General features: G+C 57.1%; 94 protein-coding genes and 2 tRNA genes (1 of these 96 running past the window's edge). 48 read left to right on the plus strand and 48 right to left on the minus strand.

The features are described from left to right. The first annotated feature begins 236 nt into the window (after window positions 1–236). Complete coding sequence (locus QEH54_RS06680) at window positions 237–362, plus strand: hypothetical protein (RefSeq protein WP_309017871.1); 126 nt, start codon at window positions 237–239, stop codon at window positions 360–362. A 182-nt stretch (window positions 363–544) separates the two neighbouring features. Here QEH54_RS06680 and QEH54_RS06685 read toward each other — a convergent pair whose 3' ends face one another. The 22 genes from QEH54_RS06685 to mnmA all read right to left on the minus strand — a co-directional run bounded on the left by QEH54_RS06685 (window position 545) and on the right by mnmA (window position 27,703). Beyond that, window positions 545–1,480 carry an NAD-dependent epimerase/dehydratase family protein gene (locus QEH54_RS06685; protein ID WP_309017872.1) on the minus strand — a complete coding sequence of 312 codons (936 nt, stop codon included), beginning with the start codon at window positions 1,478–1,480 and terminating at the stop codon, window positions 545–547. Window positions 1,481–1,540: 60 nt separating this feature from the next. Then, the gene (locus tag QEH54_RS06690; RefSeq protein WP_309017873.1) at window positions 1,541–1,981 is read right to left on the minus strand and encodes a hypothetical protein; all 441 of its coding nucleotides are present in this window, start codon (window positions 1,979–1,981) and stop codon (window positions 1,541–1,543) included. Between the two features lie 32 nt (window positions 1,982–2,013). Further along, on the minus strand, window positions 2,014–2,565 hold the full coding sequence (locus tag QEH54_RS06695) for a GNAT family N-acetyltransferase (RefSeq protein WP_309017874.1): 552 nt from the start codon (window positions 2,563–2,565) through the stop codon (window positions 2,014–2,016). Between the two features lie 35 nt (window positions 2,566–2,600). Beyond that, a complete protein-coding gene (locus QEH54_RS06700) occupies window positions 2,601–3,149 on the minus strand; it encodes a hypothetical protein (protein ID WP_309017875.1) in 549 nt (182 codons plus the stop codon). A 32-nt stretch (window positions 3,150–3,181) separates the two neighbouring features. Then, a complete protein-coding gene (locus tag QEH54_RS06705) occupies window positions 3,182–3,640 on the minus strand; it encodes a hypothetical protein (protein WP_309017876.1) in 459 nt (152 codons plus the stop codon). Between the two features lie 31 nt (window positions 3,641–3,671). Further along, window positions 3,672–4,127 (minus strand): hypothetical protein, encoded by a 456-nt coding sequence (locus tag QEH54_RS06710; RefSeq protein WP_309017877.1) that lies wholly within the window; start codon window positions 4,125–4,127, stop codon window positions 3,672–3,674. A 190-nt stretch (window positions 4,128–4,317) separates the two neighbouring features. After that, window positions 4,318–4,995: a hypothetical protein gene (locus QEH54_RS06715; RefSeq protein WP_309017878.1), complete on the minus strand. Its 678-nt coding sequence runs from the start codon at window positions 4,993–4,995 to the stop codon at window positions 4,318–4,320. A gap of 120 nt (window positions 4,996–5,115) precedes the next feature. Continuing rightward, entirely contained in the window at window positions 5,116–6,006 is an 891-nt protein-coding gene (locus tag QEH54_RS06720) for a serine protease (RefSeq protein ID WP_309017879.1), read from the minus strand. 9 nt (window positions 6,007–6,015) lie between these two features. Continuing rightward, entirely contained in the window at window positions 6,016–6,648 is a 633-nt protein-coding gene (locus tag QEH54_RS06725; RefSeq protein ID WP_309017880.1) for a hypothetical protein, read from the minus strand. Window positions 6,649–7,101: 453 nt separating this feature from the next. Then, window positions 7,102–7,734 (minus strand): redoxin domain-containing protein, encoded by a 633-nt coding sequence (locus QEH54_RS06730; protein WP_309017881.1) that lies wholly within the window; start codon window positions 7,732–7,734, stop codon window positions 7,102–7,104. 77 nt (window positions 7,735–7,811) lie between these two features. Next, window positions 7,812–8,204, minus strand: a complete 393-nt coding sequence (locus QEH54_RS06735) for a hypothetical protein (protein ID WP_309017882.1) — start codon at window positions 8,202–8,204, stop codon at window positions 7,812–7,814. Between the two features lie 1,413 nt (window positions 8,205–9,617). Next, window positions 9,618–12,809, minus strand: a complete 3,192-nt coding sequence (locus tag QEH54_RS06740) for a ribonucleoside-diphosphate reductase subunit alpha (protein WP_309017883.1) — start codon at window positions 12,807–12,809, stop codon at window positions 9,618–9,620. A gap of 366 nt (window positions 12,810–13,175) precedes the next feature. Next, window positions 13,176–14,261 (minus strand): ribonucleotide-diphosphate reductase subunit beta, encoded by a 1,086-nt coding sequence (locus tag QEH54_RS06745; protein WP_309017884.1) that lies wholly within the window; start codon window positions 14,259–14,261, stop codon window positions 13,176–13,178. Between the two features lie 665 nt (window positions 14,262–14,926). Further along, a complete protein-coding gene (locus QEH54_RS06750) occupies window positions 14,927–17,704 on the minus strand; it encodes an AsmA-like C-terminal region-containing protein (RefSeq protein WP_309017885.1) in 2,778 nt (925 codons plus the stop codon). Window positions 17,705–17,722: 18 nt separating this feature from the next. After that, on the minus strand, window positions 17,723–19,747 hold the full coding sequence (locus tag QEH54_RS06755; RefSeq protein WP_309017886.1) for a DUF4340 domain-containing protein: 2,025 nt from the start codon (window positions 19,745–19,747) through the stop codon (window positions 17,723–17,725). Window positions 19,748–19,836: 89 nt separating this feature from the next. Beyond that, a complete protein-coding gene (locus QEH54_RS06760) occupies window positions 19,837–21,294 on the minus strand; it encodes a GldG family protein (RefSeq protein ID WP_309017887.1) in 1,458 nt (485 codons plus the stop codon). 44 nt (window positions 21,295–21,338) lie between these two features. Next, on the minus strand, window positions 21,339–22,100 hold the full coding sequence (locus QEH54_RS06765; protein WP_309017888.1) for an ABC transporter permease: 762 nt from the start codon (window positions 22,098–22,100) through the stop codon (window positions 21,339–21,341). A 79-nt stretch (window positions 22,101–22,179) separates the two neighbouring features. Beyond that, complete coding sequence (locus QEH54_RS06770) at window positions 22,180–23,238, minus strand: ABC transporter ATP-binding protein (protein WP_309017889.1); 1,059 nt, start codon at window positions 23,236–23,238, stop codon at window positions 22,180–22,182. Window positions 23,239–23,360: 122 nt separating this feature from the next. After that, complete coding sequence (locus QEH54_RS06775; protein ID WP_309017890.1) at window positions 23,361–24,131, minus strand: glycerophosphodiester phosphodiesterase; 771 nt, start codon at window positions 24,129–24,131, stop codon at window positions 23,361–23,363. A gap of 14 nt (window positions 24,132–24,145) precedes the next feature. Further along, a complete protein-coding gene (locus QEH54_RS06780) occupies window positions 24,146–24,820 on the minus strand; it encodes a spermine synthase (protein WP_309017891.1) in 675 nt (224 codons plus the stop codon). A gap of 47 nt (window positions 24,821–24,867) precedes the next feature. Then, a complete protein-coding gene (locus QEH54_RS06785; RefSeq protein WP_309017892.1) occupies window positions 24,868–26,577 on the minus strand; it encodes a GAF domain-containing protein in 1,710 nt (569 codons plus the stop codon). A gap of 40 nt (window positions 26,578–26,617) precedes the next feature. Then, window positions 26,618–27,703, minus strand: a complete 1,086-nt coding sequence (gene mnmA, locus QEH54_RS06790) for a tRNA 2-thiouridine(34) synthase MnmA (RefSeq protein ID WP_309017893.1) — start codon at window positions 27,701–27,703, stop codon at window positions 26,618–26,620. Window positions 27,704–27,941: 238 nt separating this feature from the next. Here mnmA and QEH54_RS06795 point away from each other — a divergent pair, with 238 nt between their 5' ends. The 5 genes from QEH54_RS06795 to tpiA all read left to right on the plus strand — a co-directional run bounded on the left by QEH54_RS06795 (window position 27,942) and on the right by tpiA (window position 34,533). Continuing rightward, on the plus strand, window positions 27,942–28,661 hold the full coding sequence (locus QEH54_RS06795; protein ID WP_309017894.1) for a hypothetical protein: 720 nt from the start codon (window positions 27,942–27,944) through the stop codon (window positions 28,659–28,661). 82 nt (window positions 28,662–28,743) lie between these two features. Beyond that, a complete protein-coding gene (locus QEH54_RS06800; RefSeq protein WP_309017895.1) occupies window positions 28,744–31,191 on the plus strand; it encodes an alpha-amylase family glycosyl hydrolase in 2,448 nt (815 codons plus the stop codon). A gap of 129 nt (window positions 31,192–31,320) precedes the next feature. Further along, complete coding sequence (gene gap, locus QEH54_RS06805) at window positions 31,321–32,340, plus strand: type I glyceraldehyde-3-phosphate dehydrogenase (protein ID WP_309017896.1); 1,020 nt, start codon at window positions 31,321–31,323, stop codon at window positions 32,338–32,340. Window positions 32,341–32,511: 171 nt separating this feature from the next. Then, window positions 32,512–33,714: a phosphoglycerate kinase gene (locus QEH54_RS06810; RefSeq protein ID WP_309017897.1), complete on the plus strand. Its 1,203-nt coding sequence runs from the start codon at window positions 32,512–32,514 to the stop codon at window positions 33,712–33,714. A gap of 51 nt (window positions 33,715–33,765) precedes the next feature. After that, window positions 33,766–34,533, plus strand: a complete 768-nt coding sequence (gene tpiA, locus QEH54_RS06815; protein WP_309017898.1) for a triose-phosphate isomerase — start codon at window positions 33,766–33,768, stop codon at window positions 34,531–34,533. Between the two features lie 273 nt (window positions 34,534–34,806). On the opposite strand, the gene QEH54_RS06820 is transcribed toward tpiA, so the two are convergent. Next, window positions 34,807–35,400 (minus strand): response regulator, encoded by a 594-nt coding sequence (locus QEH54_RS06820; protein WP_309017899.1) that lies wholly within the window; start codon window positions 35,398–35,400, stop codon window positions 34,807–34,809. Between the two features lie 214 nt (window positions 35,401–35,614). Between QEH54_RS06820 and QEH54_RS06825 the strand changes: the two genes are divergently transcribed. The 7 genes from QEH54_RS06825 (at window position 35,615) to QEH54_RS06855 (ending at window position 49,292) form a co-directional block, all read left to right on the plus strand. Continuing rightward, window positions 35,615–35,691: transfer RNA gene (locus QEH54_RS06825), tRNA-Asp, on the plus strand. Between the two features lie 800 nt (window positions 35,692–36,491). Beyond that, a complete protein-coding gene (locus tag QEH54_RS06830) occupies window positions 36,492–39,368 on the plus strand; it encodes a TonB-dependent receptor (RefSeq protein WP_309017900.1) in 2,877 nt (958 codons plus the stop codon). 42 nt (window positions 39,369–39,410) lie between these two features. Then, window positions 39,411–41,285, plus strand: coding sequence for a hypothetical protein (locus QEH54_RS06835; protein WP_309017901.1), 1,875 nt, complete (start codon window positions 39,411–39,413; stop codon window positions 41,283–41,285). A gap of 111 nt (window positions 41,286–41,396) precedes the next feature. Then, window positions 41,397–41,888 carry a hypothetical protein gene (locus tag QEH54_RS06840; RefSeq protein ID WP_309017902.1) on the plus strand — a complete coding sequence of 164 codons (492 nt, stop codon included), beginning with the start codon at window positions 41,397–41,399 and terminating at the stop codon, window positions 41,886–41,888. A gap of 203 nt (window positions 41,889–42,091) precedes the next feature. Further along, window positions 42,092–43,270: a methionine adenosyltransferase gene (gene metK, locus QEH54_RS06845; RefSeq protein WP_309017903.1), complete on the plus strand. Its 1,179-nt coding sequence runs from the start codon at window positions 42,092–42,094 to the stop codon at window positions 43,268–43,270. Between the two features lie 34 nt (window positions 43,271–43,304). Beyond that, the gene (gene ahcY, locus QEH54_RS06850; RefSeq protein WP_309017904.1) at window positions 43,305–44,744 is read left to right on the plus strand and encodes an adenosylhomocysteinase; all 1,440 of its coding nucleotides are present in this window, start codon (window positions 43,305–43,307) and stop codon (window positions 44,742–44,744) included. A 207-nt stretch (window positions 44,745–44,951) separates the two neighbouring features. Continuing rightward, complete coding sequence (locus tag QEH54_RS06855) at window positions 44,952–49,292, plus strand: DEAD/DEAH box helicase (protein WP_309017905.1); 4,341 nt, start codon at window positions 44,952–44,954, stop codon at window positions 49,290–49,292. 36 nt (window positions 49,293–49,328) lie between these two features. Here the strand turns inward: QEH54_RS06855 and QEH54_RS06860 are convergent, their stop codons facing one another. The 5 genes from QEH54_RS06860 to pspA all read right to left on the minus strand — a co-directional run bounded on the left by QEH54_RS06860 (window position 49,329) and on the right by pspA (window position 51,517). Continuing rightward, window positions 49,329–49,562, minus strand: coding sequence for a hypothetical protein (locus QEH54_RS06860; protein ID WP_309017906.1), 234 nt, complete (start codon window positions 49,560–49,562; stop codon window positions 49,329–49,331). Then, window positions 49,562–50,014: a hypothetical protein gene (locus QEH54_RS06865; protein ID WP_309017907.1), complete on the minus strand. Its 453-nt coding sequence runs from the start codon at window positions 50,012–50,014 to the stop codon at window positions 49,562–49,564. Before QEH54_RS06865 ends, QEH54_RS06860 begins: the two co-directional genes overlap by 1 nt. A 131-nt stretch (window positions 50,015–50,145) precedes the next feature. Beyond that, window positions 50,146–50,526: a PspC domain-containing protein gene (locus QEH54_RS06870; protein WP_309017908.1), complete on the minus strand. Its 381-nt coding sequence runs from the start codon at window positions 50,524–50,526 to the stop codon at window positions 50,146–50,148. A 30-nt stretch (window positions 50,527–50,556) separates the two neighbouring features. Continuing rightward, on the minus strand, window positions 50,557–50,796 hold the full coding sequence (locus QEH54_RS06875) for an envelope stress response membrane protein PspB (RefSeq protein WP_309017909.1): 240 nt from the start codon (window positions 50,794–50,796) through the stop codon (window positions 50,557–50,559). Window positions 50,797–50,842: 46 nt separating this feature from the next. After that, window positions 50,843–51,517: a phage shock protein PspA gene (gene pspA, locus QEH54_RS06880; protein ID WP_309017910.1), complete on the minus strand. Its 675-nt coding sequence runs from the start codon at window positions 51,515–51,517 to the stop codon at window positions 50,843–50,845. 183 nt (window positions 51,518–51,700) lie between these two features. Between pspA and pspF the strand changes: the two genes are divergently transcribed. Then, on the plus strand, window positions 51,701–52,720 hold the full coding sequence (pspF, locus tag QEH54_RS06885; protein ID WP_309017911.1) for a phage shock protein operon transcriptional activator: 1,020 nt from the start codon (window positions 51,701–51,703) through the stop codon (window positions 52,718–52,720). Window positions 52,721–52,963: 243 nt separating this feature from the next. Continuing rightward, window positions 52,964–53,146, plus strand: a complete 183-nt coding sequence (locus QEH54_RS06890) for a hypothetical protein (RefSeq protein ID WP_309017912.1) — start codon at window positions 52,964–52,966, stop codon at window positions 53,144–53,146. 154 nt (window positions 53,147–53,300) lie between these two features. On the opposite strand, the gene QEH54_RS06895 is transcribed toward QEH54_RS06890, so the two are convergent. Continuing rightward, complete coding sequence (locus tag QEH54_RS06895; protein ID WP_309017913.1) at window positions 53,301–53,828, minus strand: hypothetical protein; 528 nt, start codon at window positions 53,826–53,828, stop codon at window positions 53,301–53,303. A gap of 251 nt (window positions 53,829–54,079) precedes the next feature. Between QEH54_RS06895 and QEH54_RS06900 the strand changes: the two genes are divergently transcribed. The 3 genes from QEH54_RS06900 to QEH54_RS06910 are packed head-to-tail and all read left to right on the plus strand — an operon-like array spanning window position 54,080 to window position 55,514. Then, entirely contained in the window at window positions 54,080–54,736 is a 657-nt protein-coding gene (locus QEH54_RS06900) for a hypothetical protein (protein WP_309017914.1), read from the plus strand. Beyond that, a complete protein-coding gene (locus tag QEH54_RS06905; protein ID WP_309017915.1) occupies window positions 54,733–55,353 on the plus strand; it encodes a hypothetical protein in 621 nt (206 codons plus the stop codon). Before QEH54_RS06900 ends, QEH54_RS06905 begins: the two co-directional genes overlap by 4 nt. A 5-nt stretch (window positions 55,354–55,358) precedes the next feature. After that, window positions 55,359–55,514, plus strand: coding sequence for a hypothetical protein (locus QEH54_RS06910; protein ID WP_309017916.1), 156 nt, complete (start codon window positions 55,359–55,361; stop codon window positions 55,512–55,514). Between the two features lie 16 nt (window positions 55,515–55,530). Here QEH54_RS06910 and QEH54_RS06915 read toward each other — a convergent pair whose 3' ends face one another. The 7 genes from QEH54_RS06915 to QEH54_RS06945 form a co-directional block, all read right to left on the minus strand. After that, a complete protein-coding gene (locus QEH54_RS06915) occupies window positions 55,531–56,976 on the minus strand; it encodes a TolC family protein (protein ID WP_309017917.1) in 1,446 nt (481 codons plus the stop codon). A gap of 40 nt (window positions 56,977–57,016) precedes the next feature. Beyond that, entirely contained in the window at window positions 57,017–59,461 is a 2,445-nt protein-coding gene (locus QEH54_RS06920) for an ABC transporter permease (protein ID WP_309017918.1), read from the minus strand. Between the two features lie 122 nt (window positions 59,462–59,583). After that, window positions 59,584–60,297: an ABC transporter ATP-binding protein gene (locus QEH54_RS06925; protein ID WP_309017919.1), complete on the minus strand. Its 714-nt coding sequence runs from the start codon at window positions 60,295–60,297 to the stop codon at window positions 59,584–59,586. A 51-nt stretch (window positions 60,298–60,348) separates the two neighbouring features. After that, window positions 60,349–61,602, minus strand: coding sequence for an HlyD family efflux transporter periplasmic adaptor subunit (locus tag QEH54_RS06930; RefSeq protein ID WP_309017920.1), 1,254 nt, complete (start codon window positions 61,600–61,602; stop codon window positions 60,349–60,351). Window positions 61,603–61,788: 186 nt separating this feature from the next. Next, on the minus strand, window positions 61,789–62,835 hold the full coding sequence (locus QEH54_RS06935; protein WP_309017921.1) for a beta galactosidase jelly roll domain-containing protein: 1,047 nt from the start codon (window positions 62,833–62,835) through the stop codon (window positions 61,789–61,791). 130 nt (window positions 62,836–62,965) lie between these two features. After that, window positions 62,966–64,321: an ATP-binding protein gene (locus tag QEH54_RS06940; RefSeq protein WP_309017922.1), complete on the minus strand. Its 1,356-nt coding sequence runs from the start codon at window positions 64,319–64,321 to the stop codon at window positions 62,966–62,968. Window positions 64,322–64,350: 29 nt separating this feature from the next. Continuing rightward, the gene (locus tag QEH54_RS06945) at window positions 64,351–65,715 is read right to left on the minus strand and encodes a sigma-54 dependent transcriptional regulator (RefSeq protein WP_309017923.1); all 1,365 of its coding nucleotides are present in this window, start codon (window positions 65,713–65,715) and stop codon (window positions 64,351–64,353) included. A 433-nt stretch (window positions 65,716–66,148) separates the two neighbouring features. On the opposite strand from QEH54_RS06945, the gene QEH54_RS06950 reads away from it, so the two are divergent. Next, window positions 66,149–67,672 (plus strand): glycoside hydrolase family 30 protein, encoded by a 1,524-nt coding sequence (locus QEH54_RS06950; RefSeq protein WP_309017924.1) that lies wholly within the window; start codon window positions 66,149–66,151, stop codon window positions 67,670–67,672. A gap of 171 nt (window positions 67,673–67,843) precedes the next feature. On the opposite strand, the gene QEH54_RS06955 is transcribed toward QEH54_RS06950, so the two are convergent. Beyond that, window positions 67,844–68,998 carry a PatB family C-S lyase gene (locus QEH54_RS06955; protein ID WP_309017925.1) on the minus strand — a complete coding sequence of 385 codons (1,155 nt, stop codon included), beginning with the start codon at window positions 68,996–68,998 and terminating at the stop codon, window positions 67,844–67,846. A 281-nt stretch (window positions 68,999–69,279) separates the two neighbouring features. Between QEH54_RS06955 and QEH54_RS06960 the strand changes: the two genes are divergently transcribed. From QEH54_RS06960 to QEH54_RS06970, 3 genes are all read left to right on the plus strand, one after another. Beyond that, window positions 69,280–69,738, plus strand: coding sequence for an Hsp20/alpha crystallin family protein (locus QEH54_RS06960; RefSeq protein WP_309017926.1), 459 nt, complete (start codon window positions 69,280–69,282; stop codon window positions 69,736–69,738). Window positions 69,739–69,779: 41 nt separating this feature from the next. After that, complete coding sequence (locus QEH54_RS06965) at window positions 69,780–70,178, plus strand: Hsp20/alpha crystallin family protein (protein ID WP_309017927.1); 399 nt, start codon at window positions 69,780–69,782, stop codon at window positions 70,176–70,178. Window positions 70,179–70,394: 216 nt separating this feature from the next. After that, window positions 70,395–71,696 (plus strand): mechanosensitive ion channel family protein, encoded by a 1,302-nt coding sequence (locus tag QEH54_RS06970; protein ID WP_309017928.1) that lies wholly within the window; start codon window positions 70,395–70,397, stop codon window positions 71,694–71,696. Window positions 71,697–72,117: 421 nt separating this feature from the next. On the opposite strand, the gene QEH54_RS06975 is transcribed toward QEH54_RS06970, so the two are convergent. Then, window positions 72,118–72,831 (minus strand): class I SAM-dependent methyltransferase, encoded by a 714-nt coding sequence (locus tag QEH54_RS06975; protein WP_309017929.1) that lies wholly within the window; start codon window positions 72,829–72,831, stop codon window positions 72,118–72,120. A 186-nt stretch (window positions 72,832–73,017) separates the two neighbouring features. Here QEH54_RS06975 and QEH54_RS06980 point away from each other — a divergent pair, with 186 nt between their 5' ends. The 6 genes from QEH54_RS06980 to QEH54_RS07005 all read left to right on the plus strand — a co-directional run bounded on the left by QEH54_RS06980 (window position 73,018) and on the right by QEH54_RS07005 (window position 82,425). Beyond that, on the plus strand, window positions 73,018–74,817 hold the full coding sequence (locus tag QEH54_RS06980) for an extracellular solute-binding protein (RefSeq protein WP_309017930.1): 1,800 nt from the start codon (window positions 73,018–73,020) through the stop codon (window positions 74,815–74,817). Window positions 74,818–74,832: 15 nt separating this feature from the next. Further along, window positions 74,833–75,870: an ABC transporter permease subunit gene (locus tag QEH54_RS06985; RefSeq protein WP_309017931.1), complete on the plus strand. Its 1,038-nt coding sequence runs from the start codon at window positions 74,833–74,835 to the stop codon at window positions 75,868–75,870. 117 nt (window positions 75,871–75,987) lie between these two features. Continuing rightward, complete coding sequence (locus tag QEH54_RS06990; protein ID WP_309017932.1) at window positions 75,988–77,469, plus strand: ABC transporter permease subunit; 1,482 nt, start codon at window positions 75,988–75,990, stop codon at window positions 77,467–77,469. Then, window positions 77,466–79,109, plus strand: coding sequence for an ABC transporter ATP-binding protein (locus tag QEH54_RS06995; protein ID WP_309017933.1), 1,644 nt, complete (start codon window positions 77,466–77,468; stop codon window positions 79,107–79,109). The genes QEH54_RS06990 and QEH54_RS06995 overlap by 4 nt, the downstream gene beginning before the upstream one ends. A 46-nt stretch (window positions 79,110–79,155) precedes the next feature. Next, window positions 79,156–82,050 carry an insulinase family protein gene (locus tag QEH54_RS07000; protein WP_309017934.1) on the plus strand — a complete coding sequence of 965 codons (2,895 nt, stop codon included), beginning with the start codon at window positions 79,156–79,158 and terminating at the stop codon, window positions 82,048–82,050. 3 nt (window positions 82,051–82,053) lie between these two features. After that, window positions 82,054–82,425 carry a metallopeptidase family protein gene (locus QEH54_RS07005; RefSeq protein WP_309017935.1) on the plus strand — a complete coding sequence of 124 codons (372 nt, stop codon included), beginning with the start codon at window positions 82,054–82,056 and terminating at the stop codon, window positions 82,423–82,425. 8 nt (window positions 82,426–82,433) lie between these two features. Here the strand turns inward: QEH54_RS07005 and yaeI are convergent, their stop codons facing one another. After that, a complete protein-coding gene (gene yaeI / locus QEH54_RS07010) occupies window positions 82,434–83,273 on the minus strand; it encodes a phosphodiesterase YaeI (protein WP_309017936.1) in 840 nt (279 codons plus the stop codon). A 3-nt stretch (window positions 83,274–83,276) separates the two neighbouring features. Continuing rightward, window positions 83,277–83,525, minus strand: coding sequence for a hypothetical protein (locus QEH54_RS07015; protein ID WP_309017937.1), 249 nt, complete (start codon window positions 83,523–83,525; stop codon window positions 83,277–83,279). 119 nt (window positions 83,526–83,644) lie between these two features. Between QEH54_RS07015 and QEH54_RS07020 the strand changes: the two genes are divergently transcribed. Then, window positions 83,645–84,385: a DUF1223 domain-containing protein gene (locus QEH54_RS07020; protein WP_309017938.1), complete on the plus strand. Its 741-nt coding sequence runs from the start codon at window positions 83,645–83,647 to the stop codon at window positions 84,383–84,385. 75 nt (window positions 84,386–84,460) lie between these two features. Here QEH54_RS07020 and QEH54_RS07025 read toward each other — a convergent pair whose 3' ends face one another. The 3 genes from QEH54_RS07025 to QEH54_RS07035 all read right to left on the minus strand — a co-directional run bounded on the left by QEH54_RS07025 (window position 84,461) and on the right by QEH54_RS07035 (window position 88,236). Then, window positions 84,461–85,963 (minus strand): pyruvate carboxylase subunit B, encoded by a 1,503-nt coding sequence (locus QEH54_RS07025; protein ID WP_309017939.1) that lies wholly within the window; start codon window positions 85,961–85,963, stop codon window positions 84,461–84,463. Between the two features lie 264 nt (window positions 85,964–86,227). Further along, window positions 86,228–87,424, minus strand: a complete 1,197-nt coding sequence (locus QEH54_RS07030; protein WP_309017940.1) for an ABC transporter permease — start codon at window positions 87,422–87,424, stop codon at window positions 86,228–86,230. 56 nt (window positions 87,425–87,480) lie between these two features. Further along, window positions 87,481–88,236: an ATP-binding cassette domain-containing protein gene (locus QEH54_RS07035; protein WP_309017941.1), complete on the minus strand. Its 756-nt coding sequence runs from the start codon at window positions 88,234–88,236 to the stop codon at window positions 87,481–87,483. 457 nt (window positions 88,237–88,693) lie between these two features. On the opposite strand from QEH54_RS07035, the gene ribB reads away from it, so the two are divergent. From ribB to ftsY, 4 genes are all read left to right on the plus strand, one after another. Then, entirely contained in the window at window positions 88,694–89,791 is a 1,098-nt protein-coding gene (gene ribB / locus QEH54_RS07040; protein WP_309017942.1) for a 3,4-dihydroxy-2-butanone-4-phosphate synthase, read from the plus strand. A 115-nt stretch (window positions 89,792–89,906) separates the two neighbouring features. Next, window positions 89,907–90,377 carry a 6,7-dimethyl-8-ribityllumazine synthase gene (gene ribH, locus QEH54_RS07045; protein ID WP_309017943.1) on the plus strand — a complete coding sequence of 157 codons (471 nt, stop codon included), beginning with the start codon at window positions 89,907–89,909 and terminating at the stop codon, window positions 90,375–90,377. A gap of 2 nt (window positions 90,378–90,379) precedes the next feature. Further along, window positions 90,380–90,829 (plus strand): transcription antitermination factor NusB, encoded by a 450-nt coding sequence (nusB, locus tag QEH54_RS07050; protein WP_309017944.1) that lies wholly within the window; start codon window positions 90,380–90,382, stop codon window positions 90,827–90,829. Window positions 90,830–90,889: 60 nt separating this feature from the next. Then, window positions 90,890–91,822, plus strand: a complete 933-nt coding sequence (gene ftsY / locus QEH54_RS07055) for a signal recognition particle-docking protein FtsY (protein ID WP_309017945.1) — start codon at window positions 90,890–90,892, stop codon at window positions 91,820–91,822. A 147-nt stretch (window positions 91,823–91,969) separates the two neighbouring features. Here ftsY and QEH54_RS07060 read toward each other — a convergent pair whose 3' ends face one another. Further along, window positions 91,970–93,778 carry a SulP family inorganic anion transporter gene (locus QEH54_RS07060; protein WP_309017946.1) on the minus strand — a complete coding sequence of 603 codons (1,809 nt, stop codon included), beginning with the start codon at window positions 93,776–93,778 and terminating at the stop codon, window positions 91,970–91,972. 153 nt (window positions 93,779–93,931) lie between these two features. On the opposite strand from QEH54_RS07060, the gene ispH reads away from it, so the two are divergent. The 3 genes from ispH to QEH54_RS07075 all read left to right on the plus strand — a co-directional run bounded on the left by ispH (window position 93,932) and on the right by QEH54_RS07075 (window position 98,080). After that, window positions 93,932–95,665, plus strand: a complete 1,734-nt coding sequence (gene ispH, locus QEH54_RS07065; protein ID WP_309017947.1) for a 4-hydroxy-3-methylbut-2-enyl diphosphate reductase — start codon at window positions 93,932–93,934, stop codon at window positions 95,663–95,665. Between the two features lie 193 nt (window positions 95,666–95,858). Continuing rightward, a complete protein-coding gene (locus tag QEH54_RS07070; RefSeq protein ID WP_309017948.1) occupies window positions 95,859–97,466 on the plus strand; it encodes a TrkA C-terminal domain-containing protein in 1,608 nt (535 codons plus the stop codon). Between the two features lie 62 nt (window positions 97,467–97,528). Continuing rightward, window positions 97,529–98,080 carry a hypothetical protein gene (locus QEH54_RS07075; protein WP_309017949.1) on the plus strand — a complete coding sequence of 184 codons (552 nt, stop codon included), beginning with the start codon at window positions 97,529–97,531 and terminating at the stop codon, window positions 98,078–98,080. A gap of 69 nt (window positions 98,081–98,149) precedes the next feature. On the opposite strand, the gene QEH54_RS07080 is transcribed toward QEH54_RS07075, so the two are convergent. Further along, complete coding sequence (locus QEH54_RS07080; protein ID WP_309017950.1) at window positions 98,150–99,109, minus strand: putative porin; 960 nt, start codon at window positions 99,107–99,109, stop codon at window positions 98,150–98,152. 316 nt (window positions 99,110–99,425) lie between these two features. On the opposite strand from QEH54_RS07080, the gene QEH54_RS07085 reads away from it, so the two are divergent. Continuing rightward, window positions 99,426–100,127 carry a hypothetical protein gene (locus tag QEH54_RS07085; RefSeq protein WP_309017951.1) on the plus strand — a complete coding sequence of 234 codons (702 nt, stop codon included), beginning with the start codon at window positions 99,426–99,428 and terminating at the stop codon, window positions 100,125–100,127. A gap of 29 nt (window positions 100,128–100,156) precedes the next feature. Here the strand turns inward: QEH54_RS07085 and QEH54_RS07090 are convergent, their stop codons facing one another. Beyond that, entirely contained in the window at window positions 100,157–101,218 is a 1,062-nt protein-coding gene (locus tag QEH54_RS07090; RefSeq protein WP_309017952.1) for an AI-2E family transporter, read from the minus strand. A gap of 430 nt (window positions 101,219–101,648) precedes the next feature. Here QEH54_RS07090 and hisC point away from each other — a divergent pair, with 430 nt between their 5' ends. After that, complete coding sequence (gene hisC / locus QEH54_RS07095; RefSeq protein WP_309017953.1) at window positions 101,649–102,749, plus strand: histidinol-phosphate transaminase; 1,101 nt, start codon at window positions 101,649–101,651, stop codon at window positions 102,747–102,749. A gap of 89 nt (window positions 102,750–102,838) precedes the next feature. Next, the gene (locus QEH54_RS07100; protein WP_309017954.1) at window positions 102,839–104,164 is read left to right on the plus strand and encodes a hemolysin family protein; all 1,326 of its coding nucleotides are present in this window, start codon (window positions 102,839–102,841) and stop codon (window positions 104,162–104,164) included. 12 nt (window positions 104,165–104,176) lie between these two features. Here the strand turns inward: QEH54_RS07100 and QEH54_RS07105 are convergent, their stop codons facing one another. Then, the gene (locus QEH54_RS07105; RefSeq protein WP_309017955.1) at window positions 104,177–105,163 is read right to left on the minus strand and encodes an L-threonylcarbamoyladenylate synthase; all 987 of its coding nucleotides are present in this window, start codon (window positions 105,161–105,163) and stop codon (window positions 104,177–104,179) included. Between the two features lie 58 nt (window positions 105,164–105,221). Next, window positions 105,222–105,413 (minus strand): 30S ribosomal protein S18, encoded by a 192-nt coding sequence (gene rpsR, locus QEH54_RS07110; RefSeq protein ID WP_309017956.1) that lies wholly within the window; start codon window positions 105,411–105,413, stop codon window positions 105,222–105,224. Window positions 105,414–105,572: 159 nt separating this feature from the next. Between rpsR and QEH54_RS07115 the strand changes: the two genes are divergently transcribed. From QEH54_RS07115 to QEH54_RS07155, 9 genes are all read left to right on the plus strand, one after another. Then, window positions 105,573–105,647: transfer RNA gene (locus QEH54_RS07115), tRNA-Arg, on the plus strand. A 95-nt stretch (window positions 105,648–105,742) separates the two neighbouring features. Beyond that, complete coding sequence (locus QEH54_RS07120; RefSeq protein WP_309017957.1) at window positions 105,743–107,047, plus strand: tyrosine-type recombinase/integrase; 1,305 nt, start codon at window positions 105,743–105,745, stop codon at window positions 107,045–107,047. Next, on the plus strand, window positions 107,047–107,607 hold the full coding sequence (locus QEH54_RS07125; RefSeq protein WP_309017958.1) for a hypothetical protein: 561 nt from the start codon (window positions 107,047–107,049) through the stop codon (window positions 107,605–107,607). The genes QEH54_RS07120 and QEH54_RS07125 overlap by 1 nt, the downstream gene beginning before the upstream one ends. After that, window positions 107,604–108,089, plus strand: coding sequence for a helix-turn-helix domain-containing protein (locus QEH54_RS07130; protein ID WP_309017959.1), 486 nt, complete (start codon window positions 107,604–107,606; stop codon window positions 108,087–108,089). Before QEH54_RS07125 ends, QEH54_RS07130 begins: the two co-directional genes overlap by 4 nt. Then, a complete protein-coding gene (locus QEH54_RS07135) occupies window positions 108,064–108,996 on the plus strand; it encodes a hypothetical protein (RefSeq protein ID WP_309017960.1) in 933 nt (310 codons plus the stop codon). The genes QEH54_RS07130 and QEH54_RS07135 overlap by 26 nt, the downstream gene beginning before the upstream one ends. Window positions 108,997–109,955: 959 nt before the next feature. Further along, window positions 109,956–110,741 (plus strand): hypothetical protein, encoded by a 786-nt coding sequence (locus QEH54_RS07140; RefSeq protein WP_309017961.1) that lies wholly within the window; start codon window positions 109,956–109,958, stop codon window positions 110,739–110,741. Further along, a complete protein-coding gene (locus QEH54_RS07145) occupies window positions 110,738–112,129 on the plus strand; it encodes a DnaB-like helicase C-terminal domain-containing protein (RefSeq protein ID WP_309017962.1) in 1,392 nt (463 codons plus the stop codon). Before QEH54_RS07140 ends, QEH54_RS07145 begins: the two co-directional genes overlap by 4 nt. A 59-nt stretch (window positions 112,130–112,188) precedes the next feature. Next, the gene (locus QEH54_RS07150; RefSeq protein ID WP_309017963.1) at window positions 112,189–112,563 is read left to right on the plus strand and encodes a hypothetical protein; all 375 of its coding nucleotides are present in this window, start codon (window positions 112,189–112,191) and stop codon (window positions 112,561–112,563) included. A gap of 19 nt (window positions 112,564–112,582) precedes the next feature. Further along, window positions 112,583–115,343, plus strand: partial view of a hypothetical protein gene (locus QEH54_RS07155; RefSeq protein WP_309017964.1) — the start only. It continues 4,214 nt past the right edge of the window; 2,761 of the gene's 6,975 nt are visible here — the first part of the coding sequence; the start codon lies at window positions 112,583–112,585; the stop codon falls past the right edge of the window.

Raw genomic sequence — 115,343 nt, forward strand, 5'->3', positions numbered from 1 at the left:
AGACATGACTAGAAAAGCTGCCGATGCTCCAAGAGTGAATGATGCGATTGCCAATAGAATTAGGTGTCTTTTCATTTTCTTTTGTCGAACGTGAAGTCCATACGCGTAGGTCAGCGCGGAGCGCTGGCCGAAGTTGTATGGGACGACTGGATGGACCAGTTTTCTCTGGGGTTCATGGTTGGGATTCCTGTGAGCAGGATCTTGTCGATTTTAGCTAGCTCGTCGAGTCTTCGCACATGAGTCTTTCTCTTCAGTTGGCGCAGGGTCGGGCTGGATATTCGAAGCCTCCAGTGCAGGAGTTCTGTCTCTATTCTGATTACTTCGTAGTGGCGTTGGAAGATTTCTGGAAGGATTCCGTGTAAAGGGGCTTTGATGGTCGAACTTAGACCTTTCGTATCAGGATTTTGGGGATTTCTAGATTCGATTCCATTCGTTAGTTCAAACAGTCGATTTTTCAAAATTTTCGACCCCTTCGGGGTGAGGCGTGATTAAGCCATCTCGCCAATTCACTTTGTTTGTCCATCGTGAAAGCCATACGCGTAGGTCAGCGCGGAGCGCTGGCCGGAGTTGTATGGGCTGACTGGTTGAGCTCATCTTTCTTTATGAATTTCTGGAAGTCTTTCAGATAGGAATGCTTGGGAATCCAGTTCGCGTCCTTCACGATCAGACTGCTGTCAACTGGCTGACTGGCGAAGGATACTTCTAGATCTTCTCTTGATTGTATCTTGCTCAGCTCTTCGCGTGACTTTCGAGAAACCGGTCTATTCAGTGCTTGACCAATAGAGTCGAAGAACTCGACCACGGAAACCGCTCTTGGCTCAGCGATGCAGTAGACGGGACCACTCAAGCACCTCTCGATTATCGATAGGTAAGCTGTTGCTAGGTCGCATCTCTCGACCACCGACCAAAGAACTCTTTCGTCATCTATAGACACCAAATCGTTCTGGTACGCACTCCTCAAAATGCCCTGAAAAGGTCCGACTGATCCGTAAACGATACTTGGCAGGCAGAGCTGAACCCAAGGATAGGAACTCTCTCTGAGATACTCCAGAATGGGTATTCTAGGCTTAGCGTAGTCGAGTGGGGCTAAAGGGCTCTCCTCGCTGATAACGCTGGATCCGGACTGACTCCCGTAGACCCAGACTCCGCTCGTGTATATCAAACGCTTCGTGCGAGCCGAATAAACCGCTTCGATATTCTTGATGTGGTCGATCCCGAAATCGTCCATGTCCTCCGCATTGTATCGGGGTTGGGCGCAATCCACGATGTAGTCGAATTCGATTTTAGGAAGATCGTTGACGAGGCTGGAAGCGTGAAGATCAATGCAATGCGAGAAAACACCTTTGATGTCGCTCGTGCTTCGTCTGGATACTGAATGAACTTCGAACTTCCCGCTCTCGGCGAAAACCTCCGCGACAGCGCTTCCAACGGTTCCTGAACCTCCAAGTATTAGGATCCTATGCTTTTCGCGGGTATTCATTCTTTTCTGCTCAACGTGAAAGCCATAGGCGTAGGTCAGCGCGGAGCGCTGGCCGAAGTTCTATGGGCTGACTGGTTGGAGTTGTTTTTTCAATTCGTTGATCCGATCACTAGCTTCATCGTAGTTGAGATCTTCTTCCACGTATGTTCCGTCTTTGAGCTGGAGCACATATCGTACTCTTTTTTCCTCTGAACCAGCACCGTACTTGAAGCTGTGCTGATTTGGGAAACTAATGCTTCCATCTTTTAGCTTTTCAACTTGCTCGGAACTAAAACAGACGTCGCTTTTACTATTTATAACATCAACCGCCCAACCTCGAAGTATGAGTTGGTCCGTTGTGTCCTTGGATGACAAAATTGCTATAGCCTGCTGAACCAACATCGAATCGACATCTTTGCTCTTCAGTGCTGCGTTCACCCACGAAGTCACAACAAGCACTACAACGGGCAGGATTAGAATCTGTAGCCAAGATTGGATTTTTTCTTCTGTTTCCTTCTTCATTATTTCTCCAACGTGAAGGTCATACGCGGAGGTCAGCGCGGAGCGCTGGCCGGAGTTGTATGGACCGACTGGTTCGTCCCGTTTTTTATGGAGTAGACCGTTGTTAAGATGCCGCGATTTCGAGTGTTTCGGTATTCCTTTTTTAGAGTCATCCCTGCTTTTTCTGCGGTTCTTCTAGATTGGTGGTGATCTTTAGCCATGTAGCTGTAGAGCTCCTTCAACCCAAGATTGCCAAACCCGTACCCAACCATAGCTCGTGCTGCTTCTGGAGCCAGGCCCATTCCCCAGAAACTCTTGTGGATTCTGTATCCTACCTCGAATAGTTCTTCGCCGTCTATTTTCTGAATCGTTATCCCGCAATCTCCAACATAGCGACCGGAGCGCTTGTCTATGGCCGCGAAAAGACCGTAACCAGAAGATTCATACGTTTGGATGTTTTGGGCTATGACTCCGGCGACTTCAGCTTTGGTGTATGGTCTTGGGTAGAAGGACATCGTTTCAGGATCTCCTAGAATGCTGAACTCATCGTCCAGATCCTCCTCGCGAAAGGGGCGAAGTATCAGTCTTGCTGTCTCGATCTCCATTATTTACTGACGAACGTGAAAGCCATACGCGGAAGTCAGCGCGGAGCGCTGGCTGGAGTTGTATGGGCTGACTGGTTAGCATTGAGTTTTAGTGAAGCGAGGATCTCTTCCACTATTCGTGTTAACTCTTTTTTTCCTCGAAATCTAATATTCAGATTCTTCGTCCCAGCTAGGACGTAATAGTCGATCGTGAATATCTCTTTTTCGTCAATGTTGGTGAAGTCTTTCACAACCTCAAAACCTTCGAATTCACCACAAGTTGTTTGTTGGGGCTCTGGAATGTCAGCTAAATCCCATCCCGATTGGAGTAAAGTGTGCCTGCTTTTTTCAACCCAGAATCTGTACCAATTCTCGAAAGAGGGGTCATCCCAGCGAGACATATCTGGAACCACTAGGGATAGCTTCGCTTCATCATTCTCACCGCCTATCTGAACGATGTATGCTTCAAGGTTCGTTTCAGGGTATATAAGAACCTTGGCGGTGAACTCATCAGGGATCTCAAATTTGATTGTACTGCCAACTATTTCTTTAGCCTGAGTGTGAGTGGCCAGAATTAGGATGCATGTGGCGAGTATTCGTTTCATATTCTTGCTAACGTGAAAGCCATACGCGGAGGTCATCGCGGAGCGATGGCCGGAGTTGTATGGGCTGACTGGTTCGAATTCTTTTCTTTAAGATAGTTCTCTGCTTTCGCTTCTAACAATTCTCTCATTTCAGTATCCGAGATCGGAAAGTGCGGGCTCATATCCTCAAATAGGATGAATAACTTCTTCACAGCATTAGGATCAATCAGAACTATCGGCTTTCCCGTAAATTCAACTGATTCATCCTCAAATGTTATCTGAATTGGTTCTTCTCTATTTATCCTTACCGATATTTGCTCAAGTAGCTCTGAATTGCCTAAAACCAATATTACATGAGAAAATATTTCATGTTCTTCGGCGAAGTTCGCCTGTGCAGCGAAATGAGTGCCGGAGATTTCAAACTCGTGACTCCACAGGCTCCACATAGAAAGTGTCATGGTGTAGCCCGATTGCAAAAGAAGGAGTAGGGACGTTAGTGTCCAAATTTTCATTTTCTTCGAACGTGAAGTCCATACGCGCAGGTCAGCGCGGAGCGCTGGCCGGAGTTGTATGGGACGACTGGTTCTCCCTTCTTTTGTTTGTGCCCATCATTCGGGAAATAGCTGATCTTTTAGCTGCAAGCACCAAGCCAGCGACCACCATGATCGTGCTGTGCAAAGCGAATGGGCCGTGGACTGAAAACTGGTCGTCGACTGAAGTGCTAGAAGCCGTCGTCTTGACCCAACGAAATCCAGATTCTAAAAATCCAGGTAGGTTGCTTACTAGAATGTAAACGCCGATCAGTCCGATTCCGACAGATAGCAGCGCCTGTGCATCAATCCTTCCTTCGAAAATTATCGTGCTATTCTCCTTGAAAAGCAGATTCGATATCTTGCTGGCTGAAAAACAGAGCAGAAGTCCCAAGAGGGCCTGAGTCACTAGACTGATAGTGATGATTTGCAGGAATGCTGAACCGTTCTCAGAGTCGTAGCTCATCATGGCGAATCCCTGTGACAGTAGGTAGCCCTGTGAAACTTGGAAAATCACCAAGTAGATGAAGAGTATTCCGATGATTCGGAGCAGGACTGTTGAGAGAGCTCTTTGATTCATTGTCTATTTTTTGGAGAACGTGAAAGCCATACGCGGAAGTCAGCGCGGAGCGCTGGCTGGAGTTGTATGGGCTGACTGGTTAGGATTCTTTTTCATTGATGTAGTCTACTGTTTCTTCTCCGACATAGACGAAATGTTCATAATTGTCACTCTTGTGAAGCTGGAAGAATAGGTAAGGTATCGTTATGAGCAATACAACGTATTGGGGGGTGATCCATGTCGTGCTCCACAGCGAGCAAATCGTTGAATGTTCCAAAAAGAGAGTTATGGAGACGAGTGAGGATACCAAAAACTTAAGAACACATACCTGGTATTCTTCTCTTATTTTACGTTCATTCTCAATTAGCTTTTCATGCAGTATCTTGTTATCGTTTTGGGACAGGTAGTGACTCAGTTTGTAGTTTGGAATACTGTGTCTCTTGAGGTCGTCTAGTACTTCCCTTCTGATCTTAGAAAGGCCGGTCTTGTGAAGAATCCATGTAACAGGCCAATTCGTAATGATGAACGCCCAGAAATACAGCTTTCGACAGAAAAGAAGGAGTAAGGCATATAAAAGGACAAATATGATTAATGCTCCCACAGGAACGCTGGAGTCGAGCGTTTCCAGTGTCAGTGATAGTAGGCTAGATTTCGCATATGACGATGCGGCAATGTCGCTGGATACAACAAATGTAGCAAACTGCAAAACATACCTACGGTCAAATATATGATCGACTCTGGGGAGGAGTGAATTGGCCAAATTGGTGGAGTAGCTCATTTTCTATTCTTCCTAACGCTGAGGTGTCACGCGGAGGTAAGCGCGGAGCGCTTACCGGAGTTGTGACGACCGTTTTGTTGGCATATGATGCACTTAATTGCTGTAGGCTTTCTTGTGATTTTAGAGCTTCTTTGATACCTCCCAAATGGATGTGTCATCCTTTATGTCTGCAGACTTATTGTCGATTCTATCTTTCTCGATTATTTTGATCGTCTCCTTTGGGTTCAGCATTACGAAAATCGATCGACGAGCACTGCTTCCAGTATGGATTCCAAATATTCTTCCTTTGTTGTCTATAGCTGCAGATCCACTATCACCTGGTAGAGTGGGGATTGTAGAAGGAGTCTCATGAAATTCGTACCCATCATAGATTTTCTTTCCGTAGATGAAAGAAAGATCGTAATAGCCTGCCCCTGTCTCGTTAAGTCTACCGCCAGAGAATATTGTTTCTCTTTTATTAATCGGTTCTTCTCTTAGATCGAGGCACTCTTTAGGCCCTTTGAAGGGAGCCTTTATTATGGCAAAATCAGCCTTTTTGTTTGAAAACACAGTACGAACGCTCGAAATCGAGAATCTCTCTATAGTCTTTTGATTTGGTATATCGACTATTTCTTCCACGAAAACTATCCATACTTTTTTCTCGTCTACCACATGGTTTGCTGTCAAAAAATACCCATCTTCAGACACCAAAGCGGCCGAGCCCCATTCGAGGGCTGATTCAGTTTCTACGGTTACATGGAATCCACCATTACCATCAGGGGCTATTGTTGGTCTCGGAGGTTTCGTATGGCCTCCTATCGTGATCGCATTGAATTTTCGCAAATAGGCTCTCGGTGAGAGTTGTGTCTTTTCTCCAAGGCGCACACTTTCGAGTTCTCTGTCAATCAGAGTAACATTCGAGGACAGCATCGACATTTTCTGATCGTTGAGGTCGTAAGTCTTGCAGCTTGAAAGCAGCACTAGGGATAGAAGCAATATTGTTCTCATTTTTTCTGCCAACGTGAAAGCCATACGCGGAAGTCAGTCGCGGAGCGACTGGCTGGAGTTGTATGGGACGACTGGTTCTAACTCATTATTTTTATTTTTTACTATTCGAAAGCCTCTTAGAATGACATCTGTACCCGAAATGATCTTAATTGCTTTTGAATTTATCTTTGAGATCTTTGGCGTTTCATAGCCTCCGAATCTATCGTCATTTGTGACTCTGAGGATTTCTCCCTCAATTTCTCCTGATCGAATTGCTTCTTTTATTTTGGTATCTGCATCATCAAGAAGCTCAATGTATTTTGAATTGGATATTCTGATCTTTCCAACAATGTAACCTTGATAGTCGGGTCTTTTGTCTTTGTTCAGTGTGGAGAAGAAAAGCAATCCATCAGGTCCGGTTCGAAGGCGACTAAAATTCCCTTCCGAGTCATCTTCGTAGTATCGACCGTTGTGATTGATGACTAAGAACGCTCCATCCTCTTTGTCTAAAAGGCGGTATTCTAACAAGAGGATTGGAGTCTCGGAATCCATCGTTTGGAACGCCCAAAGTCCGTTGATGAAATCCATCGTGTCAGAACTTGGTATCGCGTCTCCCACTTTCTCTGGGAAGATAGTCCCACCGTACAAGTTGGTGGAGATGAAGAGTAGGAAGATTAGCTTTACCATTATATTTTTAGAACGTCGAGTCCTCACGCGGAGGGGGCGCAGCCCCCGGAGTTGTGAGCGACGACTTGATATGTGCACTTCTTTTTGTTTCAGAGTTTGGCTGAGGTGTCGCATGCGATATAAAGTCGATAATCTTGGTTTTTAGCTCAAGACTCTTTGCTTTCGGTTGATTCTCTTTCGAAATAGTCCTTATATTTTTTGCTGTTCATCTTTTCAGTTAAGAACTCGTGTATTGTTGGTGTAATCCTGAAAGTGACCGATCCTAGTAAAAGGATCGTTCGTAGCTCTAGGCTTACTCGTAGATGTATGCTGAAAATGCTTAGAATGAGTTGTGTGGTGACCAACAATATGAAGGCCACAGCGAGCAACGTACTGATGTATTTTGAGATATTGTATGTCGTTTTCATGTTGGATTCTTTATTTTTCACATATCGTCGAGGTGATACGCGAGGATCAGCGCGGAGCGCTGACCGCAGTTGTATCGACCGCCTGGTTGGGCTCTTTGTTTTCTATTTGTTTATATTCTCGGTTCGCTATCTGTTCTATCGATCCGATCAATTTCTTATCGATATCAAATTTCCCACCTATTGCGGCAATAGCGAGGTTCCAATCTTGGTCGATTATAAAGTGCGTGGGTAATGACGATACGCCATTTGCTGAAATCAAATCTACGACCTCCATCCCCATCTTGCACACAGGCATTCTCATTTCATTGTTTTTTAGATACTGATTTAGCCTGACCTCCGTATCGAAGCAGTTGATGGATAGTATGACGACATCGGGGTCGTCTGAGAAGTAGGTGAATGCCGTGTTTAATTCTGGCATTTCTTTTAGGCAGGGTCCGCAGCCGGTGGACCAGAAATTAAGGTATACAACCTTTCCCGTCAGAGTTTCCGAGTTCCATCGTTTTCCGTTCGTGTCTATCAAATCAATTTCCGGGAATGTTGACCCGATTCTTGGAGCGAATGAATCGTGCGATTCGAGGGAAAACTTCAAAATCGTGGCATCGGTGGTTGTTTGTGCCTGGGTCGCCGTTGCAAACGCGAGGAATGTCAAAAGCAGAGGGATCTGGAGTGTTTTATTCATTAGTTTCTTTGCCCAACGTGAAAGCCATACGCGTAGGTCAGCGCGGAGCGCTGGCCGGAGTTGTATGGGCTGACTGGTTAAGTTTCTATAATTTTCTCAATCTCAGGATCCTTGCAGTGAACTCGTCCTATCCACTCCATCTTTCCAATATTTTCTAGATCCATGATAAAGTCATGTGGAGGTTGTGAAATCAGAGTCCAAATGTGGTAGTAGTCTCCTACTTTTTTGTCACTCGATATTTCTATTCCTTTGTATCGCAGCACTCTTCGAGTGCGGTCAACATATTGAATACGCGTATTCTTCTTTACCAATGCTTTTGCGCGCTGCCCATTCTTAGCGGACTCGATTACATGGTATGAATCTGGTAAGTTACGTTCATGAGGGATGGAGACAATGAAGCTGTCTTCGTCTTCCGACAGAATCTTGCAGTAGATTCCATCTAGCTCAATCTCTGCGTATTTCTGATTCATCTACTTAACAGTATTAATATAGGTAAGTGAAATGGGGTGGGGGTTTGAGGGTGAATTTTGCGTTAGCGTAAATTTTACGTTTACATTTACGTGAGGTGGGTGAAGTCTGCAGATTGCATTAGGTAGTTGCAAGGCTGTAAACGCGCGTAGGCTATGAAGCAGGAACCTCGTTATACGATCGAAGTGACGGATCACCGTTCGAAGGCGGGCTTTAGGGTCGAACTGTATGCGGACTACTATCTGGAGACCGCACGTAATTTTAGGGTGTTCGTTGATGGTAAGCCTGCGAAGAAGACTCCTGTCGCTAGCAAGACCAAAGTCCTCGATCTCATTCGGCGATGGCTGGTTGCTCACTGAAATTCTAGGTCCTCCGCTGCTTCTAGAAGGTGTGGAGATGAGGTCGCTTCGGCGGTAGTTGCTGGTTTTCTTTCCGCTATTGTGTGTCGTTCGAATGGAGTTTCGATTGCTTGCTTCGAATCTCTCACGCAAAGCCTTTGGTTCTTCGTAGGACGCTTTGGGGGTAGCGAGCTTGATGGCTTTCGATTGGATGTGGCTAGGTGTAGGATCTACGCCTGCATTGGAGCGGGATTGTTCGACGTTGGTCAGGTCGAGCTACGGACGGGCTCCTTGCTAGAACTCGGAGCGTGTTCTGTTTAAGAGGCTGTCAACTAAGGTGTGAAACTGACGTCTTATCGCGTATTCATGCACTGTATTGACGCTTTTTCCAGAATGCTCCCCAGTTATAGGGAGTCGATGGACACCGAAGCATTCCAATCGATCTGACAGACGCGGAGTGGAGCGTGATTGAGCATCTGAATCCGGGGGCGTGCAGGTGAGGTCGTTCTCTACTTTAAGATAAGTGACGCGTGCTCGATGCGATTTTCTATCTGGTGCGAAGCAGGCTTTGCATGGAGGATGACGCCCAAGACTTGCCGCCCTGGAGCTTCCGCTTGCCATTGCTTCTCGAAATGGAAGAGCGAAGGGGCTGGCTGAGGCTCGCCCACGAGCTTCGAGGCTATCGGTGGTTTAAATATGCAATAGCTGCAAATGCTGGATACGGATTGGCGGTCATGTTCTATTCAGGTATGCTGAGGGTTCTGTGAGCGATATGGCTGTCTGGAATGAATCAGAAGTTCCCGCTTGCCAGTGGGGAACGGGGCTCCGGCTGAGGATGCTGTACAGGGAGCGGGTATGCCCTTGAACATTGAAAAGCCCCGCTTCGGGGGAAGCGGGGCTTTGATGGTAAAGGTTTTTGGTGGCCGTCGGGATGGCGATCGCTACCACGGCTGAGTTAGGCTCGCCGCGGCGGGCGAGCCCTACCTGTTGGGAACTGTGCTCCTAACACTTTTCACATATTGTCTCGTTTTGCTCGAGAGTCGTCGCTGCGTTCCTCGGTACGCTTCGTGAAAGTTGTTATTGGCAACTTTCACATATCTCGGGTTCAGCCGCCGTGGCTTTGCCGGCGACGATGCCTCGGAGTTCTTTGGCTTTGCTGACGGTTGCCTTTTCGATGTTGGAGGCGCCAAGGGTGCGGAGGTAGTAGGTGGTTTTGAGGCCATGTCTCCAAGCGGCGCGGTACATGTGGGACAGGGTCTTCATGTCCGGGCTGGCGAGGAAGAGGTTCACGCTTTGGCTTTGGTCGATCCACTTCTGGCGGCGGGCTGCGGCGAGCACGAGCCATGAGTGGTCGATGGCGAAGGCGGTCTTGTACTTGGCTTTGAGGTCTTCGGGGATCTCTTCGATCTCGTCGAGCTCGCCGTCGAAGTACTTGAGGTTTTCGAGCATTTCCTTGCCCCAGAGGCCGCGGGACTTGAGGTCGCGAACGAGGTGCTGGTTGAGGATGATGAATTCGCCGGAGAGGTTGCTCTTGACGAAGAGGTTCTTGTAGCCGGGCTCGATGCAGGGGCTGGTGCCGGTGATGTTGGAGATGGTCGCGGTGGGAGCGATGGCCATGACGTTGGAGTTACGCATGCCTTGTTTGGCGATCTTCTCGCGAACGGGGGTCCAGTCCATTTTGCCACCGCGGGGAACTTCCACTTCCTGACCGCGCTCTTCGGCCAGCAGGTCGAGAGTGTCTTGCGGGAGCAGGCCGCGATCCCACTTGGAGCCCTTGAAGGAGCTGTAGGCGCCACGTTCCGCGGCGAGGTCGGAGGAGGCTTCGATGGCGTAGTAGGCCACGGCTTCCATGATTTCGTCGTTGAACTCGACCGCTTCTTGGGAAGCGAAGGCCACGCCGCGCTCGTAGAGGCAGTTTTGCAGTCCCATGATGCCGAGGCCGATGGGGCGGTGGCGGGAGTTGGAGAGGCGAGCGGCTTCGGTCGGGTAGAAGTTGATATCGATGACGTTGTCGAGAGCCCGGATGGCGATGCGAACGGATTCGCGCAGCTTCTCGTGGTCGATGTTTCCGTCCTTATCGAGGTGGTTGTCCAGGATGATGGAGCCGAGGTTGCAGACGGCGGTTTCTTCCTTGGAAGTGTTGAGGGTGATCTCGGTGCAGAGGTTGGAGCTGTGAACGACGCCCACGTGGTCCTGCGGGGAGCGCACGTTGCAGGGGTCCTTGAAGGTGATCCAGGGGTGGCCGGTTTCGAAGATCATGCGCAGCATGCTTTTCCAGACTTCGATGGCGGGGACTTCCTTGGACCAGATCTCGCCCTTGGCGGCCTTGGCCTCGTAGGCGAGGTATTTCTTTTCGAAATCGGAGCCGTAGGAGTCGTGCAGGTCGGGCACTTCGGAGGAGCGGAAGAAGGTCCAGGACTGGCGGGCTTCCATGCGTTTCATGAACAGGTCCGGAATCCAGTTGGCGGTGTTCATGTCGTGGCAGCGACGACGGTCGTCACCGGTGTTCTTGCGCAGTTCGAGGAAGTCGTAGAGGTCGTTGTGCCAGGTTTCGATGTAGGCGCAGCCGGAGCCGCGGCGCTTGCCGCCCTGGTTGACTGCTACGAGCTGGTCGTTGTGCAGCTTGAGGAAGGGAATGATGCCCTGGGATTCGCCGTTGGTGCCGGAGATGTAGGAGCCGGTGCCGCGCACGGCGGTCCATGAGCCGCCCAGGCCGCCCGCCCACTTGGAGAGGTAGGCGTTGTCGGCGATGCCGCGCTGCATGATGCCCTCGATGGAGTCGTCCACGTAGTAGAGGTAGCAGCTGGAGAGCTGGCTGTGGCAGGTGCCGGAGTTGAAGAGAGTCGGCGTGCTGCTGCAGAAGCGGCGGGACTTGTAGAGGCGGTAGAGGGTCTTGGCTTTGGTTTCCCGATCTTCCTCGGCGATGAAGAGGCCCATGGAGACGCGCATCCAGAAGAACTGCGGCACTTCGATGCGACGCTGCTTCTTGGGGTTGGTCTTGTCGACGATGAGGTAGCGATCGTAGAGGGTCTGAATGCCCAGGTAGTCGAAGTCCAGGTCGGCCATCGGGTCGAGGGCCCGGGCCAGTTTGGCGATGTCGTACTCCTTGAGCTTCGGGTTGAGGCGGCCGATCATGATGCCGTGGCGCACGTATTCCTTGAACTTCTTTTGGTGGAAGGTTTTGAGGGCGCCGATGCCGTCGCGAACGATGTCCCAGCCGAGCGTTTCCTGGTACATGTAGGAAAGCTTGATGCGGCCGGCGAACTTGGCGAAGTCGGCGTCGCGCTCGATGAGCGTGCGGGCGTTGAGCGTGATGGTCTTTTCGAGGTCGGCCTCGGAGATGTCGTCGAAGATGGCGCGGCGAAGCTCGGTCTCGATCTCGTCGGGGGTGAGGCAAAGCTCGAGGCCGATGGAGGCGAATTCGATGCGTTTTTTGAGGTCGAGGCCGTCCCAGAAATAGGTTTCGCCGTCCGGCTTTTTGACCACCACCATGGAGTTCTGCTCGGGGGAGTCGATGAGCTGGAGGGCTTCCTGTTCGCGCAGGCGGCGTCGCTCCTCGCGGTAGAGAACGTAGTGGGCGGCGACCTTGAAGTGTCCCTGGCGCATGAGTTCCTCCTGCACGATGTCCTGCACTTCCTCGATTTCCACGAGGGACTGGCCGGTGGTCTGCACGCGCTCGGTGACGGCGGCGGCCACGTCGACGGCGGGATCGGAATTGAGCTCGAGGGAGAGGAAGGCCCGGCGCACGGCGATCTCGATCTTCTCGGCCTTCCACGGCACGACCTGACGGTCGCGGCGGATGAGGCGCACGTTTTTCAGGCCGACGGACTTGTCGGCGACCAGCTTGCGCTGGCGGTTGATGAGCATGGACTTGGCGACGTCGTAGGCGTGGTTGTCCACCAGGGTGTTTTCGATGACGTCGTAGAGTTCGCCTAAGCCGAAGCGGGATTCGCGGGTGGTGATGGAGCGTTCTTCAAGCTTGTCGCAAACCTGGCGGGCCACGTCGCAGACCCAGCTGCGGTTGCTCTCGGTGAAGACGTCCTTCTCGTTTTTGGAGAGCAGGACGTTGGCGAGGGCGTTTCCGATGGTGTCGACGATTTCGGAGAGGTCGAAGGTGGCTTCGCCCTCGTGGGTGACGACGTTGATTTTGGAACGCTGGGTTTCGGTGTCGGCGAGGCCGGCGCGCCAGTCGAAGCTGTGGCGTTTTTCGCGGGAGGCGGCGACGAGGCGTTTGAGGGCGAGGTCTTCTTGGAGATTTGGATTGATCATGGGCGCTGCGCTGAAGTGGTGAAGAGTGAGTGGTGAAGGTGTTGACTGCCCACAGATTGCTCAGATGGGCGCGGATGGATTTTGAAGATGCGAAAAGGTTGGGGAGGTGGGAAAGCGAGGGATGTTCTTTTGGGCCCACGAATCGCGCGAATGCTTGAGTGGCGAGGTGGGGAAAGCGTCCTGATCGGACGCTTGATGGCGTTTGGACTGCCGCGGCCCCGTCGGGGGGCGACGGGGCGTGGCGGTTGGAATCAAGGGTTGGTGGATAGCTGGGAGGCGCGTTCCGCAGGAACGCGGCTACGGGTGAAATGATGAGGGAATTTGAGATTTGGAATTTGAGATCTCAAATGCGCGACGGAAGTCGTGCTACAGGTCGTCGTCGGAATCGATTTCGAGTGAGGACGCCTTCTGGTACTCGGTGACGCGGCCTTCGAAGAAGTTTTGCTCCTTCTTGATGTCCATCATCTCGGCGAGCCACGGTAGGGGGTTGGACGCGCCGGGATTGAGCGGGGCGAGGCCGCAGCCTTCGAGGCGACGGTCGGCGATGTAGTCGATGTACTGAAGAAAGTCTTGTTTGCGCAGGCCGATGGAGTCGACTGGGAGGCAGTCGCTGATGAACTCCTTCTCCAGCTCTATGGCCTCTCTCATGGTGCTGCGTAGGTTTTCCCGAAAATCCTCCGTCCAGACGTCGGGGTTCTCGTCGATGAGGTCCATGAGCACGTTGCGCAGCAGCTCGATGTGGTTGGACTCGTCGCGCAGGGTGTAGCGAAACATCTCTCCGATGCCGCGGAACTTGTTTTGGCGATAGAGGGAGAGGATCATGCCGAACATGCCGTAGAACTGGGTGCCTTCCATGCACTGGCCGAAGAGGAAGATGTTCTTGGCGAACTTCTGCTTGTTTTCGGTGATGGTCAGGTCGATGTCGTTGCGCAGCTCGTGGCTGTGGCGGGTGACGAATTCGTTTTTCTTAACGATGGTTTCGATGTCTTCGAACATGGCCTCGCACTCGTGGGGGTTGATGCCCAGCGAGGAGATCATGTAGAGCAGGGAGTCGGCGTGCACGTTTTCCTCGTGGGCATGGCGGCCGAGCACCAGCTTGAGCTCGGGGGCGGTGACCAGCTCGCGGATGACGTGGATGATGTTGTCGCCCACGATGCCTTCGGCGGCGGAGAAGTAGCCCACGCCCATCATGATGATCCAGCGCTCGATTTCGGAGACCTGGGAGTCGTCCTTCCACTGCTCGATATCCTTGTTCATGATGATGTCTTCCGGCTCCCAGTGGTTCGCCTTCATCGTCTTGTAGATATCGTAGGCCCAATGGTACTTCAGGGGCAGCAGGTTGAAGGTCATGGTTTCGCGCCCATTGATGATGCGCTTTTCCTTGAAGGCCTTTTCCGCTTTTTCCTGGTCGAGTACGAAGGATTTTGAGCCGACAGTGTAGGTCTTGTGCATAGTGTTGTTCGAGGTGTGTGAGACGGTTGAGACTAGATTGGAAAGTGGTCGGTCGCTGGCACGGCGAAATGCGAAGGGTGGAAACAGGAACACGAGCGAAACCCGCTGGCGAGTTCGAGTTGTTCCGAGTTATCCACTTCGTATTAACCACAAGATAGTGTGGTCCTTGGTGTGAAGACCACAAGATATTGGGAGGCTTTTCCTCGGGTCAACGCGGATTTAAATTTTTTTTCGACTTGAAATTTGGCTGAAAACCGTGGGCGTCGGGTCGCGTTTTCGCTAAGGATTTCGGCGAGAGCGACTTAGCGTCGGCGCCGATTTGGCGCGCTGGATTCGCGCGAATTTTACGCGAGAAAATGGGTGGAGGAAGCGTGGCGGAGAGGGGGGATGTGGAAAAAGGGGGGGGCAGGTTTCGCGGATGGTTCGGATGGGTGAGGCCTAGCTCTGATGGCGGAGTTGGGAGGAGTCGTCTGAAGGCGTCTGAGAGGACGATTGGGGTTTTGAGAAAGAGATTTCTACAGCTTTTGGTGACGAGGCATTGTTTATGTGCGAAATGTAGCTCGCGTATCCTTCGTTTGATGGGCGGCTTCCTAGGTTTTCGGGGGCCGATGCGGCGTGCCCGGCGGTCACGCCCTACCTGTGCGACTGACCAGATGAAAAGCGCGTTAGCGGCGGGTGGGGCGGTGTTCGCGCAGGTCGGTGCTGCGGGAGTCGACGCCGATCTCTTCGGAGGTGGACGGATCGAAGAGCCTGAGCGAGGGTTCGCTGAAGGTGCCGCTGATGGTGACTTCGAGGGCGTTGGAGACGATGTTGAGCGGGAGATTGATGATGGGGGTGATGAGGGGCACCTTGCTGTTGCGGAAGGGGAAGAGGCGGGCCTTGAAATCGAGGGCGTCGGTCTCGAGTCCGTAGGTGCCGGAGGCCTGGATGCTGGCGACGGGGCCTTCGATGGAGACGTCGGAGAAGCGAACTTTTGTTTTCTCGACCGAGAACGGGCTGGCGACCTTGTTGAACTTGAGGGTGGTGAAGCCGAACGGGGTGATTTCGAGGGCTCGGGAGAGCAGGCCCAGCAGGCGGAATTTTCCGAAGTCGGCATCATGGATGTCGAGCTGGCCTTGCCCGTTGTAGGAGAGGGCGTCGCCGACCCATCCGAACCCCTGGAAGCTGGCGTTGATGACGCCGCCGTAGTTGAGCAAGCGTTGGGGATCCATGTTTTCGGCGGTTTCGCTGCCGTCTCTCAGGAAGTAGGTGTTGGAGGCGTTGAGCAGCCGGCCGAAGCCTGCGTCTGCGAGCTGCACGTCGAGGTCGATGCGGTCGCCGACGATGAAGGCGGAAGCGTCGAGGGCGCCGCCTCCGAGCGATGCTCTGGCGTTGGGAATGTCGACTCGATCGTTTGCCACATGCACGAAGGTGGAGAGCGAGTCGAAGGGATAGCCGTAGTAGCTAAAGGGGCCGGGGCTATCGATATCGAGGTCGATGTCGTAGATGAATTGGTCCTCGCGCATGAAGGCGGAGGAGCGAGCCACGACCAACGGCGGCAGGTGGTAGCAGTAGGGTGCGAGGATCTTGCGGGTGGAGTCGGCGATTTCCCAGATGACGTCCGGACCGATTTTCAGATCGAGGGTGGAGATGACGTCTATCCAGATCCCGGTGAGCTTGTCTTTTTCATCCCGTCGGTCGCGGTCCATGTGGAACTGGATTTCGCCGAAGGCTTGCTGGTTGTTTTTCGCGTACAGCTCGATGTCGTAGAGGTCGACGTAGTGAAAGAGGGAATACACTTTAAGGCGAAGCTCTTCGGTGTCGATGCCTCGCAGATTGATATCCTTGACAAAGCCGGTGCCGGTGACGCGCACGGTGTCGGGCTGCTTGAAGATGGCTTGGGAGTCGAGCAGGGTGTACATGCCTTCGTCCGGAAAGTTCATGCCCTCCCACATCGCGGCCCACCAGGGCTTGAACCAGTCGTTGATGAGCGTCGGGTCGAAGCTGCCTTCGACCAGGATGCGACGCAAAAGGGTGTCGAGGTTGTATCCAATCGTTATGACGCCTGCCTGCTCGCCCGAGCGGAGGGCGATCTTGGGCAAGTCGATCTGGGGGCCTTCGATGCGTGCCACGGCGGTAGCCCGGTCGATGGGTGCTCCTTGTATTTCGAGGTGTCCAGACTGCACGGTGGCGGTGATCCGCTCCGGCTTGAGCTTGGGGTCGAGGCTGCCTTGGACTCTCAGGTCGATGGGTTGGCCGACTGTTGCTAGGGTGGGGAGGTCCACGCCAGCGAGTCGCTCGGCGATGGGAGCGAGGAATTCCGGCAGTTGGTCCGAAAGCTCGGCTTGCAGGTCGAAGGAGCTTCGTTCGCTGTCCAGTTCGTAGTCCAGTCGCAGTTCGATGGGACTGTTGGCGAGGGACAGTTGAAGGTTTGCCCCCACGCTGTTGTCCTTGGGCTCGATGGAAGCCAGCAAAGAGGGCAGGGCGACGTCCTTGTAGGCGAGCGTTGTCGTTGATGCGAGGATACGGTTCGGAAGCCACTCTTCTTTTGTGGGGATTTCCGGCCAAGAGGTTGCGAGGATGACTTGGCGAGCGACGCTGTCCTGCGGGAGTTTTATTTCTGCGGCTTCCAGGCGCAGCTTCAGCTCCTGAAAGCGTTCGAGATCTGCTTGCAGGTGGATCCCGCTAGCGGATAGCTGAGGGGAAAACGCGAATGCCTCGGCCCCGGCGCGCAGGGAGATGGTCTGTGAGCCTTGATCGTCCAGCGAAAGCGTGAGCAAGGCGAAGGGCTGATCGAAGCGTTTGAGTTGCTCCTGCAGTTTGAGGATTTGCGGGGCGATGGAGATGATGGTTTGAGAGGCGGAGGCCCGTGGCGCCCGATCGGGCTTTGGTTTGGGGCGCAAGTAGGCGGCGTCGATGGTGCCGTAGGCGGATAGGCGCAGCCGATCTATCGCGAGGTGGGCGTATTGGAGTTCCCAATACTCGCCTCTGAGTCGCGCTTCCAGGCTGATCGAGGTGGCGACAGGGGTGGGGGTGCCGGACGGGGCGATCATGGCTGGCAGGATGAAGCGGCCATTGGACAGTTTGACCTGCTCGATCGTGAGTCGCCCCAGCAGCAGGTGGGCGATGTCGAGTTTGGCGACCGCGAGGTCGGCGGTGAGCACGTCGGATCCCAGGTCCTGCGAATGGAACTGGGGTCTTTCGATGGTGATCCGGCCGCTGGGATGGAGACGGATGCCATCCATGCGTATGGCGAGCCCTTGCGTTCGAAGCTCGTCTCGGAGCTCTCGTATCAGAAAGTTCGGTACAGGAATGTCGTCTAGAGTCGCGACATAGGCGGCGAAGGCGGTGAGGCAGAAGAGCAGAATGACGATAGCCGAGTAGAAGCAATGGAAGGTCGCCCGGCAGGTCGTAAAGACGCTACGCCATGCGAGGCGGATCGGGCTCTTGCTCGGCTTCTTCATGCTGCGCGGGCAGCGCCTTTAGTCCGCGGCGGGTTCCGGGGCGGTATCCTCGCTCGTTTCGGCCGCGTTTTCTTCTGGCGTGGGGGACTCGTCGACGGGCAAGCTCTCGGGCTCGGCTTGGGCCTGCGATTGGTCTTGGCTTGCTTGCTCCGGCAGGGGACGGCTGCTGAAAGGCTGTTGTGGGGCGGGTCTGGCGACGCGGTCGAAAACGATCTCCGAGAAGGCGTCGATGAAGTCGATGTCGAAGCGGAAGGACAGGTCGCGGTCGGGAATCGCTCCGTAGAGCAGCGGGCCTCCGGAGGTCTCCGAGACGAGAAGTTCGATCGGCTCGGGAGCGGAGTCGGGATCGTCGTTACCGTTTCTGACGGTAGCGGTCAATTGGTAGACCCATGGCGTTTCCCGACCAGCGATATCCACTGTGGGGGTGTAGCCGCCCGGATTGAAGCTTTCGACGGTCAGGCTGGCGATCTGGGCGGCGAGGCTTCTGGCGCGTTCTGGAGCGGCGCTGTTGGCTTCGAGCGAGAAGCTGGCCAACTGCTCGGAGTTGGCGATCCTGCTGATGGTGAGGCGGCTGATGCGCTGGCCTGCTGGCAGGTCGATGATCTGGCGGTCCTTGTAGCGGTCGGGGTTGTTGTCGATGCGTTCGAAGATGTCGTTGTAGACCGAATACACGAAGTCCTTGCTCTGCCGCTTGACGAAGCTCTCCATGCGATCGTCTGGGGAGCGGTCGCCGATGAGCAGGGTTTCGGTGGCGGGCTGCGACAGCGTTTCCTCCGAGGCGTAGACGCGGTTGGAAGTGATGGTGATGGAGTATTCCGGAACCTCGAGTCCGTAGGATTCGAGGTCGGGCGCGGAGGGCGCGTCGTTGACGAAGCCGGTACCGGGCACCGCTTTCAGCTCGTTGAGCCAGAGCAGGATTTCCTCGATGATTTCGGCGTCTCCCTTTTGGGTTTGTATGCCCTGCTCCTGATGGCGCACCACCAGCTCCCAGCTGCCGTTTTCCAGCTTCTGCAGGGTGAGGGGCTGCTCGTCTCGGCGTTCGATGGTGAGGGTGGAGGCCGCGGTGACGTCCAGCTCGAAGATGCGGCGCTCCCGGAGTTTGGTCTGGGCATTGCCGAGTGTATCCAGAAAGTCGATGCGGAGTTGGAAGACGGTGGGCCGGCTTTCGCGTTTCGCGTAGCGGAAGTCGGATTCGGGCGAGATGCGCTCGCCGATTTCCAGCACTTCGCGGTTCTGGTCGGACTCGATGGCGATACGGTAGAGCGGGCTTTGCAGTCCGTAGGGCGAGAGGTCGGTGGGGTTCGATGCCACGATGGAGTCCGCTTCCAGGTTGAGGCAGCGGTTGAGCAAGGTATTGACCGCGGCGGAATCGGCTCGGGCTCGGATGGGCGTCTGAAAGTTCCAGCGATCGCCCTCCTTGGCGAACCAGGCGCGTACGTTGCGGTTGTTTTCCCTCACTTGGATGTTCCATGAGGTGACTTCGAAGACGGCGGTTTGGAAGAGGCGCGAGGAGCGCAGGCTGTCGAGCGAGACGCTGAGGCTTTCCAGCAGGCTGCGGTTGACCACCAGCACTTGGCTTTGGTCGGTGGAGAGGATGTAGAGGTTGTTGCCGATCTCGGTGGGTTTGCCGATGCCGATGGCGACGCGTTCCTTTCCGCGGCCGAGGAAGAGGGTGCTTTGGGGTGGGCGGAGGCCGTAGTCGGACATGGAGACCCCGGATTGGCTGACGATGTCGGTCTCGAAGCTGGAGATGCGCTCGAGAAAGCGCAGCTCGGTGAGGATGCGCTGCACTGCGAATTCGTTAGCGGGCCATTCGTAGGGCTCGGTGAGGAACCATTTGTTGTTTCTCAGCTGCAGGGTGATGCGCTGGCCGGTGGCGTTGTTGAGGATGCTCAGGTAGTCGAGACCGATCGCGAGGTCGCCCAGAACGTTGCTGCGGGTTTGGTCGTAGTCGTCCTCATCGATCTGATTGTCGATGTAGAAGATGTAGGTGAGCAGTCCTAGCAGTATGGCTAAAAGGGTGAGGGTGATTTTTAGGCGCATCGGCTAAATGAAAGATGAAAGAGTGAGAGCGAGAAACGGAGTTGTCCTGGCGCGTTCGCGGGAGAGTGGTCAGGGGCCTCCGTCTTCTCCTAGTTTCTGCGGGAAAGGTAGACGAGGAGGCCAAGCAGGCCGACGATGGCGGGCGGGCCGAACCAGATGAGATAGCGCACGAGGTGGAGCTGTTCCAAGGAGAGGTCGAGTTTGACCTTTCGGATGGGGCGCGGGGGGATGTTGAGCCGCGTGAAGCGGTCGATGGAGTAGTTGATGGCGTTGAGGATCAGGTAGAGGTTGCCCGATGATTGAATCCGCTGGTTGGATACGAAGTTGGAGGTCCCGATCACGGTGACCTTTCCGCCGGGCAGAGAGATGCCGAGGGAGGAGTCGACCTGCTGCTCGGAAATCGCGGCGATCTTGACCGGCCCCGGGATGTCGATGCTCGGGTCGAAGGTCGCCGGTCCGGGTTTGCGGTATTGTCGATCGGCCCAGCTGTTGTCCGATGTGATCAGCAGTTCGGTGACCGCGAGGGAATCGTCGAGCGGGCGACCTGGATCCTCGCGCACCGAGATGGCGCGATCGGTGATGACGCGAATGTTCAGGTTGTAGAGCGAACTGGTGACCGGGTGGTCCGCGAAGCGTCGGATGATGAGGTCGCCCCCGTTTATGATGTAGGCCGGGTCCCTCTCCACCACTAGGGCGTCCTCCACTAGCAGCCCCCAATTGTAGAGAAGGTCGTCGAGTCCGTGCTCGTGCCCGGGCTCGAGCAGGATCAGCACGCGGCCGGCTCGCTTGTCGAGGTAGTTCTGCAGCAGCAGCTGCTCCTGGGGAAGAAAGCGGGCCTTGGGGGAGGCGATCAGGAGCATGGAAGCGTCCTCCGGGATGCGTTCGGCGGTGCTGAGGTCGATGGGGCGGGTGGCGAAGTTGCGGGATTTGAGCTCGTTGAAGAGGGCGGAGGCGCCGCTTTCCTGTCCGACGTCGTTCGGCGCCAGCTCGCCGTGACCGGTGGTGACGTAGATGACCGGTTCGCTGCTTTCCACGATCTCCAGGATGGAGCGGGTGAAGACGTTTTCGCCTAGGAATTCGCGCAGCTCGGAGTCCTGCAGCTTGTAGAGTTCGTTGATGCGGACCTGTCGCTGCCGATTTCCCGTCTTGAAGACGATGACGTTCGGATCGTCGATGCCTAGGGCTCGAGCTCGGCTGGTCTGGCTGTAGATGTTGAGGTATTCGACGGTGACGCGGTTTTCGCCCTGGTTTCGCGTGGCGTATTCATACTCCCGCAGCAGCAGGCGCACGTCCTTAAGGATATCGGAGAGGCCGGGATCGTCGGAGTTTTCCGGGATGGTGACGATGGCTTGAATGGGCTGGTCGAGCTGCTGGAGGTAGGCTCGCGTTTCCGGGGAGAGGGAGTAGATGTTTCCTTTGGTCAGATCGATGCGCTGGTAGGTGCGCATGCCGATGTAGTTGACGGCGATCAGGATGAGAAAGACGAGGGCAACCTGGACGATCGCTTGGAGGCGGTCTGAAATGCGGTTGTTCTGAAAGGAGTCCATTTAGGAATGGTGAAATCTTAGGCTGCGTGGCGCGTGCGGTCCGCTTAGGACAGACCGTCCTTGTACTCCACCATGAGAATGGCGAGGAAGAGGAACGCTAGGGACGAAGTGATGTAGAGCACTACGGCGCGGGTGTCGATGATGCCGGCGGAGAAGTCGCTCATGTGCTGCAGGGCGTTGGTGTGATCGGCGAGCTGGCGAATCCAAAGGTGCTGTCCGGGAGCGATGGTGGTGAGGTCGGAAATGTTGCTGCCGATGACGATGAAGCCGAACACCAGAGAGAATCCCAGTATGCCTGCCACCAGCTGGCTGCTGGTGAGCGAGCTGGCGAAGATGCCGAGGGCCAGGAAGAGGGCTCCGCTGAGAAAGATGAAACCGTATCCGCCGATCAGCGGATAGGGGTCGATGATGGTGTCCTGTTGAGCGAAGGTGAAGAAGATGATGTGGAAGGTCCCGGTGATCAGCCAAAGCGTGCAGTAGTAGAGGTAGCTGGCGGAAAACTTGGCAAGCACCACCTCGGTGATGGTGACCGGCGTGGTGAGCAGGCTTTCGATGGTGCCGCTGCTGCGCTCGTCCGCCATGCTTCTCATGGTGAGGAGAGGGACCATGAAGAAGACCGGGATGAAAAACATCTGGAAGAAGAGCACGCTAGGCGTCTCGTCCTGCGGGTCGGAGGAGTAGAGGGTGAGCATGTATTGGAACATGAAGCCCATCACCAACAGAAACAGGAAGGCCGCGATGTAGGTGCTGGGGTTGATGAGCAACCGCCAGATCTCGCTGCGTAGAAGTGTGAAATAATGGCGCACGGGAAATTTGTTTAACCACGGAGGGCGCGGAGAAGCTCGGATGCTTCTGGCGATGTGGATAGGGTGAAAGGTTTCATTCTCATCGAGCGTCGCGCGGCTCCTGCGGGCGTATTTCGTCGGTACGGTCTTCCGCGGCTCGAGGCATCGGGTTCGCGATCCCTTCGTCCACTTCCTCCCAGCTGCGGCGGGTGGCGGCCAGGAAGACGTTTTCCAGGGGCGCGGCCCGTTTTCGCAAGGAACGGATGCGTAGGGAGTCGTGGTGGGAGAGGCAGCGGAAAAGCTCCTCTCCGTAGTCGCAGTTGCCTTTGATGCGCAGGTCGATGGTGGCGAAGCCGTTCGCGTCGGCGGCTTTGGTGGTATCGATCGCCAGGTCGGGAGCCTCCAGGTCTTCCAAGGCCTTTTCGAGCTCCGAGAGCTCGCCGTTGAGCTCGATTTCGTAGGAGGTGGAGTCGATGAAGGTGGTCCGCAGCTCCTCGGGCGTGCCTTGACCCACGATCTTGCCGCCGTTGATGATGATGATCTGGTCGCAGGTCATTTCGATCTCAGGCAGAATATGGCTGGAAATGATGACCGTCATGCGTCCGCGAAGCTTGGCGATGAGGTCGCGGATGAGGATGACCTGATGCGGGTCGAGCCCGATGGTCGGCTCGTCCATGATGATGACCTCCGGATCCGCCAGGATGGCGTCCGCGATGCCCACGCGCTGGCGGAAGCCCTTGGAGAGCTTGCCGATGATGCGGTCCTGAGCCCGGGCCAGGTCGCAGCGCTCCAGGGCGGCGTCGACCGCACGGCGGCGCTTGGAGAAGGGGATCTCCTTCATCTTGGCCCGCCATTTCAGGTACTCGCGCACGCGAAGCTCGTGCGGCAGCGGGTTGTTTTCCGGCATGTAGCCGATGCGGCGCTTGATCTCGTGCGGGTGGCTGGCCACGGGAATGCCGCAGATGCGTGCGGAGCCCGAGCTCGCCCGCGTGTAGCCGGTGAGGATGCGCATGGTAGTGCTTTTCCCCGCCCCGTTGGGTCCGAGAAAGCCGACGATCTGGCCTTTGCCGACTTCGAAGCTGATGCCATTCACTGCGTCGACCTTGCCGAATCGCTTGTGGAGTTTCTCGACTTCGATTGTGTTGTTTCGGGAGTCCAATTGATCGCTCGGTTTCGTGATGCTACGAGAGGAGACATTGAAAGACGGGCTTTTATCCCTCCGCAATCTCAATATCGTTGAATGGGATGGATTTGCGTAGGTGATGCGGCTCGGGGCGAAATCTACCGAGACAGCTGCTGACGCAGGCGAGACGGATGATTGGTGGTGAGCGAGGCGGCGCCCAGGGCGATCCACCGCCTGGCGAGATCCGGATCGTCGACGGTCCAGACGTGCAAGTCGATGCCGGCCTTCCGCAGCCCCTGGGCGAAGCTTCGGGAGGGCAAGGGCAGGGCGGACAGGCCTACGCCGCTGGCTCCGCAGCTTCGGACGGTGTCGATCACGAAGGGCAGGGCTTCCCGATCAGGCGGCTGGCAAAACTCGTGCAGCCAGCGGACCTCGATTTGGGGACGCCGTCCTTTGAGCTCCGCCAAGGCGTTGGCTTGGAAGGACATGAAGGTGAGCTGCGATAGATCGACCGGGCGCTGGTCCAGTTCCGCCAGCAGCGGTTCCACGATTTTCGATCCAGTCTTGAGCTCCAGCAAGGCGGATTTGCCCGGCGGTACGAGGTCGAGAAACTCCGTCAGGCTCGGAATGCGGGCTCCGGCGAAGGCCTCCGATTTCCAGCTTCCGCAGTCGAGTCCTCGCAGGGTGGCGAAATCGGTGCGCTCGATGGGAAGGGATTTGTCGGAAACGCGTCCCGTATCCTCGTCGTGAATGCAGACCACCCGCTGGTCGGCGGTCAGATGAAAGTCGCCTTCGATGGCGTCGGCGCCTTCGTCCCATGCCAGCTGAAAAGCGGGCAGGGTGTTTTCCGGCGCTTCGCCGGAGGCGCCTCGATGGGCTACGATCTGGAAGGGTGGGTGGCGAATTGGCGGCAGTGGATTCCCTCGCAACAGCGAAGGGGGGCTCAGGCTTTGCGGGCTTGGTAGAGACGGTAGGCGGCCCGCTTGGCTCCCTCGTAGACCTTGGCTGGGATTTCCTGGGTGACGAAGCCCGCCTTTTTGAGCTTCAGGGCGAATCGCTCGTCGGGACCGGCCGACCAGAAGATGGCTTGTCCGTTCGGCTTGAGGCTCGCCTTGAGCTGCCGTAGGCCGGAGGGGGAGTAGAGGGAGGCGTTTCCGCTGGCGACCATGGGCGCCGGGCCATTGTCGACATCGAGCAGAATGCAATCGTAGGTGGCAGGGGCCGCTTTGCGGATGACCGGGGCCACGTCTCCTGTTTCCACCCGCACCCGCGGGTCGTCCAGGCAGCGCCCGTTGAGGGACTTCAGGTGCTGGCGGTTCCACTCGATGACCTCGGGAGCGAGCTCCCAAACCTCGATCTGGCTTTCGCTCGGGGCGGCCTCCAGCAGCGCTCGCAAGGTGAAGCCCAGACCCAAGCCGCCGACGAGGGTACGACTCGGCTCGGCGGCGGGCAGGCCGGCTGCTCCCAGCTGTCCTAGCAGGACTTCCGAGGCGGAAGCCTTGGAGTGCATGAGCTCTTGGCCACGGTAGTTGATGGAGTAGGCCCCGTCCTGTTCGTAGAGGGCTAGGATGTTTCCCGATTCGAGGGAGGTTTCGGCGAGTTTGATGCGAGGTTTCACGATGCGGGTTGCGATGCGGGTGGCGGGAGCGGGGCTGGGGCGAGGCGTTAGCGAACGAAGGGAAGCTCGATGCGCATGGTGGTGCCATGTTCGCTTGTATCCGTGACGCTGATATCGCCGTGGTGAGAGCGCAGGATGCGTTTGACGATGGAAAGCCCCAGGCCTGTGCCCTCGGCTTTTCCGGTGAGGAAGGAGTCGAAGATGCGGGCGACTAGGTTCTCGGGGATGCCGGAGCCTGTGTCCTCGATGTAGAGGGCGACCACCGATCGCCTTTCGATCTGCTCCACTTTTGTAGTGATAGTGAGGATACCGCCCTTGGGCATGGCGTCAGTGGCGTTGATGATGAGGTTCAGCAGGACCTGCTGCAGCTGGCCTTTGTTGCCATTCACTCGGGCCTTGCGCGAGCTGGCATGGTGCCTGAGGTCGATCTTGAGCTGTCCCATCTTGTGTCGCACCAGCAAGCAGGTGTCGGCGATCAGGTCGTCGATGTCCCAGTGCGTGAAAATCCCCTCTGGGGCCTTGCCGAAGGAGAGCACCTTGCTGACGATTTCTTCCAGGTGGTCGATCTTTTCTCGGATGACTTGTTTGTCCTTGTTGCGCGGATCGCTCTCCGGGTATTGCAGGTCGAGCGAGCTGAAGAGAAGCTTGATCACGGTGAGCGGATTTCGGATCTCGTGGGCGATCTCCGCTGAGAGCAGTCCTAGGGTGGTGAGGCGTTCGCTTTTGCGCAGGCGCTCCTCGCTATTAAACACGCGCGAGTAGAGCTCGGCGTTCTGGGCGGCCACGGCAGCTAGGCTGGCGAAGGCCTGGAGGAGGCGTCGCTCGCTGTTTGCGAAGCGGTGTCGTTCCCGAGTGAATACGTTTATGATGCCGATCACCTTGCCCTCGTAGATCATCGGAGTGGAGAGGCAGGAGGTGACCTCGGAATCGTGCGGCACGTCATGCAAGTCCCGGTAGTCAGGCGTGGTGATGTTGGAGAACTCCACTTGCCGTTTGGTTCGAATGGCGGAGCCAGCGAGGCTTTCGGTCACTGCGATGTCGCCCACCATGTCCAAGAATTCCAGGTTTTCGGGGAAAACGGTCTGCAGGCTGACCTTCTTCTCCTTCGACTCGTACAGCTGCAGCGTGCAGAGGCCAGCCCCCGTCAGTTGGTGGGCCGCTTCGGTCACGGTTTGCCAAAGGCTTTGTATTTCAAATTTAGATACAATGCTTTGTCCGACTTCGATCAAGGCGTTGAGCTGGCTGGACTGCATGACCAGCTGGCGTTTTCGCCAGACGCTTTGCAGCACGCGCGATGCCTCGTTGGCGATATGGACCAGGTTGTCGAGGTCGTCTTCCGTGAACCCGTCGACGTGATCGCGGTCCACGTTGAGGGCTCCGATGATCTGGCCGCCTGCGATCATCGGGGCGGCGATCTTGGAACGCACGCCTTCGATGAGCTTCACGTAGCGCGGATCGGTCTCGACGTCGTTGCAAAGAATCGGCTCCCCGTTGAACGCGGCTCGTCCGGAGATGCCTTTTCCCGGATGGATGGCCAGTTCGGGAAGGTTGGGCGGGTACCCGAGAGCGTAGTCGATCTCCAGCAGGCTCGTATTTGGATTTATGAGACAGATAGCCGCGGCGTGCGGATCGTAGAGCCGCTGGAGCTCTTCGATGATGACGATGTAGGCGTCGCGCGGAGTGTTGGCGCTGCTCGCCGCTTGGCTGATGCGGTAGAGCGCCAGCAGGGTGTTCGGATTTTCGCTGAGACGTTGCAAGGCGGGTAGTCGAATGGTGGGTTTGGAAAGGGAAAGGGGATCAGCCGATCTTGGAATAGACGCCGCCGCCGAGCAGGGTCGGTCCGTCGTAGAAGGCGATGATTTGTCCAAGGGCGAGGGCGCGCTGGGGCTCCTCGAAGGCGACTTCGACATGGTCGTCGCTCGTTCGGCGGTAGTTGATTTTCACCCGCGGATCGCGGTAGCGCACCTTGGCTTCGATGCTGCAGTCCTGAGGGATGGGAAGTCCGGTGTAGCTGAGGCCGGACACTTCGCAGCGGGAGGTGTAGAGGCCGGGAGCGCCGGGGGATTCGAAGGAAACCAGCAGGGCGTTCCGTTTGCTGTCCTTTCCCACTACGACATAGAACTGGTTGTCGGTGTTCGACGGTACGCCGATGCCTTTGCGTTGGCCGATGGTGAAGTAGTGCAGTCCGCGGTGCTCGCCGAGCTGCTGACCGTCGTCGGCGCGGAGGATGGGCCCTGGCTGGTCGGGCACGTATTCGCGCAGGAAGTCGGACATCTTGATGTTTCCGATGAAGCAGATGCCTTGGCTGTCCTTTTTCGAGGCGTTGGGCAGCTTGGCTCGCTGGGCCAGCTCGCGCAGCTGCGGCTTGAGCAGGTGACCCACCGGAAAGTTGGCTCGGGCCACTTGCTCGGGCCGCATCATGGCGAGGAAGTAGCTCTGGTCCTTGTTGGGATCGGCTCCTTCAATGATGGAGCGTTGGCCGGTTTCTTCATCGCGACGGAGCTGGGCGTAGTGGCCGGTGGCGACTTCGTCGAAACCGTTTTCCAAGGCGTAGTCCAGGAAGACGCCAAACTTGATTTCCCGGTTGCACATCACGTCCGGATTCGGGGTGATGCCAGTTTGGTAGCCGTGTAGCAGGTACTCCACGATGCGAGATCGGTACTCGTGCATGAGATTGACCACGCGGAAGGGGATTCCCACTGCATCCGCCACTGCGGCGGCGTCTTCGATGTCCTGCTGCCAGGGGCAATCGCCCAGGATATTGTCCTCATTGATCCAGTTCTTCATGTAGGCGCCTTCGATGTCGCACCCCTGTTCCTTGAGGAGCAGGGCCGCGACGGCGGAGTCGACGCCTCCGGACATGGCGACTAGGATCTTCTTCATGGCTGGGGAAATAGTGGGGGCTGCGGGGGCGAGGCAAGCTCTACCTGAGCGGGGTGGCGCAGCGGCCTGGCGGTTTTAGGACGCGGCGCGGCGCCGCTGGTCGGTCAGCATGACTCTCAGGTCGGCTAAGTGCTTGTCTATAGGATAGATTCGCGCTCCTGACGGTTATTCCGTTCTCGCTTTTTACAAGGAAGCGCGCAAAAACGGAGCTCCCATTCAACATCAGATTCGCAGCTCAATGACCCCGGAAGCGTTCACGGAGAAACTTAGGTCGGCCTTAGGAGAGCGACTTACGATGGTGTCGCTTTACGGTTCAGCGGCGGTTGGCGACTCCGCGGAAGGCTACTCGGACGTGAACATGATGGTGGTGTGCGCCCAGCTGGGCATGGAGGAGCTGAACGCCCTGCGGAGTTTGGCCAGGCGCTGGGCCAGGCAGGGAAACCCGCCTCCCTTGCTCTTCGCCCACGAGCGATTGATGAATTCCTCTCACGTCTTTCCCATCGAGTTGCTGGACATCAAGGAAAACCACCGGGTGCTCTACGGTCCGGACCTGCTGAAGGCCCTGCCCATCAGCCAGGCGAACCTGAAGTTTCAGCTGGAGCACGAGCTCAAGGGAAAGCTGATCCAGCTGCGCGAAAGCTACCTGCTGACCGAAGCGGGAGCGGAGGCCCTGCTCGATTTGATGCTCCAATCGCTCTCCGCCTTCCAGATCATGCTCAAAGCGGCCTTGCGCTTCTACGAAGTGAGCGTGCCGGCCAAGAAGCGCGAAGCGGTTTCCAAGCTGCAGCGACACGTCATGTTCGACCTGTCCGTATTCGAGGAGCTGCAGGCGATTAAGGACGGCTCGCAGCTTGCTCCCTTCGGAGAGGAGGAGGCCCTGGCGCTTTTCGAGCGCTACCTCGAGGCCATCGAACGCTCGGCGGATTTGCTAGGCAGCGTCGGGCGCCGTGGCGTCTAGCGACGATATCGCCGCCGCGGCGGAGGGTTTTTCTTGTGTTGGCGCGAATCGTGTTTTGATGCATGGTTACAAGCACTGATCTATGGCGCCTGCATCTGACTCGAAACACATCCGCAAGGCCTACCTGACCTCAATGAAAGAGGGAGTGGTGGAGCTGCAACGCGATTGGAGGGCGACTCGCATGCCTCCGATCAGCATGGAAGGAAAGCTGCACGGCTACCTTTCGCTCTATCCGCTGCCCGCTAGCGAGTTCGGCGAAAAGAGCGGCTACTTCGTGGACGAGACGAATCATATCGTGTTCGTCTTCTATCCGGAGAAGTATTCGAAAATCGAGTACAAAGGAGCGTCCATATATGTGGCGGGCGGCTTCAACGGCTGGCAGGACGCGGTGGGCAAGGACGAGTGGGAGCTGGTGCCGGAACGCGTGGGCGGCCGCCGCGTTCTGGCGCTGCGCAAGGACCTGGACTCGTTGTCGCCCGCGGAGGGCAGCCAGTTCAAGTTCGTCACGGATCGCCATCACTGGTTTCTGGTCGACATGTCCGCCCCGAACCTGGCTCAGGACGGCATGGGCAACTGGAACTACGCGTACTCCAGCAAGGTCACCGGCAGGCACCGGCTTGGCTTCGTGCTGAAGTCGCAGATCGACTTTTCGGAAAACAACAGCTTGCTCTACCACACGCGCAAGGGCGTGGAGCGGGCGAACCTCAACCTCGGGGATTTCTTTCTGGGCCTGAAGTCCGACAAGGAGCTGGGAGCGATCCCCCAAGGAAAGCGCGTGACCTTCCGTTTGTTCGCTCCCAGGGCGAAATGGGTGAAGGTCGGCTTTTTCGAGGACCTCGATCAGCCCGAGAAAGTGATCTGGGTGCTCATGAAACGTGGGGAGGACTTCGTCTGGGAGGCTACCGTGGAGCAGGACCTGCGCGGCTGGTACTACTGGTTCCGCCTCGATGGGCCGAAAAACGAGTTCAGCCTCTTCGATCCTAACTTCAAGGTGCTCGATCCCTACGCCAGGGCCGCCATCGGCCGGGAGGGTCCGGGCATCGTGGTCGACGATTCGCGACACGGCCGCCCGCCGCATCCGTTTTCCTCCCCTCAGTGGCAGGATCTGGTGGTGCTTGAAGGCCATGTGCGGGACTTCACTCAAAACCTTGCCGACCTGCCGGCGGAGGAGGGCAAGCCACGCGGTTTCTCCGATCTGGCGGCCTACGCCAAGCGCAAGGATTTCTATCCCAAGCGCCTCGGGGTGAACGCCATCGAGCTGCAGCCCATTCAGGAAAACGATAGCCAAAGCTACGACGAGTACCACTGGGGCTATATGACCGCCAATTTCTTCGCTCCACATTCTGGATACGCCAAGGCCCCGGAGAAAGCCTCCCAGGTCGACGAGTTCAAGGAGCTGGTATCCACGCTGCATGGACAGGGCTTCGCGGTTATCCTCGATGTGGTTTACAATCACGTGGGCGAGCCGGCTCATCTGATGTTCATCGACAAGCTCTACTATTTCCACGTGGGAGCGGATGGTTCGCTGAGCAACTGGAGCGGATGCGGGAACGATTTTCGCAGCGACGCCCCTATGGCGAGGCGCATCATCGTGGATAGCCTCAAGCATCTGGTCTCGTTCTACGGCGTGGATGGCTTCCGCTTCGATTTGGCGGATCTGGTCGGCAAGCCTGCCCTGGAGGAGGTGGAGCGCGAGTTGAAGGCGATCCGGCCCGACATCATACTCATCGCGGAGCCGTGGAGCTTTCGCGGCCATATCGGACCCGAGCTGCGCGATACTGGCTACGCGTCTTGGAACGATGGATACCGAGAGTTTTTGAAGCGCTTCGTACGCGGAGGGGCGGGCATGCCGGAAATCCAGTACTTCACAAAGGGCTCGCCCATCCACTACGCCACTTGGCCTGCTCAGACGATCAACTATGTGGAATCCCACGACGATCGGGTCTGGATCGATGACGTGACGGAGCATGGCGGTTTCGATGGGACGTATCCAACGCATCACGACATCGCTCGAACCCGGCTGATGATCGCCACCCTGATGATGTCCATCGGCATGCCGATGCTGCATGCAGGTATGGACTTTCTGGGGACGAAGAACGGGGTGCGCAACACATACCAGGATGGGCCGCGAAACGCCCTCGACTACAAACGGGCCCTGCAGTACCCGAACTGCGCCCGCTACTTTGCGGATTGGGTGCGTTTTCGGCTATCCAGCAAGGGCGAGCTGCTGCGTCACTACAATCGGGCTTCAGATGCGTTCTTCGAGTTCATCGACGGGAAAAGCAGCGGTTCCTACGCATGTATATATAATGCGAAGGGGGAATGGGGGGATGCCAAGCTGCTCTTCGCCATCAACCCCGGACTTGGTCCGGTGGAGATCGAGCTCGGCAAATGGGCGGAGCTCGCTTGGCGCCAGATCGCCGATCACGAACGCTTTCATGACGCCAAAGATGAAACGTGGGCTAATCGGGTAGATAAGCGTCTCTTTTTGCCTCCCTTGAGCTGCGGCTTGTGGGAGAAAAGAAGCTAATACTGTGATGAAAATTCACGCGTCATAACTTCTTGATTTTCTTCGGAGCCTTCCATGTACTCCCGCTTCGCGTGGGTTTTCGCCCGCGTGAAGAAACTAAAGACGTCAATAAGCAAAAAAGAAAACACCATGGCTGTAAAAGTAGCTATCAATGGTTTCGGCCGCATCGGCCGCCTCGTATTCCGCGCGCTCGTGGACCAAGGCCTTCTCGGCTCTGAAGTAGACGTAGTCGCTGTGAACGACCTCGTTCCTGCGGACAACCTCGCGTACCTGCTGAAGTACGATTCCACTCAGGGCCGCTTCAATGGCGAAGTAGCTGCGGAAGGCGACGACACGCTGGTTGTTAACGGCCACAAGATCAAGTGTCTCGCTCTGCGCGAAATCCCTGCCAACCTCCCTTGGAAGGAGCTGGGCATCGACATCGTGATCGAGTCCACTGGTCTCTGGGTTGCGGACGACAAGGCTCAAGGCCACATCGACGCTGGCGCGAAGAAGGTCATCATCTCCGCTCCAGGCAAGGGCAACGTGAAGACTGTAGTTCTCGGCGTAAACGACGACACCCTGACTGCGGAAGACACTTTGATCTCCAACGCATCTTGCACCACCAACTGCTTGGCTCCGATCACCAAGGTCATTCTCGACAACTTCGGCATCGAAGAAGGTCTGATGACCACCGTTCACAGCTACACTGCTACGCAGAAGACTGTAGACGGACCGTCTCCTAAGGACATGAAGGGTGGCCGCGCCGCTGCGATGAACATCATCCCATCTTCCACTGGCGCTGCTAAGGCTGTCGGCCTCGTGCTCCCGGAAGTGCAGGGCAAGCTCACTGGCATGGCGTTCCGCGTTCCGACTCCGACCGTTTCGGTTGTCGACCTCACGGTTAAGGTCAGCAAGCCGACTTCCTACGAAGAAATCTGTAAGAAGATGAAGGAAGCTGCGGAAGGTCCTCTCAAGGGTATTCTCGAGTACACCGAAGATCAGGTCGCTTCTTCCGACTTCATCCACTGCGCCGCGTCTTCCATCTTCGACGCTGGCTCGGGCATCGGCCTGAGCGACACCTTCTTCAAGCTGGTTAGCTGGTACGACAACGAGTGGGGCTACTCCAATCGCGTCGTCGACCTTCTCAAGAAGGTTGCTGCTCTCTAATCGAGTGAGTCGCTGATTTTTCCAGGCCCTTTGCTTGCGCCCGTAATTGCGCGGGCAAAGGGCTTTTTTCGTTTCCAGGCGCGTACCGGTTTTGGAAACCGAGCCCGCCCACCTCCACTCTCAATTTTCGGACGCCTTCCGGGAAGGCCGTCCATCCATTCTTTTTAAGCCATGGCTACAAAAACCATCGAAGACATCGACCTTAACGGTAAGAAGGCGGTTATCCGCGTCGACTTCAACGTGCCCCTCAAGGACGGCGAAGTGACCGACAAGACCCGTATCCTCGGCGCTCTGCCGACTATCAAGCACGTGATCGCCAATGGCGGCACCGCGGTGCTGCTCAGCCATCTCGGCCGCCCCAAGGGCGAGGTGAATGCGAAGTACTCGCTCGAACCCGTGGCGAAGGCCCTCTCCGCTGAGCTCGGTCAGGCGGTGGTGTTCGTGCCCGAATCTCGCGGCGAAGTCGCTGAAAAGGCGGTCGCGGAGCTTGCTCCCGGCAGCGTTGCCCTTCTGGAAAACGTGCGCTTCCACCCGGGCGAGGAGAAGAACGATCCGGAGCTTTCCAAGGCCTTCGCCAAGCTGGGCGACGTTTACATCAACGACGCCTTCGGCACTGCCCACCGCGCTCACGCCTCCACCGCGGGCATCGCGGAGTTCCTCAAGCCAGCGGTTTGCGGCTTCCTCATCCAGAAGGAGCTCGAGTTCCTCGGCGACAAGACTGCGAACGCGGAGCGTCCTTTCACCGTGATCCTCGGAGGAGCGAAGGTCAGCGACAAGCTCAAGGTCATCGACGCGTTGCTCGAGAAGGCCGACACCATCCTCATCGGCGGCGCCATGGCCTACACCTTCGCATTGGCCAACGGCAAGACCGTCGGCTCCAGCCTCTGCCAGCCCGACATGGTCGACATGACCAAGGCCCTGCAGGAAAAGGCCAAGGCCAAGGGCGTGAAGCTGCTTCTCCCCATCGACAACGTAACCGTGGACTCCTTCGATTTCAGCACCATGACCGCCGGAAACATCGGCGAATCCGATGCGGAAGGAAACATCCCGGAAGGCTGGGAAGGCGTGGATATCGGCCCCAAGACCACTGAGCTCTACTGCGCTGAAGTTGCCAAGTCCAAGACCGTGCTTTGGAACGGTCCGATGGGCATCTTCGAAAGCGACGCCTGCAACAAGGGCACCTTCGCGGTGGCCAAGGCCATCGCGGAAAACCAGGACGCGGTCACCATCATTGGTGGTGGCGACTCCGTCACCGCGGTCAACATGTCTGGCTACGGCGACAAGGTTTCCTTCATGAGCACCGGCGGCGGAGCCAGCCTGGAGTTCCTCGAAGGCAAGATCCTTCCTGGCGTCGACGCGCTCGACAAGAAGTAGGGCCAAGGCCGAATTCCGAATCTCAAATCCGAAATTTCAAAACACAACACTATGTCCCGCAAATATCTCATCGCAGGAAACTGGAAAATGAACAAGACGCCGGCCGACGGCGCCGACCTCGCGAAGGAAATCGCTTCCTTCGTGAGCAAGGACGAGTCGGTCGAGGTGGTGGTCTGCCCGACTGCCGTGGCTTTGGATCGCGTTTCCCAGGTCATCGAGGATTCCGCTGTGAAGCTTGGCGCCCAGAACCTCTATCCGAAGGCTAGCGGCGCCTACACCGGAGAAATCTCCGCTGAAATGTTGCGCGCCGTTTTTGCCAAGTACGTGATTCTCGGCCACAGCGAGCGTCGCGAATACTTCGCGGAAACCGACGCGTTCGTGAACGAAAAGGTGAAGTTCGCTCTCGAAAGCAACCTGATCCCCATCCTCTGCATCGGCGAAACGCTGGAGCAGCGCGAAGCGGATGAGACCCTCGAAGTCAACAAGACTCAGCTGCTCGGCGGCATGGAGGGCGTTTCCGCCGAGGACGCCGCCAAGGTGGTCATCGCTTACGAACCGGTTTGGGCCATCGGCACCGGCAAGACCGCTACGCCGGAAATGGCTCAGGAGGTGCACGCCGCCATCCGCTCGGTATTGGCGGAAAAGTACGGCTCATCGGTCGCAGAGAAGATTCGCATCCTCTATGGCGGTTCCATGAAGCCGGCAAACGCGGACGATCTTCTCGCCCAGAAGGACATCGATGGCGGTCTGATCGGCGGCGCCGCGCTGGAGGCGAAGTCCTTCTGCGATCTCATCGAGTCCGCCCGCAAGGCTGACTAGTCCCGCATCTCGCTTTAGCGATTCTTTTCGAAAACGCCTTCGGTCCCCGCGGCCGAGGGCGTTTTTTGCGTGGGAACCCAGAGTGTTTTTTTGTCGAGTCAGTCGCCATGGTGGCGCGCGACCTCCGGGCTCGCGTACTAAACCTCAGCCCGATCAAGACGCGCGACAATCCAAACGGCGAACGCGCTAGGCGAGTGGGGACAGTCGTCCCGGCGGTCGTGATTCGAGGCGGGCGTCCGACCGAGCGAACGACGCTGCCGTTTGAGGGCTAGCCTAGCTCTTCTTGCCGCGACGGCTGCGGATGCGCGGCCAGCTGCGCAGGAGCTGGTCCTTGATGATGGTCGCGGTGATCGGCTTTTCCAGATAGCCGTTCATGCCGGCTCGACGGCACTTGAGACGCGTCTCATTGGAGACGTTGGCGGTCACCGCGATGATCTCCGCCTGAGGCTCGTCCCGCTCGGCGGAGCGGATGGCATGGGTGGCTTCGATGCCGTCCATCTCCGGCATGTCGATGTCCATGAAAATGTAGTCGTAGTTGTCCTCGCTGTGGCGCTCGAGAGCTTCGCGACCGTTTTCCGCTTCCACGCAGCTGTAGCCTAGCTTTTGCAGGATGATGCGAATGACCTTGCGGTTGATCTCGTTGTCGTCAGCCACCAGGATGTTCAGCGGTCTCCGCTGGGCGAATGAGTGGTCCAGCAAGCGGCTGGTGGAGGTGGGAGTCGGCGTGCGCTCCGTCTTCTTGCTCCTCGGGTTTCGTGGGGAGAGTCGGTCAAGCTGATCGCTAGTGAAGAGGGTCTCTTGAGTAGCGGTCGAATAAGCGTCGGAGCTCCACAGCTCCAGCTGATTTGACGGTGACTTTTTTGGCATGCGAAGCGTTGCGGTTGGTATGTTTGTTAAAAATTCGGGAATAATGCAAGCCCGCCCGGGGGGAAAGTGGACCCTATGGTTTCACCTAGTTAGACGTTTGAAAAGGACCTCTGCCGGAGGCTTTTTGAACTTTCCAAAAACGCGCCTTTTTTTTCAAAACGACGCTTGACTTGGGTATGCTCGATCCTACTTTCAGCGTCCTCATCAACACCACGGGGTAGTAGCTCAGTTGGTTAGAGCGCCTGCCTGTCACGCAGGAGGCCGCGGGTTCGAGTCCCGTCTATCCCGCCACTTTCAGAAAAGCCGTTCCATTCGCAGGGACGGTTTTTTTGTGTCCGAAGTTAGCATGCCGACGGGCCTCGATCCCGCGGCCTTGCTGCTCGCTTCGCTCGCGCCGCGGGTGTTGGCGTGGCCTCGGGCTTCGCCCTGAACGAGTCCCGTCTATCCCGCCACTTTCAGAAAAGCCGTTCCATTCGCTGGGACGGTTTTTTTGTATCCGAAGTTTGCATGCCGACGGGCCTCGATCCCGCGGCCTTGCTGCTCGCTTCGCTCGCGCCGCGGGTGTTGGCGTGGCCTCGGGCTTCGCCGTTGCTCGGCTGCATGCAAGTCCGTTCGCGAAGGCGTGTTCGATAGCCGGTTCCCCCCTTGGACAAAACGGGCGGGAGGCGCCGTCGTTGGGCTTGGTGGACAGGCGGTGTGAAGGGTAGCGTTCTCTGGCTCGAGAATTCTAAGGTGCGACTTTGAGATGCGGAGCGAGCGGCGAGACGCTTTTCGGGCTCCCTCATTGCGGAGCCCAGCTCGAAGGGGGAGTAGGTATTCTCTCAACTTACACGTATACGAAATGTGAATACAGGTATGGCCTGAGGTCCTTATGACCCGAATTTGGCGGTTTTTTGAAACCCAAGGCCATCTACCTAGGTGCAAGGTGTCGTTTGCGCGCCAAAAAGCGTGGCTTGTTCACATCAATGTGACGGCGGAGTTACGAATTTATAGGAACTGTTACGGCGTAGTGACAAGACTGTTACAGAGCGGATTTCCCATTGAGATTCTATCAGGCTGTGAAGTCATGTGGCTTCAAACTGTTTTTAGCTATGGTTTTAAATTCCCGTAATACAAAGTCCACATGGGGCTTCGCCAAACTGCCGATCTTCGCGATGGTAGTGGCCCTATTTGTGTCTCAAGGCGCTGTTCTTAGGGCAGCCAGCACTGGCATCGTCTCGGGGTCCGTTTTGGACGCCGATTTTGGCGGAGGCGTACTGAGCGCTCGCGTCACATTGGTTGGCACCGATATCTCGGCCACCACGGATTTGGATGGCCGTTTCATTCTGACGAACGTGCCGGAAGGCGAGTACACGCTGATCGCCACCGCTAACTACTACAAGTCATCCACGGTCGAGGAGCTAGCGGTCAGCCCGGGCGATGTCGCCAAGGTGAACGTGCCGCTTTATGGCGATGACTCCGACATCGTGGAGTTGGATAGTTTCACCGTTAAGGCCACCATTCTGGAGAGTTCGGATCTTGGCCTCTTGTCTAAGCGGCAGAAGTCGGCGTCTGTTGGCGATGCCATCGGAGCGGAAGCGTTTAGTCGACTTGGCTTGGGCGACGCCGCCGACGCCATGTCCAAGGTGACAGGGGCGTCTATAGTAGACGGAAAGTATGTCGTCATGCGCGGCTTGTCAGATCGCTACAACAACACGACGTTGAACGGCACCAACATACCGAGCTCCGATCCGAATCGCAAAGCGGTCCAGCTCGACCAGTTCCCGAGCGGATTGATTGATGTCATTTCCACCTCCAAGACGTTTACTCCGGACAAGTCAGGAGAGTTCACTGGTGGTTCCGTCGACATTCAGACCAAGGCGTTTCCTGACCAGTACTTTTTCACTGCTTCGATTGGCTTTGGCTTTCGCGATGGTACCACAGGCGAAGAGGTTTTATCCTACCCAGGTGGCGGTGACGATTGGATGGGCAAGGACGATGGAACACGAGCTTTGCCGGCGCTCGCCTTGGACCCGCAAAACCTGACCAGCAATGCGTCTGTCGAAACGCGCGATGAGCTTATTCGCTCATTCTCCACGACGATGAGCCCCATTCGCTCCGAAGCTCCGATGGATCAAAGCTGGTCGATCGCTCTCGGGGATAACTTGATGCTCGGCGGAAGACGCTTTGGGTATGTGGCTAGTCTGTCATACTCACGTGAATACACGCATCAGGAGGATGCCGCGGAAACGCGTTATGAAACCAGGCTCTCTCAGGGCGAATGGGTGATCAACGAACTTGAGGATTTCGAGGTCGATAAGACGGTCGACAACGTAAATGTCGGAGCGCTTTTGAACCTCTCCTATCAGCTCGCGGAGAATCATGAGGTTGGGCTCAAGAACTTCTACAGTCAGTCCGGTTCGGACCAATCGGTTTTTCAGCAAGGTTCGGTCGTCGTGAGCGAGGACATCTTTCTCCGGGAAAGTCGCCTGCATTTCACGGAACGCCAGATCAGCTCCCATCAACTTTACGGCAAGCATCAGTTCGAGAATCTCAATGGATTGAAGGTGGAGTGGGACTATTCCGATTCCTCAAGCTCCCAGGACGAGCCTGACTTCCGCTTGTTTTTCGATCGCGTTCGACTTGATAACTATCCGGATCCGGAGCCAGGCGATTGGGGATTCCCTGTTGGCTCCACCAACCAGCGCTTGTTTCGCGAATTGCAGGAGGACAGCGTTGAGAACGGTCTGGATGTAACCATCCCGCTTCCTTTCCTTGAGCGTAACGCTACGGCCAAGGTGGGCTACCGAGCGATTGAAGCGGACCGATCTTACGACGAGCTCGCGCTTGGCTTCGGTCGCGATCCTCGAGGGTTTGGCGTTCCGTATCTTGGAGATCGGACCACCTTCCTATCCGACAGCAATATTGGCCTCAGCGAGAATGGCTTTCTGCGGCGTGTCATGATTGATGTCACCGACTTCGTTCCGACCTACGATGGCACGCGAAACATCGATGCGATGTATGGTATGGTGGACATTCCGTTTGGGGAGAAGTACCGTTTGATCGCTGGCGTCCGCAAGGAGGATACTCAGATCGAGGTTCTGTCGACGGACCGTTTCGGAAACGAGCTGGACGATCGGATCGGCTCTATCGACCAAAGCGATACGCTGCCATCGGTGAACTTCGTTTGGAGTCCGACCAAGAATCAGAACGTGCGCCTCGCGTACTCGGAAACGATCGCTCGTCCCAACTTTAGAGAGTTGTCACCAGTCGCTGGATACTCGGCGCTCGCGTCGCAGAAGATCATCGGAAACCCGGATCTGGAGCTGACCAACATCGAAAACTACGATTTGCGTTGGGAGTGGTTCCTGCAGGACGGCGACCTGCTTGCGGTCAGCGTTTTCAAGAAGGACCTCATCAACCCGATCGAGCAAACGGTCGACTTCATCAATCAGCAGACTTGGCAGAATGTCGACGAAGGCGAAGTGTCAGGCTTCGAGCTCGAAGCCCGCAAGCAGCTGCCCTGGCTTTCTGGCGAGTTCCATCGATTCACGGTAGGCGGCAACTTCTCCATAATCGATTCGGAGGTGACGCGTCCGGACGACGAGCTGACTCGCAAGCTAGTGTTTGATCCGGAAACTTCGAGCACTCGCGAGCTGCAGGGGCAAAGCGACCAGATTCTCAACCTCGACGTTACCTGGGAGCATTTCAGTTGGGGCTCGTCCTTCACTTTCAACTACAACTCGACCGGCACCCGCCTGTCACGCATCTCCGTGGCTCAGTTGCCGGATGTGTACGAAGATCCCGGCGAGACGCTCGATTTTATCTATACCCAACGCTTTGGCGATTCGTGGAAGCTCAAGCTGAAGGCGTCGAACATCTTGAGGGATTCTTCGCTCGGGTATCACGAGTTTCTCGGTGGCACCTACATCTACCACCTAGAAGACCCATCTACCAAATACTCTCTCGGGCTGAGCTACTCTTTATAGCCCTATTTGAAAATCCTCAATCAACCTAAAACTAACGACTATATGAAACGAGCACTCAAGCTAATCGCTGTTACCGGATTGTTGGCCGGAGCGGCTCATGCGGCTGACATCACCGTAGATGCCCCCATCTCGGAGAACACCGTATGGACGAACGACAACGAGTATACGCTCTCTGGATTTATCTTCGTCCAAGAAGGAGCAAGCCTAACCATCGAGCCGGGTACGGTGATTCGTGCTGAGGCTGGAACAGGAGCATCCGCTTCGGCGCTGGTCGTGCAGCGCGGAGCCAAAATCTATGCGGTAGGCACTCCTAGCGAGCCCATCATCTTCACCGCAGCTGCCGATCCTATGGACGGCACTTGGACGCCCGACCAAGGCGGAGCATGGGGAGGCGTGGTTATTCTTGGCGCAGCTCCGATCAATTCTAACGCTTCCGGCACTGGAACAGCTCCTGGCCTTGAGGACGCTATCGAAGGTATCCCTGCCGCATTCGGAGACGCTCGTCTCTACGGTGGCGAAGACGCTGAAGACAACTCCGGTATCTTCCGCTACGTTTCGATTCGTTTCGGCGGTTCCCTCCTTGCTCCAGACAACGAACTGAATGGTCTGACCCTTGGCGGTGTCGGATCGGGAACTCTCATCGAGTTCGTCGAAGTTTTTGCTAATGCGGACGACGGCGTCGAGTTCTTCGGCGGTACGGTCAACACTCGCTTCATGGCGGTAGCCTATCAGGGTGATGACGGTTTCGACTACGACCAAGGATACAACGGCAAGGCCCAATTCTGGTTCAATATCGCGGACGCTCGGATCAACTCTGCCAATGATTCTTTCGAGCCGGACAACGGCGCCGAAATGGATGGTGAAGTGAACTCCCAGGGTGGCAACATCGGTGGCGCCACCATCTACAACGCCACTTTCGTTGGTCCAGGCGATGGCGCAGGTCGCGCTCTGCGCACTCGCGACAACGCGTTCTCCAAGTACTTCAACTCCATCTTCACAGGCTGGACAGACGAAGCGGTTCGTATCGATGCCGACTCTGCTGAGCGTATCGCTCCTGACGACGATGCCACCATGATCGAGCTTGCTAACAACATCTTCGACGCGACTTCCTTCGCCGGAACAACTGCGGCGGATCTTTCTCACGGTGATGAAGGCGAAGGCGACGACGAAGAGTACCTCTTCGACCCATCCTTCAACAACTCTGTTGTCGACCCAATGCTGCGCGGCCTGAGCCGTGGCACCTTCACCCTAGTAAACGAAGCAAATCCAGACGGTCCTGGTTTCGTTAGCGGTGACGGCATGCTCGATCCTCGCCCATCGGCTGACAGCCCAGCATTCAGCAATGCCAGGAAGGCTCTTCCTGCGGACGATCCCTGGTACCTGTCCGTCGACCACATTGGCGCCTTTGGTTCCACCAACTGGCTCTATGGCTGGAGCTACCTCGACAGCGCCGGCTACCTGCCGCAAATCGACAACGCCTACCCAATTGCGGCTCCGACCTCCGTTTCCAGCCTCGCCCAGACCAACGTAAATGGTTTCGCCAACATCGCTCTGGTGGTTGAAGGCGACCTGCCTCGTCTTTTCATCATTCGCGCTCGTGGTCCTAAGATCCTCGACGATAGTAACTTCGAAGCGGCTGATCTGCTCGCCGATCCGGAGATCCTGATCCGCGACTTCACCACTGGCGAAGTCGTAGCGACGGAAACCGGATGGACCGATCGCGCTGACGTCATCGACATGATGGGCGCTCGCGTTGGCATGTCCACGCTCGCTCCGGAAGACGGTCGCCCGACCGACGACACCACCTCCGCAGCGTTGCTCATCAGCTTGAACCCAGGCGTCTACACCATCCGCGCTTCTGGCGAAGATGACGGAGCTGGCATCGTCCAGATCGCCGCTTGGATGCTCGATCGCTAAAATAAGTATCCGCTCTTTTAGAATTTCAAAGCCGCTAGTGGCTTTGTGATTACGGGGACCAGCCCTCTTGGCGGAGGGCTGGTTTTGAGCGTTTAAGATTTCGCCGAAAAAATGATGATCAAGAAACTGAAAACATTTCCTAGCTTCTCGGACTCCGTGAGAATGGCCCGCTGGAAGCTGAGCCCTGTTTTCGTGATACTGTCTCTCTTCGCCGGGGCTGCTAACGGTTCGGAGATGAGCTCCTCGCTCAAATCCTACGAATTCAACGGAATCCTGCGCATCGGCGATAGGGCCCAGTTCTGCATCCACGATCGCGTGGGCGGAGGACACTTTTGGCTGGGGCTGAAGGAGGCTCGAGCGGGTTTGACTCTCCTTGAGTGGGATGCGGAGACCGAATCGATTCTGATCGAGCTCAATGGCTCGAAGGGCCGACTTGCTTTCAAGGAAGAGCGAGTGACGCCGCTCAAGATCCGCAAGCAGCTGACCGCGGCCATGAGCGCCGAAAAGAAGGAGGAGCTGCGTGAGCAACGGCAGTTGGAAGAGTCGCAGGGCTTGGATCTGGCCGTCGGCTACCAGCTGATCAAGCAGCGAAAAAGGCCTTAGCGACTTCGTTGCTGCGCTGACCGGCCCGCTCGTTGGCTCTCGTTTCCTCGCCCGCCATAGGCGTATCTGCTCAAGGCATTCTTCCCCGCAAGCATAGGGTGAATCCGCTCTTGCTTTTTGCAATCAACATATCAATAGATCGTCATATGTTGATAAATGGCGAGCGAAGATTCGTTTCGCCTAAGACGGAAACCTAAACAGCTATGCCAAAAAACTTCGTATTCTCTTCCGAGTCCGTGGCCGAGGGCCATCCCGACAAAGTATCCGACTACATTTCCGACAGCGTTCTCGACGCTTGTCTCGAGCAGGACCCCGATAGCCGCGTCGCTTGCGAGACTCTGGTGAAGAGCAACGTGGTGGTGCTTGCTGGCGAGATCACTACCAAGGCCAAGTTCGACTACGAGCAGGTGGTGCGGCAAGCCATTCGCGAGATCGGCTACGTAAATGACGACGACGTTTTCCATGCGGACAAGGTGTTCATCACCAACAACCTGACCAGCCAATCGCCTGACATCGCACAAGGCGTCGACGCCAAGAAGGCCAAGGGCAAGGATACGGCGGAGCAGGGCGCGGGCGACCAGGGCATCATGTTCGGCTACGCTTGCGACGAGACGCCGGAGCTCATGCCCGCCGCTGTCATGTACGCCCACCGCGTCGGCCGCGAGATCGCTCGCATCCGCCATGGCGGTCGTCAAGCCAAGTGGCTACGCCCCGACTGCAAGTCTCAGGTGTCCATCCGCTACGAGGACGGCAAGGCCAAGGAAATCACCGCGGTGGTCATTTCCACGCAGCACGCCGCGGACGTCGACAAGAAGACCATCGAGAAGTTCATGATCGACAAGGTTATTAAGAAGAGTCTTCCGAAAAAGCTTCTCACCAAGAACACCCAATTTCTCATCAACCCGACCGGACGTTTCGTCATTGGCGGTCCGCAGGGCGACGCCGGCCTCACCGGCCGTAAGATCATTGTGGATACTTACGGAGGAACCGGCCGTCATGGCGGCGGAGCCTTCTCCGGCAAGGATCCCTCCAAGGTCGATCGCTCCGCGGCATACATGTGCCGTTGGGTGGCCAAGAACATCGTGGCGGCTGGCCTAGCGGCCCGAGCCGAGTTGCAGGTGGCCTACGCCATCGGCTATCCGGAGCCGGTCAGCATCACTGTTGACACCTTCGGCACCAACACGGTCGACGAGGAAGTCATCGAGAAGGCGGTTTCCGAGGTCTTCAAGTTCAAGCCAGCGGACATCGTATCTCAGCTCAAGCTCAAGCAGCCGATCTACCGCAGCACCACCAATTACGGCCATTTCGGCAAGGACGATTTGCCTTGGGAGCAAACCAACAAGGCGGCGGCCCTCAAGAAGGCGGCCAAGGCGCTTTCATAGGCCTGCGAGACAACACCACAGCCAAATTAGTATCATGCCAGAAACTACAGAAATTCTCCCTTACAAAGTAGCGGCCAAGACTCCCGAGGAGTTCGAGGCGCAGGCCCAATTCGGTCGCAAGGAAATCACTATCGCGGAAGCTGAAATGCCAGGCCTGATGGGCGTGCGCAAGAAGTATGCGGACGACAAGCCACTGGCTGGCGTTCGCATCATGGGCTCCCTGCACATGACCATCCAGACCGCGGTCCTGATCGAGACTTTGGTCGACCTCGGCGCCGACGTTCGCTGGGTCTCCTGCAACATCTTCTCCACGCAGGACCATGCCGCTGCGGCCATCGCCAAGGCAGGCGTGCCGGTATTCGCCTGGAAGGGCGAGACGCTGGAAGAGTACTGGTGGTGCACCGATCAGGCTCTCAAGTTCCCTGGTGGCCTAGGCCCGCAGCTCATCGTGGACGACGGTGGCGACGCCACGCTTCTCATCCACAAGGGCTACGAGCTGGAAAACGGTAGTGACTGGGTCAATACGCCGTCCGAATCGGAAGAGGAAGGGGTCATCAAAGCGCTTCTCAAAAGCTCTCACGAAGAGAACCCAACGCGCTGGCACGATCTGGTGAAGGAGTGGAAGGGCGTTTCGGAGGAAACGACAACTGGCGTGCATCGCCTCTACCACATGGAGAAGGCTGGAAAGCTGCTCGTTCCCGCCATCAACGTGAACGACTCCGTGACCAAGTCCAAGTTCGACAATCTCTACGGCTGCCGCGAATCCCTCATCGACGGCATCAAGCGCGCCACCGACGTCATGACTGGCGGCAAGGTGGCAGTGGTTTGTGGATACGGCGATGTTGGCAAGGGCTGCGCCCAAGCGCTCGTCGGCATGGGCGCTCGCGTGATCGTGACCGAGATCGACCCGATCTGCGCTCTGCAGGCCGCCATGGAAGGTTTCGAAGTCACGACCATCGAGGACACCCTCGGTCGCGCTGACATCTACGTGACCACCACTGGCAACAAGGACATCATCACCATCGATCACATGAAGGCGATGAAGGACCAGGCTATCGTTTGCAATATCGGTCACTTCGACAACGAGATCCAGGTTTCCAAGCTGGTGAACTTCCCGGGCATCAAGCACGAGAACATCAAGCCTCAGGTCGACAAGTACACCTTCCCAGCTGGCAACGAGATCTTCCTGCTCGCCGAGGGACGTCTGGTCAACCTCGGCTGCGCCACCGGCCACCCGTCGTTCGTCATGTCGAACTCCTTCGCCAACCAGACGCTCGCTCAGCTCGATCTCTGGAGGAACAAGGACGTGTACAAGGTCGGCGTCTACCGCTTGCCGCAACACCTCGACGAAGAAGTCGCTCGCTTGCACCTCGAGAAGATCGGCGTGAAGCTGACCAAGCTCACCGACTCGCAGGCGGACTACATCGGAGTAGATGTGGCCGGACCGTATAAGCCGAGCCACTACCGCTACTAGTCGAAAGACAGATTTTCATCTTCAGAGCGACGGGTTGTCTCAGCCCGTCGCTTTTTTGTGGGCGGTGAATGGTTTCGCATTGTCGGGTCGGCGCCTCGACCTACAGGGTTCTCGTTTGCGATTGTAGGTCGCCGCGTTGGGGCGACTTCATTTTCGGCTTCTCCGTAGTCGTCGTTGATTGTACTAAGAGTACCGTTGTTTTACCTCATGCCTGCCGACGCTTCCGAATCAATTCTCGAACGTTTTCATCCAGTTCTTGCTGGTTGGTTTCAGAAGCGTTTTGGGCGGCCGACCGAAATTCAGGAGAAGGCTTGGCGGCTCATCGCGGACGGCGAGCACTGCCTGATTTCCGCCGCCACTGGTAGCGGCAAGACCTTGGCGGCGTTTTTGTGGAGCATAAATCAGCTGCTATGCGGGGAGTGGGAACTCGGAGGTACGCGAGTGCTTTACATTTCACCGCTCAAAGCGTTGAACAACGACATCCGCCGCAATGTGCTCTCTCCGCTGGCGGAGCTGAAGGCGGTTTTCCGCGACGAAAAGCTGGATTGGCCGGAAATTCGAGTGATGACTCGAAGTGGCGACACCGAGCAAGCGGACCGTCGAAAGATGCTGCGCAAGCCTCCGGAGATCCTGATCACCACTCCGGAAAGCCTAAATCTGCTCCTGACTTCGAACGACGGTCGCCGGGCTTTGTTGGGCGTCCGATCGGTGATTCTGGATGAGATACATTCCGTAGTCGGATCCAAGCGTGGCGTTTACCTCATGACAGCGGTGGAACGCCTCGCTCATCTAAACGGCGAATTTCAACGAGTCGCTCTCTCCGCCACGGTTAAGCCGATGGAGACTGTGGCTGCTGTGGTGGGAGGGTTCTTCGAGGGAAGGCCCCGCCCTTTGAGGCTGGCGGAATCTTCTGTGGAGAAACGCTATCAGATCGCAGTCCGTTTCCCGGAAAATTTCGATGAAGAGGCGAACGATGAGGACACCTGGGCGCCGATCGTGGCCGAGCTCAAGACGCTGGTTCGGGAAAACCGCTCCACCTTGATCTTCGTCAACAGCCGCATGCTTTGCGAGAAGATCGCACATCGTCTGAACTTGGAGGAAGCGACGCCGCTGGCGTATTCACATCATGGATCGTTGTCGAAGGAGATTCGATCCGCTGTGGAGCAACGTCTGAAGCAGGGCGAGCTCAAAGCCATCGTAGCGACCAATTCGCTGGAAATGGGGATCGACGTCGGAGCTCTGGATTGCGTGGTCATGGTGCAGAGCCCCAATCGGATTTCGTCCGCTATCCAGAAGGTCGGCCGAGCCGGGCATCAGGTGGGCGCGGTGAGTCGAGCGGTGGTCTTTCCTTCGCATTCGCGTGACTTTCTGGAATCCGCCGTATTGTCCGAGGCGATACGCGAGCGCGATATCGAAGCGGTGCAGCCGGTGGAACGACCGCTTGACGTGCTCGCTCAGGTGATCGTTTCGACGCTTGGGGCGGGTCCTTGGGATATTGACGAGCTCTTTGCGCTTGTTCGCAGCTGCTACTGCTACCGTGAACTGACCCGAGAGCAGTTCGACCTGGTTTTGAACATGCTCGCGGGCCGCTATGCGGAGAGCCGATTGCGCGAACTGAAACCGCGGATTTCGATAAGTCGTAGTGAAAACACGGTTACGCTTCGAAAGGGGGCCTTGATGGCTTTCTACTTCTCAGGCGGAGTCATTCCGGACCGAGGCTATTTTCATCTGAGGTTGACTGGAAACGGAGCTCGGCTCGGCGAGCTCGATGAGGAGTTCGTGTGGGAGAGAAGCATCGGTGACGTGTTCACGCTCGGAGTACAGAGCTGGAAGATCGAGCGCATCACCTACAACGACGTGTTCGTGGTCCCGGCGGAGGCAGGCGAGATGGCGCCACCGTTTTGGAGGGCGGAGCGCTATAACCGCGACTTCCATTTCGCGGAACGAATCGGCAGCTTCCTTGAGTGGGCGAACGATCGACTGGACGAGAAGGCCTTTCCGCAGGAGCTGGAAAGCCGATTCGAGTTGAACGCCGCCGCGGCCGAATCGCTTGCGCGCTTTTTGCGTAGTCAAAAAGTGGTGACACGCAGTAGTCTGCCGCATCGTCATCATCTTTTGGCCGAGCTGATCGATGCCGCGCCTTCGGGGGCTCCTGGCAAGCAGCTCGTTTTGCATACGCATTGGGGCGGCCGCGTCAATCGGCCGTTCGCTTTGGCTTTGGACGCGGCGTGGAACGAGACGATGGGCCATCGAACCGAAATCTACGTCAACGACGACTGCGTGGTGCTGATGCTGTCCGAAGGCGTGACAATCGAGGAGGTCCTGCCTTTGGTGACCGCTGGAAATGTGGAAAGCTGGCTGCGCAAACGCCTAGAAGGATCCGGGTTTTTCGGGGCGCGTTTCCGCGAGGCGGCTGGCAATGCCTTGCTCGTCACACGAAATCGGGCGGGGCAACGTTTGCCGCTTTGGCTGAGCCGCTTGCGGGCCAAGAAGCTTTTCGAGTCCGTGCAGCGCTTTGGCGATTTTCCGCTCTTGCTGGAAGCGTGGCGAACCTGCTTGAAGGATGAATTCGACATGGACGCCCTCAAGCTCGTCCTGGCCGAGCTGGAGGATGGCGAGATCGAAATCTCGCAAGCTCATTTGTCGGTCGCCAGTCCGTTCGCCTCCAGCGTCGCTTGGAGGCAGATCAACGATGAATATATGTACGCGACGGACGACCCGAATTCGGACGGACGCTCCTCGCTAAAGGAGGACCTGGTACGATCGATCGCGTTCGACGAATCAGCGCGACCAAAGGTATCTAAAGACCTGATACGGGAGTTCGAGGCGAAGCGCCAGAGAACGGCTGCGGGCTATGAACCCGGAGACGTGTTGGAGATGCTGGAGTGGCTGCGCGACCGCGTCGCTCTGCTCGAGTCGGATTGGGAGGGGTTGTTGCGGGCGTCCCAGCTGGAAGGCCACGACCAGTTTGTTTCGAAAACCGTAAGGCTGAAAGTGGGCAGTGAAACCTGGATCGCGCATGAGGACGAGCGCGAGAAGGCCGAAGCCCTCTTTGGCGATCTGCCCGATGCTGACGTATTCATCGAATGGCTATCCTATTTCGGACCGATTTCCCTGGAATCGGCCCAGGGAAGTTTGGCGTGCTCGGGGGAAAGGCTGATGGCTATGCTGGATGCCCTGGCTGACGAGCGCCGGCTGGTGGTGGGAGAGCTGGTGGAAGGCGAGCGGGGGCTGTACGTTTGCGAAGCGGAGAACTACGAGACCTTGCTTCGAATGAATCGGGCTAGGAACCGCCCTCGATTCTCGGCCTTGCCGTTGGAGGACTTGCCCCTGTTTCTCGCTCAATGGCAGGGTTTGGTGACGCCGGAGGAAGGCGTTCGTTCGGTTCGAGACGCCTTGGATCGCCTATGGGGCATGAGCTTTGGGATCGAGGACTGGGAGAAGTCGATCCTGCCGGTTCGAGTTAAGAACTATCACCCCGCCTTGCTCGATAGCGTCCTTCTGGAGGACGAGATGAGGTGGCGTGGCTTTGGCGAGGGCAAAGTGTGCTTCGCTTTGGAGGACGATTGGGACCTCTTTGTGGAGTCCGGCGAAGGAAGCGAGCTGGATGAGGCGGAAGGACAGGTCCTTGCTCGGCTGGCTAGCGGTCAGCGCTTGAGTTTCGCGAAGCTGCAAGAAACCTTGGAAATGCCTTCGAGGGAATTGGAGAGCTCCCTCTGGGGATTGGTATGGAAGGGGCGCGTCAGCAACGATGCGTTCGCGACGGCCCGCAGAGGGGTTGGCGGGGGCTTCGCACTCTGCGAACGAAGCGCTCAACCAGAGCGTCGCACGAGACGCCAGCGGCTTGGCCGCCGATCCTCAGCCATCAGGACGGTGACGTACCCAGGCGCTTGGTACGTTTTGCCGGACGTCGAAGACGAAGGCGACCCAGTCGAGCGGCTGGAGCTGCAGCGAGAGCGAGCCCGTTTGCTGCTCGACCGGTACGGAGTGGTTTTCAAGGAGATCCTTCAACGGGAGGCGAACGGTTTTCGTTGGAGGGACGTATTCAAAGCCTTGAGACTTCTGGAGCTTTCTGGAGAAGCGATCGGAGGGCGGTTTTTCGAGGGCGTGCCCGGTCTGCAATTCGCCTCAAAGGCGGCCTTTCGAGCCTTGTTGAAGGATCTGCCAAGATCGGCGCTCTACTGGCTAAGCGCTGCGGATCCAGCTTCGGTTTGCGGTTTGGGTCTCTTAGGCGGTGGCGCTTCGACGATGCCCGCTCGCCGAGCCGGCACTGTTCTCGCCTATCGAGGATCGACCCTGGCTCTCGAGAGTTCGCGTGGCGGCAAGTCGCTGCGCATTCACTTGCCGCTGGACGACCCGGATCTGACTTCCGTCTTCGCTATGCTGGAATCGATGTGGGGACTCGGTCGAGCCGGCGTATCGCGGGTTTTGGTTGAGGAGATAAACGGCGAGGACGCTCGCCTAAGCCCTTATTTGGAGGGCTTGGGAAGCGTCCTGAAATTGCACAGCGACCACAAGCGAGTGGTGGTGGAAGGCGGTTTTAGCTAAGCCTTTCGTGAGGCCGACATCGCTGTCGCCCGGGACTCAATCGTATTCGTAGCGGCAGTGGCGGTAGCGTCGAGGCGAGCGGAAGCGGGCGGCGTCGATGATCGACCAGAGGTGGACGACCCATCCTAAGAGGATGATCCAGAGCAGCCATGCGAAGACGAAGTGTATGAGAGCTGCCAATACGCGGCCTTGAAGCAGTTGGCCTAGGCCGGGGATGAAGAAGCTGCAGAGGGCGGCGATGACGTTGCCGGCGGATCCTTGGTCTGACATTAGAGAATATGGGTTGAGTTTAGAAGGTCGGTGAGTGTTTTCAGATCCTCGCTCGACTGAGGGAGGAGGAAGCTGCGGGAGTCGTTGGGGTAGGCCAGGGCGTACCGCTGCGCGAACTCCTCGCCGCTGGGGGCGCCTGATATGCGAGCGTAGCGCACTCCCATTTCTTCGAGCTGATCATGTATGATGCTCGTGGATACTGAATGGTCCGGAAGTTGAGAGAGGTCGATCACGATGATTTGAAAACGGTTTGCGAGCTGCTTAGCGGCGTTTATCCAGTTTTCTTCGTGTTCTTGCGAGTTGTGCAGGAGCACGAGCTCGGGACCGTGCCCATATGACGAATACGCGATAGGTTCGGCTTTCTTTTCCGAGGCAAGGGCGATGGTAAGGAAACCGATCAGAACGATCAAAGTGAACGAAGTGTGAGTTGCTCGATAGGGAAGAGCTTTCATGACGGAAGGAGATGTCGGGATTAGCGGTGAGTTGGCGTTGCTATTCCAAGACGGCGGGACATGGTGGTCCCGTTTCGCGAGTGGTACGCTCGCGGGAAGAAAGAAGGAGGAGAGGAGGAGAGGTGAGGAGCTTACTTGCCGGCGTTGAAGCGGCGCTCCCAGTCGTAGGACTTGTTGGTCACGTAATTCTCCATGCGACGGATGCGCGATTCGATGGAGTCGAAGCGGTTTTTCAGGCGACGCAAACTAAGCATGCGAGGCGAGTCGCTGGTTTCGAAATAGTCCTCTTCGTAGCAGAAGCTACGCTCTTCCCGTCGCAAGCCTTCGGGCTCGGGCTTGATGATGAGAGCTGCGATGGCGTAGAGAACGGGGAAGGGGAAGAATCCGGTGAAGAGTGAGATCGCGACGAGGCCGAGTCGTATCCAAACGACGGATAAGTCGAAGTGGTCGGCGAGTCCTTGGCAGATGCCGAAGACGATGCGGTTTTTTGACCGATAAAGCGGTTTACTCATGGTAGGTGTCTCGGTGTAGCCTCTAGTCGACTACTTTTTGTTGATGATGATGGTTTCGAGCGCTTCGACCCGTTTCTCCATCTTTTGCAAGGACTGGTGAAGGTCTTGCATGATGCGGGCCTCTTCGTCGCTCAGTCCGGCTCCCCCCTTCGCTTTGGCCTCGGTCTTCGCTTTGACGATGCTCGTGATGGACCCGAAGATGATTCCGACGATCGCGATCGGTATAACGAAGGGCATCATTTCGAGAAGGAAGTGAAAGGGGTTCATCATGTTCTAGGCTGATTAGAGGGCTGCGAGTTGGGAGTGATGAGAAGTCCTATTTTTCGTTGGACTTATTCTCGATTTCCGCCTTCAGGGCCGCAAGTTCCTTTTCCAGGGTCTCGTCGCCTTCGAGTTTCGCGAACTCGTCCTCCAGGCTTGGCTTGGACTTGGCGTTGACCAGGTCAGCGTCGGCCTCCATGCGCTCGATGCGGTTTTCGAAGGCATCGAAGCGAGCGAAGGCGTCCGAGTTGTCGTTCTTGCGCAGCACGCTCTGGGCCTTGTAGCGCTTTTCCGCTTGGGTGTGGCGCTGGATGAGCATCTGGTGCTTCTTGCGAGCGTTTGCGAGCTTGTCCTCGAGCTGGCCGATATCGCTCTGGTACTTTTCCACGATGTGGTCGAGCTGATCGATCTCCTTCTGCAGGCGATCCGCCTCCTCGGTGAAGACGCGCTTCTCGGCGAGCGCTTCGCGAGCTAGGTCCTCGCGTCCTTTGGAGACTGCCAGACGAGCCTTGTTCTCCCAATCGGTGACGCGGTACTGGACGCTATCCAGGGCGCGGATGATTTTGGACTTGGTGGCCATGGTCGAGGCGCAGGAGGCTTTGAGCTCCACGAGCGTATCCTCCATTTCCTGGATCATGAGCTTGATCAGCTTCTCCGGATCTTCCGCCTTGTCGAGCATGGCGTTGATGTTGGAGGAGACGATGTCTTTGAAGCGTGTGAATATTCCCATTTTCGTTTTTGGTTAAAATTGTTTAGGTTCGGAAAAGTATAAACACGATCCGTGCCAAAGCTCCTTCGGATATCTTAAGCGACTGATAGTTAGGGGTTAGAAAATTTTCATCGAATTCTTCAGCTTTTGGTTTGATAAAAATTAGGTTGAGATCACCAAAAAACGGATAAATAAACCATGCGAATGAACCAGGAAGATGAGGGTAGTTTTGAGATGGGGCCGTTGCCCGATGCCCTCGGCATTTCGGAGGCGTTTTTCGACTTTCAGCAGCGGCTCTCGCAGGTGGCGAAGATCGATCGTCCGGTACTGATCATAGGGGAGAGGGGAACGGGCAAGGAGTTGGCGGCTTCGCGACTGCACTATCTTTCTTCGCGGTGGCAGGGGCCGCTGGTGGCTTTGAACTGCGCGGCGTTGGCGGAGACGGTTTTGGAGTCGGAGCTGTTCGGGCATGAAGCGGGGGCGTTCACGGGCGCGGTGAAGCGGCGCATGGGGCGCTTCGAGGCGGCGGAGGGAGGCACCTTGTTTCTCGACGAGATCGGGTTGGTCTCCATGACGGTGCAGGAGAAGATCCTGCGAGCGGTGGAGTATGGCATTTTTCAGCGAGTGGGCGGTTCGAATTCGGTCAAGGTCGACGTGCGCATCGTGGGCGCTACCAACGCGGATTTGCCGGAGATGGCGAACCGGGGGAAGTTCAAGAGCGACCTGCTGGATCGCCTTTCCTTCGACGTGCTTTATTTGCCGCCCTTGCGGGCCCGCAGCGAGGATATCGAGCATTTGGCCATGCACTTCGCGGCCTCGATGGCGCAGGAGCTTGGGCTGGGCGATGTGCCGCAGTTTTCCAGCGGAGCGTTGAAGAGCCTGAACGCCTACCGCTGGCCGGGAAACATCCGGGAGCTCAAGAACGTAGTGGAGCGAACCGTCTACCGATCCGGAGGCAAGCGAATCGATACGATCGAATTCGACCCGTTTGTGAACCCCTATCTGCAAGGGGGGGAGAAGCGGAGCGCCTCGGAAGGGACCGAAGCCAGTGACGACGACCAGCGACCCCTACCGGAAAAGGTCAAGGAGCTGGAGATTCGTTCGCTTCGTTCGGCGTTGCGAGCGTGCGGCTTCAAGCAGACGAAGGCTGCCGAGCGGCTTGGGATCAGCTACCATCAGTTTCGGGCCTTGTATCGACGGCTCAAAGACGAGCTGGACGTTTGAGCGAGCGGCGCGCGGGAGCGTCGCCGGGGGGAGAAGTCCCGGTCTTCTCTTGAGCGTTGATACGCGCTCGCCCTAGCCAAGGAAATGGAAAGCGGACGAAAGCGGCGTAATACTCCTCGTTTCGCGTAAATGGGGAAAAGTCGCTCGGGCGCCGGTCGTATTAGGAAACGCTTCCCGGCCCTGGCTCTTCGGGGCGCAAGGGCAGCGCAACTCTCAATCTACACTCTAACGACCGCACGCTTTATGACTATCGATTCATCCTCTACCGCGGCGCAGGCAGCGCTCGCTTCTCCCTTGACGGCCTTGAAAAATGCGAAGGAAGCGCCCGGCAAAGCGGCCTTGAAGGTGATCGAAGGCGTGGCCGAACAAGTCGAGCAGTCGCAGCCCAGTGGGCCGGTAGGCGGCAAGCTCAACGTGAAGGCCTAGCCCCTCGCGAATCGCAAAGACGAAAGCGGCTCCGTCTCTCTCGATCCATTGGGATCCATGAGAAACGAAGCCGCTTTTTTCGTTTATCTGAAAACTGGAGGCGAGAGGCCTCCGGTCTTGCGGGACGGGTCGCTGGGACCCGTCCTAGATCTCGCTACGAGGCGGAGCTCGAAAGCTTTTTCGAGAGTTTTTCCACGGCGTCCTCAAACGCCTGTTCGGCTGCCTCGACGAACTGATCCGAGACGTCGTAGGCGTTGGTCACGGCGATGCCGGTCGTGGTGCCACGCACGAGGCCGAGGTTGGTTTTCTCGCCATTCGAGTCGAAGTATTCCGCTTGGGCGGTGAACTCGTAGAAGTTGGAGCGTGTCCGTTCCCAATCCACTACGCGGAAGCGAAGGTGGTCGCGGGCGTTCTTGGGCAGGGCGGTGTTGTATTCGAACTCGAACTCGCCGATCCAGTCCTTGCGGTCCGCAACGTTGTAAAATGCAGATTGCAAAAGATCCTCTCTGACGCGTTCGGACGAGAAATCCAGGTGTCCCTGAAGGTCGTCGATGAGCACCGTGAGCTTGGAGCTCTGGGCGGTTTCGCCGCTGTCAGCCGACAGGGCGGGCGCCATGGCCAGCAGGGCGGCTGCGGCGAAGGCGTGCAAGAGATGGATTGATTTGTTTCGAAGCTGTCTCATGGCAGTTTCCTTTCATGTTTCGGGTTCCAGTCTGGTCTCCGAAAGTCGCAGAATGCGCGCCAGGTGGGGATCGTCCCCCCGTTTCGGAGCGGGAGAGCGATCTGCTCGCGGAGTGGAGACGGTTTCCCTATTTCATCGCTCAAGTCGCTTCCTCGCTGCGACTTGCGTCGAAATTTTCCCCGGCGAGAGCTAAACTTGTGTCGGTCGGCTCCGTTGGTATTAGCGCGGATCAGTGCCCAGAGGGACTCTGTATGAATGATGATCAACGAGTTTGGCTTGTGAAGTCCGGCGATGGCCGGATCAAGGGACCGTTGCTCCGGGACGAGTTGGCCTTGCTGGTGGAAAGCGGTGGCTTCGAGCCCGCGGAGCTTCAGGTGGCGCGTACGGAGGACTGGCAAAACTGGAGGCCGTATTCGCAATGTGGAGTCGGAGGAAAACGCAAAGCGCCTTCGGTCGCGCCGAAACCCGACGGAGCGAATGAGCGGATCGATGCGGTGGAGCTCGCTCGGCTCGCTTCGCGGCGGAGAACGGAAGCGAAGAAGGAGGCGCGGTCCGGATGCAAAGCGAAACGCGACCCTTCTGCGAGGGAATCCGAGATGGTGGAGATCGCCCGCATCGCCCATGGCAGTCCGGTCCGGGATACGCGAAGCGAAGTTTTTTTGGAAACGCACAGCCTAGTCTTCTTTCTCATCGCTGTCGTTCGAAACATGCTGATCGGGCTATTGTTTGCGCGTGTGAATTGGATACTGCCAACATGGGAAGAGTGCCTGGTCTCGGCCTGTTGGGTGGGTGCCGCGATCACGATCGGTCAGGAGCTTTGGCTTCGCGGAATCGCTTTCCCAAGAGCCGCAGCGGTCGGCGAAGGCTCGTGCGGCGCTGGAAAGCGATGGAGTGGAGAGGCTGAATGATCGATTTCAAGGGAATTCTCATCAGGCACGGAGGCATGCTGCTCTTCATCTTGGCCACTGGCTTTTTCGTCTACACGCCGGCTCCGAAAAGCGCTTACCAGAACTCCGATCGAGGAGGGACGGTGGTTGAGCAGCTTGAATTTGTCGGCTCGTTCACGGGTGATGAGTCAGCGGGGTTGGCGGAACGGGCGCTGGTGGGCGCCTACCATCAGTCGGCGCGCCTGTCACGCAACCTGCATGTCGTGCTGAACGCGGAGTATCAGCGCGTCGCGAACATCGTCAGTCTGGCGATTCCTTCTCTGAAGCCCTCTGAAGAGACCGTTTCATTTGGCAGGGTTCCGAGAGATTCTGAACTGGAGTATCGGTTTCTGGGAATCTGCGTGTTTCTCTTCCTCGTCCTCTCCGGTTTTGTCGCCATGCACGTTCTGGGGTCGAACAGGCTGAAACGCGACCTCATCGTTTGGCAGTTCGTTTGCGTGGGGATCATGCTGCTGCTTTTGGCGGAGCTCATCAGCTTTTCGCCCATTTCGATGATTTTAAACCTGCCCTTGTGCGTCGGGCCTGGCCTTTGCTTTTACGAAGCGAGGGAGATGAAGGACTTGAAATACCTGTTTTGAACCCCATGGCGACCTTGCCCGAAGCCGCTCTCGTCAGGAAGGCGACCCGATTTCTCAAGATCGTGTTGCTGGTGGTCCTGCTGATCCTGCCGTTGGCGCTGGTGGAGGACTGGTCGAATGTCAGGGGCTTCGATCGCTCGGCTGGCGCCGTCCAGCGCTAGCTCGGCGTGCGTTCAGTCAGAGCTGGATGCCCACCTGATCGAGCGTGCTGCCTTTGACCTGATAGTAGCGGGCCACGGCGATGTTGTAGTTGGCGATCGCCTCCAGCTCGCGGACCTGAGCGGCGGTGAGGTCTTCCTGAGCTTCGAGCACGAAATAGGCGGTGCTTTGGCCGAGGTTGAGTTTGCGTTCCTCCGCCTCCAAGGACCTTTCGGCGAATTCGCGGCCTTCGCGCGCCAGCTGGCGGCTCTGGGCCTCCGTGCGGATGCGGCGAGCCGCGTTGTCCAGTTGGATCGCGATGGACTGCTTGAGCTGCTGTTCGACCAGGTGGGCCCGGTCGTTGAACAAGCTGGCGCTGGCCCGTTGGGCGCGACCGGTGATGTTCAGCAAGGGGCGACTGAAGATGACGCCCACGAAGAGATCGTCCTCCGCGTCAGCCAGACCCTTGTAGCTGCTGGTGAAGGAATCGTTGAAGGAGGTGCGGAAATAGCGAGCCGTGAGGTCGAGCTGCGGGAGCGCTTGGCTGTGGCCCGCTTTGACCTGGATCTCGGCCTTCTGGATTTCGATGAGGGACTGCAGGTAGTCCGGGCGATTGAGCAGAGCGTATCCAAAATCCTCTTTCAAGTCGCCGCTCCAAGGCGTGGGCTCGGGGATCTCGCCAACCGTGACCTGCCATTCCACCAGGGCGATCGACTCGTTGGATACGAAACGCTTCAGTTCGTTGAGGGCTTCGTAGTAGAGGCGCTCCTGCTGGACGACATTCGCTTCGCGTTGGGAGAGTCGAGTCTCCGCGACCTCTACCCCGCGGGCTTCCACCGTGCCCAGTTCCGCCCGCTTGCGGGTGTCCTCGACGAGCTTTCGTCCCAGTTCGCGGCTCTGTTCGGCGACGCGCAGGGAGTCCTTGCGCAGGGCGACCTGGTTGTAGAGCGTGATGGCGTTGGTGACGGTGGCGATCGCCTGAAGCTTGAAGGATTGCTCGGTTTGCTCGTAGTCGCGCTTGGCGATGCGCAGGCGGCGCAGGCTTTCCGCTCCCCCGAAGTTTTTCAGCAAGGGCTGGTTGAGAGCGATGCCCGCGTTGGTGGCGTAGGCGTCGCCGAACTCGTTTTCAAATTTCCCGGTCGCCGCGTCGAGCACCACGTTTCCCCCTGTTGGAAGATTCTGCGAAATGGAGGCGCTGGTGACGTGTCCCTCCTGGCTATTGAAGGACGAGGCGGCTCCTCCTCCGCCTCCCAAGGCACCGTCGGAGTGTCTGGCGCTCACGGCGGGGTCCCAGTAGCCCGCGTTCGCTCTCGCGGTCTGACGAGCGATGTCTCGATCGATCTCCACGATACGGATTTGGAAGTCGCGCTGGAGAGCGAGCTGGATGAGGCTCTCTAGGCCGATGGTATCGGTCTCTTCGGCGCTTGAAGCGCTTGCGGCGATCGCGAGGGACGCGAGAGTGACGATGAGGCGTTTGGGAAGCATGGCGAAATGAAGGGGATGATGAGGAAGGGGCATCTGGCACCTATTCTTCTCGAAGGCAGTTTGCGAGATTGGCGCTGATGACTTCGCGGGCGGGAGTGAACAAGGCGATGGCCGCGATGGCGGTGGTGACGAGAACGGGGATAACGTAGTTCAGAATCGCGACGTTGAATCCGCCCAAGGCTTGGCTGATCACGCTGACCAGGGCCCAACCGAGCAAGGCGCCCAGGCCGATGCCGATGGCGATCTGAGCGGCCCCCAGTCGCAGGACCTGCTTCATGATGGTGGCGGAGTTCGCCCCAAGGGCTTGGCGAATGCCAAACTCTTGGAAGCGCTGGCGTACTGAGAAATCCATTACGCCGTAGACGCCGATGGAAGCGAGGGCGAGCGCCGCGATGCCGAAGAGACCGAACATGTTTCGGAAGAAGAGAGGGCCGAAATTGGCGTCCTTGACCGCTTGAGCGACAGTCTTGACGCGGTACAAGGCGATGCTGGGATCGATGTCGTAGAGGACGGCTCTGATCAGGTTCGCTTGGGCGGTCGGGTTGCCGGATGACTTGGCGAAGACGGTGACGGAATCCTGCGGGGCGGAGCTCATGGGGCGATAGACGCCGCCGAGCTCCTCGTCGTCGCGCGGTCCGGGGCCTGCCATTTTGGTGTCGGGCACCACGCCCACGATCGTCAGCCAGGGGAAATCGTCCTGCCAGACATCGCGGATCTGCTTGCCGACCGGGTTTTCGTCCGGCCAGAGCCGCTTGGCCAATGGCTGGTTGATGACGCAGACGTTCTGGGCGTTTTCGCCTTGATCGGTGAACTCGAAGCCGCGTCCGTAAAGGATCGGGATGCCGAGAAGGTCGAAGTAGTTGTCGGAGACGATCTCGTGACGGGCCCGGATGAAGTCGTCGGCCGTTTCCTGCTGCATGCCTTGCACCTCCCAACGGGAATTCCAGTTGAATAGCATGTCGATAGAGGTGGTGAATCCGATGCCCTGCAAGCCTTGCGTATTCTCGAGCCGGGCCTGGATGCGGGCCAACAGCTCCGCGTTTCCGGCGTCACCGCCGGTGGTCTCCGGCAGATCGAAACGAGCGGACATCATGCCGCTAGGATCGTAGGGAGGCTTGAAGACTGCGGTATCCTGCGCGGTGCTGACCATGGTGGAGGTGGTGATCAGCAAACCGCAGGAGACGCAGAGCTGAAAGAGGGCCAGCAGCTTGCTGAACAGGCCGATCTTCAGTCCGGTGGAGCCGCGGGAATTGTCTTTTAGGATGTCGTTTACGTTGGCTCGGGACGCCTTGATGGCCGGGATGATGCTGGCGACGAGGCTGGCGAACAGGGTGATGAGCGATAGCAGGCCGACAACTTGAAGGTCCACATCCATATTCATCCACTCCGGAGCGTTGGCTTCCTCCGCTTCGGCGATCCACGCCCAAGTGGCCTTGGAGGACCAGATCGTGATCACCAAGCCTAGCAGTCCGCCAATGATGGCGAGAGAGAAGCCCTCCACGATCATTTGACCGACCAATCTGCCGCGATTGCCTCCGAGCGAGGAGCGTATGGCCAGCTCCTTCACCCGGTGCGTCGCCCTGGAGAGGGTGAGGTTTGCCACATTCGTGCAGGCGATCAGCAGGACGAGCAGCGAACAGATGAACATGAGGTAGAACATGCGCTTCATCTCCTTGCCCAGGTAGACGCTCGACATGGGTTCCATTTGAAAGGAAACGTAGCCTGTATTGCTTTCTGGATACGCTTTTTCGAATCGCTTGGCGATCGTGTTGAGTTCGATCAAGGCGGATGCAGGCGTGTATTCAGGTTTCAGTTGTCCGATGACGAAAAGCTGATCGCCTTCGCCGCGTTTCATCGCCAAGGGATCGAGCGATTCCACCACCCAGATGTCGTTTTGGCTGGGGAAGTCGACGTCCTTGCCTGCAACTCCGATGATGAGAATCGGCTCGCCGTTTACGGTGAGGTAGTCGCCGACGATGGAATCGCGACCTTCGAGTTGGTTTCGCCACAGGTGGTCGGAGATGACAGCCTTCTTTTCGGAGCCAGGCAGGTCGTCTCCTTCTTGAAAGAATCGGCCGAGCTGAGGTTTCAAGGTGAGCGCATCGAAGTATTCCGCTGAAACGAAGCTGCCGGAGAAGCGCTCCGCGTAGTCGTCTACAACGATGGAAAAGGTCTGTCCTCTCTGGGAAGCGAGGTGTTGAAACACGTCTTGCTGGTCGTGCAACTCGCGAAAATCGCGATAGCGAAGGTTCGGCGTTTGAGTGCCGCTCTTCCAAAGGTGCTTGGTGGACTCGTCCCACGAGAGGGTTTGCGTCGTGTCGAAGTCGATGTCCTTGGGGTGGGCGCGAACCACTCCGAAGATGAGTGTAAGCATCAGGCCGACCAAGCCGAGGCCGACGGCGTAGGCGACCACTGCGAGTATGGCGCTGCCGGGATTCTTCCGTATTTGTCGGAGACCTACAATGAAATCGTTTGCGAATGACATGGAAAGGAGAGGGGAGCTTTGGTTTGGGCATGACGTTCCGAGGTAGCGGCCGTACGGATACGGCCACTACCGATTGCAGAACGTAGAGTGAGAAGGGGTTCGACGATGAACCCAGAAATGGTTTAGGCGGTGGCGACCGCTTTGGCTCTCACCGTTTCGTCGACGATCTTGCCGTCGAACAGGTGCACGATGCGTGACGCGATCTCGTTGTATCGCTCGTCGTGAGTGACCATGCAGATCGTGGCGCCTTCGTTGTTCAGGTCCTGCAGCATCTGCATGACCATGGCGCCGTTTTTGGAGTCGAGGTTCCCTGTGGGCTCGTCGGCGAGCAGGATGCGCGGGGAGCCTCCAAGGGCGCGGGCCACGGCGACGCGCTGCTGCTGGCCGCCGGAAAGCTGATGCGGGTAGTGGCTTTGGCGGTGGGACATTTGGACCTTTTCCAGAGCCTCCATGACGCGGCTTTTGCGATCCGCTGACTTGAGGCCGCGGTAGATGAGCGGGAGCTCCACGTTTTCGTAGACCGTGAGATCGCCGATCAGGTTGAAACTTTGGAAAATGAAGCCTACATCCAGATTACGGATACGCGAGCGTTCGTTGTTGTCGAGCGTGGCCACCTGGCGTCCAGCCAGGGTGTAGGAACCGTCCGATGGGGAATCCAGCAGTCCGAGGATGGAGAGAAGGGTCGACTTCCCGCAACCGGACGGCCCGCTGATGGAAAGGAACTCTCCCTCGTTTATGTCGAGGTTGATGTCGGAGAGGGCGTGCGTTTCGATCTCGTCGGTCAGAAAGACTTTCGAGATATTTTCGAGGTGGATGAGAGCTTGGTTGTCGGACATGGTGAGTCTAGGGTTCTGGATGTTCTATGCTAGGATTTAAGGTGTAGAGATTTATTGGATACGGATCTTGTCGTGAGTGTCCCATTCGCTCATGTCGTTGAGCACGACTTCGTCGCCTGGCTGGAGACCTTCCACGACTTCGATCTGGTTGACGGACGCTTTGCCGTAGACGACTGGCACGCGCAGGGCGAAATCGCTTTCGGGCTGGAGCTTGAAGATGGTCATCTGCGCGTCCGGTCGGCTGGAGGCGGGGCGTTTGACCTTGATCACGTTTGCCAGCCGTTCGAATTCTACCACGCCTTCGACGGTCAGGTCGGGGCGGGCTCCTTCGGGCAGGCGTTCGGTGAAGCGAATGTCGACTGCGACGGTGCCGTTTTCCACGTTGGGATCGACGCGTGATATGGCGCCGCGAACTTTGCCGTTGCGGGTGTCGACCACGGCTGGGAGGCCGATGCTGAGATCCTTGGCGTTGATCTCGGCGATGCGAACCACGGCTTTCAGGTTTTTGGGATCGGCGACCTGTGAAAGGTTTTGACCGATGCCGACCTGCATACCCTCTTCGACCGTCTGCTTTTGCAGCACGCCTGCCACTCCGGCTACCACGGTGAGGCCTTCGAACTGGTCGCGCAGAAGGTCGAATCGGGCTTTTGCTTGGTTGACCTGGGCTTTCCTGGCGGAGAGCTGGGTATCCAAATTTCTTTCGCTGAACTCGAGGCGCTGGCGTTCGATATCCAGCCGGGTGGTCAGCTGTTCGTGCCGGAGGAGCGAGCGGCGCATTTGCAGATCGGATACGAGCCCCTCCTTGTTGAGCTCGGTATCGATCTCGGCGTCCAAGGCGGCCTCCTTTTGCTGGGCTTCGAGCTGAGCGAGATTGGAGCGAAGCTGGAGAATGTTGTTCTGCAGCTGGACGTCGTAAGTGACGTAGTCCGCTTGCGCCGCCTCGTAGGCGAGCTTGGCGTCGAGCGCTTGCTGTTCCAGCGTGGGGTTGCTCAGGATCATGATTGCGGTATCCGGTTCGACCCAGGCGCCAGGGCGCACGATGATCTGCTCCACGCGACCGCTGGTTTCGGAAGCGATCCAGCGAAAGTCCTCGGGCACCAAGGTGCCGATGCCGCGCGCTTCTCGCATCATCTCGCCTTGCTCGACGTGGCCGAGCCAAACGCGGTCGTGCTCCACGGTGGGGGTGGAGACGTCGAGAGTGCTCAACCACCAGGCGCCGGCGGCGATCGCCACTACGGCGATGCCAGCAGAGATGATCTGCTTGCGGCGCTTCTTTTGTTTCAGGTCTTTTCTAACAATGTCCATGAGGGGGAAGGAGGGGGGAGGTTTGGAAGGATATAATCAGGACGTGCGCCAAGGTGGCGATCGGGTGCGTAAGGTGTTGTATAATAGAAGTATAAGAAACTGATTATTTTCGGTCTGCGGTGGGAGCCGCCTCGCGTCCCGTTTGCGGTACGTGAGGCGTCCCGATTTTGGGACGGCGGTTTCTGTCTACTCGAAGAGGTTTCGGATGTCGTTGAGCAAGGTGTTTTCTTTTCGCCGTTCCTCCCAGTAGTCGATGTAGTCCTTCTGGGTGACGATGGCGAGCGGGCCTTGGTAGATGCCACCGCCGTGCTCGAGATCGTAGACGCGGACCGCGATGGTGTTTTGCTGCGTTAGCAGGGAAGCGGGAAAGTAGTAGTTTCGCAGGTGGTTGTAGGCTCGTGTGCTGGGCTGCTCGAAATCGCCGGTTGCTCCGATGAGCTCGCCGTTGAGGTAGACTTGATCCATGTCGTCGATCTTTCCCAGCAGCATCACCATCTGGCCCTGCAGCTCTCCGGGATCGACGGAAAACGTTTTGCGATACCAGCCGATGCCGTCGTAGTCCTTGTATCCAAAATCATCCCACAGGCTAGGGACGGTGACGATCTGAAAGTCGGTGGTGTCGGTTTCAGGCTGGGCCCATTCGAGATTGTCTCCGGCTCGGAAGAGCCACTTGCCTTCGAGATTGGCTGTGATCGCAGGCATGCGCGATTCGTAGATGCCGACGCGGCCGGAGCGGATGCCGCCTTCCTGCTCTCCATCGTAGACGCGTACCGCGAGAACGTTTTCGCCATCAGGGTTCAGCAGGTCCTTGGAGATCGGGTAGGCGCGACCCTGTCCCCAGGCGGTTTTGTAGTGAGGCGGAAACATTCCTAGACCTCCGACGAGCGTGCCGTTGAGGTAAGCTTCGTCCGCATCATCGATTTCGCCGAGCGCCACGAAGAGCTGGCCGGTCGTGTTTTTTGGGGTCTTGAAGGAGACGCGGTACCAGGCGAAACCATCGTAGTGTCGGTAGCCTTCGCGCTCCCAGGCGTTTGGCACGCTAATCTTTCCCCAGTCGCGATCATCGAAGGCCGGGTCTGCCCATGCGGGGTCGTCGCCGACGGAAAACTTCCATTCGCGGGGAAAGCGCAGCACGCGATCGCTGTGGCGCGTGTCGCACATGACGTTTTCGTTGGCCAGCGAGCTGGAGGTGAAGGCGATGGAGATGAAAGCGAGAGAGAGGAAGCGTTTCATGATTGTTTGCTTATACCGCGGCGATGCGGCAACGGTTACAGAATTTACTGATTGCGGCTTGGAGGACTGGGGGAAACGCGCAAGGGCGATGCCGTCGCGCCCTGCGTGAGCGAGCAGGGCTGGGGTGGGTCTAGGCTCGCTTGAGGGTGATGCTCGCGATGCAGCCTTGGCGATCGGTTCGGTTTTTTAGGGAAAGGGAGCCCCCGACCGCCTCCACGATTTGCTTGCTGATTGCCAGACCGATGCCGCTGCCGTTTTCCTTCGTGGTATAGAAAGGCACGAACAGGTTGTCGGGATTGGAGATGCCCGGGCCTTCGTCCTCGATGGAGATGGCGACGCTTTCCTCGCTGGACCGAGTGGAGACGCGAACGGATTTCGCTCGATGGCTGGTGGCTTCGCAGGCGTTTTTCACCAGATTGATCATAGCCTGCTCGATTTGGGAAGGATCCGCCAAGGCGTAGGGAGAGGTCGATGGCAGATCGAGCTGAACCTCTTCGGAGTAGAGCTGGCAGACTTTTCTCAGCACGTGAGAGATGCTGACTGCTCGAACGTTCGGCTCGGGCAGACGGGCCAGCTGGGTGTAGTCCTTCATGAAGCGCACGATGTCCTCCGAACGCGTGGCGATGGTTTCCATGCCGTCGAGCAGGTCGGTCTTCGTCTCCGAATCCATCTCGGTGGCTCGGGTGATTTTGTGCAAGGTGTTGGCCAGCGAGCTGATGGGTGCCAGCGAGTTGTTGAGCTCATGTCCCAGCACGCGGAGCAAGCGTTTCCATGACTCGCGTTCCTGCTCGCTCGAAGCCTGGGTGATGTCGGTCAGCAGGATGAGGCTATAGCGCTGGCCTTCCATGCGGAATATGCCGCGACGTCCTTCGAAGCGCCGAGAAGCGTCGCGGTAGGAGAAGCGGCTGAAATCGCTGGGTGAGTCGTCCAGGCAGAAGGCGATGCGCAGCTCGTCGACGCTGCAATCGATGGGCGAGGCCTCCCAGTTGGTGATCGATGCGATGAGGCGGCGCGCCGCGTCGTTGGCTTGCTTGACGACGCGGTTCTGGTCGACGACGAGTATGGCCACGTCGATGTGCTCCATTATCTTGACGATGGCGGACTGGGTTTCGATGCCTGCGGTTCGGGAATGCTCCAGCAGCTCGGAGATGTAGTTGATTTCCTTGTACAGCTCGACGATGGTGCCGTCCTTTTCTCCGATGCGCTTGGTACGCATAGTGTAGTCGCCCTCGCGGATGGAGCCGAGAATGTTGGTGGCGATTTTGATGGGGTTCGAGATGCGGCTTTGCAAGCGCCAGGCCAGAAGTGGCCAAGGGAGTATCAAGAAAATCATGACCGTCACCCAGACCTCCCATTCGGAATCGTAGGCCAGCATGAGCAAGGCGCAGAGAACGAAGCCGGGTAGGGCGCAGAGAGCCGCGTTGAGCACGATCTTGGCTTCGTAGGAGAAGCGGTGCTGGCGAAACGGTGGGCGCGGGGCGGTCACAGGTTGGAGAGATGGGGGGGCGCTCCTGGCTACAGCCCGTAGCGTTGCATGCGGCGGTAGAAGGCGCTGCGGCTGAGGCCGAGCTCCTTGGCTGCTTCGTTCGCTTTCCCGTCGCAGCGGGCCAGCGTGCGGCGCATGAGGTAGGCTTCGACCTCTTCCAGGCTCATGTCGTCGAGATTGGCTCGGGAGGGGCTTTCGCGCGACGGGTTTAGTCCGAGCTCTGCTTCGCCGATCTCATCCTGGCGGCAGGTGAGGGCGGCCCGTTCGATAGCGTGGTCCAGCTCGCGAATGTTTCCCGGCCACTCGTAAGCTTTCATCGCTTCGAGGGCGTTCTGGGAAAAGCCTAGGTCCGCCTTGCGGTACTTGCTGGTGTATTTGGAAAGGAATGACGTGGCTAGCGGCTCGATGTCTTCCACGCGCTCGCGCAAGGGGGGAAGGTGGATGGTGATGGTGTTGAGTCGGTACAGCAAATCCATGCGGAAGCGCGACTGGTCGACCTCAGCTTGCAAGTCGGCGTTGGTTGCGGTGATCAGCCGGGCGTCGAGCCGCAGCGTCTTGGAGGACCCGACGCGTTCGAACTCGCGCGTTTCCAAGGCGCGGAGGAGCTTTTGCTGTTGGGCCATCGGCATGTTGGCCACTTCGTCCATGAAAAGCGTCCCGCCGGAGGCCATTTCGAAGCGGCCGATGCGGTTTTCCTTGGCGTCGGTGAACGCCCCTTTGACGTGACCGAAGAGTTCGCTTTCGAAAACGCCTTCCGGAATTCCTCCCATGTTGACCGATATGAAGGAGGCGTCGGATCGGCTGGAATTCTGGTGTATCAGGTTTGCAATGACGCCTTTGCCGGTTCCGTTTTCCCCGGTGATCAGTATGCTTGCGTCCGAATCGGCCACGCTTTCCACCAGCTCGAGCACGGGTTTCATCACGCGCGATTGAGCCACGAAGCCCGACACGCCCTTCTTGCGCAAGCTGCGGGTTTCCGCCTTGAGTCGAGTGGTGTGGATACGCGTTTCGTGCAGCAGACATTGAGTGCGCACGATGGCGATAAGCCGTTCGTCCTCCCATGGCTTCTGCAGAAAGTCGCTGGCGCCGCGCCGCATGCATTCGACCGCTACGTCGATGCTCGCCCAAGCGGTCATCACTACTACGGGCAAATCCGGCTCGCGCTCCTTGATCCGCTCCAAAAGCTCCATGCCCTCTTTGCCGGAGGTGGTATCGAGATGGTAGTTCAGATCGATCAGGACGGTCGCGTAGTCGTTTTGTTCGACGCGCTTCAGAGCGTCTGCCGGGGTGCTGACGCAATCGGGTAGAAAGCCTTCGGCCTTCAGGGCCAGCCGGATCGCCTGCAGGACGTCCCGGTTGTCATCCGCGATAAGCACGCGATTGTTCGTAGGCATATTTGGAGTAGTAGGGTGGCGGGTGGACGGTTTGGAGGTGCGAGGCAAAGGGTGGTGGACGGTACGAATGGATGGCAAGTTTGGCATGGTGGCAAGATTTTGATGAGGGCCTAGCGGTACCAGACTTCGCGCCATGGGTTCTGGCGTTTTGCGTAACCTGCACGACATCAAACGATAAAGGATCTCAATTTCGCCACGGATCCGCTCCGACGCTTGCCGCGTCCCGCTTGCGAGCTGCATCGCGTCCCGATTTCGGGACGGCGACATTCCCTGCTGGCGGCTTGGACGACCAAGGATCCACCGCTGGCTAGACGCTGACAAACGAGACCCGTCGCCAAGAAAAGAGTTGCATCAAAGTGCACTTAATAGGATTAAGGAAGCCAACCCCTACGATTGTGGGCGTCCGTTGATCGAGACGTCCTAGAAAAAGAGAATGAAACGTATACCCAGCAATATGACGAAGTGTGTGGTCTGCGGCGCGGCTTTGGCGGCGACATTGACCGCCGAAGGCGCGAGCTCCGCACAGGCGGCGGAGGTCGAAGTTTACCAAAGCTCTCGGGCGGGCGATCAGCTTGCGAGAGTGGAGGTCCCGCAGGCGGGCATCGATGCGAGTCGCGAAATTCGGCTGTATCCGGATCGCGGCTACCAAACTATCGTAGGCATCGGAGGCGCCTTCACCGAGAGCGCGGCCGACGCCTTGTCGGCGCTTTCGGAGGAGAAACGCCGCGAGGTCATCGAGGCCTATTTCAGTCCGCGACAGGGCGGCTACAGTCTGACGCGTACTCACGTGGGGAGTTGCGACTTCTCGCTTGGGAGCTACACCTACGCCGAGGTGGAGGGCGATGAGGCGCTGGAGCATTTCACGATCGACCCGGACCGCAAGCTGCTGCTGCCGTTGATAAAGGACAGCATGGCGGTGCCGGGAGCGGACTTCAAGATCCTCGCCTCGCCCTGGACCGCTCCGCCTTGGATGAAGGACAATGGCGCCTATTTTGGCGGCAGCCTTTTACCGGAATATCGCGAGGTCTACGTGAACTATCTTTCCAAGTACCTCGATGCCTACGCGGCGGAAGGCGTGCCTATCTGGGGGCTCACTCCGGTCAACGAGCCGGAAGGCAACAACGCGAACTGGGAGAGCATGCATTTCAGCCCCGAGCAGATGCGCGATTTCATCGCGAACCACCTAGGGCCCGTTTTTCGTAGTGAGAATCGCGATACGAAGATTTTCGTTTTCGACCAGAATCGCGACCACATGGAGGAATGGGCCAAGGTGGTCTACGCGGACGATGCGGTCCGCTCCTTCGTGGATGGAATGGCGGTGCATTGGTACAGCAGCACGGTGGACGTGTGCGCGGAGGCCTTGGACGCGGTGCACCATGCCTATCCGGATATGCAGATCATGCACACCGAAGGCTGCATCGACGCTCTCGGCGATGACGAGCCGATGTGGAGCTGGCTGGAGGCGGATTGGTACTGGCGCGAGGAAGCGACCGATTGGGGCGTTTTTTGGGCCCCAGAAGAGCAGAAGGTTGACCATCCTCCCTATTCGCCCGTGTATCGATATGCTGGTGACATCATCGGCGGACTGAATCATTGGATGACTGGATGGATCGACTGGAACATGGTTTTGGATACGCGAGGCGGGCCGAATCACGTGAAGAACTTTTGCGGGGCCCCGGTGTTGATCGATCGCGAAAAGGGCGAGGCCTTCTACACGCCGCTCTATTATGTCATGTGCCACTTCAGCCGTTTCATCCGTCCTGATGCGGTGCGCATCGGCATTGAGGGAGCGGAGGGCGACATCGAAGGAACGGCGGTTCGCAACGTCGATGGCTCCATCGTGGCGGTGCTTCTGAATCGCGGGCTTGAGGAACAAGCCTATCGATTGGTGTGCGGCGATCGGGAGGTGACTTTGCTCATGCCGCCTCAGTCGCTGCAGACGGTGGCGCTGCGCTAGAGCGTTTCTCGTCCATGTAGGCGCGTTTGTAGTTGGGTTTCCTGAGCGGCGTGTCCGGACGGGCACGCCCTGCCTCTGCGTCTAGCCAAGCGAAAAGCGCGTTGGCTTCGAACCTTGGGCCGACGTCTTTGAAGGTGAGCTTGCAATCGCCTTCGGAGAAATCGGCCCACTTTATTTCAACGCGTCGACGCCAGCTTTGAGACGTCGCAGGCCTTCTTCCAATGTGGAGCGTGGACAGCCGAAGTTGAGGCGCACGTGTTTCTTGCTGTCGAAGAAGGCTCCGTCGCTCAGGCCGATGCCGTGGCTTTCGAAGTGTCCTACCGGGTCGCTCAGCTCGAGTCTGGAGACGTCCATCCAGCTCAGGTAGGTGGCTTCGTGCTGGTAGAGCCCGATGTCTGGTATCTCCCGTTTGACGAAGTCGTGTATGAAGTCGCGATTTCCCGCCAGGTAGCGCTGCAGCTGGTCTCTCCAGTCGCCCGCGTAGCGATAGGCCGCCTCGCAAGCGGTGTAGCCGAGATTGTTGACTTCCGCCACGATGCCGCGGGCGGCCATGGTGAAGCGCTGGCGTAGCTCCTTGTCGGGGATGATGGCGATGGAGCAGCCGAGCCCCGCCAGATTGTAGGTCTTGCTGGGAGCGATGAACGTGAAAATCCGCTCGGCGGCCTTCTCCGAAACGGTGGCCAAGGGGATGTGTTTCCGTCCGTCAAGCAGGAGCTCGCAGTGGATTTCGTCGGAGCAGCACAGCAGGTCGTGCCGCTCGCAGAATTCGACCACCTTCTCCAGCTCCTGGCGCTCGAACACCCGGGCGCAGGGATTGTGCGGATTGCAGAAGAAAAAGACCTTGGTATCCGGCGTGATGGCCGCTTCGAGGGCGTCCCAGTCGATGACGTAGCGGTCGCCATCCAGACCCATGGGAGCCTTGACCACAGCGCGTTTCTGGAACTTGGGAGCGAAGATGAAGGGCGGGTAGATCGGCGTGGTGGTGAGCACGCTTTCATTGGGCTGGCAAAAGGCTCGGCTGGCCACGTTGAGTCCAACCACCAGGCCCGGCAGCCAGACCAGCCATTCGGCTTCGACCTTCCAACCATACTCGCGCTCCAGCATCTCGATCACGGCCTCGGTGCAGCTGGGTTCCGGGCGGGCGTAGCCAAAGATGCCGTGGTCGATGCGCTCGTGCAGGGCGTCGAGCACGACCTCGGGAGCATGGAAGTCCATGTCGGCCACCCACATCGGGAGGATGTCCTTGCCCTCGTATTTCTGCCACTTCTGGCTGTCGGTCTCGGTACGGTCGTAGACGGTGTCGAAGATGGAAGCTTGTTCGCTCATGCTGACGGGCAGGGAGGCTTATGCGCTCTTTTTTGTAAATCTGAAAATGGCTTCGCCGCGTCCCGACCGCGACTGTGACGAAAAGCGGGAAAGCGAACGGGTCGAATGGGGGTTGAAGTGTGACACATTGACCCTCCTGGCGCGTTGTTTATTTCTCAAGTCGTTGGTTATGAGGAGGAAAGAAGGTTATGGAGAACTGGTATTCTTCGTGCACAAGAGTCGGCATCCAAAACCGGAAAAACGTAAACCCAATCATTTCGACCTAAAGGAGGAAAATACGAATGAACTATCTCAGCCCTTATGCTCACCGACTGAACAACGCCAGCCTGGCAAATGGTTTCGCTTCGTTCGACAAGCAGTTCGAAACGCTCTTCGCGGATCTGCCCAAGCTGTTCGACTTCAGCAAGGAGGAGTTGCTCGGAGCTACCAACCCCACCATCGCCACTCGCTGGTATGAAAACGACGACGCCTACATCGTGCGTCTCGACTTGCCGGGGGTGAAGCGGGGAGACATCGATCTCACCGTCGAGGACGGCCAGGTCGGAGTAGCGGCGAAACGCAAGTTTGCCGGAGCGGGCGAAGAAAACGAAAACGCCTTCGAGTACCGCAAGCAGCTCGATCTGCCTGAGCAGGTGAATGCCGAGAAGATCAGGGCGAGTTATGAGAACGGCGTGCTCAGCCTGACCTTGCCGAAAGCGGAAAAGGCCAAGCCTCGTCGCATCGACGTTTCGTTCAGCTGATCGAAGCGGGAGTTAATCTTAAACCAGGGAGGAAAGCAGCAATGACATTTCTAAATATCGTGAAGAAGAACAAGGCATCGAACGCTTCGCAGCGCGGAGCAGCTACGGCGGTTCGCTACGTCCGACCGCGTTATCGAATCCATGAAACGGATACGGGCTACCAAGCCCAGGTGGATCTGCCGGGAGTTTCCCGAAAGGGACTCGAGGTGAACGTGCAGGATGGGGCGCTGGAGATCGTGGCCAGTCGAGACTGGACGGCGCCCGAAACGTGGCGACAGCTCGGAGGTTCGAGCGAGCAGGGCCTTAGCTATCGGCTTCGGCTCGCGATCGGCGAAGAGATCGACAGCGAAGGCATCAAGGCCGAAGTCGCCAACGGGGTTCTGCATTTGGCGTTGCCTAAGTCGGAAGCTCAGCAGCCGCGAAGGATCGCCATCAACTAGGCGGACGGACCGTCGTCTTAGCCTCGGCAGGGGCTGTCTCCTGCGGCGATACCCATTTAGATGATAGGAGGAGGGCCGGCCCTGCGGAAGCGGGGCCGGTTTTTTCGACGCGTGCTTCTCAGATGTCATGGCGAGCGTCGCCCCGAGAGGAGGGGAGGGAATGGCGGCGTGTTTATGCGCTTGAGTTCGCAAAAAGAGGCAGTTGTCGTACGGGCAATGAACGCCACGCTCCTCCGGGTATTCCTTGCCCTCACCATGTTCGTTTGCCCCGCATTTTTTCTGCAGGCTCAAGTCCCGTCTGCGGAGGAAGCGACGCCAAGCGCCGAGGAGTCCGCGACCGCTGCAGAGGCAAGCGGCGAGCAGGGAGATTCGCCCCGAGCGAGCGAGAATGCGGCGTACGGTTTCTCCGAGCTGAGAAAGGAATCCCTCGACAAGCTCAGCGAGCTGACGGACCTCGATTTCGGCGGAAACTCCGGGCTGCGCCTGGCGATGTTCTTCGTACTGCTGCTCGCGACTTTCGTCATCCGAAAGATCGTGGTGGCGATCTACGTGAGCTGGTTTCACCGCGTTGCGGAACGCACGAGCTGGTCTTTCGACGACAAGCTTATCCCGGCGCTGACGGGACCGATTGGCTGGATGGTCTACGTGGTGGGCTTTTTCCTATCGATCTCGTCTCTGAGCCTTTCCACGGAGGTGGACCTGGTGATCCTGAGAATTTTCCAGGCGTCGACCATGACGGTGCTCTTCTGGGGCTTGCTGCGCGTGGTGGACGTCATGGCGGAGGTCATGGTGGACGTGGCGCGTGAGAGGGACATGGGAGTGTACCATTTCATCCCGCTGATCAAGAAGACGGCGCGCGTCTTCCTGATCGTGATCGCGGTGGTGCTGGTAGTGCAAAATCTCGGCTATTCGGTGGGCTCGTTGCTCGCGGGCATGGGTATCGGCGGCTTGGCCTTGGCCCTGGCGGCCCAGCAGTCGTTGGCCAACTTCTTCGGCTCGGTCTCCATCGTGGCGGATCGACCCTTCAAAGTGGGCGACTGGATTCAGGTCGGCTCGCGCGTCGATGGCGATGTGGAAGAGATCGGCTTGCGCTCCACCAAGGTCAGGACCTGGGCCAAGTCTCAGCTCACCATCCCCAACAAGGTCTTAGCCGACGAGATCATCGAAAACTGGAGCCGCATGCCGAAGCGTCGGGTGAAGCAGACCATCGGCGTCACCTACAGCACCTCGCCCGAGAACATGGAAGGTCTGGTGGAGGACATTCGCAAGCTGCTGCGCGAGGATGATGGCGTGAATCAGGATTTCATTCTGGTCAATTTCACCGACTTCGGAGACAGCGCCCTACAGATCCTGGTCTACTACTTCACCTCCACAACCGCGTGGCTGGAGCACATGGACATTCGCCAGCGCATCAATCTTAAGATCATGAAAGCGGTCCAAGGGCGCGGCTCCTCCATCGCGTTTCCCACCCGCACGGTTCATTTGGAAGGCGTGGGGCTGCAGAAGGAGGAGTCATGATGGCCATTATGGCGGCTGATGGCTGTCGGAATCCCGAATTGCGGGATGTTGGATAAGGGAAAACGCTAAATACTGAAGAATGCTTAACTTAGGCGCTGAGTAAAAATCTTAAAAAAAGCGCTAATTCCCATATTTTTTACACGTGAAGCGTGATATGGTTTGCGAAGATCCCTTATGCTGCTTTTGGTGGTAAGTATGCAGCGGGGATTGCCTATAGATCCTCGATAGCCCTGCGCTAAAATCCACTTTCTTTATGTTGTTTGGGAGAAGTCCGGCCTCTTCGGAGGCCGGGCTTTTATTTTGTCCTCCTGCTGCTTGGGCTTAGGATATGACGGTCGGGAGGATTGGGTCGCCCATGGCGGACGCCTCCTTGGAACGGCTAGCCAGGACGCAGTTAGCCCTGTCGGCGAATCGGCGCTTTCTACACGGCGGTGGCGACGAGCAAGCGATTGAGCTGCAAGCCGGTTTCGGCCCAGAGGCAGCGGAATCCAGCGTTGGCGAACGCGGTTTCGATTTCCATGGAGGTGAATAGGCCCAATCGGTGGGTTTCGTGCAGGTTCACGGTTCGCTCGGCAAGCTCCACCTCGTAGTCGATTTGCAGGACGGAGACTCGGCCGTCGGTTTCGCCCTGGCGCGAGCGAACGATCTGAGCTCCGCTGTCGGGATCGCGGGCGGCGGTCACGTCGATCTGCCCTTCGCGCCATTCCTCGGGGCTGATCCACGGCTCGCACACGACCCAGCCGCCAGCGTTCAAGTGCTTGCGGAAGCAATGGGCGGTGGCTTGCAGCCCCTCCAGCGTTTCCACGTACCCGATGGAGCTGAAAAGGCAGAGCAGGGCGTCGTAGCAGCGGTTGAGCTGGAAGTCGCGCATGTCCGCGAGCTCGAAGCGGGATCGCGGGAGCTTGGTTCTGGCGAGTCGGATGAACTCGGCTTCGATATCGATGCCATCGACATCGTAGGGCCTCAGCTTGACCAGCTGCAACGCGTGCTCCCCGGTGCCGCAGCCGACGTCGAGCAGGCGGGTGGGGCGAGGGACGCGTTTTCCCAGAAGGTAGTCGAGGCGCCGCGCCTCCGCCGCGTAGTCCTTTCGGTCGCGGTAGATGGCATCGTAGAAAGCGGCGCTTTTGTGAAACATTTGGGCAAGTCTATCCGTATGCGTTTTAAGCTCAATAGGTAAGGAAGCTTTCCTTGCTTAAGCGTCTGGACTTCGAAGGGGTCATGACCATAGTTGTGCCTCCGATTGCGGAGGGCTCTAGTCGTCCAAAGCGGAACCTTCTGAACTCCTCGCCGATCCAACCGATACAACATCAACCCAAGCTTTATGTTCAGGTCCCAATTTTTTCGTAACCGTCTGACCATCCATTTTTTAACCTTGTTCTTAACCGCTGTCTTCGCTGCCAATGCCACTAGAGGCGGGACGGTCGTCCCTTCCGAAGACTGGGAGGACGACTATGATCCCATCGCCAGCCCTGACGCCGTGGTGGGCGGAGAGGTTAAAATAGCTCTTGGACCCTATCCCAGTAGTTTCAACGCGATAACGAACTACACCTATCAGAGCATCACGGTGTTCAATCTCTTGTTCGATACCTTGATGGACAATGACCCCATTTCCTTGGAGTGGCGTCCGAAGATAGCCGACAAGATTGAAGTTTCGGACGACAAGTTAGAATTCACCGTGTATTTGAATCCCAATGCCCGCTGGAGTGACGGCGAGCCTATCACCTCAGCTGACTTCAAGTTTACCTTGGATACGATTATGGACCCAAACAATATCGTGGGACCGTGGAGAAATGCGTATCAGGAATTTGAAGACCCGGTGATCATTGACGATCATACATTCAGTATTCGAGCGACTGAATTGCACTGGAGAAATCTTAACGCGATCGCTGGGTTCGTTCTGTTGCCGAAGCATTACTTCCAAGGCAAAGACTTCAACAAGCAGAACTTTGAATTTCCGGTGGTTTCCGGTCGCTACGAGCTGGTTGAGATCAAGGAGGGGATTTCGATTCGGTTCGACCGCCGCGATGACTGGTGGCTTGAGGATCAAAAGCGCTATCAAGGAGTAAGCAATTTCCAATCGATCGAATATCGATTTTACCCAGATCGTGAACTTGTGTTCGAATCCTTCATGAAGGGCGAGGTTGACCTATTTACGCAGTTGACCGCTACCATCTGGTCAGAGAGAGCCAAGGGCGAACCGTTCGAGAAAAACTGGATTGTCAAGCAAGCGGTCTACAACAAGGAGCCCGTTCCTTACCAGGGGTTTGCTATCAATATGCGCCGCGCCCCATACGACGATAAGCGTGTGCGCCAGGCCCTATGCCATCTGCTTGATCGAGAGCGTATCAATGAAACCATGATGCATGGTCACTACTTCCTCTTGCAGTCTTACGCGACCGAGCTCTACGGGGAGGATAACCCGAATCCGAATCCCGCGTACGACTTCAACCCCGAAAAGGCTCGCAAGTTGCTCGCTGAAGCCGGCTGGAAAGTAGATCCATCAGATGGAAAGCTGAAAAAAGATGGCAAACCGTTTGTCATCAATTTTCTACTACGTGCGCCAGAATGGTCCAAGTATCTAGTCGTATACCAGGAAGCCCTGAAGGATGTCGGCATCGATATGGAGATAAAGATGACTGACTGGGCAGGATGGACAAAGGAGATGGATGAATTCAATTTCGAGATGACGCTCGAGGCGTGGGGCGTGCCTGTCTTTAGAGATCCCGAAGGGGCTTGGCATTCCAAGCAAGCTAACGAAAAGGGCGGCAACAACCATAGCGGTCTACAAAGTCCTGAGGTTGACGCCTTGATCGAAAAGCAAAAGAGCGTTTTTGATGTCAGCGAGCGAAATGACATCCTAAGGCAAATCGATGCCATCGTTTATGACGAGGTGCCTATGGTCCTTGCGTGGATGGTCGATTACAAACGGCTCTTTTACTGGAATAAGTTTGGAATGCCTGACACTGTTCTGGACAAGTATAACGATGAAGAAGCAGCTTATCACTATTGGTGGATCGATCCTGATCAGGAAGCGGATCTTGAAAATGCGATGGCGACTGGCGAAGCTTTGCCTCCGAGACCGAGTAAAGTCTACTTCGAAGAAATGTATCACGGCGAGTAGTCGTTTCGCGTACGCATGAGTGAGAGACTCGCCTACCTTGTTCGTCGCCTTCTATTGGTCATTCCGACCTTTATAGGGATAACGCTCGCATCCTTTCTTCTTTGTCAGTTCGTCCCTGGAGGACCTGTTGAGCAGGCTATGCTTAAGATGCGTGGTGATGGTTCAGCTTCAGGGGCTTTGGGCACGGAGCAGGTCACCGAAGCTCAGCGACAAGCGATCGTTGAGCACTTCGGTTTCGATAAGCCGATCTTAGTGCGCTACTGGGATTGGCTTGTGATAAACAAGATGGGTATGACGGTCGATTCGTATGTTTACAACAACAAGACTGTTGGCCAGTTGATCGTGGATCGGTTCCCTGTTTCGCTTACCTTTGGGATTGTCGGATTCCTGCTTACCTACGTTGTCTGCATACCATTGGGGATCGCGAAGGCATTGCGAAATGGGAGTGGATTCGACTTTGCTTCCAGTGTGTTGGTGTTTATTGGATACGCGATTCCCGCCTTTGCCTTTGGCATGTTGCTTAAGCTTTTCTTTTCTGGAATGTCTCCACATTTTTGGGACATATTCCCAGCAGGGGGATTTCGATCTGCGGATTGGGATAAGTTGACTTTGGTGCAAAAGATATGGGACCAAGCTCGGCACATGTTCCTCCCGGTACTTTGCTACATTATCGGGAACTTCGCTGTTTTGACCTTGCTGATGAAAAACTCGCTACTTGATCAAATTGGTCACGACTACGTCCGTACTGTTGTAGCTCGTGGTGGAAACATGCAGATGGCGGTTTGGAAGCATGCGTTGCGAAATTCGCTCATTCCCATTGCGACCGGTTTTGGCAGTGTTTTTTCCATCATGTTCGCGGGATCGGTGTTGATCGAACGTGTTTTCAATATTCCGGGAATTGGACTGTTGAGCTTGGATGCGATCGTTTCACGCGACTACATGGTGTTCATGGGGATCCTTGCTTTGACTTCGATCGTCGGTCTGGTTGGCCGGATTTTTTCAGACTTTTGCTACATGCTGATCGATCCGAGAATCTCATTCTCTAAAGACTAGCGGCGTATGTGGAAGCCCAAGCTTAACCCAATCACTCGGAAGCGCCTTCATCGCTTTCGCTCCCTAAAGAGAGCGTATCGATCATTCTGGATCTTGGTCGCTCTCTACGTTTGCAGCATGTTGGCGGACGTTCTATGCAACGATAGGCCGCTCTACGTAAAGTTCGAAGGTGAATCTTATTTCCCCATTTTCGCTTATTATCCCGATGACCTTTTCACAGGGAGCGGTTTGCAGACTCGACCGGATTACAAGCGAATCTCCGAATCGGAGGCTTTTGCCGCAGAGACCGGAAACTACATGGTCTTTCCTCCTGTTCCGTATGGACCGTTCGAAACCTTGGAGGCCTCTAGTATTGAAGCGGATGATACGGTTTGGATAGAGATTCGTCGAGATCAACGCGTTGCATCTGTGAACATTGATAGCGATTGGACGGTTGCGAGAGCTCAAGGCTTGGAGGTTCTGTTTGATGGAATTGATCGTAGGTCAGTCCGCTCTTCTCCGGTGGATGATTACTGGAAACTGTCATCGGGAATGAAGGAGGCCATTCTTGCTCGTCTAGCGAATGATAGGGATCTGGATACGTACTCCGAAAATGTGATGCTGAGCAATGGAATGGAAGCGGAAGCAAGCCTCTCGCCTTACAGCGTTCGTAGCCGAGAGCCTGATTCCATTCGTGTCACCATTCGTGAAAGTGTGAAGCGTTCAAAGCCTATCAGGTTGGCCTATCTTCAAGGTGACGTTTTACAACCGCCTCCATTCTGGACTGAATTGAGTTCGCAGGTTCGTGAGTTGATAGTCGACAAGGCGGATGAGCGAATGGAAAGAAGCGTATCTGAGTCTAGCTTCGAAATCGACGGACTTACTTACGTAGCAAAATTCGAAAAAGAGGACGTTCATTTTCCGTTTCGACCGACGAGCAATCACTGGTTTGGTTTGGATAGTTCGGGGCGCGACGTGCTCGTTCGTATTCTTTACGGATTACGCATCTCCTTGAATTTCGGTATCGCTCTCGTGATAACGACGATGGTGGTTGGTGTATTGGTCGGCGGACTACAGGGCTACTATGGGGGCAAGTTTGATCTGGTTGGCCAGCGCTTTATCGAGATATGGGAGGCGTTGCCTTTTCTCTACATTATGATTTTCATGGGGTCGATCTTCGGTCAAAGCTTCCTATTGTTGCTGGTCATCTACGGGGTATTCAACTGGATCGGGATTTCCTATTACATGCGTGGCGAGTTCCTGAAGTTGCGCAAACAACCCTTTGTAGAGGCGGCGCGTTGCCTGGGCTTGCCAGACGGGAAGATAATGTTGCGCCACATTCTGCCGAACGGACTTGTGCCGGTCATCACCTTTTTCCCTTTTTCATTGGTGGGGGCGATTTTCGCTTTGTCGGCCTTGGATTTTCTTGGGTTTGGCATGCCTCCGCCAACACCCAGCTGGGGCGAAATGCTTTCCCAAGCCCAGGAATTCAAGTATGCTTGGTGGCTGGTGCTGTATCCATCGCTCGCTCTATTCGTGGTGATTTTGTTGGGGGTTTTCGTTGGCGAAGGTATCAGAGCCGCGTTCGATCCGAGAGTGAATAGCAGATTTGAATCATGAGTGAATCGAAGGAAAAGCTGCTAGTCGTCGAAGACTTGAACATCGAATTTCGAACAGAGGATCAAATCGTTCGAGCGGTTGATGGTCTTTCGTTTCACGTGAACGAAGGAGAGATTCTCGGTATTGTTGGAGAATCAGGTAGTGGAAAATCGGTTACAGGAATGAGCTTGCTACGCTTGATCCCTGTTCCCATTGGGAGGATTGTATCTGGCAGAGCATTGTTTCGTGGACGTGATCTTCTAAGCCTGCCGATCAAGGAACTCAAATCGATCAGAGGCAAAGAGATCGGCATCATCTTCCAGGAGCCGATGACCGCGCTCTCTCCGCTCATGACCGTGGGCAAGCAGTTTGTCGAAACCTTGCAGCTTCATTTCGACTTGAGTCCGGAGGAGGCTTGGAAACGCTCGGTAGGCTGGCTTGAGAAGGTGGGCATTCCCGAGCCGGAGGAGCGCATGAACAGCTATCCGTTCCAGTTCTCCGGCGGCATGCGCCAGCGTGTGATGATCGCCATGACGTTGATGTTGGAGCCCTCGCTGATCATCGCCGACGAACCGACTACCGCTTTGGACGTGACTACGCAGCGGCAGATTTTCGAACTGATCCTGCGCGTGCGAAGCGAGAAGAGCGCCATCATCTTCATAACCCATGACATGGGCGTGATCTGGCAGCTTTGCGATCGAGTGATGGTGATGGAGAAGTCCCGCAAGGTGGAGGAGGGCGAGCTGCGCCAGATATTCGGCGCTCCTGTCGAACCATACACGAAAACCTTGCTACGAGCGGTGCCGCGTCTGAACGACGAACCGAGAAAGCGGCCCGTGGCGGTGCAAGACGAGCCGCTGCTTCAGGTGAGGGATCTGCGGACCTGGTTTCCGATCAAGAAAGGCATTTTCTCGCGAACCGTGGGTCATGTGAAGGCGGTCGACGAAGTGAGCTTCACGGTGAGACAGGGAGAGACCTTGGCGTTGGTAGGCGAAAGCGGCAGCGGCAAGAGCACCATCGGGCGTACCATCCTTGGCCTCGAAAAGGCTCAAGGCGGCTCAATCCTCTATCGCGGTCAGGAGCTGTTGGGGTTGAACCGAAAGGCGTTTCTTCCTCATCGGCGAAACCTTCAGGTCGTCTTCCAGGATCCGTTTAGCTCGCTCAATCCGCGTTTGACGGTGCTGGACATTTTGACCGAAGGACTCGAGCACCACGGATTGCTTCAAGGCGAGGCGAAGACTGACATCGCGGCTCGCCTGATGGAGGAGGTAGGTCTCAAGGCGGACCAGATCTTCCGTTACCCGCACGAGTTCAGCGGCGGACAGCGCCAGCGCATTTGCATTGCTCGGGCGATCTCGCTCAAGCCGGAGTTCGTCATTCTCGACGAAGCGGTCAGCGCTTTGGACGTCACCATCCAGGCCCAGGTGATCGATTTGCTGATGGAGTTGCAGGACCGTCTGAATCTGTCCTACCTTTTCATTTCTCATGACTTGAGTGTAGTGAAACGCATTTCCGATCGGACCATCGTGCTGCGAAAAGGAAAAATCGTCGAACAAGGCGAGACGCAGCAGGTCATCGGAGATCCGCAGCATGACTACACCCAACGCCTGCTTCAGGCAGTGCCCATACCCGGCGACGAGAGTTGCCGTCTGGTGATCTAAACATGCCTAAACCGCGACTTTTCGAATCCAAAAACCGTATCCGCCCATGAAATCACTTCTCGTCCTCGCCCTTTCTCTTTCGCTGAGCGTCTCGGCTTTCGCTGGCTACAAGCTGGTGCAGCCGCCGCTGCCGGACGATCCCATGCAGGTCCACATCTACCAGCTCGACAACGGGTTGACAGTGTACCTCACGGAGAATCACGAGACGCCGACCTTCCGTTCCGAGATCACGGTTCGCGCGGGATCCAAGGATGATCCCGCTGACGCCACTGGTTTGGCCCACTATCTGGAGCACCTGCTTTTCAAGGGGAACCACAAGCTCGGCACTTCCGACTGGGAGGCTGAGAAGGCCCACATCGACCGCATCGCTGAGCTCTACGAGCAGCATTTCAACGAAGAGGATCCGGAGAAGCGGGCGGAAATCTATCAGAAGATCAACGAGGAGTCCCAGCTCGCGTCTCAGTACGCCATACCCAGCGAGTTCGATACCTTGATCTCTTCCATGGGTGGCAGCGGCATAAACGCCTACACCGCTCCGGACCGTACCGTCTATCTGGAGGAGCTTCCCTCCAATCGGCTCGAGCAGTGGGCCATGCTGGAGTCGAACCGATTCCAGAACCCGGTCTTTCGACTGTTTCAGCCCGAGCTGGAAATCGTCTACGAGGAAAAGAACCGGGCCATGGACAACAAGGACGTGCTGTTGCGCGAAGCCTTGTTCGAGCAGCTCTACGGCGAGCACCCCTACGGATCGCAGACCGCCTTGGGCTCGATCGAGCATCTGAAGAAGCCGTCGCTTAAGAAGATCCACGAATTCTTCGACGCCTATTACGTGGCCAACAACATGGCGATCGGCCTATCAGGAGACTTCGAAATCGAAGAGGCCATCGAGATCGTGGACAAGTATTTCTCGTCGTGGAAATCTGGAGACGTTCCGGAGTTCGATCGTCCCATGCCGGCTCCTATCACGGAGAAGAAAAGCGTCTCCATCACCTACCCAGGAGAGGAGAACGTGATCATCGGATTCGATACCGCGCCCGTGAAAAGCGAAGACGAGGCGGCCCTGAAACTGGTCGACATGATTCTCGACAACGCCAGCGCCGGCTTGATCAACCTGAATCTGAACCAGCAGCAGCGCGTTGCGAGGGCAGGCTCGTTCCCGTACTTTAGAAACGATGCAGGGAGCCAGTTCCTCTATGGAGCGCCTAAGGAGGGTCAGACGCTCGAAGAGGTGGAAGCCTTGCTTCTCGAGCAGCTCGAGATCCTGAAGAAGGGCGAATTCGAAGATTGGATACTGCCCGCGATCGTGACCGATTTCAAGAAGAACGAGAAGCTGGCTATGGAGACCAACGCAGGGCGTTTGCGCATGATCAGCACGTCGTTTGGCGAGAAGCGTCCTTGGGAGGATGTGGTGAACTCCATCGATGAGATGGACGCGCTGACCAAGCAGGACATCGTGAAGGTGGCCAATACGTATTTCTCGAATCCCTACGTTGTAGCGTATCGAAAAAATGGCGACTACACGCCGCCAACTGTTCCCAAGCCTCAGTTTGATCCGATCAACATCGACCGTAGCAAGCGCTCTGAATTCGCCCAGTCGGTGTTGTCCATGGAGGTGGAGCCGATCGAGCCGGAGTTCCTGGAGAAAGGGGAGGATTTCAAGGTGATGCCGCTGACCGCAGGCGTCCATCTGTACTACGTGGAGAATCCGGTGAACGATCTGTTCGCCCTGACCAAGGTGTTCGAGCTTGGTAGCCGGGAGATTCGCGAGCTGCCGCTGGCGTCGGCTCTGTTCGACAAGTCGGGCACCTCGACGCGCGAACCGGCGGAACTGAAGAAGGCGTGGTATGCCTTGGGCGCGGAGTTTTCGTTCTCTGTGGGGGAGCACAACACCTCGATGAGCGTCAATGGTCTGGAGGAGAACTTTGACGATACCTTGGCTCTGTATCAGGAAGTCCTGACCGATACCCAAGGAAACGCGGAAACGCTGCAGGAGTTGATCGCTATCCAGCTCAAGCAGAAGGAGGACGCGAAGAAGGAGCCTCAGGTCATTTTCACTGCCCTGCGAAACTACACGCGCTACGGCGAAGAGTCGCCGTTTTTGAAGGAGCTATCTACGGAAGAGATTCAAAGCCTGACGGTACAGGATCTGATCGGATCGGTGAATCGGCTTTCTGGATACGAACACGACTATCTTTATGTTGGTAAGATGCCTATCGAGGAGGTCGCCCGCAAGCTTCTCGCTCTGGAAAAGTCGAAGAAGGCCCTAAGACCGGCCCCAGCCCCTGAACTGCCGGAACTCAAGAAGCCATCGGCGAACGAAATCGTGTATGTCGACTACGAGACCGCTCAGTCGCAGATCCGGATCGAGTTTCCTGGCGGGTCCTACGATGAGGAGATGGTGCCCGACGTACAGACCTTCAACGAGTATTTCTACGGCGGCATGGGAGGAATCGTTTTCCAGGAAATGCGGGAAGCGAGAGCCTTGGCTTATTCCGTGTGGGCCCACTACCTGCTGGCCAACTACGAAGGCGAGGAAAACCTGGTGATGAGTTTCATCGGCACGCAAGCGGACAAGACGGTCGATTCGATCGCGGCGTATTTGGATCTTTGGAACGGCATGCCCCGTTCCGAAGATCGGTTTTCCGTTGTGATGAACTCGCTGGACAATCAGTACCGCGTTTCGCAGATCGGCTTTCGAAACATCCTCGATGCGGTGAAGTCTTGGGAGCGCTTGGGCTTGGAAGGGGATCCTCGAGACGAACGCTACCAGGAGGTTCTGCAAGGTTCGCTGGATGAGCTTTTCGAGTTTTATCAAAGCAGAATCAAGGACCAGCCGAAGCTGATTTCGATTCTCGGTCCATCCTCTGCGATCGACATGGAAAAGCTGTCCCAGTTTGGAGCGATCGAAAAGGTGGAGATCTCCGACATCTTCGTAGACTAGGCGATGCGGCTTCCTCGCTTTGATTGGCCGACGCTGGAGCGGATTGCCGAATCCGTCGTGGAGCAGTGCATTTCCGAGCTTCCCGATGAGCTTCGGGAAGGGGCGGATCGCGTTCCGTGCCTGTACCGCCACTACCATCCGAACGCTCCGCACATCGATCCGGAGGCGATGTATATGCTGGGCGAATACATTAGCAACGACGGGGGAGGGGGCGTGGACGAAAGCGGAGTCATCGTCCTGTACTTGGGCGCCCTGAAGTGGTACTGCGAGGACGAGGATTTGGATTTCGAGGACGAAGTGCGAACGACCTACCTGCACGAGCTCGGTCATCACTTCGGCTGGGACGAGGAAGAGGTCGAGCAACGGGGATTGTGAGCGCTTCGCTAGCTGAAGCGCAGCAGGCTGATCTCCGGGCGACAGTTGAAGCGAAGCCCATGGAGATTGCCGACCCCTCGGGTGATGTGGATATGTCGATCTCTATAGACGTGCAGACCCTCCGCGAACGCCTTGTCTCGAACGGGAAGAAACGGGCGGTATCCAAAAAAAGGAACAACGAGCTGGCCTCCGTGCGTATGCCCGCAGCACATGAGATCCCAGTCGTAGGGCGCGAGCAGTTCCTTGCTGTCGGGATTGTGGCTGAGGACGATGACGGGGCCTGGGGTCGATCGGTGTCGCTCAAGGGCCAGTTCCGGTTTTGTGTCGCGCGACCAAAGATCGCCAAGGCCGGCTATCTGTAGTTGTTGGCCGCCTACAGAGCACGTTGTTGTCTCGTTGAAAAGCAGGCGGATATGGCAAGCGTCCAGCAAGGAGGCGACCTTTTCGAAGGTGGAGTATCCGTAGGTCGATCCGGCCCAAAGCCCGCCATCATGGTTTCCGATGCAGGCGAAGGTCGGAGCCGCCGCTGCGAGCGGGCTAAGAACGGACCGGTATCTGCCCTCGTCCATCAAGCGGTCAGTTATGAAGTCGCCCGTTAGCAGTATGATGTCCGGCCTAAGTCCCAGTCCGGTTTTCACCGACGTCTCGAGATAGTCGTAGGGAACGACGTTGGAGGCGTGAAAGTCGGATAGATGGAGAATGCGAATCGGTGTTTTCAGTCGATCGGTCTTCACCGACTTTTCAGTGGTTTCCGCCCATTTCGATTCGAAGAATCGCAGGTACCAGGCCGTCAGGACACTCGTGGCGCTAAGGGCGAGGGCGGCTTTTAGAAAGTTCCGTCGCTTCATTTTTCAACGCGTGATGCGCAGAGCGATGCGGATCAGGGCGGAGGTTAGCAAGGTGACCGCTAGGGTGATGTAAACACTTATGCCCAGATAGAATGCCGCTTCGGGACTGGTGGTTTCGCTGGGTCCCCAAGGATAGTAAAGCGTGCCCGAAAAGTAGGATAGCGTGGACAGCAGACCGGCGAAAACCGAGAGCAGCGTCATCGCGATTGTGATGTATAAATGGATACGGTTCTTGGGATTGGAGCTCATCATGGCGACGCAGTCGATCGGAGTAGGGGGAAGAGAGTACGCGAGGAGCGAACCGGCTGCAAGTCCTACTCCTGTTTGGTCGTGGGATGGAATAGATCGCTCCCCTGAGGGCTCTATGCAGCATGGGCAAGTTAGACCGATTGCTAGCGTTCATCCTCATCGCTCTGGTTCTCTGGGCGCGTGGCGTTGAAGCGACTGAAGAAGTGTTTTCAAGTGGTCGCTCGCAGGCGCGACTGGTGGAGTTGTTTACCTCTCAAGGCTGCAGCAGCTGTCCGCCTGCCGAGAGCAGACTGAACGAGCTGATGGATTCGCCGGGACTGTGGACGGACGTCGTGCCGGTGGCGTTTCACGTCAGCTACTGGGACCGATTGGGATGGAAGGACCCTTTTGCGAACAAGCGTTTCACGCAACGGCAGTACGCGTATCGAAGCGCCGGTCGAGTTGGTTCGGTCTATACGCCTTGCTTCGTGGTGGATGGCGCGGAATGGCGCGGCTACTTCTCGGGGGAGGCTTTGCCGCGAAGCTCTGAAGACTCCTCCGGCACGCTTGTGGCCCGCGTGGCCGATGAACGGGTGACCGTGGAGTACGATGGCTCTGACCGCGCGACAGACGTCAAAGCGGCAGTGGCGATTCTTGGCGTGGGTTTGGAGACGGAGGTGCGTCGAGGAGAAAACCGAAACCGGACGCTGCGCCAGGAATTCGTCGCCTTGTCCCTTGCGCAAGGTCCGCTCCGGAGATCGATGTCCTTGCCCAAACGGAATGCCATCCATCCCGCGGATCGTTACGCCATCGCGGTATGGGTGTACGAAGAGGGTAGCTTGCGGGTCCTGCAAGCTACCGGCGGTTGGCTTTCTGATTGGTAGTGGTGTTTGTATGAAACCGCGGATACAAAGAAGACCCGCTCTCGGCGGGTCTTCGTTTCGAATTGATCTGCTGTTTCAGGAAACCTCTTCCACGTCCGCGGTGAACACCTTGATGGTGTAGCGGCTGGCTCCGTCCGGCTTGGGTCCAGCGGGCTTCGCTTCGCTGGCCGCGGCAGGAGCTGCAGCGGCGGGAGCGGCTGCGGGTTTCTTCTTGGTCTCCGGGATCAGCATCGGCTTGAGGTTGTTCTTGTAGATCTTCTCCAACTCTGCCGGGAACATGGCGTGAATGACGCAGTGCTCGTCGTTGTCCGGCATTTCCTTGGCCTTGAGCTCCTGGCGAAGCTTGGCCATGCCGGGATCCTTGAGGTCGGCCGGGCGGCAGGTGATGGGATCCTTGCCCGATTTTTCCGCAGCGATCTTCTGCACTTCGGGATTAACGGGAGCGGGAGTGCGGCCGTAGTAGCCGAGGGCGATGTCGATCGCTTGTGGGGTGAAATTCTTCCAGCGGCCGAACTTGACGTTGAGCATGGCTTGCACGCCCACGATCTGAGACGTCGGGGTGACGAGAGGAATCCAGCCAAGGGCTTCGCGCACCACTGGGATTTCCTTAAACACGTCCTCGAACTTGTCCTCCATGTTCTGCTCTTTGAGCTGGTTGCGGAAGTTGGAAAGCATGCCGCCGGGGACTTGGTACTTGAGGGCGTCCGAGTCGACGCGCTCGTTGGCGAAGCTGGTGTAGTCGGAAAGCTCCGCGTAGATCTTGGTGAAGTGCTCGCGCAGGAACTGCAAGGCGTCCAGGTCGTACTTCGGGCAGCGTGGATGTCCCTCCAGCAGGGCCAGCATGCGACCGGTATCCGGTTGTCCCGTACCGTTGGCGAAAGGAATGATGGACGTATCCACGGCGTCCACGCCGGCTTCGATGGCCGCGTAATAGGTCGAGGCGCCGAGTCCCGCGGTTTCGTGCGTGTGGATGACCACCGGAATTTTCACGCTGTCCTTCAGTCCCTTGATGATCTGATAGGCTTGATAGGGAGGCACCAGTCCGGCCATGTCCTTCAAGCAAAGGGAGCCGCAGCCCATGTCTTCCAGCTCCTGTCCCAGCTTCACGAAAGCCTCGGTGGTGTGCACCGGAGAGGTGGTGTAGCACATCACCCCCTGCGCCTCCTTGCCCGCCTCCTTGGCCGCCTTGATGGCGGTCTCCATGTTTCGAGGGTCGTTCAGGGCGTCGAAAATGCGGAAGATGTCCATGCCATGCTTGGCGGAGGTCTTGATGAAGGTTTCCACCACATCGTCCGGGAAGTGGGCGTACTGCACGATGTTTTGCCCGCGCAGCAGCATCATGTGCTTGGTCTTGGTCTTGGCCCGAATGGCGTCCAGACGATCGAACGGAAACTCGTGCAGGAAACGAAGACCGGCATCGATGGTAGCTCCCCCCCAGGTTTCAAGGCAGCCGAAGCCGAGTCCATCCAGCGCCTCAAGAGCGGGCAGCATCTGGTGGGTCGTCATGCGGGTGGCGGCGAGCGATTGGTGGCCGTCGCGAAGGACGTTGTTGTTAAAGATGACAGGAGCTGTGGCCATGTTTCTTCGTTTTGTAGGTTATCTAAATTGGTGTAGAATGCCTCGAGAAATCCTCTCTCAAGAAGCGTCGGTTAAGCTAAGCGCTAATATGACTCATGCAATGCATTAGGAAAAAGAATCGCTTAATAAGATAAATTTAAGCTGAGCGTAATGCTTTGCATAAGGCGGGCTAATGAAAAATAAACGATAAATCTCGAATTCTTATAGCTGGAGGTGGATTTTCCCCGTACCGCGGCCGAGCCGAGGCTTGGCTTTGAGATCGATTTAGGACCTGAAGAGGATGGATTCCTTTTGGAAAAGAGCCGTGACGATTCTCATGCTGACGTAGGCGTAGGCGATGGAGCTACCGAGGGCGAGGCAGAAGTAGCTGAGGTCGAAGACGTTGCCGAGGAGCTGCTTCATGGACATGGCGATGTTCAGCACTGGAATCAATGCGGTGTAGAGCGGGCTTTCGGCCCCGAGGATGGAGGAGAGCACTGCGGGAAAGATGAAGAGGGCCACGAAGGGGAAGATGTACGCTTGGGCTTCCTTGGGATTGCGGGCGAAGCTGGAAACGAGAAACAAGGCGGCGGAGCTCAGCAGGCTGAGCGGCACCACGATGAGGACCAAGGCGATCAGATTGAGGTAGGAGATCGAGAAGCCTTCGCCGAAAAGGGTTTCGATGATGTTCTGGCCGAAAGCGATGGCGATGAGGATGCCGAGGATGGAGCAGATGGAGGAGACCAGGCTGATGACGAAGATGGTGTAGAGCTTGCCTTGCACGATCTCGTAGCGGGAGGCGGGAGAGACCAGCAGCGTTTCCATGGTGCCGCGCTCCTTTTCGCCGGCGCAAAGATCGAAGGCGGTATTGATGCCTCCGAAAGCGGCGCTCATGACCACCAGGTAGGGAAGGAACATGGAAAGGGCGAAGCCGACCACGGCTTCGTTTTCCGCGATGCTGGTATCGGTGAGCTTGGTGGGCGCGATGAAGGACTCGTCCAGATCCGCCGCGGCCAGCCGGCTTTTGGTCTGTTCGCGATTGAAGGCGCCGATGATGCCGTGCAGGCGATTTCGCGCATTGCCGGAGTTCTCGTTGGCCTGAGTGAAGATAAGCTCCAGCTGAGCGGTCTCGTTCTTCCGGAAGGCTTCGGGGGCGTCGCGCGGGATGATCAAGGCGGCTCGAGCTTCGAGGGATTCGATGGCGGAGACGGCTTCCTCTCGCGATCCCAGTTCGCGCAGCTTGATGCTCTCGTCGGCCTCCAGATGCTCGAGGAGGGCGGGGAACTCGGCTTCCTGGTAGACGCCGATGTCCAGGACGGAGGACTGCATCTCCATGGCCTTCTGGCTGGCGAAGAAAAGCACTGCTCCCATCAGGCAAGGCGTCAGAAGCAGCGGGGAAACGATGACGCCGAGGATGACGCGTTTGTCGCGAAAGGTTTCAATCAGCTCTTTGCGGAAGATGGCGCGGGTGAGTCGGGTCATGGGGTGGAAAAAAGGAGATGGAAAATCTAGTAAGGAGTGATGAGCGGCTCGTTCGCCTATTCGGCGGCCGCTTCGGCCTCGATGCGGTTGACGACTTTCAGGAAGGCGTTCTCGAGCACCGGCTCGCCAGTTTGCGTTCTTATTTCCGCGACGCTGCCTTCGGTGACGATTTTCCCGCGGTGCACGATGGCGACTTCGTCGCAGAGGCGTTCCACTTCGCTCATGATGTGGGTGGAAAAAACCACTGTCAGCCCCTCGTCGCGGCACTGTTCGATGAAGCTCATGATCGTTTGAGAAGTCATCACGTCGAGTCCGGTGGTCGGCTCGTCGAAGATCATCACCGGTGGCTGGTGGATGATGGAGCGGGCGATGGATACGCGCTGCTTTTGTCCGGTGGAGAGCTTGTCGCAGCGGCCTTTCTGGAACTCTCCGATTTCGAGGCGCTCGATGAGCTCGTCCACTCGGGTTCGCAACGCTTTGCCTTCGATGCCATTGAGCCGCCCGAAGTACTCCAGCATTTCGCGAGCGGTCAAGCGCCCGTAGAGGGCGGTGCCGTTGGAGAGAAAGCCGATGCTTCGCCGCACTTGCTCGGGCTGCTTCGCCACGTCGAATCCCGCGACTTCCGCCGAGCCTCGGGTGGGCTCGAGCAAGGTGCCCAGCATGCGCAGCGTGGTCGTCTTGCCAGCGCCGTTGGCTCCGAGCAGTCCGAAGATCTGTCCTGGGTGACAGGTGAAGCTGACCCGATCTACGGCCCGAACGAGGCCGCGTTTTTTGTCGCGAAAGGTTTTGCTGAGGTTTTGGGCTTTGATCACGAGCGGCGAAGGGCGAATTGGGAGAGGGCGGTTGAAATGATCCGGCAGGCAGAAAAGCCTCATGAACAATCGCTTTCCAGCAAAATAAGAGCCTGGAGCGAATTGCCAGCTGCGTCCGATGCCTTGCTGCGATACGCTGGCATAGATGGATGCCGCTAGGCGGCGATGAGCGCTTTTCTCCAATTATACCGCGAATTACCTAAAGGTATCGCGGCCGAGACCGTTAACACGCAGAACAAACGAACGCATTCCAATTTCGTAACGATTGATATTGTTCCTAATAGAGATGGATTACTCGAGAGCGGGGCTCCGTAGGAAGAGCCTCGCTCCTCTTGTATCTGAGGGGGGCGATAGGGCGAAATCCGCTCGGAGCGTGGCAGGCGCGATCTGGCAGATCGAGCGCTTTTCGCTTATCGAGTTGTCAGTGGCGAATCCGCGTGTTTAGTCGGTCCGCATCATGGCTGACCAAGCGCAGATAGAGCTTTTTGATTCGGTTGAAGAGGCGATCGCGGAAATCGCGGCTGGGCGTCCGGTGATCGTCACCGACGACGAGGATCGCGAAAACGAGGGCGACCTGGTGTTCGCCGCCAGCAAGGCTTCGGTGGAGAATGTGAATCTGATGATCCAGCATGCCCGCGGCCTGATCTGCGTGCCCTGCGCTCCGCATCATTTGCAGCGCTTGGGTATCAGCCCGATGGTGCAGGAGAATCGCGAGTCGCATCGCACCGATTTCACCATTTCGGTGGACGCGGCCGAAGGCATCACCACCGGCATCAGCGCCTATGACCGTTTCAAGACCATCGAGCTGCTGGCGGATCCCGAGACGCGCCCGGACCAGCTGGTGCAGCCGGGACACATTTTCCCCCTCAAGGCCAAGAGCGGCGGGGTGCTGGAGCGGGCTGGCCACACCGAAGCGGCGGTCGATCTCGCTTCGCTGGCGGGACAGTTCCCGTGCGGGGTGATCTGCGAGATTCTCAACGACGACGGCACCATGGCCCGCACCCCGGAGCTCTTCGAATTCAAGAAGCGCTTCGGGCTGAAGATGATCTCCATCGCGTCGCTGATCGAATACCGTCACCAAAGGGAAAACCTGGTGGAGCTGGTGCACGAGCGTCCCTTTGAGAGCGCGCATGGGGCCTTCACGCTCAAGGTGTTTCGCAGCGTGCTGGATGGCAGGGAGCACTTCGCGTTCGTGGCTGGCGAACTGGGAGAGGAGCCGACCCTCGTGCGGGTGCACGCGGAAAACGTCTTGAACGATCTCTTCCAGCCCGCGGACGCGGAAAACAGCGACGCCATCGGGACGGCTCTCCAGCGCATCAATGCCGAAGGCTGCGGGGCCTTGGTCTATATCCGTCGTCCCAGCGGCGGCCTGGTGCTGAAAAAGGGCGACGGCAACGAAGCGGCCCATCGCATGAGCCTTCGCGAGTACGGGATCGGCGCCCAGATCCTCTCCGCGCTCGGGTTGAGCAAGATCCGCCTGCTCTCCCAAACCAGTCGAAATGTCATCGCGCTCGACGGCTACGGCCTGGAGATCGTGGAGACGGTGCGGCTGTAGGCGTCTGGGGGCGTTTCTCGGGAAGGCGAAGAGGCCTTGGTTCGGCGCCTTTTGCCTTTACATGCCGGGAGGCGGCGGGCATTTCCCTGACTCCTCTCACGAACCCGTTCTTACTATGAGCAATCTGTCGCCCACCTCTCTCGCTGTCGATGGGTCCGATTTCCGGATCGGCATCGTCGCGGCGCGTTTCAACGACGTCTACGTTTCCGGCTTGCTGGATGGGGCGCTCAAGACGCTCAAGGACGCTGGAGTGGCCGAAGGGAGCATCGTGATCGAGCGGGTGCCGGGCTCGAACGAGCTGCCGCTCATCGCTCGCTACCTTGCGGAAGAAGGCAGCTTCGATGCGGTGATCGCGCTCGGGGTGGTGATCGCCGGCGGGACCCGGCATTACGAAATGGTTTCCGATTCCGCCAACTACGGTTTGCAGGAAGTGGCAATCAAGACGAAGGTGCCGGTAGTCGCTGGACTGATCGTCGGGGACAACGAGGAACAAGTGAAGGAACGCTGCGTCGGATCGATCCCCAAGGGGGCGGAGTTCGGCCAGTGCGCCTTGGAAATGGCGCAGCTGCGCCGCAAATATTGCTAGCTATGTCAGAGGGAAAGAAGTCTCAACGCCGGGAGAATCGCGTCGCCGCGATGCAGTACATCTACGCTTGGTCGATCAATCGGCCGCGGGACCTGGTCGACGATCTGCGGGTGTTTTTCGACAATCTGGAGCAGGAGCGCGACTACTATTCCTTCGCCGAGGAGCTGATCCACGGGGTGATCGAGTTTTCGGAGGACGTGGACGAAAAGATCATGCAGCTCGCGAGCAACTGGGATTTCGGCCGCATCGCCAAGATCGACTTGGCCATCCTGCGCCTCGCTGTCTACGAGCTGCTCTACCGCAAGGACATTCCGCCGGTGGTCAGCATAAACGAGGCCATCGACTTAAGTAAGGAATTTTCCTCCGCCGAGTCGCGCCGCTTCGTCAACGGCATCCTAGACAAGGTCAAGGGCGAGCTCGACCGCCCCTCGCGCACCGCGAGCTTGGATTAGCCACCGCGCGTCGCAAAGCGAGGTTGAAGCCTGCCGCCTTAGTTCTCACAGTCTGCCGCGATGTTTTCCATTTTTAAGAAATTCAAGGACGGGCTCGCGAAATCCGCGAAGAGCATCGCGGAGAAGACCGGCGGCATCTTCGGGCGCAAGGCGCTCGACGCGTCGTCCATCGAGGAGCTGGAGGAGGCGTTGTTCGCATCGGATTTTGGATACGAGACCACAGAGGAAATCGTGGAGGAAACGCGAGCCGCGTACCGAAAGGACAAGTCGCTGCGAGGCCAGGATGTGGCCAGCATCGGCTCCTCTGTCTTGAAGCGCGTGCTCGCAGGCTCCGAGGGGCGGGTCGCGTTTCAGGAGGGCAAGCCGACCGTGATCTGCATGATCGGGGTGAACGGCTCCGGCAAGACCACCACTACCGCGAAGTTGGGATTTCAATACAAGCAGGAAGGGCGAAACCCTATGGTGGCGGCGTGCGATACCTTCCGAGCAGCGGCCATCGAGCAGCTGAGGGAATGGTCGAACCGGCTCGATCTGGAAATCGTGGCTGGCCAGCATGGCTCCGACTCCGCCTCGGTGGCTTTCGACGCCTATCAGGCCGCTAAGGCCCGCGGGCACGATACGCTGATCATCGATACCGCGGGGAGATTGCACACCAAAAGCAATCTGATGGACGAGCTGGCCAAGATCAGACGCGTGCTGCAGAAGCACGACGAATCCGCCCCGCACTACAGTTTGCTGGTGGTCGATGGCAGCCTTGGCTCCAACTCCATCGAGCAGGCCCGCGTCTTCCACGAGAAATTCGGTCTCGACGGCTTGGTGGTGACCAAGCTCGACGGCACCAGCCGCGGCGGCGCATTGGTCGGCATCTACCGCGAGCTCAAGCTGCCTATCTTTTTCCTCGGTTTCGGCGAACGTCCGGAGGATCTGCAGGAGTATCGAATCGACAACTACGTGGACGCCATCTTCGGAACGCCGGAAGAGGCGGAAGCGTAGCGTCCGGTCGGCCGTTTTGCGCGGCCCTTTGGCTCGGAGCGTTTCTACATTTCGTGAGGCGCCAAGGTGGAACGTGACCTCCGGGCGCGTTCAGCGCGAGCCCGGAGGTCTCGCGCCACCATAGTGAAAGTTGCTCACCGCTAACGGCTAGCGTTTTTCCTTGGCGTAGATGGATACCTTGGGGGTGAGGCCGCCGAGGATCTGATGGGCCCGTTTGAGGGCTTTGGCGGTGGAGAGGGTGGGGTTGCTTTCCTCGTCCGAGAAGAGGTTCACCTCCTTGATGATCTTGTCCAAGCCGGAGTTGCGGAAGATGCGCATGGTGTCGGGGCGCACCTCGCTTACCAGCAGGATGCGGTCGCGCTCGTTCATGTATTTTATCAGCTCCTCCAGAGCCATGCAGCTGGTGGCGTCCAGATTGTAGGCGTTTCGTAGTTTCATCACCACTACCTTGAGGTTGGGGTCGTCGCTGACGCGGCGCATCTGGTCGCGGAAGAGTTCGGCCGCCCCGAAAAACAGCTCTCCCTCCACGTGCACGATGGAGACTTCCGGATCGGCCCGCTTGTCCTTTTCGCTGAGCTGGCCGAGCTGGCCGGATTCGTCGAAGGCGTACTCCACGATTTCCGGACTGGCCACCTTTTTGAGAAACAGGGCGATGGAGCAGACGGTGCCGATGTAGATGGCGAAGTCCAAGGCGAGGAAGAGGCCGGTGACGAAGGTGACGTAGAAGGTGATGGTATCGCTTCGCGTGGTCTTGGTGACGAGGCGGATCTGATGCTTGTTTATCAAGGAAAAGCCGATGGCCACCACCACCACCGCGAGAGCTGAGGTGGGAATGTATTCGATCAGATCGGCGATGAGCAGGGCGATCAGGGCGACGATGGCCCCGCAGTAGATGCCAGAGAGGGGAGTCACCGCGCCGCTGTCGACGTTCACCTTCGATCGGGTGAGCGAGCCCGAGGAGGTCATGCCGGAGAGCAGAGAGCAGCCGAGATTCGCCATGCCGGCGGCGAACATTTCCTGGTTTCCGTTCACGCGCGCCCCGTCGCGGGCGGCCAGGGACTTGCCGATGGAATTGCTCTCCAAGGTGCAGATCAAGGCGATGGCGATGGCGGGTGAGAGCAGCGAGCTGATGCCGCTGTGGGTGAAGTTGGGCCAGGTGATGGCCCACATGCTGATGTCCAGGCTGGGCAGGTAGGAGACGCTGAAGCCTTCGATGTATTGGTCTGCGAAATACGCTATGATGGAGGAGAGGGCGAGCGTGATCGCCACGTTGGGGAGTTTTCGCCAATAGTTTCGAATGAACAGATAGATCGCTAAGGTCGCGATGCTGAGGCTGAGGGTGGGCCATTGCGTTTCGCCCAAATGCTTGAAGGTGGTGTGGGCCACCTCGAAGAAGGTGGACGATTCCGCCTTCTCCTCCGGAGTGAACTCGAAGCCTAGGGTCTTGCGAAACTGGTTTATGATGATCAGCGATGCGGCCGCTGTGATGTAGCCGGTGATGACGCTGCGGGAAACGTACTGGATGAGAGAGGCCACCCGAAGGACGGAGCCGATGAGCAGGGCGATGCCTACGAGAAATAGGAGTAACGATATGTTGGATACGATCGCGTCCTCGGAAACGATCCCCAGAGCCGCGAAGGAGCTCAGCACCATGACTGAAGTCGCATTGGTCGGACCGGGCGAAATGTATTTCGAGGTGGAAAAGAAGGCCCCGAGGATGGCTGCCACCACGGTTCCGAAGATGCCGTAGCGCAGAGGCAGCCCAGCGATCGCGGCGTAGGCCATGCCTTGGGGGAAGGCGAGCAGAGCGACATTGAGGGCGGCTCGAGCGTCGCCGGCGAGATCCTCTTTCCCGTAGCCCTTGAGGAATGCTCGAGCGGGCGCGATGTCGATCGCGAAGCGGTCTCTGGGGAGTTTTAGCTGGGAACTTGTAGAGGTGGGCGGAGAGTCTGACATTTGCGCTGAGCGACGTTCTCGCGTGGATACACGAGCGGTTCGAGATAAAGTTTTCCTGTCTTTCGCCGTGGTTGCAAGCGTGGCGCACGCTTTTGCTCCGGCTGTTTTCTGTCGTTGCGGTACGCAAGCGAATGCCTTGAATGGGTCGACTCAATGAACAACGACGCCAAAACGCATTCTCGCCCGAACGCACAGGTTGCGCCAGTCGCGCAACGCTACGTCTTCCTTTTTCTCGGCAACTGTCGCATCGTGGTTCGACGCGGTTTGGAGCGCTTGTGGCAGCCGTTTGGCCTCGGGCGAAACGGAGTCGAGAATGCCGCCGCCCATCTGGAGCGCCTGGGCTTCGCGGAGCAGCCGGTGAAGGTGGCGGAGGTCGAGGACGCCGAGCTTTATTTCGTGGTCCTGGACGGGATGGAGATTCCGAGGGCCTTGATGAAGGAGGGCTATTCGAGCATCCCTCTCTGGCGTTTCTATGAGAACACCGATCTCCTGCGACCGGTGCTGGAGGCCTTGAAGGCGAACGCCATCCGCATCCCGTATCTTTACCTCAACGCCAACGACTACATCTACCGCTTTCGGGCCGAAAGCGAACGCAACCGCCAGGTGTACCAGAGCGACGATACCTCGGTCGCTCTTTACCACAGCGCCTTGTGCGACGCCATCAAGGCGGTGAAGCGGGCCAAGGAGCGATCCGCCACCAGCCCGGCCCGGCTCGATTTCGGAGCCACCGAGTTCCTTCTTCCGAGCCATTTCGGCTTCTGTCTCGGAGTGCAGAACGCCATCGAGCGGGCCTACGAGACCTTGGCCGCCAATCCCGACAAGCGCGTCTTCATGCTCAGCGAGCTGATCCACAACCCGTTCGTGAACGAGGATCTCAAGGCGCGCGGCTTGCGCTACCTGCAGAGCGATAAGGGAGTGCCGCTGCTGGACGAGCGTTCGGGATCGCCCTATTGGGATAGCTTAGGCGAGGACGACATCGTGATCATCCCGGCGTTCGGCGCTCGGGACGAGGACAAGCTGCGGCTCATCGAGCGCGGGTTGCCGATCCGCCAATACGATGCGACCTGCATGCTGGTGGAAAAGGTCTGGAAGGCGGCTCGACGCTACGGTCAGCAAGGCTATACCATCATCATCCATGGCAAGGCGGAGCACGAGGAGACCAAGGCTACCTTCTCCAACAGCGCCAAGCACGCCCCTTCGCTGGTGATTCGGGACATGAAGGAAGCGGCGGCCTTGGGCGACGTCATCTACGCCGACGATCCAGAGGAGAAGCGACGCCTGTTCGAACCCTTCCGTGAAAAGGCCACCGCTGGCTTCGATCCGCAAACGGATCTGCAACGGCTGGCCTTGGTCAACCAAACCACCTTGCTGCGCAACGAAACGCTGAAGATCATCGCCTTCCTCGAGCAGGTCCTCTGCAAGAAGTACGGCGAGGCGCACGTCACCGAGCACTTGGCCATGAGCAGCAAGGGAGATACGCTCTGCTACGCGACGCAGGTCAACCAGGACGCCTTGGCTCGGGCCCTCGACGAGGAGATCGACGCGGCGATCGTGGTCGGCGGCAAGAACAGCTCCAACACCTACCAGCTCTTCCGGCTCTGTCAGGACCGCTTCGGCGATCGGGCCTTCTACATCCAATCTGAATCCAACATCCTGTCCAAGGAGGAGATCGAGCACTTCATCTTCCCCTACGATCCAAACGATCCCAAGCAAGGGATAATGGAAACCCGACGCTTCCTGCCGGACCAGGAGTCGGTGCGCATCCTCGTCACAGGCGGGGCGTCGTGCCCGGACGGCATCCTGCAGCAGATCATCTGCCGCATCAACGGGTTCTTCCCGCAGGAGCGCATTCGTTCCGTGGAAAGCGTGCTCGCGGAGCTCGAATAAGGCGGCCCTGGCTACCGTCCGTTCGGCGAGGGTGAGTATTCGTATTAGGAAATCTTAATGAAGATTTGCGCACCTTAAGTTTGATTTTTCTGGGGAAATCGGATTGCGTGGCTTCGATCTTATCGGAAAATATTAATAATCAGTCATATAACGATTTCTCAGGGAGAAGACGTTGTCAGCTGGGGTATTAGCTATGAACATTTTAGAAAGCGTATTCGGGAATTCACTTATCGTGCTTTTCCTCGTGGTGGGGATCGGTCTCCTATTTGGCAGCCTGACGGTGAAAGGCATCGGGCTGGGGAGTTCGGGCGTCCTGTTCGTAGCCTTGCTGGCTGGACATTTGGGGCTGGAGGTGCCGGCTGGGGTGGGCAGCTTCGGTCTGGCTCTGTTCGTCTACTGCGTCGGCATCGGAGCCGGCCCACGCTTTTTCCCGGCCCTGGCCCGCGAGGGCGGCGGCTTGGCCAAGCTGAGTCTGCTGATCGTGATCGTCGGGGCCTTGGTGGCCTGGGGGCTTTCCGACCTGTTCGAGCTGCCGGCGGATTTGACGGCGGGTCTGTTCGCTGGCGCGCTCACTAGCACGCCGGCCTTGGCGGCCGCCACCGAAGGAGCGAAGGAGGCAGCCCAGGGCGTGGCTATCGGCTACGGCATCGCGTATCCGTTTGGGGTGATCGGCGTGGTGCTTTTCGTGCAGCTGCTGCCCAAGCTGCTCAAGCCGAAGCCGGACGAGGAGCAGGTCGAGGAGGCCGACGCCACGGAGGCGGAGGTGCGCAACGCCTTGGTGGAGGTTTCCAATCCCAACCTGATCGGCATGAAGATCTCTGATGGAAACGTGTCCGGCTTTGGCTGTCAGGTTTCCCGCGTCCTGCGCGACGGCCGGCTGGCGCCGATTCGCAACGACGACACTTTCGAAGCGGGGCAGAACCTGCTGCTCGTCGGCAGCGGAAAGGGCATCAAGCTGGCCATCGACTACATCGGCAAGCAAAGCGACAAGACCTTTGTGATGGATACCGAGCACGAGCGTCAGCGCTTGGTGGTGACCGCCAAGTCCATTGGCGGAAAGGTGCTGGAGGAAATCGGCACCCTGAGCAATTTCGGCGTGGTGGTGACGCGCGTCAGTCGCTTGGGTCAGACCTTCGTGCCTACCCACAACACCCGCTTGGAGCTTTACGACGTGCTCACGGTGGTTGGCGAGTCGGACGCTCTGGAGCGCTTTGGCAAACACATCGGGCACCGGCCCCAAGCCTTCGATCAGACCGACATGATTTCGCTGGCCATCGGCCTGAGCGCCGGGATCTTTTGCGGCATGGTGCCGATCGCCCTGCCCGGCGGAGAGCCCATGACGCTCGGTCTGGCCGGAGGGCCCCTGTTCGTGGCATTGGTTCTTGGATACTTCGGCCGAGTCGGACGAATCGTTGGCCATATCCCGCGTCCCACGAGATTGCTGCTGCAGGAGCTTGGATTGGTCTTGTTTCTCGCCAACGCGGGCATCGTAGGCGGATCGAGCCTAGGCGAAACCGTATCCAAATATGGGATCACCGTTTTCATCGCCGGAGCGTTGATCACGCTCGCGCCCCTTCTCACCTCGTACGTTTTCGCACGCAAGGCGCTTGGATTGACTCAGGCCCAGACGCTTGGCGGTATTTGCGGGGGCATGACAAGCACGCCTGCGTTGGGGGCGCTCACCGCTTCCAGCAATTCCCAGCAGCCCATCGTCTCCTACGCGACCGCCTATCCGGTGGCCCTGATCATGATGACGGTGCTCGCGAAGCTGCTGCTTCAGGTGTTGGGCATCGGGGGGTAGAGGGCGGACTGGGGCTCCATTTTTCGGTTGCTAAAAACCGCCGTTTTGATTCCTGAAATGGCATGCCGATTTACGAGTTCTATTGCCCAGAAAACAACACGGTTTACTCCTTCCTAGCCAAGTCGCTTTCCTACGGAGAGAAGACGCCGCGCTGCCCAGCTGATCCGTCGTTCTCCATGCAAAAACGCGTTTCCGGATTCGCGTTTATCGGCAAGGCCAAGGATCCCGCCGATGCGGATCCGATGGACGACATGGACGATGCCAAGATGGAGCGCGTCATGGCGGAGCTGGAGAAGGACATGGCTGGCTTCGACGAGGACAATCCGGACCCGAAGCAGATGGCCCACCTGATGCGCAAGATGACCGATCTCACCGGAGAAAAGCTTCCTGGGGAAATGGAGGAGATGGTGCGACGTCTCGAAGCTGGCGAGGATCCGGAAGCATTGGAGGAGGAATACGGCGACGCCCTCGATGGCATGGACGAAGAGGGAGGATTCGGAGGCGAAGGTGAAGAAAAGGAAAGCGCCGCGGCCAAGATCCGCCGCTTGCGTCGCCGTCTGCTTGGCAACAAGCGCGATCCGAATCTGTATGACATGTCTGAATACTGCGACTGAAGCGGACGCAAAAAAAAAGCGACCGCCTCGAAGGGCGATCGCGTCTTGAGAGAGACGGTTGAGCGACGCCTAGAAACGGAAACCGAGGGTGGCTTGGACAGCGGTTTCGTCGGGATCCAAGACGCTGCCGTCGGGGAGCATGCTCGAGCTATAGCCGTATTCGGTCTGCTCAAGGCCGAGCTCGAGGTAGAGCTGATCGTTGAAGAAGTGCTTGCCGCTCAGAGTGTAGGTTTCGGGTTGGTTCCCTTCGTGGAACGATGCTCCGATGGAAACGCTGCTACGCTTGCTGAAGTAGTAGCTCATAGCCAGGTCTGCTGCGAATGTTTCGTCGTCTGAGTAGGGGTTCTTGGAGCCAATGTAGTTTATAGATGCACTCGCGCTCAGCCAGCGGTCGTTGCCGAGGTCCCAAAGTCGCTTGGAACCGATCGACGCCGTGTAGGTGTCGCTGAAGGAGGATTCGTTTAGACTGAGGGCGGTGCCAACCGTCCATGAGTCGGAAAGGTAGTACTCGTAGCCAATGCCGTAGGAGTAGACCGCTCGTTCGTCGGTGATGAGGTTGTAGTCGACAAGCTCGTACTCCCCTGTCCCGAAGCGCCTCCACCAGCTGAACTGGGGGAGTTGAACCTCGATGTCGACGTAGTTGAAGGCGGCGCTGAAGCTATGCGGGCTCGATGCATTGGCGTGCCTGTATCCGATGCCGAAAGACTTCCATTTGTTTTCGATCTCGATGGACGTGCTGGTGTTAATGCGGAAGGGGGATAATTGCAGCGTGCGCGAATCCTTTTGGTAGGAGAAGTCGAGCTCCAGCTCCGCTAGGCGATCGATGAACGGAATTTCCGCCAGCGGCGCGTTGGTGGCGCTATCCAGTGGAGCGAAGTAGCGCTTGGCGGACAGGTTGTAGCTGGGATCGCTGGCGTTTTCTTTGTCTTCGATACTCAAACTGGTCTCCCAGTCGTAGGCGAGCGACGATTGAGCCGCTAGCAGACAGGCGCCGCTTAGGGTGGCGAGTAACAAGGCTTTTGATGTCATTGAGCTGTATTTCCGTAGATATTGTGGTTTTGAACGAAAACCCCTTAAGAGTCAGTACGGATTCGACCCCCGTGTTTCGACTTTGTTCTTGATAGTTTTACGAATCTTGCCTTTAGCTGCTCGCATCATGGAAACCACGCCTATCAGTGTACCGTTCGCTGTAGCCCGCATCGCTTTGGGCGCGTGGTGGCGTGTCGTGCAGGTTCGACGATGGCGAAGCTGACCGCTTCTCCGCTTGTCTCTCGTTGAGCCTGATCTCCCGTTCCGGGGATCAGGTTTTTTTGTATCCAAACCTTCATACGCACGCTTCAAAGCCATGACACACTTTCTTTCTACGCTATCTTCCGTTTCCTTCTTCGGGCGCCCTTACGGGGAGCTCTTGAAATGCTTCGGGCTCGACGAGTCCGAACTCATAGGCAAATCCGTCCTGGAATGCCCGGCTGGACCGTCTTCGTTTGTCGCGGAGGCCAATCAGCGCGGCATTCGAGCCATCGGGATCGATCCGCTGTTCTATCGAAATCCCGAAGCGATCGCCACCTTGGCGTATTCAGATTTTCGATCGATGTTCGAGCGGGTGCGTCGGGCCAAGCAGCGCTTTTCGACCCGAACCTACGCCAGCGTCGAAGAGGCGGAAGCCACGCGGCTGGAGGGACTGCAGCGCTTCGTGAGAGACTACCGGCGCAACTATGGGACGGGATGCTACCGAGTGGGCTCTCTGCCAAAACTCGATTTTGATGACCGCAGCTTCGATGCAGTGCTGTGCGCTCACTTTCTGTTCATCTATTCTGATCAGTTCGACCGGGGATTCCACCTCGATGCGATGCGGGAACTTTGTCGTGTGGCCCGCGAGCAAGTTAGGATTCATCCCATCGTCGATGCGACGAACGGTCCGTATCCGCATCTCGATGACCTGTTGGAGCTCGTGGATCAACTTGGCTTCGACTCTTGTATCCACGAAGTGGATCACGAATTCTTCAAGGGCACGAATCGAACCCTCACCTTGCGACGACGCGCTTGATTCCCCGCAAGGGGCGTTTTATGGGGAGCTCATTCCAGAGCGTCTCCAAATTTGCGTCCGCGAATCTTTCCGTCGCTGGAAAGCAGGATCGCCACTGGCTGCGTTTGAGGAAAGTGCGAGCAGACGATCATGGCCACAACGGTGATCGGCACGCACAGGAACATGCCGGTCACTCCCCACAGGGCTCCCCACAAGCTGAGCGAGAACAGGATGACCAGGGGGCTCAAGTTGAGCGAGCTGCCCATGAGGCGCGGCTCGAGCATGTTGCCCACGAGAACCTGTGTGGCGGTGACGCCGCCGATGATTCCAATGATCGGTAGTGGGGAATCAAATACAAGAAGCGAGAGCAGAGAAGGGAAGATGGTGGCGAGGATGGATCCGATGGTGGGAATGAAGTTGAGGAAGAAGATCATCGTCCCGAAAAAGGCGGCGAAATCCAATCCGATGGCGGCCATGATGCCGTAGCTGACGACTCCGGTGATGGCGCTGGTGAGGGTCTTTATACCGATGTAGGTACGGATGTCGGACGCGATCTCGTCGATGATTTCGAAAACGTCTTCCGAGCTTAGGCTTCCGGTGGACATGCCGCGTATCTTCGGCCCGAAGCTTCGCTGTTCCAGAAAAAGGAAGATCACGTAGATGCTGATGATGCTGGCGTTGCCCGCTATGGAGGCGAGCGAGGTGGCCACGCGGGACAGCAGGTTGCTGAAGTTGAACTGGGAAACGAACTCCCGCAGGCTGGGCGGCTCCTCGATGGGCAGCCAGTCGATGATCTTGTCGATCATGGGCTGCAGCCGTTCCTGGTAGGTCGGAGCCACGGCGATGACTTCGCTGACGTTTTGCGTGATGAAGTTGAAAAGAGCTCCGAGGGCGGCGATGATGATGAGCGTCGAGGCGATGTAGCGAAGCGAGATAGGCAGGGTTTTCCCTTTGATGCGGACGCGGGTGATGGCCGTCGAGAGCACGTTGATCAGGTACCAGATGAAGACCGCGAGCACGAAGGGGATGATCAGTTCCTTGCCGATGTGAAGGATGTAGAAAATGATTACGGTGGTGGAGAGCGCGAGGAAGGCTCGGAGGAGAGGATTCATTTTTGAAGGGATGTTCGTGGCTGCGGGTTAGCATGAAAACCGCCTTCGCGAAGGCCAGAATTTCCCGCAAAGGGAGGGCATAGAAATTTGAAACCAGCTGGAGGACCCATTCGTAGTAGTTGGTGAGGACAGGAGGAAACGGGGAAGAAAATTTCGGAAACGAGAAACACTCTTTTTCACAACGGGTCACATTCGAGTATAGCAGTTGTTCGTTCTACCATGTGATCCAAGTGGTCAGAACACTTTTTCTGGTGTGGATTTGAGGAACCCAGAAAAACTAGAGGAGGGCCCGGGCGGATGGGGATTCGCCCGGGTTTCCTTTTGCACCGTTTTCCCGAGCTCGTCCGGCGGATCGCTCGCTCGCCAAGCGTTGGCGGCTGATCATCTGAACTTGATCTTAGGACCTTTGCTTGGCTGAATCTGCCTCCTTATGCCGACCGCGTATTCCGATCTCGTTAAGCCAGAACTGCTTTCCCAGCCAATCTATCAGCCGGGCAAGCCCATCGAAGACGTGGCCCGCGAGCTCGGACTCGATCCGAACAGCATCATCAAGCTCGCGTCCAACGAAAATCCCCTCGGCGCTTCGCCAAAGGCCATCGAAGCGGCGAAGTCTGCTCTGGACGATGTGGAGCTGTATCCAGACGGTGGATGCTTCGAGCTGAAGCGCTCCTTGTCGGAAACCCTTGGCCTGGAGCCGGAGCAGTTCATCGTGGGCAATGGCTCCAACGAGGTGCTGGAGCTGCTTGGCCATGCCTTTATCGGACCCGGGGACGAAGCGGTCATGGGCAAAGGGGCGTTCATCGTCTACAAGCTGGTCACGCTGCTATTTGGAGGCACGCCGGTTGAAGTGCCGATGTCGGATTTCACCCATGACTTGAATGCCATGGCCTCAGCGGTGACGGAACGCACCAAGATCGTTTTCCTGCCCAGTCCCGACAATCCCAGCGGAACCGCGAACACGGCCGAGGACATTCGCGCCTTCGCCCTCGGCCTTCCGGAACACGTTCTTTTCGTGCTCGACGAGGCGTATGCGGAGTACTTGGAAAACGGACCGGATTTGCGGGACCTCATCGCGGCTGGGCGAAAGATCTTTTGCACGCGAACCTTTTCAAAAATCTACGGATTGGCTGGCCTGCGCATCGGCTACGGGTATGGCTCCGCGGAGCTGGTCTCATTGCTCAACCGGGCCAGAGAGCCCTTCAATGTGAACGCCATCGCCCAGGCGGCAGCCATCGCGGCCTTGCAGGATCGCGAGTTCGTGGGCGACTGTCGAGCCGCCAACGAGATTGGGCGCCTGCAGTTGGAAGCCGGTTTCGCTAAGCTCGGCTGCTCCTTCATTCGCAGCTTCGCGAACTTCGTCACGGTCAAGGTGGGGGACGGCATGGGCTGCTTTCAGCGTCTGCAGGAGATGGGGGTGATCGTGCGACCGCTCGCCCCTTATGGAATGCCGGAGTGGGTGCGCATCACGATCGGCCTGCCGGAGCAGAACGAGCGGGCCTTGAGCGCTTTGAATTCGTTCTTGAACTCCTAGGCCGGTAGCCAGCATGTTAGCGCTTCGCGAATGACGATCTAGCCCGCTCGGCGCGGTTTAGGCTCGGTTCGCAGCGGTCAATTCCAACAGTGTACGAATACTCAGCTTTCGAACTCACGGCTTTCGGCATCGGAGCCGCCGTGCTTCTGCTCCTCAACGCGGCATTCGTTGCCGCGGAATTTAGCTTGGTGAAACTGCGTTTCACCCGCTTCAGCACCAGCAAGATGAAGCGGGCCGCCCAAAGCGAGCGCATCGCCGCTTTGCTCGAGGACATGAGCTCCAGCATCAAGCTGCTGCGCCTGGGCATATCCTTGTGCTCGATTGGCTGCGCCTTGCTGCTGCTGCCGCTCGCCTACACGCTGACCACTCATTTCGGTTGGGCCATTGGCTGGGAGCTTCGTTTCTCCATCATGATTGGCCTGGTGGTCTCCGTCGGAGCCCACTTCGTTCTCGGCGAACTCGTGCCGCGAGCCTTGGCTCTGCAGTATCCGGTACAGTCCATTCGCGTGGCCCTGCCTCTGGTGATCATCTTTCGCTTCGTGGTGCGTCCCGTTTCGGCCGTTTTGAATGGCGTGTCCAGTCTGATTCTGAGGGCGCTGAGGCTCGATCCCAGCATGGACTTCAATTTGCTCTACGTGCAGGCCCAGATCCGATCCATCGTGGATGAGGGCATCGAGCTGCCGGCTTTCGCGGAAAGCATCGTCAGCAACGCTCTGGAGCTGGGGAAACGCGTGGCTCACGATATAATGATCCCGCGCAACCAGCTGCAGTACATCGACTTGGAAGATACCATCGACGAAAATCTGGAGCTGGCCCGCAAGACCGGCCATACGCGTTTCCCCCTTTGCGAAGGAGATCTGGATCACTGCGTCGGCATCATTCACGTGAAGGACGTCTTCCGCAGCGGGAAAAATGGCGGCCAGATCGACTGGCGTCGGTTGATGCGGCCTATGCTGCGCTTTTCCATGGACGAACCGCTCGAACGCGTGCTGCAGCGTTTTCTGAAAACCCGCAAGCATTTCGGCCTCTTGACCGACGAGTTCGGAGGCACCGTGGGGGCGGTCACCTTGGAGGATGTGCTGGAGGAGCTGGTCGGAGAGATCCAGGACGAGTTCGACCGCGAGGAGGCTCTCGTCAGCGAGATCGAAGGCGGGGTCTACCTCGTCGACGGACTGACGCCGCTGCACGACCTGTCCGAGGAAATCGGAGTGGACCTGCAGGCGGACGAGGTGTCGACCTTTGGCGGCTACCTGACCTACGAGCTTGGCCGCATGCCCGCTATGGGCGAGGAGCTGCGCATCAAGGGGCTGGAAATCGTGATCACGGCGGTCGATGAACGCCGGGTATTGAGCGCCCAGTTGCGCGTGGTGAAGGACAAGGAAGAGGAGGAGACGGAGTCTCCGGCGGAAAGCTGAGCCGCTGCCGCCTCAGCGAAACGACGCCCGGCGCAGGCGATCGTTTATGGCAAGTCCGAGCCCGAGCTCCGGGGCCTCTTCGGCGACGATTTGGCGAAAACCGAGCTCGTCTAGCTCACGCAGCTTGGCGTAGAGATGGGCCGCGATGTCGGATAGTTTTCCGCTTTCACTCAGCCAGAAGACGTTCGCTCCCACTGCTTGGGATGGCTTGGAGATGAGCAAAGCCGCCTGATCATCGGCCAGGGCGTCGAGGTCCTGCGGAGAAAGCCCGCCGCGTAGCTCGAGAGGAGTACGGGGGCTGTAGTGCTTGGGCAGGGCCCCGGGGGCGAGGTGCTGCACGCTCTCGTCCGCATCGTCGCTCGGCTCGGGCTTGTCGATGGAGCGCCCCAGTTCGATTTCAATGTCTTCCACCGGCAAGGCTCCGTAGCGAAGCACTCGGGGCAGCGATTCGTCGCGCAGATCCACAATGGTCGACTCGACGCCGAAGGCGCACGGACCGCCGTCGAGGATGAAGCTGATGCGCGAGCCCAAGCTGGCCTCCACGTGCTGGGCGGTGGTGGGGCTGATGTAGGCGAACGGGTTGGCGCTCGGAGCGGCGATGGGAAAGTCGCATTGCTCCACCAGGCGATGGAAGTCAGGGTGCGCGGAGCAGCGAACGGCCACCGAGCCGAGTCCGGCGGTGACGATGTCGGGCACCTTGGCCTTTTTGGGGAGGACATAGGTCAGCGGGCCGGGCCAAAACCGTTTCGCCAGGCGACGAGCGAGGGGATTGACCTCGCAGATGTCATCGAGGGCGTCGATGCCTGATACGTGGCAGATCAACGGATCGTTGGTCGGGCGCTGCTTGACCTCGAAGATCTTGGCGCAAGCCTCTGGATCGAGGGCGTTGGCCGCCAGACCGTAGACCGTTTCGGTGGGGACGCCAACAAGGCCGCCAAAAAGCAAAAACTTGCGCAGTTCACGCAAGTTTTCCTCGTTAGGTTGGAGAATTTTAGCCATGGCCGAAGGGAAGCGGGCCAACCTGGTCCCGCGGGGAGTTGCCGTGATGAACGGGCAACTACATCATCAGACGCAGATTGCGGGCGCGCTTGATGGCCTTCTTGATCTTGCGTTGCTGCTTGGCGTTGATGCGGTTGACCTTGGAAGGAAGGATTTTACCGGTTTCAGTCACGTAGCGTGCAAGGATATGAGCGTGGTGAAAGTCCAGCTCTTGTGGCGTGAGGCTCTGTGATTTTGCTTCTGTGCTCATAATGGAACGGCGAAACCTAGAGTCGGAAGGTCCCGTGTCAATAGCGGAAAGAGGTAAAATCCAACGGATTCGATTTTGGGCGAAGCAAATCCTTTACACTCCGGATCGCATTAGCCAGAAAACAGGCACGCTGCCGGTTCCGCCGGCCAGTCCAACGCTGGGGTCATAGTTCAACGGATAGAACAAGGGTTTCCTAAACCTTAGATCTGGGTTCGATTCCCGGTGGCCCTACCATGATAATCAACGACTTAAGTTTGGTTGAGGGCTTTTCTCGCCAGCTATTTGCCAAACGGGATTGCCTTCTATAATAGAGCGGTATCAAATCGCATATGGCTGAATCAGGTACCGGCTTTCTAGAAAAATGGGAGTATCCGAAGAAGTCGGGCATCTTCATTAGGCCCGTCATCTATTCGAAGGTCTACAAGGGTAAGGATACCCTCTACACGAGTTATCAGGTAGAGGTGCCAGCTGACGTCACGGGAACCGTTCGAAAGAGAAAACGCTGCAAGGACAAGGCCAAGGCAGAGGACTACGCCGCGAAGGAGCATCGAGGTTCTCGGAAGAATGGAGAGGTCTATTTCAATGCTACGGAGAGCGAGAGGCTAGAGTTTGGAATCTGCCTGCCGAAGCTTCGCAAGAAAGGGATCAGCCTGAAGGAGGCCGTTGATTTCGCCCTCGTTCACCTGAGGCCTGAGGGTGGCGATAAAACCCTCAAGGAGGTTGTTGATGAATTGAACGCCTCAAGGAAGAAGCGTTTCGAGAGAGGGAATCTGCGAAAGACCTCCTATGACGATTTCGCATGGAAGTCTAACCGACTTGCCGATTCTTTCCCAGACCTGCCTATCAATAGGCTTACCAAGGAGAATATCGTTGATTGGATCGAAGACGTTGGAGGTTCTCCTCGGACCAACAAGAACTTTCTTACCGCCGTCGCGCAACTCCTCAAGTACGCTGTTCAGAGTCGGTACATCGTAGTTTCGCCGGTTGATTACATGACTGACGAAGAGAGAAAAGCCCTTTGCGCCGACAACGATGACGATAAGGAACCCTCTATCCTCAGCATCTCTGAAGCTGAGAGGCTATTGAACGCCGCGGTAGAACATCCGGAACTCAACATGCTGGGATCCGTTGTGTTGGGGCTGTTCTGCGGTATCCGAACTTCCGAGCTGAAACTTCTGACTTGGACAAGCGTTCGTGATGACGAACCGAACCCTTATGTCACGATCGCCTCCTCAATCGCGAAGAAGCGCCGAATCCGAAACGTTGATATCCCTAAGAACGCCCTCGAGTGGCTTAGCCTTTGTGACCGGCAGCACGATAGGGTCGCATACTCTCCGATAAATGACGACTTTCACAGGCGTTTCCGTACCCTGCGGATACACGCGGGATTCGGAAAAAGCGTCGAAGGTAGATGGAAGTCGACCTGGGGAAACAACGCGATGCGACATAGCTTTGGAACGTACCATTTCGCTAAGCATGGTGACTCAATGGAGACGTCTCGCCTGATGGGCCACAAGGGTAACGATGAGGTTCTGTTCTCCAATTATCGAGCGCTTGCGAAGAGAGAAGACGGCGTAAGGTTCTTCCAAATTAAACCCTCTCCCACTCAAGCCAAGGTAGTGAGCTTCGCCTGATGGATAACGAAGACAAAGAGCTCTTGCGGTCGATCTCGATCAGCATGTTGAGAATTGAGAACGCATTGGATGCGATCCTTATGATGATGGCTTCAAAGTCCCAAGAAGACTCTTACGTGAAGATTTCTCAAAAGGGTTACTCTTCGTTTTGCGGGCATCTGAAAGCCGCGTCTTTCGCTAGAGGTTTTCAAATGGCTGAAGAGCAGGAGCTCTTGCTTCAAGAGTACGAAAGGCTCCCGGAAAAAGTGGATATGACCGGTGACTTTTGGGATGGTGCTGACAGGGAGCCCAATGAGGAACGCACGTTCGGCGATTTTGTGAAACAGCTATCCGTCAAATATGGGTTTCCGAAGGGTAATCGAAACCTGAATACAAAGGTTCGCAAAATCATATTGGAAGCAAGTCTAAGTGGAGAACTGAAGACGACTGGTCAAATAGTGAAGTATCTGAAAACTGAAGGATTTCGAGAGGCTAACCGAGTGATTCTAGACCGGTATTCCGCGAATCTTATTTATATGCATTTTTATAAGTCCGGAGCCCTTGACAAAGGAATTTCATGACCGCTTTCGAATACACCGGCTTGGGGGATCCGCAGCTTTCGATCTGGCCAAGAAATGAACTTGGAAGTTTCGGTTTGAGGGGCTGGTTGATCGAGTTTCTTTCGGTTTGGTGGAGTCCGGAGACCAGCTGGTTACGAAAATTGGCTACTAGCGAATCATTATATTGTCTGCCTATGAAAAAACCAAAGGCAGATGTGAAAAATGGTTCCTGTTGTGATTCCAAGTGCGGGGGGATTTGTAGCTTCCTCAAAGGTATCCTTGGTCGACTGGACAGGCTAATCTACACCCTCGAGTGCCTTCTACAGTTTAAGGACTATATGACGCATTCCGCCGCCGCAAAATATGTCTGCCTTAGTGAGCGCCAGCTTCACGAGTACAAGGATGCTGAGAAGATTTCTTTTGCGCGGCTTGGTCGGAAGATTGTCTACCGTAAGAAGGATTTGGATACATTTATAAATGAAAGACTCAACCGATCTGAATAGCGTTAGGGAGACAGTTGCGAAAGACGAAGCTGGTAGTGAAACGGTTTTGAAGTCGCGCAAACTGAGAAAAAGCCCAGCTGCTAGGAAAGCTGAGACATGGAGGTCAAAGGCTCGACTCGATCAACTGACTGAAGAGATGTCTCGTTTCGTAGGAGATAGTCCTGGGGCAAAGGGGCATGCTTACAGTGAGGAGTATATTAAAACCGTTCTTGATGTTGCCAAAGCATCGACTGACTTTCTCAACAAGCTTGAACTCAGTGACCCTGAAGCTCTAAACGCAGCTATTGAGCTGGAGTCTGAATGGCCGGTTGTATTATCTGTCTTTGATCCGCCTAAGAGCCCTATCAAGTTGGAGTCAGGCAAGGAGGCATCTTTCCCGGACGGATTGCTTTCTAGGCTCAAGAGGAACGATATTGGAGGAAAAAAAAAGGATCATCCCTTAACCAAGTTCATCAACAATTTGGACTTGAGCAAAATACTATCTAAGAGCGATTCCCCCGATGTCGGAGGTAAAAAATGGAGAAGCATATCGGATGGGCTTTGGGCGGAGATTCAGGCCTTGCCAGAGCTTCCGAAGAGCAAAGACGCCAAGGATTATGCGAGGGTGTTCACTCGATATGTTTTTGAGGTGATGCCGAATTTTCATGAGTCTGATCATCCGTTGAAGAAGGCTGCTGAGAATAAAGCTAAAAAGGCACTCGCTGATGATCTTAAAAAAAAGAGCGATCGCTTGGATGAGCGAGAGAGGCAGGCTGAATTTTCCGATAACCCAGAGAAGGAGAGATTTCGAGTCGCCAATAAAAGGACAGAGATCGAATCAAGTTCGACAGTCCCTGGAAAGAATCACTGGAGGAGAGGCTTGGAAGCCCTAATCTATGGTCACATCAAACCCAAATTGAAGCCGTAGCACTGTTATTTTCTTGGATTCTTGCCGAGCTGGCTAAGTTTTTTGGGGAGTGAATCCACTCCTCCAAAAACGATTGGTCCGTTTCTAGGGAGCGGAATGCACCTAGTTTGTTCACCTCATTTCGTGCTATTTAGTGGTGTATGGCACGAAACACCGACACAAACAAACAATTGCCCAAAGGGCCTCTATTCGAACAGGACATTAGATCCAATCCACCTGCGAACCTATCTGTTGTAGAGTTCGCCCGCTACATCGGAATATGCGAGAAATCTGCTCGTGAAGCAATCGCTCGGCACGATGTAAGACATGCCCGCATTGGTCGCCGCATCATCATCCGCAAAATCGATGCAGATGCCTACCTTGAATCTCTCGTTTGTGTTTAGTCATGAACTACGAGATCAAATTGCTGCCGGCCTTCTTAGGTTTGAGTGGCTCAAGAGTCGGATCGACTGGAATGCGCCGCCTCAGGCGTTTTGCGTTCTCGATCGATGGAAGTCACTACCTCGGACTCGAAGTGGACCTAGGCTTCGCTGTCCGCTTGAAAAAGTAAAGAGCCCGCAGCTAGACGCCTAGCGTGCGGACTCGGAAAGTTTGTGCGACTTTCCGTATGCAAAGCGTTTGGCGTTTGGTGTCAAGGAGTACCCAAATGAACGTATTTAAAAGGTGGTTACGAAATTGCCGCTCTTTCATCACTGAGCGGAAACCTGCAAAGCCAAGGAGCGATGCAAGAAAGCCAGAGAGTACCAGCGATTCTGATTGGCAGATGCTGCTTGAAGCTAACGAGCGTCTTCTGAAGCGAAGAGCGGAGATCCAGGCGAAGCGAGAGAGGGAGGTGAAAGCTCATGCTGAGTGGCTGAAGCGACCGAACTCAAATTGCTACCCTATCCAAGAGCGAAAGGTAAACCCGATCAAGCAACGCGCCGGAGTTGGCCCGAAGCGCATGGGAAGGATGTCGGAAGATGGCTGGTGATTGGATAAAGATTGAGCATGCGACTTCGGACAAGCCCGAGGTATTCGAGATGGCAGGTATTCTGAACATCGATCCGGATGCCGTAGTTGGGAAGCTGTTACGGGTGTGGGTCTGGTTCGATCAACACACTGAAGAAGGTAACGCTCCGGTAACGGTCTCGGCGTTACTAGATCGTTTGTCTGGCGTGAACGGTTTCGTTAGCGCGATGGCCAAGGTCGGATGGATCGAAACTGACAGCGAAAGAGTCCGTTTGCCTCACTTCGATCGTCACAATGGGCAAACTGCTAAGCGACGGGCACTTAACGCAAGAAGAGTGGCCAAGCATAAGCAAAAAGGTAACGCGAACGGTAACGTTGCCAGCGTTACTTCTGCGTTACCTAGAGAAGAGAAGAGAAGAGAAGATAAAGAGAGAGGTGCGAAAACGAACAATCGGACCTCAAGTAGATCGAATGATAGCCCACAAAAGGCGAACAAGGCGCGTCCTAATTCGCAGGATGAAGTAGAGTCGTTCTGCGAAGACAATGGTCTCAAGCGGTCAGATGGTGAGTACATGTTCAATCATTGGGAGGGGAACGGGTATCGGAACAATGGCGTTCCCATCAAGTGCTGGAAATCTGTAATCCGCAGTTGGAGGACGGGAGGCTTTTTCCCAAGCCAGAAGGCCAACGGAGCTGCTCCGCGACTGACTTTCAATGAGGAGGCCGAGCAGCGAAAGCGAGAACGTGAGAAACTAGAACTCACTAGCGAATTCGAGAAAGCGGGGCCTAGACGATGAGCGAGAGTGGAAACAAGGTGCTTCGCTGGCTTGGCGCTGAGCAGTCCGATGTCGCTGAAACTCAAGTGCTGCGAATGGTCGTCTCACACCCTGACGGTCATGCCAATTTCGAGACTCTACATACGCTCGGGATCAGGCGCGAACATTTCGCCAACCCACACGCGAGGGTCGTATTTGAAGCCGCTCGCAGGGTTCATGAGGAAAAGAGAGTCGTATCTCTGGAAACGGTTTTCGCCGCGGCTGGAGCAATGGACAGCAAGGAGCTATGCGATTGGATGCTGGATTTGATGGATGGCGATTCCCCTTCTTCAGAGTACCTTGATTCAGTCGCAGCTCATCTGATCGACCTGAGAAGCCAAAGACGCGTCAAGGAGATCCAGTCGAAGATTGACGAAGCGAACGAGTCAGAGGCGACCTGGGAGGAAAAGAAGTGCAAGCTCGCGGAGTTGAACCATGAACTCTCGGTTTTGACGAAACCCGCGGTAGAAAGGAAGCAGGACCCTTTCGAGATGATCGGTGAGGAATTCGAGGCCCGGGATAAAGGCGAGAAGCCCAAAGATTCCAAGCCGATCTACACTGGAATGTCCGAGTTCGACAAATGGCTGAGGCCGATCGATCTAAGCACAGCGGATTACTACACGATCATTTTCGGCGTAAGCGGAAATGGTAAGAGCTCGATTGGACATCAGATGTTTGGCGAGTCATTGAGGCGTGGATACAGGTGCGCCGCTTTCCTTGGAGAGGTCACGGCTGATCAGATGATCAAGGCCATGGCTTCGCAAGTCGCCCGGCTGGATTTGCTTAACTATGAAATGGAGCTGAAACCGAGGCAGGATCGATTCAAGCGTAACCTGAAGGGGTTGAAGGATCTTTGGCAGGAAAGGATGTTCATCTATGACGACAATTTCGTCATCGAAGAGATTGTCAGAAGGTGCCGCTCTATCGCGAAGAACGTTGGTAAGCTGGATATGGTGCTGGTCGACCATTTGCACCAATTAAAGACCCTTCAGAAATTCCCGGACGAGCGCGTTCGCTACAACTACATGTCCAGCCTCTTCAAGCCTCTAGCCATGGAGCTGAGATGTCCTGTTATCGTCATAGCGCAGCCAAGTCGCGGACTGAAAAGCGAGAACAGGAAACCGAGAGTCAGTGATTTGAAGGAGACGGGCAATCTGGAGGACGATGCTGATCGCATATGGGGAATCTACATTCCCGAAAAGGACAGCAACGGGGTTGAGCAATTCGAATCGCTGGATCCGGAAGGGATTATCTACCAGCTCAAATTCAAGAAGGGCCACCAAGGATCGGCTCGCGTCAAGTTTCATAAGCGATTCACGCTTTTCGAAGACTGGAAACAGGAGCGGCAAGAGGAAGGGAGGCTATTGTGATGTATTGGGAAAATGGATTCGATGAATCTCCGTTGAGCTCTCTTTGGAAGCCCATAGACGTGAACGATTCAGAGATTTCGATTGTATCGACCTGCCTGGTCGATCCCCGCTTCGCGAAGCAGGTCCTGATCGATGAGAATATTAACGAATCCTGTTTTGAGAGCCGTGATGCTAGAATAGCCGCCACAGCAATTCGCAGTCTTCACGCCTCTGGTTTGGAGGTTTGCTATCAGTCATTCTTCGACCAGATGGAACGACAGGGTGTGAAAATTGAAGAAGCTTCCGAAATTCTGACGGAATTGATGGCGGTCGGAGATGAGTACACTGAAGAGGGATGCTTCGAGATATCGCTTGTGCGAGGGTTGAAGCATTTGAGACTGCGTAAGAGCATTGTGGATACGAATAAGCCTGATGTGACGGGTGAGAAGAAATAACTAAAAAAGGATTTATACCATGTCAAAAACGAGAGAGCAGAATGGTCAGCCCGCCGAATCCGAGAGCGAGGATTCTTTGGTCGGGTATCTTGAAAAACGTAATAAGAACCGGTTTGGAGGTATCCCGGTAGAGAAAGGGCAGTTGTATCCCCTCAAGAAATACATCGATCGAAAAGAAGAAGAGAAGTTCGATCCAGATACTTACCTCGCAAAGAAGTCGGGATTCGATCCCTCACAGCCATTCACGATCGAAAAAGAATCTCAACCCTTCGACCCCTTCGCCCAGGGATTGGCGATAGAGGACCGCTCATCGAATACCGGATTCGATCCCGACGCCTACCTTTCCAGCAAGAAGCCTGAGACCGGCACCTTCGAAGGGCTAGCCGGTTCGCTCAACCGCGGAGCCCTGCAGGCCGAGGAGGGCTTGAGAGCCGCCGCCATCGAGTCTGACCTAGGCAGCTTCAGAGGCGACGACATCCCCCGACTGACCGCCGAACGCGAGCAGCTAGAGGCGATCGATCAGGCCCCGCTATCATGGGAGGACCGCTTCCGCCAGAAGGTGGAGCTCGCTAGAGCTAAGACCCTCGAGAACGCCGCCATCCGAGGGCAGGAGCGAGCGGGCCGGAACATCGACACCCAGGCCAGCCGCATCGCCGAGATACAGGACCTCAAGGCCAAGACCGCCATGACGCAGGCCTATCGCGACTACGTCGAGGGAGAGGACTGGTTCGCCGCCTTCAAGCGGAACCCGATCGAGGTTTCCGCCAACCTGATGCTAGAGAGTCTTGTGGGCTCTTCGCCGACCCTTGCCGCCACCATCCCCGCCTCGCTGGCCGGTCCTGTAGGCACCGCGGCCGCAGCCGGCATAGGAGGAGGCATGCAGGAACGCTCCGCTCTGATGCTGGAGCTCCTGCAGAAGGACTATCAGGTCGATCTTTCAGACCCGCAGCAGCTCAAGGACGCCTTCACCAACCCCGAGATCATGGCCGACGTGACCAGCCGAGCCAGCCAGGGCGGGGCCATCGTGGGAGCCGCCGAAGGCCTCAGCGGAGGCGTAGCGGGCAAACTGGTGCCGGGAGCCGGTTCGGGAGTGAAACGACTCGTGGGAGGCGTCGCAGCCGATCAGGCCGCCCAAGCCGCCATCGAGGGCGGAGGAGAGGCCACCAAGCAGCTTGTCGTCAACGACGAGATCGACGGCAGGGAGGTCTTTTCCGAAGTGGTAGGAGGCAGAGCCGCCGATTCGGTCGAAACCGCCCTCAACGTGTCGCAGAGAGTGCCAGACGAGCGCAGACGCGCCAAGATCGAACAGCTCAGGCAGGAGAACGACCAGCGGATCGGAGAGAAGCCGAGCGCCGTTCGCGACAACGCGCCGCGAGAGCTGGAATTCGTCGACGGCAGCAAAGGAACCTTCACGCCAGCCGATCCCGACGCGGACCCCTTCGAATCCAGTCTATCGCCCGAGGCCAGGCAGCGCGTCGACGAGGACAGGAAGCTCAGAAACGAGAAGCGACTCGTTCAGGAGTACGGACTTTCCCCGGAGGAGCTGGAACGCACGACCGAGGACGCGAAGGCCCGCTACCTCTCGATGACGCCCGAGGAGGTGAAGATAGAGCGCGACCTGCAGGCGAAGCGCGTCGAGGAGAACCGCCAGGCGGAACAGGCCAGACTAGAGGCCCAGATCGAGCAGGACCGACGCCGCAAGCTCGAGCAGAAGGAACGGATCCGACAGGAAAGAGCGGAGATCAAACGACTCGAATCCGAGGGCGTGAACGCCGACGGGCAGCTCGACTACGAGCTTCTCGACGACGACCGGCTTTCCACCCTGGCCAATCAGGACGACGAGCAGGCCCAGCGCGAGATCATGCGACGCGAGGACGAACGCGCCTACAACCGCGAGCCCGGAGACGAGATCCAAAGACGAGTCGCCAAGGCGGGCAAGCTGCTATCCCCTCGCAAGGCTCAGGAGCTTTTCAACGATCCGCTGGTAGGCGAGCTGCAGCGACTGCAGAAGGCCCGCCCCGGACTCTTCAGCGACTCAGGCCGACCGCTCGGAACGATGCTCGACATCCTCAAGAACGACGACGGATTCACCCAGCTATCGGACGAGATCGGACTCATCGACGCCCTGGAGGAAAGCATCGGAGGCCGCGAGATGTTCCCAGACGCCAGCGACGACGTTCCGTTCTCCGCAAGCCCGCAAGGCGACCCGATGCCCGACCTTCAGCGAGCCGCCCGTCAGTTCGCCAGCGAGGGAGGCAGCCAGATCCAGTTTCAAGAAGCTCAAGCCCAGGGGAATGATCAAGCAGCAGTCGCCAACGAAGCGAGGAGATTAGGGCTTGAGCTTCGCTTCTTCCGAAGGACCGACGGACAGAGAAGCCCAGTAAACGGCTTCTACGACCCGCAGTCGGGCCGCGTTTGGATAGAGCAGGGAGCCAACCGCGAGACCGCCTATCAGGCCATCCTCGACCACGAATGGACCCACGCCCTGGAGCGAACCGATCCGGAATCGTATCGCCGCCTCGTCGACTACTTCCAGCAGTCCGCCCCGAAGGCCTCCGAAGCCGCCTGGCTGCAGTATCGGGAGGACGCCCGCCGCGGAGGAGCCCCGGCCAGCAAAAGCCTGAGAGAGAGCGAGGGAACGGCCAAGCTCGCGGAGTTGGTGAGCTCGTCGGCCAGAGGCTTCAAGGACGACGCCTATTGGACCGATTTGGCGATTTCTCAACCGACCCTAATAGATCGCATCATCGACGCCGTGAATCGCGTTCTGAAGCGCGTAAGCA

The organism is Pelagicoccus sp. SDUM812003 (assembly GCF_031127815.1).
In the GTDB taxonomy this organism is placed as follows: domain Bacteria; phylum Verrucomicrobiota; class Verrucomicrobiia; order Opitutales; family Opitutaceae; genus Pelagicoccus.

Excerpts from the sequence above, each read along its gene's own strand:
- QEH54_RS06680 (WP_309017871.1), top strand. The coding sequence starts at position 237 with ATGAGTCTTTCTCTTCAGTTGGCGCAGGGTCGGGCTGGATATTCGAAG.
- QEH54_RS06685 (WP_309017872.1), bottom strand. The coding sequence starts at position 1,480 with ATGAATACCCGCGAAAAGCATAGGATCCTAATACTTGGAGGTTCAGGA.
- QEH54_RS06690 (WP_309017873.1), bottom strand. The coding sequence starts at position 1,981 with ATGAAGAAGGAAACAGAAGAAAAAATCCAATCTTGGCTACAGATTCTA.
- QEH54_RS06695 (WP_309017874.1), bottom strand. The coding sequence starts at position 2,565 with ATGGAGATCGAGACAGCAAGACTGATACTTCGCCCCTTTCGCGAGGAG.
- QEH54_RS06700 (WP_309017875.1), bottom strand. The coding sequence starts at position 3,149 with ATGAAACGAATACTCGCCACATGCATCCTAATTCTGGCCACTCACACT.
- QEH54_RS06705 (WP_309017876.1), bottom strand. The coding sequence starts at position 3,640 with ATGAAAATTTGGACACTAACGTCCCTACTCCTTCTTTTGCAATCGGGC.
- QEH54_RS06710 (WP_309017877.1), bottom strand. The coding sequence starts at position 4,127 with ATGATGAGCTACGACTCTGAGAACGGTTCAGCATTCCTGCAAATCATC.
- QEH54_RS06715 (WP_309017878.1), bottom strand. The coding sequence starts at position 4,995 with ATGAGCTACTCCACCAATTTGGCCAATTCACTCCTCCCCAGAGTCGAT.
- QEH54_RS06720 (WP_309017879.1), bottom strand. The coding sequence starts at position 6,006 with ATGGCTTTCACGTTGGCAGAAAAAATGAGAACAATATTGCTTCTATCC.
- QEH54_RS06725 (WP_309017880.1), bottom strand. The coding sequence starts at position 6,648 with ATGGTAAAGCTAATCTTCCTACTCTTCATCTCCACCAACTTGTACGGT.
- QEH54_RS06730 (WP_309017881.1), bottom strand. The coding sequence starts at position 7,734 with ATGAATAAAACACTCCAGATCCCTCTGCTTTTGACATTCCTCGCGTTT.
- QEH54_RS06735 (WP_309017882.1), bottom strand. The coding sequence starts at position 8,204 with ATGAATCAGAAATACGCAGAGATTGAGCTAGATGGAATCTACTGCAAG.
- QEH54_RS06740 (WP_309017883.1), bottom strand. The coding sequence starts at position 12,809 with ATGATCAATCCAAATCTCCAAGAAGACCTCGCCCTCAAACGCCTCGTC.
- QEH54_RS06745 (WP_309017884.1), bottom strand. The coding sequence starts at position 14,261 with ATGCACAAGACCTACACTGTCGGCTCAAAATCCTTCGTACTCGACCAG.
- QEH54_RS06750 (WP_309017885.1), bottom strand. The coding sequence starts at position 17,704 with ATGAAGAAGCCGAGCAAGAGCCCGATCCGCCTCGCATGGCGTAGCGTC.
- QEH54_RS06755 (WP_309017886.1), bottom strand. The coding sequence starts at position 19,747 with ATGCGCCTAAAAATCACCCTCACCCTTTTAGCCATACTGCTAGGACTG.
- QEH54_RS06760 (WP_309017887.1), bottom strand. The coding sequence starts at position 21,294 with ATGGACTCCTTTCAGAACAACCGCATTTCAGACCGCCTCCAAGCGATC.
- mnmA (WP_309017893.1), bottom strand. The coding sequence starts at position 27,703 with ATGAAGAAGATCCTAGTCGCCATGTCCGGAGGCGTCGACTCCGCCGTC.
- QEH54_RS06795 (WP_309017894.1), top strand. The coding sequence starts at position 27,942 with ATGACCCCGGAAGCGTTCACGGAGAAACTTAGGTCGGCCTTAGGAGAG.
- QEH54_RS06800 (WP_309017895.1), top strand. The coding sequence starts at position 28,744 with ATGGCGCCTGCATCTGACTCGAAACACATCCGCAAGGCCTACCTGACC.
- gap (WP_309017896.1), top strand. The coding sequence starts at position 31,321 with ATGGCTGTAAAAGTAGCTATCAATGGTTTCGGCCGCATCGGCCGCCTC.
- QEH54_RS06810 (WP_309017897.1), top strand. The coding sequence starts at position 32,512 with ATGGCTACAAAAACCATCGAAGACATCGACCTTAACGGTAAGAAGGCG.
- tpiA (WP_309017898.1), top strand. The coding sequence starts at position 33,766 with ATGTCCCGCAAATATCTCATCGCAGGAAACTGGAAAATGAACAAGACG.
- QEH54_RS06820 (WP_309017899.1), bottom strand. The coding sequence starts at position 35,400 with ATGCCAAAAAAGTCACCGTCAAATCAGCTGGAGCTGTGGAGCTCCGAC.
- QEH54_RS06830 (WP_309017900.1), top strand. The coding sequence starts at position 36,492 with ATGGTTTTAAATTCCCGTAATACAAAGTCCACATGGGGCTTCGCCAAA.
- QEH54_RS06835 (WP_309017901.1), top strand. The coding sequence starts at position 39,411 with ATGAAACGAGCACTCAAGCTAATCGCTGTTACCGGATTGTTGGCCGGA.
- QEH54_RS06840 (WP_309017902.1), top strand. The coding sequence starts at position 41,397 with ATGATGATCAAGAAACTGAAAACATTTCCTAGCTTCTCGGACTCCGTG.
- metK (WP_309017903.1), top strand. The coding sequence starts at position 42,092 with ATGCCAAAAAACTTCGTATTCTCTTCCGAGTCCGTGGCCGAGGGCCAT.
- ahcY (WP_309017904.1), top strand. The coding sequence starts at position 43,305 with ATGCCAGAAACTACAGAAATTCTCCCTTACAAAGTAGCGGCCAAGACT.
- QEH54_RS06855 (WP_309017905.1), top strand. The coding sequence starts at position 44,952 with ATGCCTGCCGACGCTTCCGAATCAATTCTCGAACGTTTTCATCCAGTT.
- QEH54_RS06860 (WP_309017906.1), bottom strand. The coding sequence starts at position 49,562 with ATGTCAGACCAAGGATCCGCCGGCAACGTCATCGCCGCCCTCTGCAGC.
- QEH54_RS06865 (WP_309017907.1), bottom strand. The coding sequence starts at position 50,014 with ATGAAAGCTCTTCCCTATCGAGCAACTCACACTTCGTTCACTTTGATC.
- QEH54_RS06870 (WP_309017908.1), bottom strand. The coding sequence starts at position 50,526 with ATGAGTAAACCGCTTTATCGGTCAAAAAACCGCATCGTCTTCGGCATC.
- QEH54_RS06875 (WP_309017909.1), bottom strand. The coding sequence starts at position 50,796 with ATGATGAACCCCTTTCACTTCCTTCTCGAAATGATGCCCTTCGTTATA.
- pspA (WP_309017910.1), bottom strand. The coding sequence starts at position 51,517 with ATGGGAATATTCACACGCTTCAAAGACATCGTCTCCTCCAACATCAAC.
- pspF (WP_309017911.1), top strand. The coding sequence starts at position 51,701 with ATGAACCAGGAAGATGAGGGTAGTTTTGAGATGGGGCCGTTGCCCGAT.
- QEH54_RS06890 (WP_309017912.1), top strand. The coding sequence starts at position 52,964 with ATGACTATCGATTCATCCTCTACCGCGGCGCAGGCAGCGCTCGCTTCT.
- QEH54_RS06895 (WP_309017913.1), bottom strand. The coding sequence starts at position 53,828 with ATGAGACAGCTTCGAAACAAATCAATCCATCTCTTGCACGCCTTCGCC.
- QEH54_RS06900 (WP_309017914.1), top strand. The coding sequence starts at position 54,080 with ATGAATGATGATCAACGAGTTTGGCTTGTGAAGTCCGGCGATGGCCGG.
- QEH54_RS06905 (WP_309017915.1), top strand. The coding sequence starts at position 54,733 with ATGATCGATTTCAAGGGAATTCTCATCAGGCACGGAGGCATGCTGCTC.
- QEH54_RS06910 (WP_309017916.1), top strand. The coding sequence starts at position 55,359 with ATGGCGACCTTGCCCGAAGCCGCTCTCGTCAGGAAGGCGACCCGATTT.
- QEH54_RS06915 (WP_309017917.1), bottom strand. The coding sequence starts at position 56,976 with ATGCTTCCCAAACGCCTCATCGTCACTCTCGCGTCCCTCGCGATCGCC.
- QEH54_RS06920 (WP_309017918.1), bottom strand. The coding sequence starts at position 59,461 with ATGTCATTCGCAAACGATTTCATTGTAGGTCTCCGACAAATACGGAAG.
- QEH54_RS06925 (WP_309017919.1), bottom strand. The coding sequence starts at position 60,297 with ATGTCCGACAACCAAGCTCTCATCCACCTCGAAAATATCTCGAAAGTC.
- QEH54_RS06930 (WP_309017920.1), bottom strand. The coding sequence starts at position 61,602 with ATGGACATTGTTAGAAAAGACCTGAAACAAAAGAAGCGCCGCAAGCAG.
- QEH54_RS06935 (WP_309017921.1), bottom strand. The coding sequence starts at position 62,835 with ATGAAACGCTTCCTCTCTCTCGCTTTCATCTCCATCGCCTTCACCTCC.
- QEH54_RS06945 (WP_309017923.1), bottom strand. The coding sequence starts at position 65,715 with ATGCCTACGAACAATCGCGTGCTTATCGCGGATGACAACCGGGACGTC.
- QEH54_RS06950 (WP_309017924.1), top strand. The coding sequence starts at position 66,149 with ATGAAACGTATACCCAGCAATATGACGAAGTGTGTGGTCTGCGGCGCG.
- QEH54_RS06955 (WP_309017925.1), bottom strand. The coding sequence starts at position 68,998 with ATGAGCGAACAAGCTTCCATCTTCGACACCGTCTACGACCGTACCGAG.
- QEH54_RS06960 (WP_309017926.1), top strand. The coding sequence starts at position 69,280 with ATGAACTATCTCAGCCCTTATGCTCACCGACTGAACAACGCCAGCCTG.
- QEH54_RS06965 (WP_309017927.1), top strand. The coding sequence starts at position 69,780 with ATGACATTTCTAAATATCGTGAAGAAGAACAAGGCATCGAACGCTTCG.
- QEH54_RS06970 (WP_309017928.1), top strand. The coding sequence starts at position 70,395 with ATGAACGCCACGCTCCTCCGGGTATTCCTTGCCCTCACCATGTTCGTT.
- QEH54_RS06975 (WP_309017929.1), bottom strand. The coding sequence starts at position 72,831 with ATGTTTCACAAAAGCGCCGCTTTCTACGATGCCATCTACCGCGACCGA.
- QEH54_RS06980 (WP_309017930.1), top strand. The coding sequence starts at position 73,018 with ATGTTCAGGTCCCAATTTTTTCGTAACCGTCTGACCATCCATTTTTTA.
- QEH54_RS06985 (WP_309017931.1), top strand. The coding sequence starts at position 74,833 with ATGAGTGAGAGACTCGCCTACCTTGTTCGTCGCCTTCTATTGGTCATT.
- QEH54_RS06990 (WP_309017932.1), top strand. The coding sequence starts at position 75,988 with ATGTTGGCGGACGTTCTATGCAACGATAGGCCGCTCTACGTAAAGTTC.
- QEH54_RS06995 (WP_309017933.1), top strand. The coding sequence starts at position 77,466 with ATGAGTGAATCGAAGGAAAAGCTGCTAGTCGTCGAAGACTTGAACATC.
- QEH54_RS07000 (WP_309017934.1), top strand. The coding sequence starts at position 79,156 with ATGAAATCACTTCTCGTCCTCGCCCTTTCTCTTTCGCTGAGCGTCTCG.
- QEH54_RS07005 (WP_309017935.1), top strand. The coding sequence starts at position 82,054 with ATGCGGCTTCCTCGCTTTGATTGGCCGACGCTGGAGCGGATTGCCGAA.
- yaeI (WP_309017936.1), bottom strand. The coding sequence starts at position 83,273 with ATGAAGCGACGGAACTTTCTAAAAGCCGCCCTCGCCCTTAGCGCCACG.
- QEH54_RS07015 (WP_309017937.1), bottom strand. The coding sequence starts at position 83,525 with ATGATGAGCTCCAATCCCAAGAACCGTATCCATTTATACATCACAATC.
- QEH54_RS07020 (WP_309017938.1), top strand. The coding sequence starts at position 83,645 with ATGGGCAAGTTAGACCGATTGCTAGCGTTCATCCTCATCGCTCTGGTT.
- QEH54_RS07025 (WP_309017939.1), bottom strand. The coding sequence starts at position 85,963 with ATGGCCACAGCTCCTGTCATCTTTAACAACAACGTCCTTCGCGACGGC.
- QEH54_RS07030 (WP_309017940.1), bottom strand. The coding sequence starts at position 87,424 with ATGACCCGACTCACCCGCGCCATCTTCCGCAAAGAGCTGATTGAAACC.
- ribB (WP_309017942.1), top strand. The coding sequence starts at position 88,694 with ATGGCTGACCAAGCGCAGATAGAGCTTTTTGATTCGGTTGAAGAGGCG.
- ribH (WP_309017943.1), top strand. The coding sequence starts at position 89,907 with ATGAGCAATCTGTCGCCCACCTCTCTCGCTGTCGATGGGTCCGATTTC.
- nusB (WP_309017944.1), top strand. The coding sequence starts at position 90,380 with ATGTCAGAGGGAAAGAAGTCTCAACGCCGGGAGAATCGCGTCGCCGCG.
- ftsY (WP_309017945.1), top strand. The coding sequence starts at position 90,890 with ATGTTTTCCATTTTTAAGAAATTCAAGGACGGGCTCGCGAAATCCGCG.
- QEH54_RS07060 (WP_309017946.1), bottom strand. The coding sequence starts at position 93,778 with ATGTCAGACTCTCCGCCCACCTCTACAAGTTCCCAGCTAAAACTCCCC.
- ispH (WP_309017947.1), top strand. The coding sequence starts at position 93,932 with ATGAACAACGACGCCAAAACGCATTCTCGCCCGAACGCACAGGTTGCG.
- QEH54_RS07070 (WP_309017948.1), top strand. The coding sequence starts at position 95,859 with ATGAACATTTTAGAAAGCGTATTCGGGAATTCACTTATCGTGCTTTTC.
- QEH54_RS07075 (WP_309017949.1), top strand. The coding sequence starts at position 97,529 with ATGCCGATTTACGAGTTCTATTGCCCAGAAAACAACACGGTTTACTCC.
- QEH54_RS07080 (WP_309017950.1), bottom strand. The coding sequence starts at position 99,109 with ATGACATCAAAAGCCTTGTTACTCGCCACCCTAAGCGGCGCCTGTCTG.
- QEH54_RS07085 (WP_309017951.1), top strand. The coding sequence starts at position 99,426 with ATGACACACTTTCTTTCTACGCTATCTTCCGTTTCCTTCTTCGGGCGC.
- QEH54_RS07090 (WP_309017952.1), bottom strand. The coding sequence starts at position 101,218 with ATGAATCCTCTCCTCCGAGCCTTCCTCGCGCTCTCCACCACCGTAATC.
- hisC (WP_309017953.1), top strand. The coding sequence starts at position 101,649 with ATGCCGACCGCGTATTCCGATCTCGTTAAGCCAGAACTGCTTTCCCAG.
- QEH54_RS07105 (WP_309017955.1), bottom strand. The coding sequence starts at position 105,163 with ATGGCTAAAATTCTCCAACCTAACGAGGAAAACTTGCGTGAACTGCGC.
- rpsR (WP_309017956.1), bottom strand. The coding sequence starts at position 105,413 with ATGAGCACAGAAGCAAAATCACAGAGCCTCACGCCACAAGAGCTGGAC.
- QEH54_RS07120 (WP_309017957.1), top strand. The coding sequence starts at position 105,743 with ATGGCTGAATCAGGTACCGGCTTTCTAGAAAAATGGGAGTATCCGAAG.
- QEH54_RS07125 (WP_309017958.1), top strand. The coding sequence starts at position 107,047 with ATGGATAACGAAGACAAAGAGCTCTTGCGGTCGATCTCGATCAGCATG.
- QEH54_RS07130 (WP_309017959.1), top strand. The coding sequence starts at position 107,604 with ATGACCGCTTTCGAATACACCGGCTTGGGGGATCCGCAGCTTTCGATC.
- QEH54_RS07135 (WP_309017960.1), top strand. The coding sequence starts at position 108,064 with ATGAAAGACTCAACCGATCTGAATAGCGTTAGGGAGACAGTTGCGAAA.
- QEH54_RS07140 (WP_309017961.1), top strand. The coding sequence starts at position 109,956 with ATGGCTGGTGATTGGATAAAGATTGAGCATGCGACTTCGGACAAGCCC.
- QEH54_RS07145 (WP_309017962.1), top strand. The coding sequence starts at position 110,738 with ATGAGCGAGAGTGGAAACAAGGTGCTTCGCTGGCTTGGCGCTGAGCAG.